Raw genomic sequence first — 115,343 nt, 5'->3', positions numbered from 1 at the left:
GGCTCTGCCTCGTGATCGTGCCGATCGCGATCGTGGTCGCCGTCGCGATCGTCGACGGCGACGCGCTGCTCGCCGCCCTCACGGTCGCGAGCGGCGTGCTCGTGGCTCTCGGTGCCGGCTGGTTCTACGTGGGCGAAGCGAGCCCGATCCGCTTCTTGCTCATCGACACGCTCCCCCGCATCGCGGGCACCGTGATCGGCGCGATCGTGCTCATCGCGACGGGCGACGTCATCGCGTTCGCGGCGCTGCAGCTCGCCGGCGTCGTCGCATCGGCCGTCATCGCGAACTGGAACATCCTCGCCCGCTACCGCGGGTGGCGCTTCGGCCTCTCCCCGGTGCGCGCCGTGCGAAATCTCGCCGGGCAGGCGAGCCCCGTCGCGATGAGCGCGACGGCGGCGGTCTACGTGAACGTGCCGATCGTGCTCATCGACCTGTTCCTGCCCCAGGCGACCGCCGTGTACGCCCTCGCCGAGCGCATCGTGCGCCTCGCCCTGTACTCCACGCGACCGGTCGTACAGATCGCCCAGGGCTGGGTGCCGAACCCCGTTCCCGAGGTTCAGTCGGCGCGCGCGCGGCGCGTCACGCTCATCGCGCTCGGCCTCGGCGGGCTCGGCGGCCTCGTCTACGCCGTCGCCGGCCCGTGGATCGGAGATCTGCTCTCGGGCGGCACGCTCGCGATCCCGATCGATCTCGCGATCCCGATGGCGGTCAACCTCGCCGCGATCCTCGCATCCCAGTTGACCGGGTTCGCCTGTCTCACGGCCTTCGGCCTCACCCGCGCACTCGCGACGAGCACGATCGTCGGCGCGGTCGTGGGCACACTGCTCATGTATCCCCTGCTGCTCTGGATCGGCGCGCCGGGCGTCGCCTGGGGGCTCGCCATCGCCGAGCTCTGCGTGCTGGGCGTGCAGCTCGTGACGCTGTCTCCCAGACTTCGCCGAACCGAACCAGTAGGCTCGTAGTCGCGCCGGGGGCCGCGGCGCGATCCCACGAGAACCACACGGAGCACCGCAGCGTGAGCGCAACCTGGAACGAGATCCAACGCGTCGTCTTCCCACAGGACGCCGACCCCGACGTCATCTCGCTGTACGTCGACGCCGACGTCTGGGCGAAGGTGGGCGACCGCGAAGTCCGCGTGAGCGACCGCGCACACCTCGATGACGTGCTCGGGCGTGACCGATTCCGCATCTCCTCCGGCGAGCGCGTCTCGTTCGCGAGCTACTTCAACGCCTTCCCGGCCTCGTACTGGCAGCAGTGGACGAACGTCGAGCGCATCCGCCTCTCGGTGGAGACGAGCGGCGAGGGTACCCTGCTCGTCTACCGTTCGACCGCGCAGGGCGTTCCGCAGCGCGTCGCCTCCGAGCCGTTCGCAGGCACGGTGCGCCACGAGATCGAGCTGCCGGTGACGACCTTCGGCGACGGCGGCTGGTACTGGTTCGACATCGTGGCGGGCGACGCCGACGTGGTCGTCGCGGACGGCCGCTGGCAGACGGATGCCTCCGAGCTGCGCTCGGGCGGCGCCTCCATCGGCACCACGACCTTCAACAAGCCCGACTACTGCGTCAGCACACTCGAGGCCCTCGCCGGCGACGAGACGGCGCGCGACGTGATCGACCGCATCTACATCGTCGACCAGGGCAACCAGCGCGTCGTCGACGAACCCGGCTTCGACCAGGTCGCCGAACGTCTCGGCGACACGCTGACCATGATCGAGCAACCGAACCTCGGCGGCTCCGGCGGGTTCGCGCGGTCGATGGCAGAGACCCTCGAGGCTGACACGAGCGACTTCCTCATCCTGCTCGACGACGACGTCACGGTCGAGCCCGAGAGCATCGCGCGGGCCGTGCGGTTCGCCCGGCACACGACCCGCCCCGTGGTCGTGGGCGGACACATGTTCGACCTGCTGAACCGCCCGGTGCTGCACGCCTTCGCCGAGACGGTCGACCTCAAGCCGTTCGTCTGGCACGCCCAGCCGCACGACGAGGTCCCGCACGACTTCCGGTTCTCGAACCTTCGGCAGACGCGGTGGATGCACGCCCGCATGGACGCCGACTACAACGGCTGGTGGTTCTGCCTCATCCCGACCGAGGTCATCCGGTCGGTCGGCCTCTCGCTTCCGGCCTTCATCAAGTGGGATGACGCGGAGTACTGCCTGCGCGCCCGCGACGCCGGCTATCCGACCGTGACCTTGCCCGGTATGGCGCTCTGGCACGTCTCGTGGCTCGACAAGGACGACTCGATCGACTGGCAGGCCTACTTCCACGCCCGCAACCGAATCGTCGCGGGCCTGCTGCATTCCCCCTACCCCAACGGCGGCCTGCTCGCCCGTGACAGCGAACGCTGGGACCTCAAGCACCTGCTCTCGATGCAGTACTACCCGGTGACCCTGCGCCACCGCGCGCTGCGCGACATCCTGTCGGGGCCCGTGCACATGCAACTCGGCATGGCGACCATCCTCGGGGAACTCCGCTCCGCGGCCGCCGACTTCCCGGAGAAGACCGTGCTCCGCCACGAGTCCGAGATCCCGATGACGGTCGAGGGCAAGCGGGTCTACCCTGTGCCCGCGACGTCGGCGGGGCCGAAGGGGCCGCGAGGTATCCCGCTCGTGCTGTTCACCGTGCGGATGACCGTACGCCAGTGGTTCACGCGCCCCGCTTCGAAGAACATCGCCGAACCCCAGGTGGAGTTGGCCAAGCGCGACGGGACCTGGTTCCGCCTGCCCCACTTCGACAGCGCGCTCGTGTCGACCGCGGATGGTTCGGGCAAGGTCCGGTACACGCGCGACCCGAAGACCTTCCGCCGCCTGCTGCGCGAGAGCCGTCGCCTGCACCGCGAGCTGCGCAAGCGCTGGCCCGAGCTCGCACGCGAGTATCGCGCTGCGCTGCCCGAGATCACCTCGCCCGAGGCGTGGGCGCCGCACTTCACGACGAAGAAGTAGTCGCCGACCAGACGAGCACGGCCCGAGGCATCCGCCCCGGGCCGTGCTCGTCTGCGGTGTCAGCGCGCGAAGCGCTCCACGAGCCTGTTCTGGAACATGCTCAGCGCCGAACCGATCGCCATGTGCATGTCGAGGTACTGATAGGTGCCCAGGCGCCCGCCGAAGTAGACGTCGGGCTCATGGTCCTGCAGCTCGCGGTAGGCGAGCAGTGCCGCGCGGTCCTCGGGGGTGTTCACCGGGTAGTACGGCTCGTCGCCGTGCTCCGCGAAGCGCGAGAACTCGCGCATGATGATCGTCTTGTCGGCGGGGTACTCGCGCTCGGGGTGGAAGTGGCGGAACTCGTGGATGCGGGTGAACGGCACCGAGGCATCCGCGTAGTTCATGACCGACGTGCCCTGGAAGTCGCCCACCGGCACGACCTCGCGCTCGAAGTCGAGGGTGCGCCAGCTCAGGTGCCCGGCCGACGAGTCGAAGTAGCGGTCGACGGGTCCGGTGTAGACGACGGGCACGTTGCCGACGACGGCCGCCTTGTTGAACGGCTGCGACGCGTCGAAGAAGTCGGTCGAGAGCCTGACGTCGATCTTCGGGTGGTCTGCCATCCGCTCGATCCATGCGGTGTAGCCGTCGACCGGCAGGCCCTCATGCGTGTCGTTGAAGTAGCGGTTGTCGTAGTTGTAGCGCACCGGGAGACGGCTGATGACCTCGGCCGGCAGCTCGGTCGGGTCGGTCTGCCACTGCTTCGCCGTGTAGTCGCGGATGAACGCCTCGTAGAGCGGGCGCCCGATGAGCGAGATCGCCTTCTCTTCGAGGTTCGCCGCCTGCTTCGTGTCGAACTCGTCGGCCTGCGAGGCGATGAGCGCCCGGGCCTCGTCGGGCGAGTAGGCGGCGCCGAAGAACTGGTTGATCGTGCCGAGGTTCACCGGCAGCGGGAACACGACGCCGTTGTGGTTCGTGTAGACCTTGTGCACGTAGTTCGTGAAGGTCGTGAAGCGATTGACGTACTCCCACACCTTCTCGTTCGAGGTGTGGAACAGGTGCGCTCCGTAGCGGTGCACCTCGATGCCGGTCGCAGGGTCGACCTCGCTGTAGGCGTTGCCGCCGATGTGGTCGCGGCGGTCGATGACCTGCACGGTGAGGCCGAGCTCGTTCGCCGCACGTTCGGCGATGGTGAGACCGAAGAACCCCGACCCGACGACGACGAGATCGGTCATCGAGCGCCCCCCGCGCCGATCACGAGCCGCGGCGTGCCGACCCAGCGGTCGGCGGCTGTGACGTTGCGGCCGTCGACGACGAGCCGCACGCCGGGCAGGTCGCTCGCGGCGAGGGTCTTGTAGTCGGCGTGGTCGGCCTGCACGATCGCGAGATCGACGGGCGCGCCGAGGTGGTACGCCGTCCATCCGTAGCGGGCGAGTTCGTCGTCGGTGTACATCGGGTCGTGGACGAGCACCCTCGCTCCGCGGGCCTCGAGCGCCTCGACGGTCGCGAAGACGCCGGAGAACGCCGTCTCCTTCACACCTCCGCGGTACGCGGCGCCGAGCACGACGGCGGTGAGGCCCGTGAGGTCGCCGAGCACGCCCGCGGCCTGGCCGACGAGCCGCTCGGGCATCGAGGCGTTGAGCAGGCGCGCGGTGCGCACGATCTCGGCGTCGCGGTCGGTCGAGAGGTAGAGACGCGGATACACCGGGATGCAGTGCCCGCCGACGGCGATGCCGGGTCGGTGGATGTGGCTGAACGGCTGCGAGTTGCACGCCTCGATGACGGCGTAGACGTCGACGCCGATCTCGTCGGCGTAGAGCGCGAACTGGTTCGCGAGCCCGATGTTGACGTCGCGGTAGGTCGTCTCGGCGAGCTTCGCCATCTCGGATGCCTCGGGCGAGCCCATGTCCCACACCCCGTTGGCTCGGGCGAGGTCGGGGCGCTCGTCGAACTCGAGCACGGCCTCGTAGAACTCGACCGCACGGCGGGTGCCCTCGGGGCTCATCGCGCCGACGAGCTTCGGGTACTTGCGCAGGTCTTCGAACACCCGGCCCGTGAGCACGCGCTCGGGCGAGAACACGAGGTGGAAGTCGGTGCCCTCGGCGAGGCCCGAGATCTCCTCGATCATCGGCTTCCAGCGGCTGCGGGTGGTGCCGACCGGCAGCGTCGTCTCGTAGGAGACGAGCGTGCCGGGGGTGAGGTGCTCGGCGAGCGAACGGGTCGCCGCGTCCATCCAGCCGAAGTCGGGCTCCCAGGTCGCGTCGTTCACGAACAGCGGCACCACGATGACGACGGCGTCGGCGCCGGGCACGGCGTCGGCGTAGTCGGTCGTCGCGCGCAGGCGCCCGGCGGGCACGAGCTCGGCGAGCTTCTCCTGGAGGTGCGCCTCACCCGGGAAGGGCTCGGTACCAGCGTTCACGAGGTCGACGACGGCCTGGTTGACGTCGACGCCGATGACCTCATGGCCCTGATCGGCGAACTGCACAGCAAGAGGGAGGCCGATCTTTCCGAGGGCCACGACGGCGATACGCATGGGCTCGAGTCTATCGCGGCGGGATCCGGCCCCAGGACGCGGGCACCGCCGCGCGGGCGCCCGATACGAGCACGCGTCCGGCGGTCACCGCGTTCGATCGTCTCACCCGCGCCCGGCGAACCACGTCGCCGCGGCGAAGCGCAGCGGCGCTTCGCGCGCGGCGAAGCGCGACATCCGAGCCGGCACGAGCGCGGGAGGCGTCGCGAACCGACGGCGCGCTCGCGACAGCGCATCCACCTCGGCATCGGGGACCCGCGGATCGAGGATGCCGCCGACGAGTGCGCGGTCGGCGCGTGAGAGCAGCTCCAGCGCCTCCGGGGCGAAGCGCTCGACCGCGTCGGCGATGCCGGCGAGCGCGAGGCGATCGCCGCCGAGCCAGGCACCGGCGCGGGAGTGCACTGCGCCGAACAGCGGCAGGCGCCAGAGCTTGACCGCCAGCGCGTTCCGGCTGCGCTCGCCGAGGGCCCCCACCCAGTCATCGGCGACGAGGTGCGTCACCGCCGCCAGGTCTTCGGCAACCGGACGCCGTGTGAACGTCACCCGCTCCGCGTCGTCGTGCACGAGGTACTCCGCACCACGACCGACGCGCGTGATGCGGGCGCCGGAGAACCAGAGCCGCGTGGAGAACATCAGGTCCTCACCACTCGCGAGGCCCGGTGTGAACCGCAGCCCGCCGAACCGTTCGCGAGCGATGAGCCCGAGCGGGGCCGTGCGATACGCCAGCCGGTCGCGCACCCCATCGAGGCGTGCCGTCCGACCGGGACGCGTCGGCGGCGTCGGCATTCGCCGGCCGTCTTCCGCATATCGGACGACCGGGATGACGACCGCGGCGGCATGCTTCCGTGCGACGGCGGCCCATGCGTCGACGGCACCCGCGACGAGTTCGTCATCCGAGCCCATGATCGACACGAACCGCGCCTCGGCGAGCTCGAGGCCACGGTTGAACGGGCCGGCCGGGCTGCGGATGCCGTCGTCGAACGACTCCAGCCGAACTCGCCGCTCGGCTGCGAACGGACCAAGCCCGGCCGCGATGCCGTCGACGGGCGTGTTGTGGCACACGACGATCACGCGTGAGACGGACGCGGAGGCGAGCGCCGATCCGACCGACCGCGAGATGTTCCGCCTCGGGTCGTGGACGGCGATGACGACGTCGACCTCGGGCGATGACGGTTGCACGCCTCGACGCTACCAGCGCGATCGTGGTCGCGCCGCGGCATCCTCGCCTAGACTCTCTGCACGTGAAGGTCATCAGCGTCGTCGGCGCGCGCCCCCAGTTCGTCAAGCTCGCCCCGGTCGCGAAGGCGGCGGCGGCCGCCGGTGTCGAGCACGTCATCGTGCACACCGGCCAGCACTACGACCCGATGCTCTCGGACGTCTTCTTCGACGATCTCGGCATCCCGGCCCCCGACGTACACCTCGGCGTCGGCTCAGGCAGCCACGGCGTCCAGACAGGCGCCATGCTCGGTGCGCTCGACGCAGTGTTCGACGAGCACTCCCCCGATTGGGTGCTCGTCTACGGCGACACGAATTCGACGCTCGCCGCGGCGGTCAGCGCCGTCAAGCTCCACTACCCGCTCGCTCACCTCGAGGCGGGTCTCCGTTCGTTCAACCGTCGCATGCCCGAGGAGCACAATCGGGTGCTCACCGACCACGCCGCCGACCTCTGCCTCGCGCCGACCGAGGTCGCGATGTCGCACCTCGCGACGGAGGGCCTCGCCGCTCGTGCGGTGCTCGTCGGAGACGTCATGACCGACGTCCTGTTCCAGGTGCGCGACGCCGTCGCCGCCACCCCGTCCGTGCTCGTCGACGAGCTGGGTCTGGTGCCCGGCGGGTTCCACGTGGCCACCATCCACCGCGCGGAGAACACCGACGACCCGACCCGCCTCGCCGAGATCGCACGCGCACTCGGGTCGCTCGAGCACCCCGTGATCCTACTGGCCCACCCGCGGGTCGTCGCGAAGGCCGCAGCCCACGGCATCGAACTCACGCAGGGCTCGCTGATCGCGCACGCACCACTCGCCTACCCCGATCTCATCGCGGCCGTGCTCGCGAGCCGCGGCGTCGTGACCGACTCGGGGGGCCTGCAGAAGGAGGCGTTCCTGTTGCGGATACCGTGCACGACGGTGCGCCCGGAGACCGAGTGGGTCGAGACCGTCGAGCTCGGCTGGAACGTGCTCGCCAACACCGCCGAGGAGATCGCTGCGGCCGTCGCCCGCCCCGCGCCGACGCCGACCGAGGCGTCGCCGTACGGCGACGGCCGGGCAGCCGAGCGGGTCATCGCCGAGCTGCTGGCCGCGACGCGCGCCTGATTCCGACGCCGGTGCCGTCGGCACCGGTGCCCGGCGACGAGCCCGGGAACAACGTCGAGCGCGTTCAGCGACCGACGATGCGGTCGATCGCGCGATGCCAGCCCTCGACCTGCGCCTCGGCCGACAGGTCCCGCGCCGCGGCCGCGGATGCGGCCTTGTACCGAACCACGTCGGCCGGGTCGAGGCGCTCGATCTCGCGCACGAGCGCTTCGGTCGAGAAGTCGTCTGCGACCGCACCGAGCCCGCGCTCGTGCACGACGCGCGCCATCTCGGGCGACGGACCGATCACGAGTCCGAGCCGGGCCTGCACGTAGTCGAAGAACTTGTTGGGCAGGGCCCACGTGTTGTTGAAGTTCACGGGCGGGAGCACGTGCACGCCCACGTCGTACCGGCTCAGCGTCTCGTTGAGCTCGTCGTACGGCACCGGGTCGTGCACCGTGACCCGCGCATTCTGCCGCGCCTTGAGCGCGTCGAGGTAGGCGGGGTCGTTCGGCGTCAGGTACAGGTCGAGGGTGCAGTCGCCCGATGCCGCATCGACGGCATCGACGATCGTCATGATGTTGCGGTCGTGCAGCGCCGCGCCGCTGTGCACGAGGCGGATCGGTCGATGCACGGGCCGCGGCTCGCGGTCGACGTAGGGCGCAGCGTTCGTCACCACACCCGCATCGATGCCGAACCGCCGACGGTACTCCTCGGCGATCCCCTGGCCGACGGTCGTCGCGCTGGCCGCGCGTGCGACGAACGCACGGCACATCCAGCGGATGAACGGGGCGACGAACACGCGCCAGCGAAGCAGATCCTCCTTCTGCCGGGGCGCGTACTCGTGGAGGTCGGCGTGGACGCCGCGCGACGGGACGGACAGCGCGAGCCCGACCGCGTCGACATCGTTGGCGAGCACGGCGTCGAAGGTCCGGCCCTCGAGCAGCTGCTGCGCGGCCGCGACCGCCGGATTCGCCCAGTAGGCCCGCCGATAGCGCCGCGTCGCGACGAGTCCACGGTCGTATCGCCACACCGCGAGCGAGTCGGGGATCGCGAGGTGCTCGACCACGCCCTCGGGAGCGGGACCGTGACCGCACGTGGTCACGGCGTAGTCTCCTGCGAACAGACGCACCTGCTTGAGCACCCGTGCGTCGGAGGCGATCGGCGAGAACGAGAGGATCAGCAGACGCGGCCGCCCGTCGGCGCCGCTCACCGCGCCGCCCCGCTGCCGATGAGCCCATCGACGCAGTCCGCCCAGACCGCGACCTGCGCCTCCGAGGAGAGTTCGCGCGCGTGCGCGTCGGCGAGCCGCTTCCAGCCGGCGACCGTCGCCCGGTCGAGGTCGGCGACGACTCGCCGGAGTCCGTCGGCGCTGAAGTCGGCGGTGACCGCACCGAAGCCGTGCTGCCGGACGACTTCGGCCATCTCGGCCGAGGGACCGACGATCACGCCGAGGCGGGCCTGAACGTAGTCGAAGATCTTGTTGGGGAGCGCCCACTCGTTGTTGAAGTTGACCGGTGGCAGCAGATGCACGCCGACGTCGTAGCCGTTGAGCGTCGATACGAGCTCCCGGTACGGCACGGGATCGCGCACCTCGACCCACTCGGACCTCGACGCCCGCGACGCCAGCTCGGCGAGGAGGCCGGGATCGTTCGGTGTGAGGTACAGATCCAGCGTCGCCGCACCGTCCGCCGCGTCGACGCCCTCGACGAGCGCCATCAGGTTGCGGTTCTTCAGGCAGGCGCCGCTGTGCACCAGCCGGATGGGATCGCGGACGTCGTGCGGCCCGAGGTCGGCATACGGCGCCGCGTTGGTCACGATCACCGGCACGAAGCCGAACTGCCGGGCGTACTCGCGCGCGAGGCCCTCGCTCACCGTCGACCACGACGACGCCTTCGACACGTACCGGCGGCAGAGCCAGTCGTAGTACGGCTTGATCCGCTTCAGCCAAGCCGGGATCTCCTCGTGCAGCCTGGGCGAGTACTCGTGCAGATCGGCGTGCACGCCGAACCGCGGTCGGATGGCGAGCGCGACCGGCACGGCCTCGACGTCGTTCGCGATGGCGGCATCGACCTGCAGCCCGGCCAGGGCGCGCCGGGCCCAGCGCACAGCCGACAGCCGCCAGTAGGCGCGCGAGTACCAATGCAGCGTGATGAGCCGTCCGTCGAGATCGTTGATGCGCTCGGCGTCGGGGATGCGGATGTGGCGTGCGACGCCGGCGGGCGCCTCGCCGTACCCGCACGTGATCACCTCGTAGCGACCGGAGAACTCGGTCACCTGCTTGAGGACTCGCGCGTCGGCCGCGATCGGTGAGAACGACAGGATCAGGAGGCGGCGTCGGGCGGGGGGCGTGTCGGTGGTCACGTGTGGATCCGTTTCATTGCGAGGTCGGTCTGCGCCGCGAGCTGCGGTCATGGCCAGCTCCGGTATCGGAGGAAGCGACGGATGGCGCCCTCGCGGTCGGCCACGGCGAACGGGTTGCGCGGAATCAGGCGCGCGAACCGTCCGGCCGTCGGGTGGGCAGCGGCGGCACCCGCGACGGCGGTGCGATCGTGGGGATCCGATACGAGGGCGTCGAGGAGGTCGCGATCGGCGCGGGCGAAGGGACGTCGCGCCCGAGGGGCGAGGCCGACCGCGGTCCGAACGACCTCGGCGTAGGCATCGATGTCGTCGGCCGCGAGCGCACCGCCGGACGCCCGGCGGAGCACCGGCCCGAGCACGTGGATGCGGAGCACCTTGATCATGAGGCTCGTGCGCACCGCGGCAGGGGCATCGACGAGCCAGTCGCGGGTGAGCAGGAGCCGCAGCGCCGTGAGTTCGAGGCGCGCGGGGCGCGGAGCGGTCGTCACCCGCGTGTCGGCATCGGCGCCGATCACGTACGAAGGGTCGGCCGGGTGGAAATCGATCCTCGCGCCGGAGTACCAGAGCTTCGCGGAGAACTCGATGTCGTTCCCGGCCGGCATTTCAGGGGTCAGCACGAGGTCGAGGGCGCCGAGCATGCTGCGCCGGAGGTAGGCGAGCGGAGCGGTACGGTACGCGAGGCGATCGCGGATCGGGTCGAGGTGCCGGACGTGCCCCTTCCGCGCGAGCGGATTGCGCAAGATCTCACCGGACTGGTGCATGAGCGGCAGCACGAGCGCGTCTGGACGATCGGCACGCAGGTGGTCGACCGCGGCGGCGACCGCACCCGGCTCCATGAAGTCGTCGGAGCCCATGATCGTGACGTACTCGGCGGTCGCCGTACGGAGACCGTGCATGAACGGACCGGTCGGCGAACGCACACCGTCGGTGAACTCGAGCCAGACGACCGGGGCCTCGTCGAACTCCCGGCGGACGTCGTCGAACGCGGCGACCGGGATTCCGTGGCACACGACAAGTACTCGGACGCCCTCAACGCGGTCGTGCAGCACCGACCGGACGGCCCGGGCGAGCGGTCGCGAGGGATCGTGCACCGCGATCACGACGTCGACCGCTGGCGCACTGGGCATGGACTGCATTCTCCCAGCCCCATGCGCCGCTGCCAAACCGTGCCGTCCGTCGGCCCTCACGGCGTGCGCACGGCCGCGCCTGACCTAGACTCGCTGTCTGTGAGGCATGTCGAATCGTCGCGAGCATCGGGCACAACGTGGTGAGCACTGCGGTTGCGCCGGTTGCCGGCACGCGACGACTCGATTCGCTCACCGGCCTCCGGTGGTGGGCCGCCTTCGCCGTGTTCGGCCATCACATGCTGAACTTCGCTCCCCTGCCCGGCGCAGCGGTGCTGACACTCGGACACTACGGCGTCGCCTTCTTCTTCGTGCTGTCGGGCTTCGTGCTCACGTGGTCGGCGCGGGCGACGACGACGATGCCCACCTTCTGGTGGCGCCGCTTCTCCAGGATCTACCCCGCGAGCTTCGTCGCCCTGCTCCTCGCGATCCCGGTCTTCTACAGCTTCGACCCTGATCCCGCCCAATGGTGGGTGAAGCCGTTCGTCCCGGGCATTCTGCTGCTGTCGGTCTTCCTCGTGCAGGGCTGGTCGCGCGATCCGGTGATCCTGTTCTCCGGAAACCCGGCCGCGTGGACGCTGACGTGCGAGGCGTTCTTCTACGCCCTGCACCCGTTCATCAACAAGGTCCTGCTGCCGCTCAGGCTGCGCGGTTCGCTGATCGCCGCCGGCGTCGTCGTCGCGATCATGTTCGCGTACCGGGCCTCGGTGATGCTCTGGCCGGGGACTTGGCTGGCGACGCTGCCGTTGCCCGTCTCGCGGCTGCCTGAGTTCGTGCTCGGCATGTGCCTCGCGAGCGCGATGCTCGCTGGCTGGCGCGTGCGTATCAAGCCGCTGTACTGCTATCTCGCAGGCGGCGCGTTCCTCGTCTGGATCGGCTACTCGGCGACCCGCGAAGCCGTCGACCCGGTCACCCGGTTCTTCCTCTCCTCCTCGAACGAGTGGATCGTCATCCTCTGCGCGATCACGATCGCCGCGGTCGCGCGCCGTGACCTCGTCGGCGGCTTCTCGCTGCTGCGGTCCAAGGTGCTCGTCGCGCTCGGCGACTGGTCGTACGCGTTCTACCTCGTGCACGCGACGGTCATCTACGCGCTGCTCGCGGTGGTCGGTCGCCAGCCGGCGGGTTGGAGCGCACTTGCGTGGACCGCGTTGCTGCTCGTACTGTCGCTCGCCGCGGCTGCCGCCCTGCACCACCTCGTCGAGCGCCCGCTCGAGCGTCGCATGCGCCGGTGGTGGGACTCCCGTGCCGAGCGCCGGCGTGCGCGACCGGCGCTTGGGAGCCCGGCAGCCGGAGCGGCCCCGCCCGAGGGGGCGCCGGCACCGGCCGGTGACGAGCTCACCGCCGGCACGGCCGCGCCCAGCGCGAACGCGTCGGCGACCGATGCCGACCGCGACCCCCGCGCGACGCCCGCCCGCTGACCGACCCGGCCCGACTCAGCGGGCGCCGAGGAAGCCGCCAAGCGCCTCCGCCGAGCGACGCCCGTCGTGCACTGCGCGCACGAACGCGGGCCCGCGCTCGGCCACCCGGCGCGCGGCGTCGCGATCCGCGACGAGCGATCGGAGGATCCGCTCGATCTCACCGCCGCGCGACTCGACGATCGGAAGCTCGAGACCGGTGCGGGCCAGGATCCCGTCGCGAACGGTACGGTCGACGTGTCCGACCACCACACGGCCCGCGGCCATCGCCTCGCACGCGGCGACGCCGTAGTCGCCGACACGGAACTGGTCGAGCACGATATCGGCGCCGCGATAGACGTCGGGCATCTGGGTGGCCGGTACGCCGGTGACCCGGAGGTACTCGATGAGCCCCTCCGACTCGAGTCGGGCCAGCGCGGGATCGACCAGGTCCGATCCTTTGATCCGGCCGCTGCTCGGTGCGTGCGCCACGACCGGGCGCGGGCGCTCGAGCGGTTCCGCACCACCCGACCACGCCTCTGGATCGACCACCACCGGCAGCCACTCGGCCGCGGGCAGATCTTCCAAGAGGCCGAGCGTCGAAACGAACACCGGCAGTCCGAGCCGATCGAGCAGTGCGAGGTTCTCGGCCGCCTGACGCTCGAACACCGCCACCTGGTCCCAATCACGGTCGGCGAACGGCGAGTCGGGGTGCGTCGCGGCGTGGCGGCTCGGCAGCCGCACCTCGCTGCCGTGTGCCACCATCGCCACGCGCACCCCGCGGACGATGAGGTCGCGCACCTGCTGCTCGACCGTCTGATCGTAGACGCGGCCGAACAGGTGCCGCTCGGCCTCGACCAGCACGTGGCCGAATCCCGACGAGACCGCGTCGTGCTGATGTCGCTGCCAGCTCCGCGAGAGCACGTACGCGGACGCCGGCACCGTCTGATCGACCGGGAAGCCGAACTCGGTACCGATCCGGTAGGCCATGCTCACCGCCCCGACCCCCGGCACTCGCTCGGCCGCACGGGCCCACTGCCAGCCCTGCCCGGCGAAGTTCACCGGGCCGACGAAGAGCCGCACAGGCGTCTGCGGTGGTACCGCGACCGCCAGCGCGGCCGGGTCATAGCGCAACCGCTTCGGCAGGACGCGGACGAGCAGCGCCTCCGGCACCAGCCGCGACGCGCGACCGGCCATCGCCGCGAGTCCGCGTGGCAGCATCCCGGACGCCTACTTGACCAGGCCGGCCAAGGCGGCCTGCGTCGCGAAGTCGGGGACGGCGGCCACGACTTCGTCGAACGTCCCGTTCGCGAGGATCGTCCCATCGCGCATGAAGACCACCTGGTCGCTGTCGCGGATCGTCGACAGACGGTGAGCGACGGAGACGATCGTCACCTGCCCCCGCAGGTTGCGGATCGCGAAGGCCACATCCGACTCGGTCTTCGTGTCGAGCGCGCTCGTGGCCTCGTCCATCACCAGGACGAGAGGGTCGCCGTAGAGCGCCCGGGCGATGCCGAGTCGCTGCCGCTGGCCGCCGGAGAGTGCCATACCGCGGTCGCCGATTCGCGAGTCGATGCCGCCGGGACGCTGCGAGATCGTGTCCAAGAGCTGGGCGCGCTCGAGCGCCTCACGCACCTTGTCGCGATCGATGTCGTCGCCCCACGTGAGCGCGACGTTCTGCGCCACCGTGCCGTCGAACAGCGAGACGTCCTGCGGTACGTACCCCACCCGCGAGCGCCAGTCCATGAGCACGTCCTCGAGCTCGACCCCGTCGAGGCGGATGCTGCCCTCGGACGGCACGAGGAGACCGAGGATGAGGTCGACGAGCGTCGTCTTGCCCGCGCCCGAGGATCCCGCGATTCCAAGCGTCGCACCCATCGGAAGCACGAGGTCGACGTCATGCAGCGCAGGTTCTTCCCGATGCGGGTAGGTGAATCGAACTCCCTTCAGCTGCAGCTCGCGGGGCTCACCCGTGATCGGTCGGCGCCCGACCGTGTCGGCGTACTCGATGTAGTCGGCGGACTTCTCGATGTCGCGGATCACGTCGTTGACGATCGGCACGTTCGCATGCGTCTGCGTCATGACCGACTGGAAGCCCGTGAGTGACGGCACCAGCCGGTAGCCTGCCACCCCGAAGAGGGCGACCGACGAGAACGCCGCAGCGAGGTTTCCGCCGCTGCCGAGGTATGAGGCGCCGCCGACGAGCAGGAACCCGCCGACGAGGGCGGCATCGAAGACGAACTTCGGGAGCTGTCCGAGGAAGCTCAGGTTGGAGCGAGCTCGCGTCGTGTGGATCCGGTTGTCATGGACCGCCCGGGCCACGGTCGGCGCGCTGTTGCGGAGCGTGATCTCCTTGAGTGCGTTCACCATGTCGGTCATCAGCCGTGCGACCTTGAACGAGTAGGTGCGGTTGACGCGCCCCGCCTCGATCGACTTCCGAGCGACGATGAAGTACAGGATGCACGCGATCAGTCCGAGATAGCCGAGCGTGATCGCAGCCGTGAGCGGCTGCGCGATGACGAGCACGGCGACCACGGCGACGAACGTCGTGAACATCGCCGGAAGCGAGAGCACCGGCAGCATGAACCCGCCGACGACACTTGCGATGCCGACATCCGCCAGTCGGATCAGCTGCGAGGTGTTGCGCCGGAGCCGCTCGGTCCACGGCGCTTTGATGTATGCGGCGAACAGACGATCGCCGATCTCCAACTCGTACGACGCGAACCGGCGCGTGGCGACCCACTGGAGGATGATCGCGATGATGGCCTTCACGATGATGATCCCGCACACTACGAGCAGCACCCAGGCGAAACCGCTCGGCTCGATCGTCCCGACCACCGGGAGGCTGATCGGCTGGTTGTTCACCATGCCCGTGAGCGAGACCGCAAGGAGCATCAACGCGGCGACGTCGAGCCCGGCCAGGGCGCTCGAGAAGACCACGTAGACCCAGAGGAAGGCACGCGCTTTGGCCGGCAGGAATGGCAGCAGCCGTCGGAACGTCTGGAGATTGTCGTTCACTGTCGATTCCTTCTCGGCTGCGATCGCGGACGGCGGTACGTGGGTGGTCCGACGGCGGCGCCCTGGAGCGAGCGTCTCGTCGGCGGGCGATCGATCGTTAATCCTCGCACAGACTGGATCGGAGTCTTGTCGATGACCTCTCCGCTCCCGGGAATCACCGCGAGCCCACGCACCGGGTCAGACACCGATGGAGCCTCGCCGACTCGCGTCCGATTCGAGCAGCCGGCGGTGCAGGTCGATCAGACGGCTCGCCTCCTGCTGCCAACTCAACTCGGCAGCCGCGGCGCGAGCCGCAGCCCGATGGCGAGACGCGGCACCGATGACCGCCTCGATCGCCCCTGCGAGTGCTTCCGGCGATGCGTGAGGGTCGACGACACCGCCGAGATCGTATCGCCGGACCACTTCCGACGCGTCCTTCGTCGCGGAGGTGAGCACGGGGACGCCTGCGTGAACGGACTCGAAGAGCTTGTTCGGCAACGAATACTCGTAGGAGAGCACCGTCGGTTGCGTGAGCGCGACCGAGACGTCCGCGTCGGCGAGCGCCGCCGACACCTCGGCGGGCGGAACGGCGCCGACGAAGTGGACCCGGTCGCCGTCGCCCGTCCGGGCGACGAGCCGGCGCAGACCGTCGACGTAGACTTCCGACCCCTCGCCGAGCAGCACGAAATGGGTGTCGTCGGGCAGGTGCGGCATCGCCTCGATCACGCGTTCGATACCTCGGTTGAACGTGATGCCCCCGCAGTATGCAACGACCCGCGTGTCGTCGTCGAGGCCGGCGAGTTCACGCAGTCGACCATCCGACCGTTCGATCGATCTGTCCCCGAGCGGGGGGATGTTGCGCACGAGCGTCGGGAGCTCGCGTAGCCGGTAGCGCTCCTGCAGCCATTCGGCGATGCTCGGCGAGACGGTGATGACGCCGGCGGCCCGCCGGGCGCCCCGCCGCTCCATCGGACCCTCGAGGCGCTTTGCGATCGGACGATCGGCGCTCACATTGCGACGGGTCCACAGCTCGTGCGAGTCGTAGACGAACGGGATGCCGAGCCGGCCGGCGACGCGCGTCGCGACCGGCAGGGTGTTGGCGTCGTGCGCGTGGACGAGGTCGGGCGCCCACGACCGGACGGCGGCACGCGCTCGGCGCCAGAACGAGAACTGTCGGACGGTGCGGTCGGCGCGCCGCCACTGCTTGACGGTCCAGCCCTTGATTCCCCTCGGCGTCGCGGGGAGCGCGGCGGCCGCGCCTTCGGCGGGCACTATTGCGGTCGCGACCGCGACGGCCGGCGCCCCGGCCGGGGCAACGGCGGCGGGCGCCCCGCGACCGATCACCAGGCGTGCCGTACGGCCTGCGTCGACGAGCACGTGGCCGATGGAGCGGATCGCCACCCGCTCGATCTCGAAGCCGTCCTCGTGCTCGGTGATGCCCGCCGGGTAACGGCTGACGCGCGGGCCGCCGAACGCGAACACGCGCACCTTCGCTCCCGCGTCCACGGCGGCCTTCGCGATCCTCATCACGCGAGCGTCGCGATGAACGTCGTTGTAGACGACGAACGCGACGCGCGGCGACGCTCCGTCGCCCGGTGCATATCGGGCCTCGGTCATTCGACTCCCCCCGCCGCATGCCGCACGACGTCGGCGGCGGACTTCGCCGCCGAGCTGATCGATGCGTGCCGCGCCGTCCATGCGGCCAATCGTTCGGCATCGGCGCCGGGCTCGCGCCGCAGCACCTCGACGACCGCGGACGCGACCGCGTCCGTGTCGTAGTCGACGGCGCGGCCGAGGTCGCCCCGATCGATCACCTCGGCCGCCGCGCCGGGGCCCGCGTACACGACGGGGGTGCCGCACCCGAGCGCCGCATAGACCTTCGTCGGGAACGCGAAGTCGTATCCCTGCCCGGGCTTGAGGCTGACGAGGCCTGCGCCCGCGGACCGCAGGCGGGTCGCCGCTTCTGCAGGCGGCACGAGGTCGTGGAACTCGACGGCGCCGGGCGCGACCTCCTCTGCGAGTTCGCGCAGGTCGTCCCATGCGCTGCCCTGTCCGAGAAACACGAGCTTGGCATCGGGAATCGTGGCGGTCACCGCCGGCCATGCGCGGACGAACACGTCGGCGCCCTGCCATTCTGAGGTCGTGCCGGCGTAGACCGCCGTGGGCGGCCCCTCGACGGTCGGACCGTCGGGAGAGAACACACGGGTGTCGATGCCGTTGCGCACGACCGTCACGCGGTCGTGTCCGGCGAGTGCGCGCACCCGATCGGCGACGCCGTCAGTCACGGCGACCACGTGCCGAGCCCTGCGCAGTGCGCGACGCTCGAGGCTGCGCACTGCGCGCACGACGAATCCGGGAGCGCCGGTGGACTCGGCGGCGTCGGACCAGATGTCGGCCGCGTAGTACACGTACGGACGTCGTCGGAGGGCGCAGACGACGCGCACGACGAACCCGGTCGTCGGCGGCGGCTCGGTGACGACGACGTCGGCAGCCCGTGAGAAGAGCAGGCGGAAGGCGAGCGGTACGTCGAAGCTGAGGTACTGCAGGTAACCGCGGACCTGTCCCGACGCGTCGCGCAGGACGGGCGCTCGCCGCACCCGGACCGCGCCCGCGGCGTCGTCGGCCTCGGCCGCCCGCCAGCCGGCCGCCTCAGGTGCGGTGCCCGCAGGCGGACGCGTCGTCAGCACGGTCACCTCGGCGCCGCTGCGCGCGAGCGCGCCGGCGAGCGCCGCGAGACGATATGCCGCCGCAGCGGGCTCGGGCGCGAAGATGCGACTGGTGATCACGACGCGCATCGGCGGGCGACTCCGATTCAGAGGTCGACGACCGCGCCGGACGCCGCGGACGTGATGACGGCTTCGACGACCTCGAGAGTGCGCAGCCCCTCCTCCATCGTGACGACGTCCTGACGCTCGCCGAGGACGGCATCGCGGAAGGCCTCGTGCTCGACCCGCAGCGGCTCCCGCTTGGCGAAGGCGAACCTGGTCATGTCGCCCTCGCTCACACCGCGGAACGCCGACACGGCCTCCCACTCGGTCGGAACGGTGCCGTTGCGGAAGAGCGTCAGGTCGCCCGTCGAGGTGTCGGCGACGAACGCGCCGAGCTCGCCGGTGACGATCGTCACGCGCTCTTTCATAGGGCTGAGCCAGTTCACGATGTGGTTGACGAGGACTCCGTTGCGGAGCATCCCGCTCGCGAGCACCATGTCCTCGTACTCACGACCGCTCTTGTGCAGCGTGCGCGCCGAGATCGACGCGTAGTCGCTCTGCGCGACCCACGCAGTGAGATCGACGTCGTGCGAGCCCAGGTCCTTCACGACGCCGACGTCGGCGATGCGGGCCGGGAACGGGCCCTGCCGACGGGTCGCGATCTGATACACCTCGCCCAGGTCGCCCGCCGCGATGCGACGGCGCAATTCCTGCAACGCGGGGTTGAACCGCTCGATGTGCCCGACGGCGCCGACGAGGCCGCGCGCCTTGAAGGCGTCCGTCATCTCGCGACCCTGCTCGACCGTCTGCGCGATCGGCTTCTCGACGAGCGTGTGCACCCCGGCGTCGGCGAGCTTCATCGCCGCGTCGTAGTGGAACCGGGTCGGAATGGCGACGACGGCGAGGTCGATCCCGACCGCGATCATCGCGTCGACATCGGGCAGCACCTCGAGGTCGCCGGCGACGCCGTGCGGGTCGCCGCCCGGGTCGGCGATCGCCACGAGGTCGACCCCCGGCAGTTCGCGCAGCACGCGGGCGTGATGGCGCCCCATCATGCCCACGCCGATGAGGCCGGCGCGCAGCTCGGCCATCAGGCGCCCGCTCCTGCGACGGCGTTCACGGCCTCGACGATGCGCTCGAGGTCGCGCTGCGAGAGCGACGGGTGCACCGGCAGCGACACGACCTCCGCCGCGGCCCGCTCGGTCTCCACGAGGTGCAGGCCGGGGGCGAAGTGCGCGAGCGAGGCGAGCCGGTGGTTCGGCACCGGGTAGTAGACGCCGCTGCCGACCGCGTACTCGTTCTTGAGCGCCGCGACGAAGCCGTCGCGGTCCTCGGGAACCCGGATCGTGTACTGGTGGTAGACGTGCACCGCGTCGTCCGCGACGGGCGGCACGATCACACCGCGCAGCTCGCGATCGAGGAAGGCGGCGTTCGCCTGTCGGGTCGCCGTCCATCCACCGACCTTGGTGAGCTGCACGCGGCCGATCGCCGCGTGGATGTCGGTCATGCGGGCATTGAAGCCGACGACCTCGTTCTGGTACTGCGCCTCCATGCCCTGATTGCGCAGCAGCTTGACGTTGCGCACGAGCTCGGGGGTTTCGCACGTGACCATGCCGCCCTCGCCGCTCGTCATGTTCTTCGTCGGGTAGAGGCTGAACATCGCAAAGCGACCGAAGGTCCCCACCTTGCGTCCTCCGAGCGAGGCGCCGTGCGCCTGCGCCGCGTCCTCGAAGAGCGCGAGGCCGTGGCGGTCGGCGACGGCCTGCAGGTCGGTCATGTGCGCCGGGTGGCCGTAGAGGTGCACCGGCATCACGGCGGCCGTGCGCTCGGTGACGGCGGCCTCGACCGACGCGGGGTCGAGCGTGAACTGCTCGGGCTCGATGTCGGCGAACACGGGCGTGGCGCCGGTGAGCGCGACCGAATTGGCCGTCGCCGCGAACGTGAACGAGGGCACGATGACCTCGTCGCCGGGGCCGATGCCCGCCGCGAGGAGGCCCAAGTGGAGGCCGGACGTGCCGGAGTTCACCGCGACCGACTCGCGGCCTTCGACGAGCACCTCGGCGAATTCTCGCTCGAAGGCGGCGACCTCGGGACCCTGCGCCACCATTCCGGACTGCAGCACCCGGTCGACGGCAGCGCGCTCGTCGTCACCGATGATCGGTTTCGCGGGGGGAATGAACGACTCGGTCATGCGTTCTCACTCATCTCTCTCAAGACCCCATCGGTCTCGACGTACTCGGCGCCAGTCGCGGGACAGCGCCAGATCTCTCCGTCGGACACCAAGCGCTGCCCGGCACGTCCGACCCACCCGAGGCGTCGTGCCGGCACGCCGGCCATCAACGCGAAGTCGGGGACATCCTTGGTGACGACGGCGCCGGCGGCGATGGTCGACCAGGCACCGATCGTAACCGGTGCCACGCACACCGCCCGTGCCCCCACGGAGGCGCCCTCGCGAATGGTCACACCCACGGGTTCCCAATCGTGGGCGCTCTTCAGCGTGCCGTCGGGGTTCACTGCTCGCGGGTACGTGTCGTTCGTGAGCACGACGGCCGGTCCGATGAAGACGCCGTCGGCGAGCTGCGCCGGCTCGTAGACGAGCGCGTAGTTCTGCACCTTGCAGTTGTCGCCGAGGCGGACGCCCGTGCCGATGTAGGCCCCGCGGCCGATCACGCAGTTCTCGCCGAGCACGGCCTGCTCGCGCACCTGGGCGAGGTGCCATACCGAGCTGCCGTCACCGATGGTCGCTTCGGGTGAGACGTCTGCGGAGTCGACGATGCGGGCGCTCGAAGGTGTTGACAATCTGGGCTCCTCATGCCGTCCGGGCAGCCGCGGCTGCGCAGACAGCCTACCGTGTTCTGCAACAATGGCCTGATGGACAGTTCCGCCCAGGCCGAGGCTCGGCGGCACTCCGACGACACGTGGATCGTGATCCCCCTCTACAACGAGGAGACCGTCATCGGCCGTGTCGTCACCGAGCTCCACGAGCACTTCGAGCACGTCGTCTGCATCGACGACGGCAGCACCGACGGCTCGATCGTCGCCGCCGAGGAGGCGGGCGCCCGAGTCATCCGGCACCCGGTGAACCTCGGGCAGGGCGCGGCCCTGCAGACCGGCTTCGAATATGCCGTGAAGCAGCCGGGGGCACGGTATCTCGTGACGTTCGACGCCGACGGTCAGCACCGCATCGAAGACGCCATGCTGATGCTCGACCTCGCGAAGCGCGATGACGTGGCGATCGTGTTCGGCTCCCGCTTCCTCGACGATCGCACCAATCCCGGCCTGCTGAAGCGGATCGTGCTGAAGACCGCCGTCAAGGTGACCAACCTGACGACGGGCCTGAAGCTCACCGACGCCCACAACGGACTGCGGGTCATCCGCACCGACGCGGCGGCCCAGATCCACCTCGAGCAGGACCGCATGGCCCATGCCTCCGAGATCGTCTTGAAGCTGGGGCGCACGAAGCTCCCCTGGCGCGAGTTCCCGGTCGAGGTCCTCTACACCGACTACTCCAAATCCAAGGGCCAGTCCCTGCTGAACTCGGTCAACATCCTCGTCGACCTGCTGGTGAGGTGAACATGTGGATCCAGATCCTCCTCGTCGCCGGGGTGCTCGTCATCGGGCTCTTCCTGGCGCGTCCGACCGGGGGCGACAGCCATCTGGCACTCCGCCGGCTTTTCATGGCCGGCTTCGTGCTCGTCGCGATCGTCTCGATCCTCTTCCCCCAGTGGCTGAGCTGGATCGCCAACGCCATCGGCGTGGGTCGCGGGGCCGACCTCATGCTCTACGCGCTGATTCTCGCGTTCCTCGTCTTCGTCGCCACGACGTACCGCCGCAACGTGCAGGTCAACCGACGCATCACGCTGCTGTCGCGTCAGATCGCACTCACCCAGGCCTCGGCGGAGGACGCGAGGAACTCCGCCCCGCCCGCAGTCCCGAACGGCGGATCGCAGGCCGCGCCCGACGACACCGAGCGCTGACCGCGTCGGTGTCGCATCGGTACAACCGGGGTCAGTCGCACGCCGTGATCCGGTAGAGGACCGCGTCACCCTCCCGGTCGACCTCCTCGCCGACGCCCGCCTCGGCGAGGTCGCGCAGGCCGAGGTAGGGCGTCGTGCCGTCGATCTCCAGCCCCGTCTCGCCGGCGTCCTTGAAGTACCCGCCGAAGTCCAGCACGTAGGTCACACCGGCCGAGCGCACGGCATCGCACACCGCCGGATCCTCGAGCGCCTCATTGAGCCGCTCGTTGATGATCTTCGCTTCGGGGTAGAGGTAGGAATTGAAGTGCGGGCTCATCATACGGATGCCGGTGAGCGCGTAGGCGAACGGCGTCCCCGTCCACGGGTTGCCGGCGACGAGCGCGTCGGCGGGGATGTGCTCGGGCATGCGCTCGATGAGCTTCCGCTCGCTTCCTGAGAGGATCGGCGCGTCCGCCGCGTCGGTGTACGCGCGTATCGTGAGCCCGAGTTGCGTCCACATCGCGGGATTCGCCTGCGTCGCGATGAGAAGCACCGCCAGGGATGCCGCGGCGAGTGCCCGTGCGGTCGCCGACCCCGGCGCGAGCCGGCTTCCGGCACGGCGCTGCACGAATCGCCACAGCGCGACGACGCCGAACACCGCCATCGGCACGGCGGTGATCACGAGCAGGGCGCTGAGGCGCGGCGGATCGCGGTAGAAGATCCCGTCGACCCACGCGCGCAGCTTCCACGACGGGCCGCCGGCCGCGACGACGAACAGCACGATGCTCACCGCCCACGTGGCGACGAACCACAGCTTCTCACGGCGGCGGATGAGGTCGACGACCCCGATGAGCGCGAGCACGCACGGGACGATCGAGGGGAACGACGCCTTGAATCCGTGGAAGAGCGCTTCGCCGAGCGCGCCGAGCAGGTTGGTGTAGGCGATCCAGGGCGTGTTCGCGCCGATGCGGCCGAACCAGATCCATAGGCCGGCGAAGGCGACGAGTCCGAGGCCGAGCACCGCCCACCACACGATACGGCGCACGCCCCCGAGGCGTGTGATGGCGGGTACGGCACGCCACAGGACGAGCGGCAGGACGAAGGCGGCCCAGGCGAACGCCCCGGCCGGCTGGGCGAAGGCGATGCCGAGGAGGGCGAGCACGAGGAGGACGCAGCGGAAGAGGGTGCCGCTGCCGTGGAGGCTGCGCGCCTGTCCGATCGCGAAGCCGAGCCCGAGCGCGGCCGGCAGCATCGCGAGGGCGAGGAAGTAGGGGTACAGCACACCGAACGTGAGCATCATGATCGGGAACGCCGGGAACGCCGCAGCCAGCACACCGGTGGCGAGCGCCGCCGTACGGCTCCTCGGCATGAGGGAACGCATGAGCAGGAGACATCCCGCCGGCCAGACGAGGGCCGCGATGACGACGCTCACGGCGTTCACGGCGACGGGGATGCTCGCGATGCCGCTCGACGCGACGAGCGAGGCGACCGCATGCCACCCCGCCGGATAGAACGGTCGCTGCCCTTCGGGAAGCACGAGGCCTTGGATGTCGAACGACGACGCGCTACCGGTGTCGAGGATGTAGCGGATGCCGTTGAGATGGAAGTAGGCATCGAACGTCTGCGAGATCCGGTCGGGCGCCTGCAGGCCGACCACGAGCTGGGCGCCGATGACGACGGCTGCCAGCCCGAGCCCGGCCACTGTCCACCCGCTGAGCACCGATTCAGGTCGGTCGGGGCGCCCGATGCGTCCGCGCAGGAGCTGCCGGACGATCGCGATCGGCACCGCGATGACGATGACGGCCGCCGCCACCGGCAGCAACGACCAACTGATGCCGATGCCGCCGTACACGATCGCGAGAAGAGAGAGGAACGCGACCGTGATCGCGGGCGCGATCGCCCACAGCGTCAGCCGTCGGGCGCCGATCGAGAGGCCGAGTGCGAGTCCCGGGCCGAACAGCACCGCGACCGCCACCGCAAGCGATGGCACGAATTCCAGCCAGCTCATGCGAGTTGCGCCGTGCGATCCGCCGTCCAGGCACTGGTGATCATCTCGTCGAGTGATCGCGTCGCGCGCCAGCCGAGTTCCTCGGCGATGCGACTCGCATCGGCGACCACCGCATCGGGATCGCCGGGCCTGCGGGGCTCGACGACCGGTTCGAACGGGATGCCCGAAACCGAGCGGAGTCGATCGAGCACCTCGAGGACGCTCGCCCCCGACCCGGTGCCGACGTTGAAGACCCGGGCACGTGGGGAATCGGGGGCCGAATCGAGTGCGTCGAGTGCGGCGAGATGCGCTCCGGCCAGATCGAGAACGTGGATGTAGTCACGCACGCCGGTGCCATCGTGGGTGTCGAAATCGCCGCCGTACACGATGGGAGGCAGCCCCCGTCGGATGCGATCGATCGCGATCGTGACAAGGTTGAGCGAATGCGGATCACCGAGGTCGGGCCAGCCTGCGCCGGCCACGTTGAAGTACCGCAAGCTGACCGCGTCGATGCCGTGTGCTCGCACTGCGTCGCGCACGAGCCATTCTCCGACGAGCTTGGACTCTCCGTACGGATTGATCGGCAGGGTCGGCGTGCGCTCGTCGACCGTCGCCGTCGCCGGCATGCCGTAGACGGCCGCCGACGACGAGAAGACGAGTCGGCGAACCCCCGCATCGGCGCATGCGCCGATGACCGCCGCGAGTCCGCCGATGTTGTCGCGGAAGTACTCCTCGGGCACCTCGACCGACTCGGCCGCCTGCTTCCGCGCCGCCAAGTGGACGACCCGCGTCACCTGATGCTCGCGCATCACCTGCGCGAGCGCGCTACGGGCATCTCCGGTGGTCAGGTCACGCTTCTCGAGACGGGCGCCTGACAAGCGCGCCGGGTCACCGCTCGAGAGGTCGTCGACCACCACGACGGCGTCGCCACGTTCGCTCAGCAGCCGAACGACGTGCGCGCCGATGTACCCGGCGCCGCCGGTGATGAGAACTGACACGGCCGACAGTCTACCGTCGGCTGCTCCGCCTTCCCGGGGGCTCAACCGATGAAGGTGGCCCGCTGCCAGCCGGTCGCGATCTGCTTCGCCGGCTTCCAACCGCTGCTTCCGTTGCCGGGGTAGAGCATGACGTTGCCCGTGCTCGTCCGCGCGATGAGGTCGGGGATCCTGTCGCCGTCGAAGTCACCTGGTGTCATCACCCAGGTCATCCCCGACCACCCGTGCCCGACCTGCACCGCCGCGGCGAAGCCGCCGACTCCGTTGCCGCGATAGAGCAGCAGGTCGCCGTCGGCATTCACCGCGATGACGTCCGCGCGTCCGTCGCGGTTGAGGTCGCCCGGAGTCAAGATCCACCGCATCGCCTGCCAGCCCGGCCCGACCGTCGCACGCGTCGGAAACGCCCCCGTGCCGTCGCCCTTGTGCAGCACGAGGTCACCGGATGCCGTTCGCGCGAGCAGGTCGAGCTTGCGGTCGCCGTTGAGATCAACCCCGCCGGCGAGCGCGGTGTACCCGGCCCAGCCGGCGCCGAGGCTCACGCGTGTCGAGAAGCCTCCCGCTCCGTTCGACGGGTAGCGCCAGAGGACGCCGCTCGACTCACGCACCAGCACATCGCGACGGCCATTCCGGTCGAGGTCGCCGGCGGCGACGACCGCGGTCGGCCAGTTCCACGCCGACGAGAACTTCGTACGGGTGAGGAATCCGCCCGCGGCGTTCCCGGGATAGATCCAGCCCGCGCCGTCTCCGGTCCGCACCATCAGGTCCGCCGGGCCGTCGCCGGACAGGTCTCCCATTCCTCCCACCGGGGTGAAGGCGCCCTTCGCCACGCTGCCCGGCCCGGAGAGCACGGTGAGCTCGGACCAGCCGCTGCCGACCTTCCGCTTCGTCTTCCATCCGCCTGCACCGTTGCCCGGATAGAGCCACAGCCCACCGGCTGCGTCGCGAGCGAGCACGTCCGCGACCTTGTCGCCGTCGAAATCTCCCGGTGTGAACAGTCCGGTGAAGGACGACCACCCCACTCCGATCAGTCGTGAGCTCTTCCAGCCGCTCCGCCCGTTCCCCGGATACAGACGGAGGTCGCCGTTGCTGAACCGGCCGAGGACGTCCGTCAGCCCGTCCCCGTCGAAGTCGACACCGCCGATGATCGCCGTGAGGCCCGACCAGCCGACGCCGACCCGCTTCGCCGGGGCGAACTGTCCGAGCCCGTTCCCGGCATGAAGGCGCAGATCGCCGTTCGAGGCGCGGGTGAAGAAGTCCACCGCGCCGTCGGAATTGAAGTCACCCGCCGCGACGAGCGCGGTGACGCCTGCGAAGCCGTCACCGATCTTCGACTTCGTACCGAACCGGCCACGGCCGTTCGTCGGGTAGTTCCAGAGCGACCCTGCCGAGTCGATCGCCATGATGTCGCGATGGCCGTCGCCGTCGAGGTCGCCTGCGCCGGCCACCTGCTTGAGCGAACCCCATCCGACGCCGATCCGTACGCTGCTCTTCCAGGCCCCCGTGCCGGTACCCGGGTACAGCCAGAGATCGCCGACTCGGTCTCGTGCATACGCCAACGGAATCGCGTCCATCGCGACGTCGACCTGAGCGGGAGCAGATGTCGAACCGAACCAGTCGGTGAACATGCGCCAGAAGTTGCGGTTCCCGTAGCTCGAGCAGCTGTCGCCGGTGCCGTAGAGGTTGGCGAGCGCAGCAGCGTTCGGGCGATAGGGCGTGTACAGGTAGAGGCCCGCAGTCGCCTGATTCTGGATGTAGACACGGGACGAGCCGCACGCGGAGTTCGGGTGCCACGCGATCGTGTTGTACCGCCCGGCCTGATAGGCCCGATCCGCCGGGCGCGCGCGGTACTTCTTGAACTGCCATGCGGCGTTGTACAGCTGATTGAAGAACCCGTAGTAGTTGGCATCGCAGTCCGCGGTGTCGGGGCACCCGTATCCCGTCGCCGAGCGGTACTGGCGCGAGGTGGGCCAGGTGTCGGTGATGAGCGCCTGCTCCTTCTCGAGCAGCACGAGGAGCGATCGGGGATTGATGCCGCACGCGCGTGCGACCTTGTAGATGATCTGCGAGGCGAGCTCGTTCGACTGACCGGTATAGGCGGCGCATCCCTCGCTGCGTGCCGGCTGGGACGTCGTCGTCTGCCGATAGCTCTTCAGGCACACGTACCCCGACCGGCAGGTCGGCACCTTCGCGTTGAGGAAGGACTGGATCTGCGTCGCCGTCATCGTCCCGCTGTCGTAGAACACTGCGTCGCTGATGATCATGCCCGGGTTGAACGCGGAGCCGACGGCGGCCGTCGCGGGATCCTCGTGGGTGACGCCGTCGGCCGTGGCCAAGCCGACCACCAGGACCAGTGCCGTGACGACCGCGAGCATCCGCCGCTTCAACCCTGTACGCATCTTCCGAACCGTCCCGCCCCCGAACACCGGTCTCGCCCATGGTATCCATCCGGGCGCATGAAGTGGAGATGCAGTGTTCCCGCGCGCGTCGGGAGGTCGCCGCATCGAGGACCCGCCGCTCGACGGCCCGGCTCAGTCCGCCGTGCCGCCGCCCGCGATCAGCCGCCGGTAGGCGACCTTGCGCACTCGCTCGGGCACGAACCGGTACACCCCGCGCACGGTCACGTTGCGCAGGTACTCCCAGCGGCTGGTGAATCGGATCCGACGCAGCGCCCGCTGCAGCTCGAGCTCGCTGCGCCACTGCGCGCGTCCACCGCGGCGCGCGTACGCGCCCGCGCCCACGCGGTACATCACGAGGGGCTCCGCCAGGTTCTCGACCGAGGCCCCGGCGTGGATCATCCTCGCGAACAGCCAGTAGTCCTCCATGAGCCCCAGCGGCTGGTAGCCGCCCGCGCGTTCGACCGCGGTGCGCCGGTACATGACGGTGGGGTGGCTGAACGGGTCGTGGAAGCGTGCGTAGCGCGAGATCTCGTCGTGGCCCGTGCGAGGGGTGCGTCGGGCGACGATCGCCCCGCCGTCGTCGAGGAACTCGAACATGCCGGTGCCGACGAGGTCGACGCCGCCCTCGATCACGGGCAGCTGCCGTGCGAACCGCTCGGGCAGCGAGATGTCGTCGGCGTCCATGCGGGCGACGATCTCGTGCTCGCAGAGGCCGAGACCCGTCTCGAGGGCTCGAGCGAGCCCGACGTTCTCGTCGATGGCGTGGTGCATCACGGGCACCGGGCTCTCGCCGACGACGCGGTGGATCGCGGCCGCGAGGTCGTCGCCGACGGGGCCGTCCTGCACGAGCACGACCTGCGCCGGTCGGGCGGTCTGGTCGCCGACGCTCGAGGTGAAGGCCTTCGCGAAGTGCGCGGCGTCGTCGCCGCGGTACACGGGCATGAGCAGCGAGAAGGGCGTGCTCACGTCGGTTCCACCAGGCGCACCGCGTCGCTCGCGCGGCCGAGCCCGTCGAGCGCCATCGCGTTCGGCCGCGGCCGAGTGCGCGTGCCGTCGCGATAGCCGCGCCGCCAGCCGTCGCGCAGGGTCGTGCGGTCGCTCGACCGTACGACCGTGCGAACCCAGCGGCGCACGCTCGAGGCGCCGTAGAGGAGCTTCTCACCCCTCGACAGGCTCGCGGAGCGGCGGAACATCCAGAGCTTGTTGCGCACCTCGTAGTAGAAGCGGGGCCCGGGATCGGCGTCGGTCGCGCCGAGCACCTTCGTCTTGTGCACGACCACGGATGCGGGCACGTGCACGCCCCGCCGGCCGCGCAACGCCCGGGTCGAGTACTCGAAGTCGTCGTTCCAGATGAAGTAGTCGGCGATCGGCAGGCCGACCTCGCGCACGACGTCGGCTCGCACGAGCATCGAGACGAACGAGGTGCTGCGAATCGGGATGCCTCCGCGGCGAGCCGCGGCGATGCGCTCGTCGCGAGCCACGAACGGCTTCTCCCGCGGTGTGTTCATCGGGTGCTCGGTACCGTCGTGCCAGACGACGCGGGAGCCCGCGACGACGAGGTCGGTGCCGTCGACGGCGGCGAGCAGCTCGGCGAGCGACGACGCGGTCGGCACGGTGTCGTCGTCCATGAGCCAGAGCCAGTCGGGTTCGTGGTCGGCGAGGGCGACGGCCATGCCCGCGGCGAATCCCCCGGCCCCGCCCGTGTTGCGCGGCAGCGAGACGAGGTCGACGAGCTCGCCTGCGGCACGAGCCACGTCGGCCGAGTCGTCGGTCGAGGCGTTGTCGACCACGACGACCTTCGCGAGCGCGGCGTGCTGCGTCGCGAGCGCGGCGAGCACCTCGGTCAGGAGGGCTGCGCGGTTGTAGGCGACGACGACGGCGACGACGCGCGGTGGCACAGGTGACGGACTCATCGACTCTCGCTGATCTCGGGATTGCTCCCCACTATCTTGCCCTGTCCCCGACGTCGGACTTTCCACAGCACGGGGCTCTCGCCGGATTCTCGGGTAGCGGCGCGATAGATTGGAGGGTCGTCTGTGACACTTGAAGGAGGGGCATGCCCACGACGCTTCGGATGATCGTCGACCAAGTGGTCGCGCCGGTTCCCGGCGCGCTCGGCCGGTACACCGAGGCGCTGACCGAGTCGCTCATCGCCTCGGCACCCTCCGGCTGCGAGGTCGAAGGCATCGTCTCGTCATCGCTCCCCGCCGACTACGACCGGCTGCTCGCCCGGTTCCCCGGCCTGTCCGGGCTCTACAAGACGAGCCTCGCGCGCCGCGAGCTCGCGGCCGCATGGCAGTTCGGCCTGACCACGTCGCCCGGCGGCGGCATGGTGCACGCGCCCGGTCTCTTCGCACCGCTGCGGCGACACGACCGCTCGAGCGGAGACCAGACGGTCGTGACGGTGCACGACCTCCTCGCGTGGACCCACCCCGAGTCGCTCACCGCGACCACGGTCTCGTGGCACAAGGGCATGCTCAAGCGGGCCCGCAAGCACGCCGACGCGGTCGTCGTGCCCACTCATGCGCTCGCCGAGCGGCTCGCGATGGTCGCCGATTTCGGCGACCGCGTCCGGGTCATCGGCACGGCACCGCGGCTCGGCCTGAAGATGCCTCGCGACGCGGCGGACCGGGCCGCCCGGTTCGCACTGCCCCGCGACTACCTCGTGACGAGCGGGTCGCTCGACCCCCGCAGCGGGGTCGTCGACCTGCTCGCGGCGCTCGGCCGTCAGGGCGCCCCCGACGTGCCGCTCGTGGTGCTCGGTCCCGAGAACTGGGGCGAGCTGCACCTCGCGGCGGTCGCCGAAGAGGCCGGCGTCGCGCCCGGGCGGGTACGGGCGCTCGAGCTCGCCGATCCGGCCGACCTGGCGACCGTGCTCTCCGGGGCGACCGCGTACGTCGCGCCGAGCCACGATGAGGGAGCGGGCACGTCCCTCATCGAGGCGTTCCACCTCGGCGTGCCCGTCGTCCACTCCGACACGCCCGCGTACGTCGAGATCTCAGCCGACGCCGGCCGTGCGGTCGAGATCGGCGACGGGGGTGCCGGATACGCCGAGCGGCTCGCCGGCGCGATCGCCGACGTCGTCGGCGACGCGGACCTCGCCGAACGGCTCTCGGTCGCCGGCACCGACCGCGCGCACGCGTTCAGCTGGCGCGACTCCGCCGAGCGCGTCTGGGCGCTGCACGCCGAGATCTGAGCGGCGCGCGCCGAGGCATCCGAGATGCCGGCGGCCGGGCGGAGGCCCGCCCTACTCGGCCGGCTCCTCGGTCGCCGGCGGCACGACCGCGTCGTGCACGAGCTGCCTGATGTACTCGTAGTCGGGGTCGGTCGGGTCGATGTCGTTCTCGGGCGTGAGCTCGACGTGACCCATCGGCAGCTCCTTGGTCTTCATGCCGAGGTTCACGAAGTACCCGAGCATCGACTGCGGCACGTCGGTCTTCACCGTGTCGGCACCGGCCGACGCGACCTCCTGGAACTTCGCGAGCACGTTCGTCGGCGTGAACTGGCGCAGGATCGCCTCCTGCAGCACGCGCTGGCGCGCCATCCGCTCGTAGTCGCCGCCGGCCACCCCGTAGCGCGCCCGGCCGTACCAGAGCGCGTGATAGCCGTCGAGGTGCTGCTGACCCGGCTCGATCCAGCCGTCGACCCCGTTGTTGTCCTCGTCGCCGCCGATCGGGATGCGCGTCTCGACGTCGATGTCGACACCGCCGAGCGCGTTGATGAGCGCCTCGAAGCCCTGCATGTCGATGAGCGCGTAGTACTGGATGTCGAGCCCCGTGATGCCCTCGGCCGCGTCGCGCATGCCCTCGATGCCCGGCTCCGACCCCTCGGCCACGGCGTTCGGATACATCTCGGGGCTCTTGAGCTCCACCTCGGTGTAGACCGAGTTGAGCTGGCAGACGTCGACCTCGCAGCCGTCGATCGCGCCGTAGCCCTCGGGATAGACGTCGGCGAGCGGCGACCCCTCGGGGAACGGGAAGTACTCGAGGTCGCGCGGCAGGCCGATCGTGACGGCCGCGCCGGTCTCGGCGTCGATCGACACGACCGACATGCTGTCGGGGCGCATGCCCTCGCGGTCGGGTCCGGAGTCGCCGCCGAGCAGCAGGATGTTGTAGCGGCCGTTCTCGTCGGGCGGCTCGGTGGGGCCGGCGACGAACATCGACGAGATCAGTCCGCTCGCGGTGATCGAGAGGTACGCGCCGTAGGCCGCGCCGCCCGAGAGGAAGACCATGACGAGCGTCGTCAGCCCCGCGATCCAGCCGCGAGCGGAGGGCGCCGTCTTCACGATGCGCACGAGCCGGAGCGTGTCGAGGGTCAACACCACCCAGAGCACGCCGTAGAAGAGGAGCGCGAGCGCGACGAGCCACAGGCTCCACGTCGTCGTGAACAGCGTGAACAGCGCCGAGCGCCAGAAGAACCAGGCGACGAGCGCGAGGATCGCGAGCGCCCAGAGCACGAGGGTGGCGCCGAGTCCGAAGCGGCCGAGTCGACGATTGCCCGCGAGCACCTGCGGCGCGCCCGGGATGAGGAAGTTGAGGACGACGAGCCACCAGCCGCGGCGGGTCATCACGGTGCGCGACGCGACATCCGGGTACCGGATGGGGCTTGCTGCCACGCTCATCGCGTCTGCTTCAGCCGTTCGTTCTTCTGCTCGACGAGCGCCGCGAGGTCCCGGGCGTAGGTGTCGAGGGCCGCTCGCAGGGCGGGGTCGGACGCGCCGAGCACGCGCACGGCGTAGAGGCCGGCGTTCTTGGCCCCGCCGATCGCCATGGTCGCGACGGGGATGCCTCCTGGCATCTGCACGATCGACAGCAGCGAGTCGAGGCCGTCGAGCTTCGCCAGCGGCACGGGCACCCCGATGACCGGCAGCGTCGTGACCGAGGCGAGCATGCCCGGCAGGTGAGCCGCGCCGCCTGCGCCGGCGATGATGACCTTGAGGCCGCGCGCGGCCGCCTGCTTGCCGTAGTCGATCATCTTCTCGGGCGTGCGGTGCGCCGAGACGACCTCGACCTCGTGGGCGATGCCGAACTCGTCGAGCACGGCGGAGGCGTCGCGCATGACGCTCCAGTCGGAGTCCGACCCCATCACGACGCCGACGAGCGGGCTGGTGTTCGTCTCAGTCACTTGATCGAGTGTACGGCCGGGCGCTGGGAGAACCCCGCAACGCCCCACCGCGGGTCGACGTCAGTCCTGGAAGAACGCCGCCGCCGCCCGCGCCTCGTAGACGACGGCGTCGAGGTCGTCGCCCGTCGCGGTGACGTGGCCGATCTTGCGGCCGGGGCGCGGCGCCTTGCCGTAGTTGTGCACCTTCACCGTCGGGTGCCCTGCGAGCGCCTCGGCGTAGCGGTCGGTGAGCGAGCCCTCGGCGGGACCTCCGAGCACGTTGACCATGACCGACCACTCGTCGCGGGTGCCGGTGGCACCGAGCGGCAGGTCGAGCACCGCGCGCAGGTGCTGCTCGAACTGTCCGGTCGTCGCCCCGTCCATCGACCAGTGCCCGCTGTTGTGCGGGCGCATCGCGAGCTCGTTCACGAGGATGCGGTCGTCGGTCGTCTCGAAGAGCTCGACGGCGAGCACGCCCGTGACGCCGAGTCCCTCGGCGATCGTGACGGCCACGTCGGCCGCGACCTCCGCGAGCCGCCCGGCCGAGCGCGGCGCGGGGGCGATCACCTCGCTGCAGACCCCGCCGACCTGGACGGTCTCGACCACGGGCCAGGCCGCGATCTCACCGCTCGGCCGCCTCGCGACGAGCTGTGCGAGCTCGCGGCGGAAGTCGACGAGCTCCTCGACGAGGAGCGCACCCTGCCGGCCGTCCTCGACGATGGTGGAGAACCACTCGGCGACCTCGCCGGCACTGCGCACGACCTTGACGCCCTTGCCGTCGTAGCCGCCCCGCGGCGTCTTCACGACGGCGGCGCCGCCGTGGTCGGCGATGAACGCGTCGAGCTCGTCGGCCGTCTCGATGCGCGCCCAGTCGGGCACCGGGAGGCCCAGCTCGGAGAGCCGCTCGCGCATGAGCAGCTTGTCCTGCGCGAAGCGCAGCGCGTCGGGGCCGGGGCGCACCGGGACACCGGCGTCGACCATCGCGCGGAGCACGTCCTGCGGCACATGCTCGTGGTCGAACGTGATCACGTCGACCTCGCTCGCGAACTCGAGCACGGTGGCCGTGTCGGTGTAGTCGCCGACCCGGTCGGCGGCGAGCTCGGCCGACATGCCCTCCTGCTCGGCGAGCACCCGGAGTTCGACGCCGAGCTCGATCGCCGCGGGAATCATCATTCGGGCCAGCTGTCCGCCGCCGATCACACCGACCCGCACTCCGTGCACCCCTGTTCTCATCGCAGTGGCGCCCGGCCGACGCCCAGTTCAGTCTACGGGTCGGGGAATATGATGTGGCGGTGTCCACCGTCGCGCCCGATCGCCCCGCCGGGCTCGCCGCACGCGCCTGGCACGGCCTGCTCGCCTACGCGCTGAAGTTCGGCGTCGTGGGCCTCATCGGGCTCGTGATCGACGTGGCGCTCTTCAACGCGCTGCGCCTCGGCATGTTCGGCGCCGACGGCTGGGCGCAGTCGGCGATCGGCGCGAAGACGATCTCGACGAGCGTCGCGATCGTCTTCAACTGGCTCGGCAACCGGTACTGGACGTTCCGAAAGCACCGGCGGCGCAACTACCTCCGCGAGTTCGCCGAGTACGTGGTCGTGTCGCTCGGCGGCATGGCGATCTCGCTCGCGTGCCTCTGGATCAGTCACCACGCCCTCGGGCTCACGAACCTCGTGGCCGACAATGTCTCGTCGAACGTCATCGGCCTCGGGCTCGGCACCGCGTTCCGCTTCGTGCTGTACCGGTACTGGGTCTACGGGCACCACCGCTCCGACGGGCTTTCGCAGGTCGATCGCGTCGAAGAGGCGCAGCGTGCCATCTTCGAGGAGCCGGGGTCGCCGGAGCCGGCCGAAGGGGTCTCGGGGCACCGGCCGGACGAGAGCGGGCCGTCGCACGACCGCGCCCCCGAGACCGATCAGACCACGTCGTCGCCGGCGGGCAGGAACCAGGGCGGGTAGACCGCCACTCGGGCGCGCACGCCGACGGCGGCGAGCGCCGACCGCACCCGGTCGCGCACTTTCTCGTTGGCGACGGCGATGAGTGCGATCCGCTCGAGGGGCACGTCGCCGCGGACGAGGAGCTCGGCCGTCGCGAGGCGGGCCGTCTCGTCGTCGTGCGCGAGCCGGCGGAGCAGTCGCTCGACGTCGGCCCACTCCACCACGACCTGCGCGCCGGGGAGCGACGCGTCGGTCGCACTGGCGGCGATCGTTCCCGACGCGGTCAGCGCCCCGCGGGCGGCGGCGACAGAACCGACGAGCAGCACGTGGTCGGCAGCGGGCCGCTCGACGGCGTCCGGGCGAAGCCGGGGATCGGGCGTCCCGGTGCGCACCGCGTCCCACACGTGGGCGTCGGGTGTGAGCAGGAACGGCACGTAGTCGGCGAGCACGGCGTCCGTGCCGGGCACCTCGGCGGCACGACGGTACTCGCGGACCGCGGGGGCGGCGATGTCGACGGCAGGGTTCGCTCCGCCGGAATCGGGCACGATCGCGCCCGAACCGAGGATCTTCGCGAGGTTGTCGAGGTGGGTCACGTGGTAGATGCGCATCGTGCCGACCTCGAGCGGCGGCGCGGTGAGCGGGCGGCCCGACGACGTGGGACGGCTCGACGGTCGTGACGCCTCGGCCGTCGCCGTCCGGGTCGAGTGCGTCGCCGTGCGCGCGTTCTCACGCGTCGACCCGCGCACGGGCGACGTGGTCGTCGCCGTCGGCTCTGGCTGCTTGGGGGGGAAGCAGGTGGCGCAGAGCCCTTCGTCGAAACCGTGGATGCATTCGTCGGCCAATTGGAACCCTTCATCGAGCGCCTCGCGCTCATCGAGCGTCTCGCGCTCGGGGGCGCGCGAGAACCGACCGACCACATTACTCGCCGAATCGGTGGTGAGCACCACGGGTCAGCGCGCGAGCTCGGTGTCGATGACGCGACCGAGCTCGGGTGCCAGCAATGCGCCGAACGTGGCGGTCATGTGGTGCTCGTCGCGATACACCAGGGTATCGCCGAGGACGACCGGGCAGAAGGAGTCACTGCACACGAGATCGGTCAGATCGACCCACGTCGTGCCGGCGAGGTCGGCTTCGGCCGCACGCAACGACGGCACCAACGCTTCAGAAGATGCTCGGCCGCAGGCGTCGGCGTCCGCGAGGTGAGCGGAGAGACACACGGCCGGCGTCCCGCTGAATCGCGGGGTGTCCGCGAGCACGATGGTGCGGGACGCCTCGGGAAGCCGCTCGAGCGTTCGGTCGTAGGCCGCCATCCAGTCGCGCGCCGGCCGAGCCGAATCGGCCGTGTAGTACGAGCCGTAGTTCGACATGACCACAAGTGCGGGCGGGCGCTCGTCGAGCCGTTCGATGACGTCGGAACGCCACGCTCCGCACTCGGGATATGGTGCGTCGACGGCGGCCACGATGTCCGCGGACGGGCACGAGCTCTTCGTATGCGACTCGAGCACGATGCGCCCCTCGTCGGCGAGCGCCGCGAGCGCGGGGTACCATTGCGCGGCATGCGAGTCGCCGAACAGCACGACGCGTGGCGCATCGCGATCGCTCCCGACGACGCACCCTGCGGGGTCGGTGTCCTCCGCCGAGAGGTGACACCCGGAGGCGTAGATCACCGGGTTGTCGTCAGCAGCGTCCTCCAGCGAGGGCACGAGGTTGTCCGGCACGACCGGCGTGCCGACGACCGCATGCGCGGAGAGCGTGGGCGGTGCAGCCGTGATCCCGTTCGTACCGACCGGGCGCGACGCGAGCGCAGCGCCCCCCGTGACCGCGAGCACGATCGCGGAGGCGAGCGCCGCGCCGCCGAGGACCCTCGCCGGTCGAACTCCTGCGAACCGCCTGCTCGTGCGGAACGGCTCCTCGATGAATCGATGGCTGAGGGCGCCGAGGACGACACTGAGCACGGCCGCCGCGGCGAGCGCCCACGGCGGCAACTCGACACCGAGCGCCTGCGCGGGGATCACGAGCAGCGGCCAATGAACGAGGTACACCGAATAGGAGATCTTGCCGAGAAACTGCATCGGTGCACGGTTCAACAGCCATGCCGGGCTCCATCGCATGGCAGAGGCGCCACCCAGGATGGCGGCGGCGGTACCGATCACCGGCACGAGGGCCGCAGCACCGGGGAACAGCGTCGTGGCGTCGAAGGCGAGCGCGGCGAAGCCGACGGCGGCGAGCCCGCCCCAGGCGAGCACTGCACCACCTCGAGGCCCGACGCCGTTCCACCGGTGGAGCAGTGCGGCGACGAGGCCGCCGACGCCGAGTTCCCATGCGCGGGTGGGCAGCAGGAAGAAGGAGAGCGACTCGGCCCTCGGCGTCAGCACGATGCAGGCGATCAACGAGACGACCGTCAGCACCGCGATCACCACGAACAGCCGAGCGGTGGTGCGGCGGACGAGCCGGAACCCGGCGAGGAGCACGAGCGGCCAGAGCAGGTAGAACTGCTCCTCGACCCCGAGCGACCAGTAGTGCTGGAACACCGACGGCGCACTCTCGGCGAGGTAGTCCGTGCTCTGCACGGCGAAGAGCACGTTGGGTACGTAGAGCGCCGTCGCGGCCGCGCCGATGAGGAGCTCGCCGCGGGCGAGCGGCGGGTACACGATCCATGCGATCACCAGGCTCGCGACGAGCACCGCGAACGAGGCGGGAAGGATCCGGCGGACGCGCCGGGCGTAGAAGGCACCGAAATCGACCCGCCCGGTGCGATCGAGCCCGTCGATGAGGTGCCCGGTGATGAGGAAGCCGGAGATCACGAAGAACACGTCCACCCCGACGTATCCGCCGCTCAGCCAGGGGACGCCGCAGTGATACAGCACCACGAGGGCAACCGCGATCGCGCGGAGACCCTGGATGTCGGTTCGGAACGATTTCACCACCGTAGGAGGATACGGGGTGCATCTGAGTCGATGCCGCGCTCAGCGGCCGCCCCACGCCACGGTGTCGCCGTCGAGTACGCCGGGCATGACCTGGGCGCCGCCGAACGGAGTCCGGTGGGCGTCCTCCATGAGCTCGTGGAGCGCCGACTGCACGAGCTGCGGCTTCGGCAGGTCGCGCAGCACGACGGGCTCCTCGTGTCCGACGTCGATGCGCACGTCGCCTGAGCCGAACATGCTCTGGCCAGGGGTCTTCCGCACGGTGACCTCCCGCACACGGGCGTGCGCGATCTCGTTGCGCACCCGCACGAAGACCCCGCGTCGCATGATGATGCGCCGGGTCGTGATCGTGGTCCGGCCGGTGAGCCAGGCGAGGTACGGCAGCAGGCAGCCGAGCACGATGACGAGGAGCGCGCCGGCGCCGATCGCGAGCAGCTGCCACGACTCGTCGACGAGGCCGACCGCATAGCCCGAGGCCGCCGAGACCGCGATGAGCAGCAGCACCGGGAGGATCAGCACGCGCGCGTGGCGACGCAGCCGTGCCACGACCCGCTCGGGCGGGACGGTCGGCGCGGCCGTCACCGGCGCGTCGGCTCTCGTCATACGCCCATTAATAGCGCAGGTGGGTCACGTCGCCCGCGGCGACAGACCACGGCTCACCGTTCTCGCGGTCGATCACGACGAGCCGGCCGTCGGCGTCGAGCCGTTCGGCCAGGCCGAGCAGCTCGCGATCGCCGGGCAGCTCGACCCGCACCTCGGCGCCGATCGTGCCGCACAGCGCCGTCACCCTGCGGTCGATGCCGGCGACGGCCGCGTCGGCGCCGGCAAGGCAGAAGTCGTCGAACATCGCGAGGAACCGCCCGAGGTAGTCGGCGAGCACGGCGTCGCCGTCGGGGCGCACGCCCGTCGCCAGGAGGAGCGAGGTCGACGTGAGCGTCGGCAGGTCGTGCTCGTCGAGGGTCAGGTTGAGCCCGGCGCCGACGACGACGGCGGGCGGCTCGTCGGCGACGCCCTGCACGAGTTCCGACAGGATGCCGCAGATCTTGTAGTCCGAGACGAGCACGTCGTTCGGCCACTTCAACTCGACCGACACGCCCCCCGAGCGGTCGTCGGCGTCGTACTCGGGGTCGCTCGCGGCGACGACGGATTCGGCGGCGTCGACCGCCGCGCGCACGGCCTCGGTCATCGCCGCCCCCGCCATGAGCGGGATCCATCCGAACGCGTCGGGCGGGAACACGCGGCCGCCGGGCAGCTCCGGCCTGAGCAGGAGCGAGATCGCGAGCGTCTTGCCCGTGGGGGCGAGCCACGTGCGGCCGAGACGGCCGCGGCCCCTCGTCTGGTTGTCGGTGACGATGACCGAGCCGTGCGGCCAGGCCGCGGCATCCTCGCCCGTGGCCGCCGCGCGCAGCTCGTCGTTCGTCGACCCCGCCTCGTCGAGGAATTCGAAGCGCGGCACCGCCGCGCGCGATCGCTCCCATCCCATGACACACACCCTAGCCACGCGGCGACCTCGTTCCCTTCGACAAGGTCAGGGGGCGAGGTTGTGGAAAACCTCAACGAAGTCGCCCGGATGCTCGCCGGTAGAGTGAACGACGTGACCGAAGCGACTGACGGCCCCGACCTCTCCACGACCGCCGGCAAGCTGGCCGACCTCAAGCTGCGCTACCACGAAGCGGTGACCGCGTCGGGCGAGGCGGCGATCGAGAAGCAGCACGCCAAGGGCAAGATGACCGCGCGCGAGCGCATCGCCGAGCTCCTCGACCCGGGCTCGTTCGTCGAGTTCGACGAGTTCGTGCGCCACCGCACCCACGCCTTCGGCATGGACGCGAAGCGGCCCTACGGCGACTCGGTCGTCATCGGCACCGGAACCATCCACGGGCGCCAGGTCGCGGTGTACTCGCAGGACTTCACGATCTTCGGCGGCTCGCTCGGCGAGGTGGCCGGCGAGAAGATCATCAAGATCATGGAGCACGCCATCAAGGTGGGCGTGCCGATCATCGGCATCCTCGACTCGGGCGGCGCGCGCATCCAAGAGGGCGTGGTCGCACTCGGCAAGTACGGCGAGATCTTCCGCCGCAACACGCAGGCGTCCGGCGTCATCCCCCAGATCTCGATCATCTGCGGCCCCGCCGCGGGCGGCGCGGTCTACTCCCCCGCGCTCACCGACTTCGTGATCATGGTCGACAAGACGAGCCAGATGTTCGTCACGGGCCCCGACGTCATCAAGACGGTGACCGGCGAGGACGTCGGCATGGAGGAGCTGGGCGGCGCGCTCACGCACAACACGGTCTCGGGCGTCGCGCACTACCTCGCGAGCGACGAGTCCGACGCGCTCGACTACGCGCGCACGCTCGTCTCGTTCCTGCCCGACAACAACATGACCGACGCGCCCGTCTACGACTCCGAGGTCGAGCTCGAGATCACCGACGACGACAAGCGGCTGAACACGATCATCCCCGACTCGCCCAACCAGCCGTACGACATGCACGCGGTCATCGAAGGCGTCGTCGACCACGGCGACTTCCTCGAGGTGCAGCCGCTCTACGCGCCGAACATCGTCGTCGGCTTCGCCCGCGTCGAGGGCCGCACCGTCGGCATCATCGCGAACCAGCCCTCGCAGATGGCCGGCACGCTCAACATCGCCGCGGGCGAGAAGGCGTCGCGCTTCGTCAGGTTCTGCGACGCGTTCTCGATCCCGATCCTCACCCTCGTCGACGTGCCCGGCTACCTGCCGGGCACCGACCAGGAGTGGACCGGGGTCATCCGCCGCGGTGCGAAGCTGCTCTACGCCTACGCCGAGGCGACCGTGCCGCTCGTGACCGTCATCACCCGCAAGGCCTACGGCGGCGCCTACATCGTCATGGGCTCGAAGCAGCTCGGCGCCGACATCAACCTCGCGTGGCCGACGGCCGAGATCGCGGTGATGGGCGGCCAGGGGGCTGTCAACATCCTCTATCGCGGTGAGATCAAGCGCGCCGAGGAGGCCGGCGAAGACGTGGCGGCGGTGCGCACGAAGCTCGCGAACGAGTACACGTACAACGTGGCCTCGCCGTTCCTCGCCGCCGAGCGCGGTGAGCTCGACGGCGTCATCGAGCCCGCTGCCACCCGCGTCGCCGTCGTGAAGGCGCTGCGCGCCCTGCGCACGAAGCGCGCGAGCCTCCCGTCGAAGAAGCACGGGAACATCCCGCTGTAGGGGGCCGGCCATGAACGATCACGATTCGGATGCCTCGGCCGGAGCCGTCGCAGACCGCCAGGCCGACCCTCGGGCGGCCGACCTCCGCATCCTCACGCCCGTGAGCGACGAGGAGGCGGCAGCCGTGACCGCGGTGCTGCTCTCGGCCGTCGACGCCGAGGCCGCCGGCGACGCTTCGGCCGCCGAGGCCGAACCCGGTCGCCACCCCTGGGTGCGATCGAGCCGCGCCTTCCGCAGCCCGGTCGAGGTCGGCCCCGGCCGATGGGTGCGCTCGGCACGCTGAGCGCGCGTGTCCCCCGATACGCGAGGGCGGCCCGAACCCGTCTCGCGCCGGGGCGCACGATGCCGTCGTCTCGTGTACCTCGCAGGGGGGACCGGGGTGTCCCCCGAAATGCTGACTGGTATCGGGCTTGCGGATCGGGAAGTATTGATTCTGCAGGCTCCACTGGAGCCGCCACAGTCATCGGTCGGGTAACCGATGACCTGTTGGGGGCGAGCCAGGGCGATATTCGGGTTGTCGCCGTGGCTCGGGCTTGAGGGGGACCGATCGAGGATCGGTCCCCCTCCTTCATTCCCGCGGGATCTCGAGCCAGAGCTCGACGTCGAGGTCGTCGGTGTCCCCCATGCCGGCTTCGGACTCACCGCTCTCGACCAGGCCGACGACCGTCACGGCGGTGGGCGAGCCCTCCGCCGCGGTCCGCGCGATGATCCGATCGGCCTGCGAGCCGGCGATCGCCTCCGCCAGCTGCGAGAGCACGCGGTCGCGGGCGGACTCGTCGAGGTCGTCGATGCCGCCCTCGTCGAGGAGCGTCACGTCGATGCCTCGCTGGCGCGCCCGGTGCACCTCGACGCGAACGGCGTCGGTGAGCAGCATCCGACCCCTGATCTCGTCTCGCACCGTCGCCTCGAGCAGGCGGCACTCGGCACGCTGGGCCTCGTCGAGCCGGCCGTCGAGGTCGGAGATGCGGCGCAGCATCGGGGCGGCGACGCGGTTCGTGTGCGCCAGCCGCATGCGGCCCTCGAACAGGTGCGCGTCCTGCGCCGCCTGCCAGGCGGCGGCCTCGCGCTCGGCCTGCGCGTACCGGCGGGTCTCGCGGCCCGCGCTCGTGAGCGCGCTCGTGAGCATGTGGGCGATCGCCACCCACACGATGCTGCCGATCACGCCGAGCGAGCCCAGTGCCAACGGTCCCGCCCAGATGACGGTCTGCACGGCGAGCGCGCCGACGCCGAGCCAGGCCGTGACGAGCCGGCGACGCGCCGCGGCGATGGTCATGAGGGTGCCGACCGCAGCGACGTACCAGGTCGCGTAGCCGTTGTCGGCGGACGGATCGAGCTGGCCGGTGACGAGCACCGGCACGACGATGCTCACGGCGAGGTCGAAGGCGGCCAGCCAGTCGGGCATGCGGATGCGACGTGTCGGCCAGAGGCTCATGGTCGTCGCCGCCGCGTAGAGCACGAGCGCGGCGGCCGCGGGCCACGGCGACGCAGGCACGCCGATCGAGTAGATGCCGAGGACGACGTGGTAGGCCGAGAAGAGCGCGCCGAGCACGAGCAGGAGCCAGCGCGGGATCGTGATCACGTGTCGGCCCCCTCGCCGTCCTCGGCCGGCCCGCCCAGCCGGCCCGTCTCCGTCCGCGGCGCGTGCCCGGCCCCCGCCGGCCATGCCAGCGTCACGTTCGTGCCGTGGCCGGGCCGTGAGTCGATGTCTGCGCTGCCGCCGACGTTCGACATCCGCTCCTCGATCGAGACCCGGAGGCCCAGCCGCACCGGCGGCACCGCCGCGATGTCGAACCCGACGCCGTTGTCGGAGATCTCGATGACGCAGCCGCCCGCCCGAACTCCTCGGATGCGGATGTCGCGACGGACCCGGCGGCCCGGCTCACCGGCGTGCTGCAGGCTGTTGACCATCGCCTGCACCGAGGCGGTGTAGAGCGCATCGATCGCCTCGACCGGCAACTCGACGCCCGCCGCGTTGACGACGCGCACCGTGAACGGCGTCGAGAACGTCGTGAGGGCGGCGCGCAGGCGACGCACGAGCACGGCGAGCCCGACCCGGTCGAGCGCCCGTGGTCCGGTCGCACCCGCCTCGTCGAGCCGGTGCAGCGCGTCGCGCGCCATCCTCGCGGCGAGCTGCTGCTCGCCCGGCGTGGTCGCCGCGGCGGCCGACAGCAGCGTCGTGAGCACGCTGTCGTGCACGAGGGCGTCGACCTTGATCCGCTCCGTCTCGGTGGCGTGCTGCCTGGCGGCGAGGTCGTATCGCTCGAGCGCCGCCTCCTGCGCGTTGTCGACCGACTCGGCGGCCTCGCGGAGCATCGTGATGATCGCGAGCACCACGACGCCGAGCACCATCGCGTAGACCGCGTCGAGCACGGCGAGCAGCGGTGGCGCCCCGCCGCCGGACGGCGTGGCGCGGATCACCCCGTAGATCGCCGGCACGACGAACGTGTACGCGGCCGCCCAGACCGGCGGCAGGGCGACGACGGCGGCGGTCGTCGCGACGGTGCAGAGGTAGTAGAGCCATGGGGTCGATCCGTCGAGCGCCTCGGTGTCGGTGACGAGCAACGGCCAGACGATGAGCGCGACCGCGTAGAGCCCGGCGAAGACGAGGCACGCGACCCGCACGGCCGACTTCATGACGGTCGCCACGGCGAGCGCGGCGATCGCCCCGTAGAGCCCCGCCATGAGCGCGGCCCCTGAGCCCCGCCCGAGCGCATCGGCCTGCGCGAGCGCGAGCGGCACCGTCTGCGCGCCGAACACGAGGCCGAACAGCCCGAGCGCCCGGGAGACGATCGTCTCGACCTGGGCCCGGGTCACGGTGGCACGGCGCCGCGCGAGGCGGGGCACCCGCCATTCAGGCGCGGGCATCTCCGCCGTCGGAGTCGAGCCCTGGCAGGATGCCGTCTTCGACCGCCCGACGCAGCAGGTCGACCTTCGTGGGGGCGGGCCGCCCGACCTCGACGTACTTCGCACGGATGCGGTCGAGGTATTCACGGGCGGTGGAGTGCGCGATGCCGAGCTGGATCGCGACCGCCTTGAGGGGCAGCCCCGAGGCGTAGAGGTGCAGCACGTCGCGTTCGCGCCGGCCGAGCTGCGCCTTCGCGAAGTCGCGATCGGCCTCGATCGCGCTCGCCCACTCGACGTTGTTCAGCACGCCGCCGCCGGCGACCGTCGCGATCGCGGCGATGACCGCGGACATCGGAGAGGCCTTCGGGATGACGCCCGCGGCACCGGCGGCGAGGGACTCGCGCACGGCCGCGACGCGGTCGGCGATGCTGTGCACGAGCACGGCGCTGCCGGTGCGGAGGACGGCCCGCACGTTCTCGGTCACGGTCGTGCCGTCGCCGAGCGAGAGGTCGAGCACCACGACGTCGCACGGACGCCCGTCGATGACGGGGATCAGGCTCGCGACGTCGGCCGTGTCGGCCACCACGACGTACCCGGCGGACTCGCAGGCGGCCCGGAGGCCGAGCCGCACGGCCTCGTGGTCGTCGACGATCGCCACGGTCGCCGGATGCGCGCCGTCTGCCACGAGGTCCCCCTTCTCGTCGGTTGCGGGCTCGAGTACACGATAGCGCTCGAGCGGCCCGCCGGCCGCGTCGCGGCGTGCGGCCCCGAGCTACTCGTGCACCGTCAGCCGGGCCACCGCCTCGACGTGATGGGTGTTGGGGAAGAGGTCGAACGCGCGAAGCTCGTCGAGCCCGTAGCCGTGCTCGCGCAGGAGCCCGATGTCGCGGGCGAGCGCGACCGGGTCGCAGGCGATGTAGACGAGCTGGCGCGGACGGAGCTCGGCGAGCCGGTCGACGACCTGCCGCCCCGCGCCCGACCGCGGCGGATCGAGCACCACCGTGGCGGCGCGCAGGCGGTCGCGCTCGGTGCGCCCCGCGCTCGCGGCGAGCTCGTCGAGGTAGCGGTCGACGCGCCCCGTCACCGCCCGGGCGCCGACCCAGTCCGCGAGGTTGGCGCCGGCGTGCTCGGTCGCGCGGGCGTCGGACTCGACGCTCGTGATCCGCACCGTCTCGCCGAAGCGGTCTCCGACGGCGGCCGCGAGCAGGCCAACGCCGCCGTAGAGGTCGTGGTTCGCGGCGCGGGGGTCGAACAGGTCGGCGTCGACGAGCTGCTGCACTGCCGCGGTCAGGGTGGCGGCGGCGGCGCGGTGCACCTGCCAGAAGCCGCCCCGGTCGAGCCCGAAGACACGATCCCCGACCTGCTCCTCGACGCGCTGGCGGCGTCCGCCCCGCGTCGTCTCGCCGGTGTCGACGACGACCCACGGGTTTCCGACCGAGGGAGCGACGAGGTCGACGGCATGCGCCCCGGCGAAACGCTCGTCGAGGGGCGCGAGAGGGGCCAGTTCGGGCACGGCGAGCGGGACGGACGCGACGGGCACCACCCGGTGGCTCCGAGCGGCGTACGGGCCGACTCGGCCCTCGGCGTCGACCTGCAGTCGCAGTCGAGTGCGCCAGCCCGTGCCGAGCTCGGCATCGGCTCCCGGCGCGAGTGCGGGGTCGACCGCCTCGACCTCGACGGCCCGTTCGATCCCGCCGAACCGCGCGAGGGCGTCGACGAGCACCTCGGCCTTCAGCGCACGCTGGCGCGCCATGGCGATGTGGCCGAATTCGGCGCCGCCCGCGCGGCGCTCGGGGGCGCGGTCGACGCCCGCCTCGGACCACGGGTGCTCGCGGCGGTCGGCCGAGGCGTCGAGCACCTCGAGCGTGTCGGCGCGCCAGAAGCTCGCCTTGCCGCTGTCGCTCACACGGGCGCGGACGCGCTCGCCCGGGATGGCGTCGGCGACGAACACGACCCGACCCTCATGCCGTGCGACGGCGACACCGCCGTGGGCGATGCGCTCGACGTCGAGCTCGAGCACCGGCCCGTCGAGCCGGGGCTCGGCGGGGGCCGGGCGGGGCGTGCGGGGCGCAGTCGTGCCGGTTCCCGCCGGGCGGCGGCGCGAGCGGTCGGTGCGTCGACGATCGGGATTCACCATGCGTCGAGCATTCCACAGCAGCCTGACCGCGGGCAGGATGGGAGGATGCGCCTCTACCTCGCCTCGACGTCGCCCGCCCGCCTGCAGACCCTGCGTGCGGCGGGCATCGAGCCGATCGCGGTGCCGCCCGGCGTCGACGAGGAGGCCGCCGTCGCGGCGCACGAGGCCGACCACGGGCCGCTCGCCGCGCGCGACATGGTGCAGCTTCTCGCCCGCGCGAAGGCCGAGGCCCTCGTGGGCGCCGAGCCCGGCGGCGAGCCGATCGACGGACTCATCCTCGGCGGGGACTCGGCGTTCCTCACGAGCGGCGCGATCCACGGCAAGCCGCACACGCCCGAGGTCGCGAAGGCGCGCTGGCTCGCCCAGAACGGCGGGCACGGCGACCTCTGGTCGGGGCACTGGCTCATCGACCACCGCGACGGCCGGGTGAACGGCGCGGTCGGGCGCCCCGATGTCGCGACCGTGCGGTTCGCGGCCCTCGACGAGGCCGAGATCGACGCGTACATCGCGTCGGGTGAGCCGCTCCTCGTCGCGGGCGCGTTCACGGTCGACTCGCTCGGCGGGCCGTTCATCCGACGGGTCGAGGGCGATCCGTCGACGGTCGTGGGCCTCTCGTTGTCGACCCTGCGCGACCTCGTCCGCGAACTCGGCGTCGACTGGACCTCGCTGTGGAACCGCGCGGGCTGATCGCGCGATTGTCGACTGCCGCAAGAGACATCCATTCATTTTGTGGAGGTCGCCCAAAGGTGTGACGTGCCCGCGCAATAGGCTTGGGGATTATGCCGCGCATCACCAAGGTCCTCATCGCCAACCGTGGAGAGATCGCCGTCCGCGTCATCCGCGCCGCTCGCGACGCCGGCCTCGGCTCGGTCGCCGTGTACGCCGACCAGGACCGCGACGCCCGCCACGTGAAGCTCGCCGACGAGGCGTACGCCCTCGACGGCACCACGAGCGCCGACACGTACCTGGTCATCGACAAGATCCTCTCGGTCGCGCGGCGCTCGGGCGCCGACGCCGTGCACCCGGGCTACGGCTTCCTCGCCGAGAACTCCGACTTCGCCCGCGCCGTCATCGAGGCGGGCCTCATCTGGATCGGGCCGTCGCCCGAGGCGATCGAGCGGCTGGGCGACAAGGTCTCGGCGCGGCACGTCGCCGAGAAGGTGGGCGCACCGCTCGCGCCCGGCACGCTCAACCCAGTGGCTGACGCCTCGGAGGTGCTCGACTTCGTCGACGTGCACGGTCTCCCCGTCGCGATCAAGGCGGCGTTCGGAGGCGGCGGTCGCGGCCTCAAGGTCGCCCGCGAACGCGACGAGGTCGCCGAGCTCTTCGAGTCGGCCACCCGCGAGGCCGTCGCGGCGTTCGGCCGCGGCGAGTGCTTCGTCGAGAAGTACCTCGACAAGCCGCGCCACGTCGAGACCCAGTGCCTCGCCGACCAGCACGGCAACGTCGTGGTCGTGTCGACCCGCGACTGCTCGCTGCAGCGCCGCCACCAGAAGCTCGTCGAAGAGGCGCCCGCGCCCTTCCTCACCGACGCCCAGGTCGAGGCCCTCTACAGCGCCTCGAAGGCCATCCTCAAGGAGGTCGGCTACGTCGGCGCGGGCACCTGCGAGTTCCTCATCGGCCAGGACGGCACGGTCTCGTTCCTCGAGGTGAACACCCGCCTGCAGGTCGAGCACCCCGTCTCCGAGGAGGTCACCGGGCTCGACCTCGTGCGCGAGCAGTTCCGCCTCGCCGAGGGCGGCGTGCTCGACTACCCCGACCCCGTGACCCAGGGGCACTCGATCGAGTTCCGCATCAACGGCGAAGACCCCGGTCGCGGCTTCCTCCCCGCTCCCGGCCCGATCCACCAGCTCCGCTTCCCCGGCGGGCCCGGCGTGCGCGTCGACTCGGGCGTCACGAGCGGCGACGAGATCTCGGGGGCGTTCGACTCGCTGCTCGCGAAGCTCATCGTCACCGGACGCGATCGCAAGGACGCGCTCGAGCGTGCACGACGCGCCCTCGACGAGTTCGAGGTCGCGGGGCTCCCGACGGTGCTGCCCTTCCACCGCGACATCGTCGACAACCCCGCCTTCGCGCCGGCCGGCGACGAGCCCTTCTCGGTCTACACCCGCTGGATCGAGACCGAGTACGACAACCGCCTCGAACCGTGGTCGGGCGAGCTCGAAGAGACGAGCGGCCCCGCCGCGCGTTCGAACGTCGTCGTGGAGGTCGCCGGTCGTCGCATCGAGGTCAGCCTGCCGAAGCGACTCGCCGGCGGGGCATCCCTCTCGCACACCGCCGGCGCCGCGCCGCGCCGCCGGAGCGGTTCGCACACCGTCGACACGGGCACCGGCAATGCCGTGAAGGCGCCCATGCAGGCCACCGTCGTGAAGGTCGCCGTCGCCGAGGGCGACAAGGTCGTCAAGGGCGACCTCGTGCTCGTGCTCGAGGCGATGAAGATGGAGCAGCCGATCGTCGCCCATAAGGACGGCGTCATCGGCGGCATCAACGCCGAGCCCGGCGCGACCGTGTCGAGCGGGCACCTGCTGCTCTCGATCGCCGACGCCTGATCCCCACGGACGAACGGGATGCCGCGAGCTCATCGCTCGCGGCATCCCGTTCGTCCGTCCGGGGAGTGCCGGCACGGCACGGACCCTCAGCGGAGTGCGAGCGCGGCGAGCGCCTGCTTCGCCGCCGTGATGCCCGAGTTTCGCGACGAGTGGATCGTGCTCGTCACCATGCCGGCCCAGAAGACCGTGTCGCCGATCGGCCCGTTGAGCCCGGTGCGTCGCGAGAACGGGCCAGGGTAGGCGCCCCGGGCGAACTCGTCCTTCGACCAGTCGTAGGTCGAGGCGTTGACGGCCTGCAACCCCTGGTCGCCGACGGCGGTGCGCACGTTGTCGAGCGCCGCCGCGAGCCGCTCGGCCTCGGGCAGGTCGAGCAGATCCTGCGCGACACCGCCGGTCGCCCACGCGACCGCGATCTCCCCGTGATAGCCGGGCGTTCCGAGTGAGGCGTTCCAGAGGCTCGGCGGGCGCTTCGAGAAGGTCGTCATGACGTCCCACTGCCGCGCGACCGGGTGGCCCGGCGGCACCACCGGCGCCGCGAACTCCAGGATGCCCTTGAACACCGGCAGGTACTCGATCTGCTGGAGCCCGTCGCGACGGTCGGCGGGCAGCGGCGGGTCGAAGGTCACGTCGCCGTGCTTCAGTACGCCGCCCGGCAACGCCACGACGAGCGTCTTCGCCTGGTAGCTGCCGCGACTCGTGTGCACGTCGACGCGGCCGGCCCGATGCTCGACCGTGTGCACCCGCGCGCCGAGCCGGATCGGCAGCCCGGCCGCGAGCGGCCTGAGCACCTGGTCGTAGCCGCCGATCACACGGTGATCGTCGTAGGGATCCGGGAACGGCGTCGACGCCGGGACGTCCTGTTCGGCGATCGCCCACGCGACCGTGTCGACGACCCACGCTGCCGGCAGCACGTCGAACTGCTCGGAGTCGACCTCGATCGCGGCGAGCAGGATGGGGTAGTTCTCGCGCGGGATGCCGACGCGCTCGAGCCAGGCGAGCGCCGTCTCGCCGTCGGCCGGCTCGGGCAGCGGGCCGCCCGGCGCACCGAGCGGGAACTTCAACGACGCGTACGTCGTGCCGTCGAGCCACGGCGTACCGGGCGCGAGCCGGCCCCAGATCGACTGCTGGCGCCGGGTCGTGATGCCCTCCGCCTCGATGAGGTCCCAGGTCGAGGCCCGGCTGCCGTGCACGAGCTCCGCACCGCGCTCGATCGGGATGGACATGGTCGTGCGATCGGTCCACATGCGCCCGCCGATCCGGTCGCGCGCCTCGAGCACGAGCACGCTGCGTCCCGCGTCGGCGAGCGTGCGTGCGGCGCCGAGCCCGGATGCGCCGGCACCGAGCACGATCGCATCCCACATGCGGTGGTCGGAGCCCGTGCCGACCGGCCGGCGAGCGCCAGCGGTGAGCGCGACGGTCGCCGCACCGGCCACGCCTGCTGCGCCGATCCCGAGCACGGCCCGTCGCGTGACACCTCCCCCGCCGGCCGTGGTCGTCGTCGTGCCCGTCGCGCGTGTCGCGGTCATCTCCGCCTCCTGGAACCTCGTCGTCACCGGTGGGTCGGTCGCGGCGTCATCGCCCGATCGACGCTGGATGATTCGGAGACTATCGACGGGTGAACATCGATGTCAACGCTGTTGACAGGATCGGAGTGGAGCAGCGACCCGTCAGGTTCCCTGGGCCGTCGGCAGCTCGACCTCGCTGACCCGCTCGCCGGCGAGCCGAGAGCGACGCCGACCGTAGAGCAGGTAGATGACGACGCCGAGCGCGAGCCAGACGAGGAAGCGCACCCAGGTGAGCGTCGTGAGGTTGAGCATGAGCCAGACGCAGAGCGCGGCCGACAGGATCGGAAGCACCGGGGACAACGGCACGCGGAACCCGCGCGGCAGGTCGGGCCGGGTGCGACGCAGCACGACGATGCCGACCGACACGAGCACGAAGGCCGACAGCGTGCCGATGTTGATCATCTCCTCGAGGAGCCCCACATCGGTGAAGGCGGCGACGAGCGCGACCACGGTGCCGCCGATGATCTGGATACGGGCGGGCGTCTTCGTGTGCTCGGTCGTCTTCGACAGCCATCGCGGCAGCAGCCCGTCGCGGCTCATCGCGAACACGATGCGCGAGAGGCCGAGCAGCAGCACCATGATCACCGTCGTGAGGCCGGCGAGCGCGCCGAGCGAGATGACGGCCGACGCCCAGTCCTGCCCGACCAGCCGGAACGCGGTCGCGAGCGACGGCGTCTCCTCCGCGGCGAGCTCGGTGTACGACACCATGCCCGTCATCACGATCGAGACGAGCACGTAGAGCAGGGTCACGATGCCGAGGCCGAGGAAGATGCCGCGCGGCAGCCGCTTCTGGGGCTCGCGCACCTCCTCGGCACTCGTGGCGACGACGTCGAACCCGATGAAGGCGAAGAAGACGAGGGAGGCCGCGGCGAGCATGCCGAACACGCCGTACTGCGCCGGCGCGGCACCCGTGAGCCAGGCGAAGAGCGACTGCGTCCAGGCATCCTCGGCACCGCCGGTCGTCGGCACCGCCTCGGGGATGAAGGGCGTGAAGTTCGAGGCCTGCACGAAGAAGAAGCCCACGACGATCACGAAGAGCACGATCGCGACCTTGATGAGCGTGAACACGGCGCCGACGCGCGCCGTGAGCTTCGTCCCGGCGACGAGCAGGACGGTGAAGACCGCGACGATGAGGAATGCCGGCCAGCTGACCTCGACCCCGCCGATGGAGAGGGTCGCCGGGAACGGCACGCCGAAGGCGAGCAGCGCCTCGGAGAGGTACACGCCCCAGTACTTCGCGAGCACGGCGGCGGCCGTGAACATCTCGAGGATGAGGTCCCAGCCGATGATCCACGCGAGGAGCTCGCCCATCGTGGCGTACGTGAAGGTGTACGCGCTGCCCGCGACGGGCACCGTCGAGGCGAACTCCGCGTAGCACATGATCGCGAGCCCGCACGTGATCGCAGCGAGCACGAACGAGAGGATCACGCTCGGGCCGGCGTAGTTCGCCGCGGCCTGCGCCCCGACCGAGAAGATGCCAGCCCCGACCGCGACGGCGATGCCCATGAGCGCGAGGTCCCAGGTGCCGAGCGAGCGTTTGAGGCTGCGGCTCTCGTCGCTCGAGTCGGCGATCGAGGCCTCGACCGATTTCACGCGCAGGTTCATCGCTCCCCCAAGCGGTCATCGCGCCGCGGGCGCGGCGCTGCGTGTGCCCAGCGTACGCCCGGGTCGGTGCGGGCGGGGCGTCGGGACGCGCGCGTCAGCGCACGATGTGCATGGCCCGCGCGGCGTCGGTGAGCGAGCCCGACAGCGACGGGTACACCGGGAACGCCTCGGCGAACTGGTCGACCGTGAGCCGGTGCTCGACGGCGAGCGCGAGCGGGAAGATGAGCTCCGACGCCTTCGGCGCGACGATGACGCCGCCGATGATCGAGCCCGAACCGCTCGAGGCGAAGAGCTTCACGAAGCCCTCGCGGATGCCCATCATCTTCGCCCGCGGGTTCGACGAGAGCGGCAGCTTGTAGACGACGCCCGGCACGACGCCCTCCTCGATCTCCTTCTCGGTCCAGCCGACGGTCGCGATCTCGGGCTGCGTGAAGATGTTCGAGGTGATGTTGCGGTTCTCGGGCGGGTTCACGACGTCGCCCATCGCGTGGAACACGGCCGTGCGCCCCTGCATCGAGGCGACCGAGGCGAGCGGCATGAACGTCGTGCAGTCGCCGGCGGCGTAGATGTTCGGCATCGACGTGCGCGCGACCCGGTTGACCCGGATGTGCCCCGACTCGGCGAGCTGCACGCCCGCCTCCTCGAGGCCGAGGTCACGGGTGTTCGGCACCGATCCGACCGCCATGAGGCAGTGCGAGCCCTGCACCTGGCGTCCGTCGGACAGCGTCGCGACGACGCCGTCGCCGTCGCGCACGACCGACTCGGCCCGCGACTTGTTCAGCACCTTCATGCCGTTGCGCTTGAACACCTTCTCGATGACGGATGCCGCGTCGGCGTCCTCCCCGGGCAGCACCTGGTCCCGGCTCGAGATGAGCGTGACCTTCGCCCCGAGGGCGCGGTACGCCGAGGCGAACTCGGCGCCCGTGACGCCGGAGCCCACGACGATGAGGTGTTCGGGCACCTGCTGGAGCGAGTAGAGCTGGGTCCACGTGAGGATGCGCTCGCCGTCGGGCACCGCGGTCGGCAGCACGCGCGGCGTCGCGCCGACCGAGAGCACGAGCGTGTCGGCCTCGATGCGGTCGAAGTCGGTGCCGCCCTTGGCGGTCGCGACGATCACGGCGTTCGGACCGTCGAGGCGACCCTCGCCGTGCACGAGGTGCACGCCGGCCTCGAGCAGGTTCGAGCGCATGTCTTCGGACTGCTGCGCCGCGAGGCCGAGCAGCCGCTTGTTCACGGCGGCGAGGTTGATCGCGACCTGGGGCTTCACGGCCTTGTCGGCCTCGCCCTTCGCGTAGAACTGCACGCCGAGGTCGGCCGCCTCCTTCACCGCGTTCGACGCCTCCGCCGTGGCGATGAGCGACTTCGAGGGCACGACGTCGGTGAGCACGGCCGAACCGCCCACGCCCGCACGCTCGACCAGGGTGACCTCGGCCCCGAGCTGCGCCGCGGCGAGTGCGGCTTCGTACCCGCCGGGCCCCCCTCCGAGGACGGCGATCCGTTGCGTGCGCTCGAACTCGTAGGCCATGCTCATATTCTGTCAGTTCCGCGTGCCCGGCCAGCACATGAGCGGCGCCGTGCCCGATGCATCCGGTGGGTTCTAGAGTGGTGGGATGCACGATGCCAACCCGCTCGACGCGCCCTCAGCTGACCCCTTCGCCATCGCCCGTGAGGCTGCGGCGCAGATCGCCGCCCTGACCGGGGTCGAGCGGCACGACATCGCCCTCACGCTCGGTTCGGGCTGGGGCAAGGCCGCGGAGCTCATCGGCGAGACGACGCACACGATCGCCGCGACCGACGTGCCCGGATTCTCGAAGCCCGCCGTCGAGGGCCACGTCGGCACGCTTCGCTCGGTGCTGCTGCCGACCGGCAAGCGCGCGCTGGTCATCGGCGCCCGCACCCACTACTACGAGCGCCACGGCGTGCGCCGGGTCGTGCACTCGGTGCGCACGGCGGCCGCGACGGGTGCCACGACGATGATCCTCACGAACGGCGCCGGTGGCATCAAGGAGCACTGGAAGCCCGGCACGCCCGTGCTCATCAGCGATCACATCAACCTCACGGCCGACTCGCCGCTCGAGGGCGCGACGTTCGTCGACCTCACCGACCTCTACTCCCAGCGGCTGCGCGACCTCGCGCACTCGATCGACCCGACCCTCGACGAGGGCGTCTACTGCCAGTTCACCGGCCCCCACTACGAGACTCCCGCCGAGGTGCAGATGGCGAAGGCCATCGGCGGGCACATCGTCGGCATGTCGACCGCGCTCGAGGCCATCGCCGCGCGCCAGTCGGGCATGGAGGTGCTCGGCATGTCGCTCATCACGAACCTCGCGGCCGGCATCCAGCAGACGCCGCTCAGCCACCAGGAGGTCATCGAGGCCGGCCAGGCCGCCGAGCCCGTGATCAGCGCCCTGCTCGCGAAGATCGTCGCCTCGCTCTAGGCCCAGCGCAGGAACCGCAGGAAGGACGACGACGGATGTCGCACGAATTCGACCCTCGCGACGCCGAGCGCGTCGCCCTCGCCGAGGCGTGGATCGCGCAGGACCCCGACCCCGAGACCCGCGCCGAGCTCGCCGCGATCGTCGAGGCCGTGCGCGGCGGCGACGCCGCGGCCGCGGCCGACCTCGCCGACCGCTTCGACTCCCGGCTCGCCTTCGGCACCGCGGGACTGCGCGGTGAGATCGCCGCGGGACCGAACCGCATGAACCGCGTGCTCGTGTCGCAGGCCGCGGCGGGCCTCGCGTCGTACCTGCTCGAGCGGGCCGAGCCCGGCACGACCCCGTCGGTCGTGATCGGCTACGACGGCCGCAAGAACTCCGACGTGTTCGCCCGCGACTCGGCCGAGGTCTTCGCCGGCGCCGGCGTGCGCGCCGTGCTGCTGCCGCGCCTGCTGCCGACCCCCGTGCTCGCCTTCGCGGTGCGCCATCTCGACACCTCGGCGGGCGTCATGGTGACGGCCTCGCACAACCCGCCGAACGACAACGGCTACAAGGTGTACCTCGGCGGCTCGAACCACGGGTCCCAGATCGTCGCGCCGGCCGACGCCGAGATCGCGGCGCACATCCTGAGCGTCGCGTCGGCGACGACGGTGCCCGCGCTGCCTCGCGGAGCGTTCGAGCTCGCCCCAGAGTCGGTCGTCGACGAGTACGTGCGGCAGACGGCCGCGAGCGCCTCCCCCGGCACGCCGGCCGCGCAGCCCCGCGTCGTCTACACGGCCATGCACGGCGTCGGATGGGAGACGGCGTCGCGCGTGCTCGAGGCCGCGGGCTTCGACGCCCCCACGCTCGTCGAGGCGCAGATCGCCCCCGACGCGGCGTTCCCGACCGTCTCGTTCCCGAACCCCGAGGAGCCGGGCGCGATGGACCTGTCGTTCGAGCGCGCCCGCGCCGTCGGCGCCGAGCTCATCGTCGCGAACGACCCCGACGCCGATCGGCTCGCGATCGCGATCCCCGACCCGACGGCGCCCGACGGCGTCGGCTACCGCCGCCTGACCGGCAACGAGGTCGGCCTCACGCTCGGATGGCTCGCCGCACGCCGTGCCGCCGATGCCGCCACCGGCGAAGGCGGGCCGAACGGCGCGCTCGCGTGCTCGATCGTCTCCTCTCCCGGGCTGGAGGCCGTCGCCCGCGCCTACGGGCTCGACTTCGAGGCGACGCTCACCGGCTTCAAGTGGATCTCGCGGGCACCGGGCCTCGTGTTCGGCTTCGAGGAGGCGCTCGGCTATCTCGTGAATCCCGATGTCGTACGCGACAAGGACGGCATCTCGGCAGCGGTCGCGTTCCTCTCGCTCGCCGCCGAGCTGAAGGCCGCCGGAAAGACGGTCGCCGACCACCTCGACGACTTCGTCGAGAAGTTCGGCTGCCATGCCTCGGGCCAGGTGTCGATCCGCGTCACCGACCTCTCGCGCATCGGCGCCGTCATGAAGCGCCTGCGCGCCGAACCGCCGGCGTCGGTCGGCGGCATCCGGGTCGAGCGCATCGAGGACCTCGCCGACGGGTTCGGCGACCTGCCGCCGTCGGACGTGCTGCGCATCGTGCTCGAGGGCGGTTCGCGGGTGATGGTGCGCCCGAGCGGCACCGAGCCGAAGCTCAAGGTCTATCTCGACGCCGTGTCCGACCGGGGCACGGTCGCCGACCGCCGCGCCGCGGCGACGGCGACGATCGCCGCCCTCGAGGCGGGCATGCGCGCGCTCGTCGCCTGAGGCCCCACCTCGTCGAGCATGCGGTGGTCGACGTCCCCTCGCCGACGACACTCGAGGAGTGCGGCTCGCCACAGCGCTTCGAGCGTGCACTCCTCGCCCTGAAGCGGGCGGTGAGTGCACGCTCGATGCGCTGGGACGGGCGCGCAGTTGCGCGACGAGCGCGCAGGCGGCACCGCCGGAGCGACCGCGTGCCTCAGCCGAGCGAGCGCTCGAGCAGCCGCGTGATCTCGTCGACGTCGAAGTAGTTCACGACTTCGACGACCTCGGTGTAGCTGCGACCGATCGCCTCGCGCACCGCACCCGACAGCTCGGTCGAGGTGAGGATGACCTGCGCATCGGCCGCCGCGACGGCGACGCCGGCGAGATCGCTCGCGTCGACATCGGCCGACAGCTCGAGCCGCTCGAGGGCCCGCTCGGCGTTCACCTTCAGGATCGCCGAGGTGCCGATGCCGGCACCGCACACGGCCACGATCTTCACGCGGCGGCCTCGAGGCCGAGCAGCCCGCGTACCTCGGCGGCGTCGCCCGCGCGGGCGATGCGACCGACGGCGTGCGGGTCGTTGAAGACGTTCGCGAGCGTCGCGACCGAGGCGACGTGCTCTTCGGCGTTCGACACGGCGAGCCCGACGACGACGCGCACGGGATCGTTGTGCGGGTGGCCGAACGGCACGGGCTCGGCGAGCGTCACCACCGCGATGCCCTCGCGTCGCACGTCGGGGCCGGGGCGCGCGTGCGCGAGCGCGAGGCCCGGGGCGATCACGACGTAGGCACCGAACTCCTCGATGACGGCGACCATGCGGTCGGCGTACTCGGCGCGCGTCGAACCCGACCGGGTGAGGGCGCGGCCGGCCTCACGGACGGCGGCTCGCCAGTCGGATGCGTGCGCGCCGATGACGACGGCGTCGTCGGGCAGCGGTGGGAGGTTCATCTCGGGTCCGTTCGGGGGCGGCGGGCGGACGGCGGAGGCGCGAGGCATCCGGCCGCAGGGCTCGTCGTCAGGCTTCGTCGAAGCCGTCTTGGATGAGCTCGGCGAGTTCGTCGCGATCGTCGAGCGGCAGGAAGGCCGCGGCTGCGGCGTTGAGCTGGAAGGTCTCGAGGTCGTCGAGGTCGTAGCCGAACGCGTCGCTCAGCAGCGCGAGCTCGCGGGTGAGGCTCGTGCCCGACTGCAGGCGGTTGTCGGTGTTGACCGTCACCCGGAAGCCCAGCTGGTACAGCAGGTCGAACGGGTGATCGATGAGCTCGTCGCCCCAGGCCGCGATCGCACCGGTCTGCAGGTTCGACGACGGGCTCGTCTCGAGGGCGATCTCGCGGTCGCGCACCCACTGCGCGACCGGGCCGAGCGAGACGTAGGTGTTCTCGTCGTCCTGACGCTCGATCACCAGGTCTTCGGCGAGGCGCACGCCGTGCCCGAGCCGCAGCGCGCGGCCGTCGAGCAGCGCTCCGCGGATCGACTCGAGACCGTCGGCCTCGCCGGCGTGCACGGTGACGGGCATGAACTGGCTCGCGAGGTAGTCGAACGCGGTGCGGTGCCGGCTCGGCGGGAAGCCCGCTTCGGCGCCGGCGATGTCGAATCCGACGACGCCGCGGTCGCGGTGCCGCACGGCCAGCTCGGCGATCTCGAGGCCGCGGTCGGCGTGGCGCATCGCGGTGACGAGCTGTCCGGTGCGGATGGCTCCGCCCTGGTGCCGCACGTCGTCGGCACCCTGCTCGAGGCCGGCCTGCACCGCCTCGACGGCCTCGTCGAGCGTGAGACCACGGGTGAGGTGCTGTTCGGGCGCCCAGCGGATCTCGCCGTAGACGACGCCGTCGGCCGCCAGGTCCTGCACGAACTCGCGTGCGACGCGCGTGAGCCCCGCGCGGGTCTGCATGACCGCGGTGGTGAGGTCGAAGGTCTTCAGGTATTCGACGAGCGAACCCGAGTTCGACTGGTCGGTGAACCACGTCGCGAGCGACTCCTCATCGGCGGCGGGCACCTCGAGACCGAGCTCGTCGGCGAGCTCGATGAGGGTCTGCGGGCGCAGGCCGCCGTCGAGATGATCGTGGAGCGAGATCTTCGGCAGCGCCTGGATGTTCGTGCCGTCGCCCTCGAGGCGGTACTCGGTCGGAATCGTGTTCACGAGACAACGATAGCGGCGCGGCTGCCGCGAAGTCTCGGCAATCTCGAAGCTGGGATCTCGAGCCGCTCCGCTACCCGATCGCCCGAGGGGCTCAGCGCCCGATGCGGTCGGCGATGAGCGGCCCGCCGTCGTCGATCGGGTCGCCCTCGTCGCCGATGCGCCAGGCGCCCTCGACCGCCGCGAGGGCGCGTTCGAAGCGCGCGGGCTCGTCGGCGTGGAGCGTGAACAGCGGCTGTCCCGCGCGCACCGCGTCGCCGGGCTTCGCGTGCAGGTCGATGCCAGCGGCGTGGTGCACCGGGTCCTCCTTGCGCGCGCGGCCCGCGCCGAGGCGCCAGGCTGCGATGCCGAACGGCAGCGCCTCCTGGGCGACGAGCACGCCGTCGCGGTCGGCGGTGACGACGTGCTGCTCGCGCGAGACGGGCAGCGGCGCATCTGGGTCGCCGCCCTGGGCGACGATCGATCGGCGCCAGGTGTCCATCGCGCGACCGTCGTCGAGTGCGGCCTCGACGTCGTCGCCGTCGCGGCCCGCGAGCGCGAGCATCTCGCGGGCGAGTTCGACCGTCAGCTCGCGCACGTCGGCGGGGCCGCCGCCCGCGAGCACCTCGACCGACTCGCGCACCTCGTTGGCATTGCCGATCGTGAGGCCGAGCGGCACGTTCATGTTCGTGATGAGGGCGCTCGTGGCGACGCCGGCGTCCTCCCCGAGCTCCACCATGGTGCGGGCCAGCTCGCGCGAGCGCTCGATGTCCTGCAGGAACGCACCCGACCCGAACTTCACGTCGAGCACGAGCGCACCCGTGCCCTCGGCGATCTTCTTCGACATGATCGACGAGGCGATGAGCGGGATCGCCTCGACCGTGCCGGTGATGTCGCGCAGCGCGTACAGCTTCTTGTCGGCGGGCGCGAGCCCGGCGCCGGCGGCGCAGATGACGCCGCCCACGTCGCGCAACTGCGCGAACATCTCGTCGTTCGTGAGGTCGGCGCGCCAGCCCGGGATCGACTCGAGCTTGTCGAGCGTGCCGCCGGTGTGGCCGAGGCCGCGGCCCGAGAGCTGCGGCACCGCGACGCCGAAGGTCGCGACGAGGGGCATGAGCGGCAGCGTGATCTTGTCGCCGACGCCGCCCGTGGAGTGCTTGTCGCTCGTCGGCTTGCCGAGGCCCGAGAAGTCCATGCGCTCGCCCGAGGCGATCATCGCCATCGTCATGTCGCGGATCTCACGCCGGCCCATGCCGTTGAGGAAGATCGCCATCGTCATCGCCGACATCTGCTCGTCGGCGACGTACCCGCGGGTGTAGGCGTCGACGAGCCAGGAGATCTCGTCGGTCGTCAGCTCGCGGCGATCGCGCTTCGCGCGGATGAGGTCGACCGCGTCGAACGGTTCGATGGCGGCGTCGGTCATGATTCTCCTCGGAATTCGGCGAGCTGGCGCGGCCCGAATGCGTCGGGCAGCACCTCGTCGATGGTCTTGAAGCCGGAGACGGTGTCGAGCACCATGCCCTCGGCTGAGTGCTCGTAGAGCAGTTGGCGGCAGCGACCGCAGGGCATGAGCGTCGCCCCGTGCCCGTCGACGCACGTGAACGCGACGAGCTTGCCGCCGCCCGACATCACGAGTGCCGACACGAGCGAGCACTCGGCGCACAGCGTCACGCCGTACGAGGCGTTCTCGACGTTGCAGCCGCTCACGATGCGGCCGTCGTCGACGACGGCCGCCGCTCCGACGGGGAACTCGGAGTACGGCACGTACGCCTTGGCCATGGCCTCGCGTGCGCGCTCGCGCAGGTCGGCCCAGTCGATCACGTCGGTGGCGGTCATGCTGCTCCCCCGGTTCGAGATGGGTGACGGATGCCTCGGGGCCGGGCCGGCCCCGAGGCGTCCGGTCAGGATTTGATGTACGGCTTGCCCGCCGCAGCAGGCCCGCGCACCTTGCCGACGAGTCCGGCCACCGCGATGATCGTGACCACGTACGGCAGCATGAGCATGAACTCGCTCGGCACGGGCGAGCCGATCACCGAGAGCGTGTTCTGCAGGTTCGACGCGAAGCCGAACAGGAGCGCGGCCAGCGTGGCTCGGATCGGGTCCCAGCCGCCGAAGATGACGGCGGCGAGGGCGATGAAGCCCATGCCGGCGGTCATCTCCTTGTTGAAGGCGATACCCGAGCCGAGGGTGAAGAAGATGCCGCCGAAGCCCGCGATGGCGCCGGCGAAGGCGACGTTCCAGAACCGGGTGCGGTTGACGTTGATGCCGACCGTGTCGGCCGCCTGCGGGTGCTCGCCCACCGCGCGGAGGCGGAGGCCCCAGCGCGTGTGGAAGAGCCCGACGTAGACCGCCGCGACCGCGATGTACATGATGTACACGACGAGCGTCTGGCGGAAGAAGACCGGGCCGATGACGGGGATGTCGCTGAGCAGCGGGATCGGCAGCCTCGGGAACCTCGGCGGCGAGTTCAGCACGGCGGCGTTGTTCGAGAGCACCTGCGAGAAGAAGAAGCTCGTGAGGCCCGTGACGAGCACGTTGAGCACGACGCCGACGATCACCTGGTCGACGAAGTACTTGATCGAGAACGCCGCGAGCACCATGCCGACGAGCATGCCCGCGATCATCGCGCCGACCACGCCCGAGAGCAGGCCGATCCAGACGACGCCCGTCGACGAGGTGACGACCGACGCGGTCACCGCCGAGGTGAAGGCACCGGCGAGCAGCTGACCCTCGATCGCGATGTTGATGATGCCGACCCGCTCGCCGAGCACGCCGGTCAGCGCACCGAAGATCAGCGGCACGGAGAGGCTGAGCGCGCCGTAGAGCAGGCCGATCATCGGGAGGGTCGCACCCGCGCCGGCCCAGGTGAGGAAGCCGAAGAGGAACAGCACCGCGTACACGACGGTGAGCCAGAGCGGCACCCGGCGCTTCGAGGCGACCAGCCAGACGGACACGGCCGTGATGACGGCGAGGAGGACCACGACCGTCCACAGCGCGGGCATGGCCGGCACCGAGATGTCGGCGACCTTGATCGCGTCCTTGTCGGAGGCGATGAGCCGGTAGGTGGTGTCGCCGTCTCGCGGGGCGAACACCGCGAGCGCGAGCGTCAGGAGCGTGAAGATGCCGTAGGCGATCGGCGCCTTCCAGCTCACGACGACGGTCTTGGCGAGGGCGTCGGGCGGCGGCGCGACCTTCTGGTGCTCGGTGACGGTGCTCACTTCGCCGTCACCTCCTTCGTGACGATCGGGCGCGGTCGTTTCGGCCCGCGGGAGGGGTCGGGCAGGCGGAAGATGGTGCGCACGAGCGGCGGCGCAGCGATGAACAGCACGATGAGCGACTGCACCACGAGCACGATGTCGACGGGCACGCCCTCGGCGGCCTGCATCGAGTAGCCGCCGGCCTTGAACGCACCGAACAGGATGCCCGCGAGGAAGATGCCCCACGGCGAGGAGCGGCCGAGCAGCGCCACGGTGATCGCGTCGAAGCCGACGCCCGCGTCGATCCCGGCGGTGAAGCCAGTGGTGACCGTGCCGAGCACCTGGCTCACGCCGGCGAGGCCGAGCAGTGCACCCGAGATGAGCATCGCGTAGACGTACATCGACGGCACGTTGATGCCCGCGACGCGCGCGGCGTTCGGGTTCTCGCCGACGGCCCGGAAGCGGAAACCGAGGCTCGAACGGCTGAGGATCCACCACACGAGCACCGTCGCGGCGAGCGCGAGGATGAAGCCGAAGTGCAGGTTGTACGGCAACCCCATCCACTGGAACAGCTTGGGGAACTGTGCAGTCTCCGCCATCGGCGGCGTCTTCGGGTTCGACGAACCGGGAGCCTGAAGGAGGCCCGGCGTACGAAGCATCCAGGACACCAGGTAGAAGGCGACGAAGTTGAGCATGATCGTCACGATGACCTCGTGCGCGCCAGTGCGCGCCTTCAGGAGGCCGGCGATGCCGCCCCACAGGGCGCCGCCGAGCAGGCCGCCGATGAGCGCGACGAGCATGTGCAGGCCCCACGGCAGGTCGAAGCCGAAGGCGAGCCAGCCGGCGACCGAGGCGGCGATCAGCATCTGGCCGCGACCACCGATGTTGAACATGCCGACGCGGAACGCGAGCCCGACGCCGAGACCGCCCGCGATGAGCGGGGTGGCGAAGGTGAGCGTGTCGGTCAGCGGCTTGATGCCGTCGACGAAGCTGTCGCGCCGGAAGTTGTACACCGACCCCTGGAAGAGCGCCACGTAGGCTCCGGAGACCGAGTCCCAGACGGCGATGAGCGTGTCGCCAGGCCGGGCGAAGAAGTAGGCGCTCGCCTGCTGCACGTTCTCGTCGGTGAAGGCGATCATGATCGCGCCGACGATGAGCGCGAGTACGACCGAGAGCACCGAGATGAGCGCGTTGCCCGTGACGATCTGCTGCCACATCGTGTGCCATCGCGACGGTTCGGGCACCTGGGCCGGCACGGTCGACGTGTCGCGCGGGGTCGTGCCGGTCGGCGTCGCGTCGGCGACGGGCGAGGTGGTCTGCGGCGTGCCGTGCGGGCTCTGCGCGTCGCTCATGCTGCGGCTCCTTCTGCGGGCTGTTCGCCGGCCATCATGAGGCCGAGCACGTCGCGCGGGGTGTCGCCCGGCACGATGCCGACGACCTTGCCGCGATACATCACCATGATCCGGTCGGCGAGTGCGGCGACCTCGTCGAGCTCGGTCGACACGACGACGACGGGCACGCCGCGGTCGCGGGTCTCGACGATGCGCTTGTGGATGAACTCGATCGACCCCACGTCGACGCCGCGCGTGGGCTGGGCGGCGACGAGCAGCCTGAGCTCACGGCTGAGCTCGCGCGCGAGCACGACCTTCTGCGCGTTGCCGCCCGAGAGCTGCCGCACCTTCTCGTCGATGCCCTGCGTGCGGACGTCGAACTCCTTGACCCGGTCGCGCGCGAAGTCGGCGAGGACGCCGCGCTGGATGGTGCCCGCCTTGACGAACGGCGCGCTGTCGGAACGGTCGAGCATGAGGTTCTCGGCGATCGTGAACTCGCCGACGAGGCCGTCTTCGTTGCGGTCTTCGGGAACGAAGCCGACGCCGGAGTCGAGGATCTTGCGGACGCTCTCGGTCGTGAGCTCGATGCCGTCGAGCGCGATCGAGCCGCGCACCCGCGGCTGCAGTCCGAGGAGCGCCTCGGTGAGCTCGGTCTGGCCGTTGCCCTGCACGCCCGCGACGGCGAGGATCTCGCCCCGGCGCACCTCGAAGCTCACGTCGTTGACGACGAGTTGGCCGATGTGGTCGATGACGGTGAGGCCCTGGACGACGAGCGCCGCCTCACCGAGCTTCGGCGCGTCCTTGTGCACGGTCAGTTCGACCGCACGCCCCACCATGAGCGAGGCGAGCTCGGTGTTCGAGGCGGTCGGGGATGCCTCGCCGACGACCTTCCCCAGCCGGATGACGGTGATCCGGTCGGCGACCTCGCGCACCTCGCGCAGCTTGTGGGTGATGAAGACGATCGACGTGCCGGAGGCCTTGAGCTGCCGCATGATCTGCATCAGCTCGTCGGTCTCCTGCGGGGTGAGCACCGCGGTCGGCTCGTCGAACACGAGCACCTTCGCGTCGCGCGAGAGCGCCTTGATGATCTCGACCCGCTGCTGCACCCCGACGGGGAGGTCGTCGACGAGCGCGTCGGGGTCGACGTCGAACCCGAAGCGCTCGCTGATCTCGCGCACCCGGCGACGGGCGGCGTCGAGGTCGAGGAACCCGCCCCCCTTGGTGGCCTCGTGGCCGAGCATGACGTTCTCGGCGACCGTGAACACGGGGATGAGCATGAAGTGCTGGTGCACCATGCCGATGCCGGCGGCCATCGCGTCGCCGGGCCCGGAGAAGTGCTGCACCTCGTCATTGAGGAGGATCTCGCCCTCGTCGGCCTGGTACAGGCCGTAGAGCACGTTCATCAGCGTCGACTTGCCCGCACCGTTCTCGCCGAGCAGGCAGTGGATCTCTCCGGCCTCCACGGTGAGGTCGATATGGTCGTTCGCGACCAGGCTGCCGAACCGCTTCGTGATATCGCGAAGTTCGAGCTTCATGTTCAGAATCCTAGTGAGCGCGCTGCATCTGCAGCAGATGCTGCGCGGATGTCGGCGGCCCGGATCGCGGGCCGCTCAGATGTTGCGGCCGGCGCGAAAGCGCGCGACCGGTGGAACGCAGATCGGGGAGGCCGGCGAACCGGCCTCCCCGATCAGGCGGTCACGAGCTACTCCTGCGCCGAGAGGTACGACTCGACGGGAACGTCACCCGAGATGATGGCGGCCTTCAGGTCGTCGAGCTCGCCCTGGAGCTCGGGCGAGACCTTCGACTCGAAGTCGTGGAACGGCGCGATGCCGACGCCCTCGTTCTCGAGCGTGCCGACGTACGGGGCCGGGTCGAATTCGCCGGTGCCGGCGGCGAGCACCGAGTCGTAGGTCGCCACGTCGATGCCCTTGAGGATCGAGGTGAGGATCAGGTCGGCGACCGAGGGGTCGGTCTGCGTGAGGTCGGCGTCGACGCCGAGCATCGCGATGTCACGGCCCGAGTCGCGCACGGCGGCCGCGCCCGACTGGTAGATCGGGCCGCCGACGGGCAGCAGCACGTCGATGTTCTGGTCGATGAGCGCCTGCGCGGTCTGGCGGGCCTGGTCGTTCGCCTCGAAGCCGCCGGTGAAGGAGCCGTCCTGCTTGGCGCGGTCCCAGCCGACGACCTTGACGTCGGTGCCCTTCTCGCCGTTGTAGTAGTCGACGCCCTGGGCGAAGCCGTCCATGAAGATCGACACGGTCGGGAAGTTCATGCCGCCGTAGGTGCCGACGACGCCGGTCTCCGAGAAGTCGGCGCCCGCGTAGCCCGCGAGGAACGCGGCCTGGGCGGTGTCGAAGAGGATCGGCTTGATGTTCTCCGAGTCGACGGTGCCGTCGAAGTCGTTGTCGGCCGCGTCGTCGATGATGATGTATTCGATGTCGGGGTTCGCCAGTGCCGACTCGACCGTGGCGGCCGAGAGCGCGAAGCCGACGGTCACGATGACGGAGCAGCCCTGGTCGACGAGGCTCGAGAGGTTCGGGGCGTACTCGGTCTCGTCCTTCGACTCGACCGTGATCGCCTCGACGCCGAGCTCGTCGGCGGCCTTCGTGATGCCCTCGAATCCGAGCTGGTTGAAGGACTTGTCGTCGAAACCGCCCGCGTCGGAGACCATGCACGGCTGGAAGCCGTCGATCGCCTGCGCAGTCGGTTCGGCAGTCTCCTCCGAGGGCGCGGATGCGCAGCCCGCGAGCAGCAGTGCGCTGCTGCCGAGCAGCGCGAGACCGCCGAGCGCGGCCTTCTTGGTCGTGACCTTCACTGTGTCCTCCAAAGACGCAAGACCCCGACCTTCGCGGGGGCTGATCGATGTCACGTTACCCAATGTTTCGTCGAGCGCGATCGTTCCCGGGGCGCGCGATCGTCAATGGTTATGAATACGCGACATTCTGCTCATATGAGCAAGTGATCTGCCCCGCGAACGGGGGTGAAGCGGTACCCGGGGGTCAGGACCGCTGCGGAGCGCTCGGGGAGTCGACCACCAGGTCGCCCGAGATGATCTCCTGGCGCAACCCCTCGATCTCGGCGTCGAGCTCCTCCGACACGAGGGGCGCGAGGTCGTGGTACGGGGCGATCTCGACCCCGCCGTTGGCGAGGCTGCCGATGTACGGGTCGTTCGTGAACTCGTCGCCGACGACGTCGCCGACGATCTCGACCATCGCGTCCTGGGTGTTCTTCAGCACGCTCGTGAGGATCACGGGTCGGTACTCGGCGGAGAGCGTCTCGTAGCCGTCGCTGTCGACCCAGATCACCGAGACCCCGTCGTGCTCGAGCGCCGCCGCCGCCGACCCCTCGCCGACCTGTCCGGCCACCGGCAGGATCACGTCGGCGCCCTGGTCGATGAAGCCCTGCGTGAGCGTCTTGCCCTTGTTGACGTCTTCGAAGTCGCCCGTGAACGCGCCGTCCTGCGTCGCCTTGTCCCAGCCGAGCGCCCGCACGTTCGTGCCGTGCACCTCGTTGTACTTCGCGACGCCGTCGACGAAGCCGTCCATGAAGAGCGTGACGGGCGGCTGGTTGCCGCCGCCGAACGTCGCGACGACGCCCGTCTTCGAGACGCCTGCCGCGAGGTAGCCGGCCAGGAACGACGCCTGCGCCGTGTCGAAGACGACGGGCTTGATGTTCTCGCCCTCGACCGTCTCGTCGACGATCACGAAGTCGAGGTCGGGATTCTTGGACGCCTGGTCGGTCGTGGACTCGGCGAGCTCCCAGCCGACGGTGACGATCAGCTGGCAGTCCGAGTCGACCGCCTGGGCGACGTTCGGCGCGAGATCGGTCTCGCCGGTCGAGACGATCGCCTCGGCCTCGATGCCGTACTCCGCTTCTGCGGCCTGCAGGCCCTCCCAGCTCGACTGGTTGAACGAACGGTCCTCGAGCCCTCCCGAGTTCGTGACCATCCGCGCGCAGACGTCGCTCGCCGCGTCGGTGGGGCCGGTCTCGGGCGCGGTCGCGCACGAGACGAGGGCGAGGGATGCCACGGCCAGCGTGACGACGACGATGCTGCGCTGTGTCCGAGGCATCCTGAACCCTGTCTCTCCGTCGAATGTCGTTCGGTCAGAGCACGTCGCTCGAGCCGCCGAGCCGCAGGGCGTCGACGACCGCCTTCACGCGCTGCGCGTGCTCGCTCGTGGTGACCAGCAGCGCGTCGGGAGTGTCGACCACGACGATATCGCGAACGCCGATGAGACTGATCACCCGCTTCGAACGGCTCACGACGATGCCGCTCGAGGCGTCCGCGAGGACCCGGGCGTGCTCGCCGAGGATGGCGAGCTCGCCCGACCGCCCTGCCGTGTTGAGCTTCGCGAGCGAGGCGAAGTCGCCGACGTCGTCCCACTGGAAGTGCCCGCGGATGACGGCGAGCCGGCCCGCGGCGGCGGCCGGCTCGGCGACGGAGTAGTCGATCGCGATCTTCTCGAGCTTCGGCCAGATGCGGTCGACGGCGGGGCCTCGGGTGGCGGGGTCCTCCCACGCTTCCGCGAGTTCGAGGAGTCCGGCGTGCAGCTCGGGCTTGTTGCGCTCGATCTCGGCGAGCAGCTGGTCGGCGCGCGCGATGAACATGCCCGCGTTCCAGAGGTGGCGGCCGCCCGAGAGGTAGCGCTTCGCGGTCGCGAGGTCGGGCTTCTCGACGAAGCTCGACACCGCCTCGGCGTGCTCGGTGCCCGGGATGTCGAGCGGGTCGCCGCACTCGATGTAGCCGAAGCCGACCGCCGGCTCGGTCGGCGTGATGCCGATCGTGGCGATGTACCCGGCCTTCGCCGCGGCGACGGCCTCGGTGACCGCGGCCCGGAAGAGCGCGTCGCCCGAGATGACGTGGTCGGCGGCGAAGGAGCCGATGACGACCCCGGGCTCGCGGCGCTCGAGGATCGCCGCGGCGAGCCCGATCGCGGCCGTCGAGTCGCGCGGCTCGGATTCGAGCACGATGTTCGCGTCGGCGAGGTCGGGCAGTTGCTCTTCGACGGCGCCGCGATGCGCGCGGCCCGTGACGATCATGATGCGCTGGTCGCCCGAGAGCGGGGCCAGGCGGTCCCACGTGTCCTTGAGGAGCGTCTGCCCCGAGCCGGTGAGGTCGTGCAGGAACTTCGGCGCGTCGGCGCGCGAGAGCGGCCACAGCCTGGATCCCACGCCCCCGGCCGGGATGATCGTGTAGAAGCCCTCGAGCGGTTCGGGAGTCATCCGCTCAGGATAGCCGTGCACCCGGCCGGCGACGATTCGCCGCGGCGGCGAGCGGCTAAGGGTGCCCTCACCTGCATGGCGAGCGAGCCGGGTCTAGACTCGGAGCGGGCCGTCGTGCCCCTGCGTCCGCATGTCCGGACGAGATTCACACAGCCAGGGAGGGTTGTTCATGCCAGAGACCTCGGCAGGAACCCTGACCGCACCCGACAAGCCGGCGAAGCAGAAGCCGGGCGGCACGCTCTATCGCGGCCACGAGGGTATGTGGTCATGGGTGCTGCACCGCATCACAGGTGTCGCCATCTTCTTCTTCCTCCTCGTGCACATCCTCGACACGGCACTCGTGCGGGTGAGCCCCGAGGCCTACAACACGGTCATCGGCGCGTACCAGACGCCGATCATGGGGCTCGGCGAGGTCGCCCTCGTCGGTGCGATCGTGTTCCACGCCTACAACGGGCTGCGCATCATCCTGGTCGACTTCTGGGCCTGGGCAACGCGCCACCAGAAGGTGCTGTTCTGGGTCGTCGTCGCCCTCTGGGCCGTCACGATGCTGGCCTTCACGCCCCGCCACCTGATGAACGTGTTCGGACACTGAGGGGAAGCGACATGACTGCGACCATCGAAGCTCCTCGCACCCCTGCGCGACCGGCCCGCAAGGGCGGCGCGAACCTCGAGAAGTGGGGCTGGATCTACATGCGCGCCTCGGGCGTGCTGCTGCTCGTGCTCATCTTCGGGCACCTCTTCACGAACCTCATGCTCGGCGACGGCATCCACGCCATCGACTTCGGCTTCGTCGGCGGCAAGTGGGCCGACCCCTTCTGGCAGTGGTGGGACGTGCTGATGCTCTGGCTCGCGCTCATCCACGGCGCCAACGGCATGCGCACCCTCGTGAACGACTACACGAACCCCGGCACGGTGCAGAAGCTCCTGAAGGGCGCGCTGTTCGCCGCGGCCGCAGTGCTGATCGTGCTCGGCACGCTCGTGGTGTTCACCTTCGACCCGTGCCCCGCTGGCGCCCCGGCGGACCTCCTCCCCAGTTTCTGCGCCGCGCTCTAGGAGACCCGTGACCAGCGAAACCCACGCCGAGACCCAGGTCATCGACGGCGTCCACTACCACCAGTACGACATCGTGATCGTCGGCGCCGGCGGCGCCGGCATGCGAGCCGCGATCGAGGCCGGCCCCGGCGCGAAGACGGCCGTCATCTCGAAGCTGTACCCGACGCGCTCGCACACGGGCGCGGCGCAGGGCGGCATGGCCGCAGCGCTCGCGAACGTCGAAGAGGACTCGTGGGAGTGGCACACCTTCGACACCGTCAAGGGCGGCGACTACCTCGTCGACCAGGACGCGGCCGAGATCCTCGCGAAAGAGGCGATCGACGCGGTCATCGACCTCGAGAACATGGGCCTGCCGTTCAACCGCACGCCCGAGGGCAAGATCGACCAGCGGCGCTTCGGCGGCCACACCCGCGACCACGGCAAGGCGCCGGTGCGCCGCGCCTGCTATGCGGCCGACCGCACCGGTCACATGATCCTGCAGACGCTGTTCCAGAACTGCGTCAAGCTCGGCATCGAGTTCTACAACGAGTACTACGCCCTCGACGTCGTGATGACCGAGGTCGACGGCGTCGCCCAGCCGTCGGGCGTCGTCGCCTACGAGCTCGCGACCGGCGAACTGCACGTCTTCCAGGCGAAGGCGATCATCTTCGCCACCGGCGGCTTCGGGAAGATCTTCAAGACGACGTCGAACGCGCATACCCTCACGGGCGACGGCGTCGGCATCATCTGGCGCAAGGGCCTGCCGCTCGAGGACATGGAGTTCTTCCAGTTCCACCCGACCGGGCTCGCCGGGCTCGGCATCCTCCTCACCGAGGGCGCCCGCGGCGAGGGCGCGATCCTGCGCAACGCGAGCGGCGAGCGCTTCATGGAGCGCTACGCCCCCACCATCAAGGACCTGGCGCCCCGCGACATCGTCGCGCGCTGCATGGTGCAGGAGGTCGCTGAGGGTCGCGGCGCCGGACCGCACAAGGACTACGTGCTGCTCGACTGCACCCACCTGGGCGCCGAGGTGCTCGAGACGAAGCTGCCAGACATCACCGAGTTCGCCCGCACCTATCTCGGTGTCGACCCGGTGTACGAGCCGGTGCCCGTCATGCCGACCGCGCACTACGCGATGGGCGGCATCCCGACCAACAACAACGCCGAGGTGCTGCGCGACAACACCACGGTCGTGCCGGGCCTGTACGCCGCCGGCGAGTGCGCGTGCGTCTCGGTGCACGGCTCGAACCGACTCGGCACGAACTCGCTGCTCGACATCAACGTCTTCGGCAAGCGCGCCGGTCGCAACGCGGTCGAGTACGTGAACTCGGGCGTCGACTTCCTGCCGCTGCCGGATGATCCCGCTGCCGCCGTCCGCGACATGCTCGTGGGCCTCCGCGACTCGACGGGCACCGAGCGGATCGCCGCGATCCGCAAGGAGCTGCAGGACGAGATGGACCGCAACGCCCAGGTGTTCCGCACCGACGAGTCGCTCGCCCACGCGGCCGGTGTCATCGCGGGTCTCCGCGAGCGCTACAAGAACGTCGCGGTGCAGGACAAGGGCAAGCGGTTCAACACCGACCTGCTCGAGGCCGTCGAGCTCGGGTTCCTGCTCGACCTCGCCGAGGTCGTCGTCACGAGCGCCCGCAACCGCGAGGAGAGCCGTGGCGGTCACATGCGCGACGACTTCCCGAACCGCGACGACGAGAAGTTCATGCAGCACACGATGGCCTACCTGTCGGGCGACGCGCACTCGTCCGACGCGAGCGACCACATCCGGCTCGACTGGAAGCCGGTCGTCATCACGCGCTACCAGCCGATGGAGAGGAAGTACTGATCGTGAGCACCGCCACGCTCGAAGCACAGCAGCCCGGCGCATCGGCGTCCGACGCGATCCAGTCGTTCACCGTCACCTTCCTCATCCGCCGCTTCGACCCCGACGTCGACACCGAGCCGCGCTGGCAGGACTTCGACGTCGAGATGTACGCGACCGACCGCGTGCTCGACGCGCTGCACAAGATCAAGTGGGAGCAGGACGGCTCGCTGACCTTCCGCCGTTCGTGCGCCCACGGCATCTGCGGGTCCGACGCGATGCGCATCAACGGCCGCAACCGGCTCGCGTGCAAGACCCTCATCAAGGACCTCGACATCTCGAAGCCCATCTACGTCGAGGCGATCAAGGGCCTGCCACTCGAGAAGGACCTCATCGTCGACATGGAGCCGTTCTTCGCGAGCTACCGCGAGGTGCAGCCGTTCCTCGTGGCGACCTCGACGCCCGAGGCGGGCAAGGAGCGCGTGCAGTCGGTCGCCCAGCGTGCGATCTTCGACGACACCACGAAGTGCATCCTGTGCGCCGCGTGCACCTCGTCGTGCCCCGTGTTCTGGACCGACGGCCAGTACTTCGGTCCGGCCGCGATCGTGAACGCGCACCGCTTCATCTTCGACTCGCGCGACGACAACGCGCAGACCCGCCTCGACATCCTCAACGACAAGGAGGGAGTCTGGCGCTGCCGCACGACCTTCAACTGCACCGAGGCGTGCCCCCGCGGCATCGAGGTCACGAACGCCATCGCCGAGGTGAAGCAGGCCGTCATGCGCGGAAAGCCGTAACCTCGCAGCACCTCGAACGGGGCCGGTCGCCGATGGCGACCGGCCCCGTTCGCGTCGACGCACCCGCTGCGCCGACCTCCGACCTGTCGGGTCGCCGCCGCCCGAGCTGGGGGGCTTCGGGCGGCGGCGGCCGTTCCGTCGGGCGCTACTCGGTGCGCCGCTCCCCCGGCCGGCGGCGACGGACGATCGTCACCGCGACCAGCAGCGCGCCGGTCAGCAGCAGCCCGGCAGCTCCCCACAGGAAGGGGCTCCCCGCGAACCCGGTCGACGCGATGCCCGGGGTCGGGTTCGGGGTCGGCGACGGGTCCGTCACGACGGTGACCGTGACGGTCGAGTCGTCGCACAGCACGGGAAGCTCGGGATCGACCGCCGAGGTCGGGGCGACACCGTCTCCGCCCGTCGCGTCGTCCTCGGCCTCCGGTCCGACCGGTGCATCGTCGGGGTCGTTCCAGCAGACCTCGCCGGTGTTGTCGACGCGACCGACGCTCGACTCGGGATCGAGCACCACGGAGAGCACGACGTCCGGGGCATCCGGCTCGGTTCCTCCGATCATGCCGGTGAGCACGCAGTGCAGCGTGCCGCCGTAGCCGTCGGCATCCGCGTCGTTCACCGCGCAGTCGTCCCAGCGCGGGAACGCGGGCGCCTCGTCGGTCGTGATGGCCGTGACCTTCAGGTCGGACGGGATCTCGTCGAAGAGCTCCATGTTCTCGATCGCGCCGAGGCCCGAGTTGGTCACCGAGAGGGTGTAGTCGAACGCGCCGCCCGGCTTCACCTCGTCGACGCTCGCCGTCTTCACGATCTCGACCGACGGATCGCGCACGACCTCGCACGCGGGCGTCGCCTGCGGGTAGACCGCGAGGATCGACTCGCTCGGGTTGACCGAGAAGGTGATCGTCATCGGGTTCACCTGGTCCGCGAACGCGTAGCTCTCGAGCTTCGAGTCCTTGACCATGTTCTCCCACGCGGCGACGATGCCGTTCTCGCCGACGACGTCGCCCTCCTCCACGAGGCGCCACCCGGGCCACCCGATCGAGATGCCGTCGTCGTCCACGACGCCGTACGGCCAGAGCAGGCGCCCCGCGCGCTCGCTCCACGGGATCTCGGTGACGATCGGCTCGGCGTCGGGGTAGACGCTCGGATCGGGCGTCCAGGTCACCGTGATCGGACCGGGCTCGACGTCGTCGGAGATCGCGATGTCGTAGTAGAGGTACGGCACGTCGTTGACGCAGCGGGTGTACGCGGCCGAGTCGATCGCCTTGGTCGGCACGTCGACGTCGTCGCAGTCGTTCTCGGGCACCATGTCGGGGATGACCCCGTCCTCGGCCACGGGCATGACCCGGGCGAACTCGGGCTCCTGGCCTGCGACGATCGCCACGCACGCCTCGTTGTGGATGTCTCCGAGGTCGACGGTCGGCAGCTCGGGTGCCGGGTCGTCGGGTCCGACCGGCGGAGCCGGCGGCAGCGGCGCGGGCACGGCCACCTGCACCGGGATGGTGATCGTCGTCACCGCACCGGCCGGGTACGTCCCCGTATAGGTCGCCGCGAACGCGTTCTCGGTGACGCCCGAGGTCTGCGCCCACGTTCCCGGCTGCACCGGCGAATCGGCGGCTTCGAAGGTCGCCGCTCCGGTGACGATCAGGTCGTCGGGCAGCACGTCGCCGACCTCGAGCCCCGGCGCGTCGAGGGTGCCGTGGTTCGTCACGGTCAGGGAGTACTCGAAGGCGTCGCCGGCCTGGACGGCCGTCGTCCCCTCGGGCAGCAGGACGTCCTTCCCGATGCCGACGTCGAGCGAGTCGGCGACGTTGTTCAGGGTGCACGCCGTGGTGCCGCCGGTCGCCACCAGCGCGTGCGTGACCGCGGCGTCGCCGCAGAGCCAGGCCTCTGGGTGGTAATAGGCGGCGAAGGGGTTGCCCGCATGCGTGGCGGCCAGCTGCTCGGCGAGCAGGTACGAACCGGTCGGCACGACGAGCTCGACGCCGCCGCCGTTCAGGAACTGCGCGAGGAGCGATCCGGAGTCGCCGCTGAGGTTCCAGTCGGCGGCGACGAGCAGCTCGGAGGGATCGATCCCGAGGTCGAGGAGCGCCGAGTTGTCGACGGTCTTCGACAGCTTCAGCTTGCCGACCGGAATCTCCGTGCAGCCTTCGAGCTCGGTGACGAGCATGCCGTTCCGCAGCTCGGCGGTGTTCAGGAACCCGCCGCCGGTCTCGCTCGCCTCGCACGTCGCGAGGTCGATCGAGGTGATCGACGCGACGTTCGCGCGCACCGTGACGGTCCACACGTGCGTGTCGCCCGCGGTGATCGGCTGCGCGGTCGCGAGGGTCGTGGCGTCCTGCCCGTTCCACCCCGCCACCTCATCGCCGTCGGGATCCTCGGCGGTCGCCGACTCGATGGTCACGCCGTCGGGGAAGGCGAGCGCGTCGTCGAGGTCGTAGACGAGATCGTGATCGCCGACCGTGCCGACGGTGATGTCGTAGGTCACCTCCCAGTCGCCGAGTCCGAGGCTCGTCGCCGGGTGCGCGACCTTCGTCGCCGTGGTGCGGCCGGGCTCGTCGCAGGCGTCGGCACCCGACGGCACCCCGGCCACGGTGAGCACGGCGGTGTTCGCGAAGCCGCCCTGCTCGCCCGGCACGCAGCTCGTCGATCCCTCGACCTCCTCGGTCGCCGGGTCGTCCCACACCGCATCGGCGGCGACGGTCGCCTGCACGGTCACGACGTACTCGTGGCTCCCCGCCGAGGCGGGCAGGACCACGTCGTTCGCGAGCTCCTCGACGGGCTCGCCGGCCGGGTCCTCCCATTCGCCCTCGGCACCGTCCGGTCCGGTCCACACGGCCTCATCGATGTCGATGCCATCGCCGAACCCGGCGAGCGAGTCGACCAGGTCGTACGTGACGGCCGACACGTGGCTCTCGTTGAACACCGTGACCCGGTACTCGATGCTCCAGGTGCCGTCGTCGAGTTGTTCGACGCCGATGACCTGCTTGTCGAGGGAGTACTCCGCGGGCTGCGCCGTGTTCACGATCGTGCAGGTGACGTCGTCGCCCGGTTCGAGGTTCACGGTGTCGTCGTCGAGGACGCCCGGCGCGTCGCAGCTCCATGCGCCGGCGTCGAACTCGTCGGCGCCGTCGAAGTCGCTCGCGAGCTCGCCCAGCACGTAGTCGACGTTCGCCTCGACCTCACCGGTGGCGGTGCCCGCGCCGGCGACGATCGCGGACTCGCCCTCCTCGGTGGCGGAGACCGTCCACAGCGTCGGCGGGAACTCCGCCTCGACCGAATCGGGCGCGACGTCCTTCACGAGCGTGAGGGTGGGTGCGATGTCGGTGTTCTCGATCACGCAGTCGACGGTGGCGCCGAGCTCGTCGACGGTCAGCTGCGCCGTCGCCGCGCCGTCGTCGGAGACGAGCGTGAACGCGTCGTCGCCCTGCTCCGAGCTGCAGCTCCACGTGGCAGAGACCTCGTAGTCGACGCCGTCCTCCCAGGCGGGCGACACCTCGCCGAGCGTGTACGCGACGTCGAGGTCGACCGCCCCGCTCGCCGTGGCCGGGCCGCCGAATCCGTCGTCCGGGCCGGTCGCCGAGACCGTCCAGTCGGACGCGACCGCGTCGCCGCCGTGGGCGTTCACCACGTGCTTCTCGAGGTTCACCGTCTGCACGCACTCGACTTCGTTCGTGACGAGGAACGTCGACACCGAGGCATCCAGCCGGTGTTCGCCCGTGCCGTTCGAGACCGCGTCGACGATCTCGCACCCGATCGGGACGACCACGTCGGTCTCGCCGATCGCGACCTCGTCGCCGATCGCATACGGACCGCTCTCGGCACCCCAGTCGACGTCGGAGCCGTCGAGCCGACCCTGAGCGCCGAACCCTGCGGGCAGGTCGTCGCTGTCCCAGGCGATCGGATCGCCGCCGTCGATGACCCAGGCCTTGTCGACGATGACGACGACGGGAACGTCGACGCAGCCGTCATCGCTCCACTCGCCGCCCGAGGTGACGACCGCCCGGTTGAGGAGGCCCTGGCCGTCGTCGTCGCCGCCGCAGCGGAGCGCCGGACCCTCGGCGTCGGCGTCGACCGTGAACGAGACGGTCACCGTGTAGGTGTGCATCGCTCCCCCGGCGAGCGCCTGGTCCAGGGCGATCACGTCGGTGGCCGGGTCGGCTCCGTTCCAGTCGGGGTCGACCGTGACGTCGGTGCTCTCGACCGAGCGGTCGGTGATCGTGACGCCGCCGGCGAAGTCGGGGGTGTCGGCGAGATCGTAGACGAGCCCCTGCGTAGCGCTCGAGTTCGTCACCGTGAGCTCGTACGACACCTCCCAGTGGTCTCCCGACTTCACGGCCTCGCTGCCGATCGGGGTCTTCGCGATCACCGGCCGGGCCGGCACGGCGCAGCCGTCGTCCGACTGCGGCACGCCGCCCGACGTGAGCGTCGCCCGGTTGAGGAAGCCGACGTTCGGCGACTCCTCGGTCGGCGCGCAGGTCGTGGTCGTCGGGTCGGCGAACGCCGCCTCGTCCGCCTTCGCCGTGACCGTCACCGTGTAGGTGTGGGTGGCCCCCTCGGCGATCGGCTTCGGCGTGGGACCGACGATCGTCGCGGTGTCGCCGGTCTGCGGGTCGGCGCCCCAGGTGCCGTCGTCGCCCCCGCCCGACCACGTGGCCGACTCGATGTCGATCGCGCCGCCGACGTGCAGCGTGTCGTCGAGCGTGTAGGTCGACACGTAGTCGGGGTTGCCGGTCACCGTGATCTCGTAGACCGCGGTCCACGTGCCGTCTCCGGCCTGCGTCACCGTCGGGTCCGACTTCGCGATCGTCGGGCGACCGCCCTCCCGCACGGGCGTGCAGTCCCAGTCGGAGTCGGTGATCGCCCCGCTCGTGACCGTCGCCGTGTTCAGGAAGCCCCTGCCCGGTGTGCCGTTCTCGGTGCACTGCCGGTCGTCGGCCGTCACCGCGCCGGCCGGCGCGTCGACGTTGAACACGAGGGTGTAGACCGCCAGGTCGCCGCCGAGGATCGGGGCGTCCGTCGCGAGGGTGATCGCACCGCCCGCGTACGGCTGTGCGGGACCGCCGTTGATGCTCACGGTGTTGAAGGCGACGCCGCCCGGGTAGGCGGGCGTGTCGGCCAGCGAGTAGTGGGCGGGCTTGGCGCCCGGGGCCGAATTGTCGACCGTGACGGTGTAACTCACGTTCCACGAGGCATCCGGCTGCTGCGCCGCCGTCGCCCCCGTCTTCTCGACCGTCGGCGCGCTCGGCGCGTCGCAGGCGGTGTCGGTGAGGATCGCCCCACCGGCGGTCAGCGTCGCGAGGTTGTTGAACGCGCCGTTCGCGCCATCCTGCGGGCAGAGCGCCTGCGCGTCCGTCAGCGCGGGCCCGTCGAGCGCGATGCCCGTCACGGTGATCCGGTACGTGTGCTTGGGATCGGGGTCGCCCGCCGCGAGGTAGACGTCGCTCGCGATCGCGCCCGATCCGGCCCACGCGCTCGGGAACGGAGAGCCGTCCTTCGTGATGGCGTAGGAGGCCGCCGAGAGGTCGACGCCCGCGCCGAACCTCAGCGCGTCGGCGAGCGAGTAGGTGCCGCCGGCCGCGCCGGTGTTCGTCACGACCAGGTCGTAGGCGATGCTCCAGAGGCCGTCGGAGTGCTGGGCCACCGAGCCGGCGGCGACCTGCTTGTCGATCGCCATGGTCGGCGGCGTGAGGGTCACGCACCCCGTGGCACCGTCGGTCTGGTTGCCGGACTCGAGCGTGGCGGTGTTGTCGAGGCCGCCGTCGCCCGGGCAGCGGAAGCCCGCCTGGTCGGCGCCGATCTCCACGACGACCTGCACCTCGTAGACGTGCTCGTCGAGGCCGGCCGTGCCCGGCAGCGTCACGTCGTCGGCGAGCAGGGTGTTCGGCGCGAAGCCCGTCCACGAGGCCACGGTCGGCACGGGCTGTGCGACCACCGTCGCGGGACCCGTCGGGACCGCGCCGGCCGGCAGGTCGAGCTCGTCGACGAGGTCGTAGACGACGCTCGTCGTGGCCGACGGGTTCGTGACGGTGATGGTGTACGGCAGTGTCCACGTCCCGTCGCCGTTGTCGACCGCCGTGCCGCCGGTCTTGGCGATCGTCGGCTTCACCGGCAGGGCGCAGTCGGATGCCTCGTACGGGGTCTGTCCGACGTACATCGTCGCCGTGTTGAGGAAGCCGACGGTGCCCGGCTCGAGCTCATCGCAAGCCGGAGCGGTCGTGCCGTCGAAGTCGGCGCCGTCGTCGACGGTCGCGTTCACGGTCACCCGCCAGGTGTGCGAGGTGCCCGCGGCGAGCGCGGGCTCGCCGTCGAACGGCTGGATCTGGTCGAACGCGACCGTCCACGGCTGGCTCGACCCGGCCGGCAGCGGCAGCACGCGCTGGTAGCTGGCACTGTTCACCGTGACGTCGGAGCCGAAGTGCAGCTCGTCGGAGAGGATGTAGCCGAGCGGCTGGAAGGCGCTCGGGTTCGTCACCACGACGTCGTACGTGACGGTCCAGCTGCCGTCGGCGTTCGGCACGGGCACCGCCGCCGTCTTCGTGATCGACGGGGTGATCGGCTTCAGCGTGTTCGTGACCGTGCACGACACCTCGTCGCCGGCGCCGAGGGCGGGCACGGCCGCACCGGGAACGCCCGGCCCGTCGTTCAGCGAACAGCTCCAGACGCCGGCGGCGAACTGGTCGGCGTCCGCGAGGTCGGTGGTCTCGGCGAGTTCGAGCGCGACGCCCGCCGGCACGGTGACCGGGCCACCCGTGCCACCCGGGCCCTGGGCCACGACCTGGTGGTCGTCGGAGCGGCTCGCGCTGAGCGTCCAGCCGTCCGCGGGCGCGACATCACCGGTCACGATCTTCGTGAGTTCGAGCGTCGGGGCGATCGGGTCGTTGTGCACGACGCACGTGCCCTGCCCGAGGGCCGCCACCGTGATCTCGTTCGTCTCGACGAACTGGCCGTTCGGCGTCGTGCGGCACATGATCGACGTCTGCTCCCAGCCGTCGGGGCCGCCGGTCTCGGAGATCGTGTAGGTCTGGCCGGGGCGCACGAAGACCGTGTCGCCCGAGGTCGCCTCGACGGGGTCCAGGCCGGCGGGCGCCGGCGCCTCGGGCGTCGCGACCAGGGTCCAGTCGGCGGGGTCGGCGTCGATGTCGAGATCGTTGACGACGTTCTTGACGAGCGTCAGCGACGCCGTCTGGTTGACCGCGGTGCACGTGACCCGGAAGCCGAGGGGCACGGTGACGCCGCCGTTGATCCCGTCGGCGAACCCGGGGATCGTGGTTCCCTCCTCGTCGACCTGCACGCAGTTCCAGCTGCCGGTCGCGGGCGGGGTCGGGATGCCGCCCGGAAGGATCGTCTGGACGTACCGCGGATCGCCGTCCTCGGTGAGGGGATAGCGCACCGCCGGGGTGACCGGTGCGGTCGCACCGCTCGTGCCGTTCGGGCCGGCGAGCGCGCCGACGGGGGCGACGGCGTCGAGCGTCCAGTCGGCCGGCTGCGCGTCGCCGTTCGCGACGCTCTTCACGAGCGTGAGCTCCGCGGTGCAGGTGACGACGTTCGTGAGCGTGAACGTGTTGCCGCCGGATTCGAGGGTCGGCGAGAACGGCAGCGTCTCGTCGACGACCTCACCGTTCGCGAGCGTGACCGTGCTCTTCGTCACGCGGCACAGGTCGCGGTCGCCGACGCCGGTCGTCTCGGAGATCGCGACTTCGTCGCCCGCGGTGTATCCCGTCTGCACGACCCCGAACGGCTTGTTCGCGCCGTCGAGCTTCAGCTGCGCGGTGAGTCCGGCGGGCTGGTTGCCGTTGGTGAAGGTCTGCCCGTTCACGATCCACGTCTTGTCGATCCGGACGTCGGCCTGCGGCTCGGGCGGGCGGTTCCAGACCGTGCAGGTGACGGCGACGGTCGGGCCGACGTCGATCGTGAAGCCGACCGCACCGTCGTTCACGACGGCGACCGGGTCACCCGACTCGACCTCGGTGCAGACCGCGTTCTTGCCGCCGGTCGTGACGAGCGAGTAGCCGGACTGCTGCGACTCGGTGACGGTCACCGACCCTGCCGACGACGCGTTGTCGAACTCGAGCGGGAAGTTGACCGCGCCGGTGCCGTCCTGCGTCGTGCCGCTCTGCGTCGCGGGCGTGATCTCGGGGTCGTTCGAGTCGACCGCGAACTCCCAGCCCGCTGTCGGGATCGCACCGGTCTTCTGCTCACCGGTCGTTCCCTCGTCGACCACCTGCTTGACGACGGAGACCGACCCTTCGCAGTCGCCGAGCGCGAGCTCGCGCAGGGTCTCGCCTGCCGCCTCGTAGTTCTCGGTCTGGAAGTAGTCGGAGCCCGCATCGGGGCCGGAGATCGCGACGAGGTTGTCGGGCGAGCCGTCGATGCCGTCGCCGACGCCGACCGCGACCATGCGGATACCGAGCGCCTTCACCGCGTTCGCGGAGAACACGCCGTTCTCGACCTCGCGGAAACGCGTGCGGTTGCCCGGCCCCTCGTCGTTCGAGTACACCGTCGGGTTGCCGTCGGTGAGGATGACGGCGAGGTCGTAGTCGATGCCGCTCGCGGCGACCTGGCTGATGCCGCGATCCCAGTTCGTCGCCTCGGTCGGGGTGCCGAAGTCGTCGATGTGCTCCTTGACGGTCTCGGCGCCGGCGGGCGTCGAGACGGGGGTCATCGACAGGTTCGATCCGGCCGAGGCCGGTGCGACGTTGTTGAACGTGTAGATGCCGATCTGCGAGGGGGTGCCGGTGAGCGCGTCCACGAAGTCCTTCGCGGCGTTCTTCAGCTGCGTCTCGTACGGTGCCACCGAGCCCGACAGGTCGATGACGAGGGCGACGTCGATGCCGCACTGCTGCGGAGCCACCGGGTTGACGCGGGAGTTCTGCCAGATGCCGCCCGACGCCTGGTTGTTGTCGTTGCCCGAGGCGATCATGAAATCGGCGCTCGAGGCGAGGTCGTCACCGCTGCCGACGACGGGTGTGCGGAAGCGGTACGCCTGCGAGCCGGGCGTCGAACCGATGGCGAGCGTGTCGTTCGAGAACCAGCCGGCCGGAACGTCGTCCGGCGCGACGCGCTGCACGACCCAGTAGCGGCTGCCGTCGGGGGTCGGCACGGTGAAGGTGCAGACGCCCGAGGCGTTCGACGTGCAGGTCGACCACGGCTGGCCGATGAGCGCACCGGGGGTGCCTGCGCTGTCGGCCCGCAGTTCGAGCTGCACGCCGGCGAGTCCGGAGACGCTCGCGGGGCCGGTGCGGTCGCCGCCGACGCGGACCGCGATGGTGGCGGGCTCGACGAGCGTGAACGTGAACGTGCAGTCGGCCCAGCGGCCGTTGGAGTTGGGGAAGGTCACCGTGCGGTCATCGGCGTCGAAGCTCGGATCGGCACCCTGCTGGCTGCTGACGTCGCAGTCGAACCCGGTGAGCGAGTACCCGGCGGCGCCGCCGTCGGCGTACAGCGTGTACGTCGAGTTGCGCGGTACCGGGCGCTCCTCGTCGTCGTCGAAGTCGTAGTTGTCCTGCGCGGCGTTCGCGCGGATCGCGTGCAGCGTCCAGGCGTCCGCCGTCGCGGACCCGCCGACGACCTCGATGCGCATCGTCAGGTCCGAGCAGTTGCTCGTGCAGTCGGCCGTGTCCGCAGGGAACGCCGCGAGCGGCGCGATCGCGGCCGCCTGCTGCTGCCGGTCCGCCGGCGGGTCGGTGCCCGATGTCGCCTTCGGCTCGGAGCTCGGCGGGTCGCTCGCCTCGGGCGCCTCGACGTCGGGCGTCTCCGTGGCGGCGGGCGGCTCGTCACCGGACTGGGGCGCGGCCGGCGGCTGCTCGGTCGTCGGCTCGTCGGCGGGCGCCTCGCTCGGCGTCGCGGCCGAATCCGAGCCCGTCTCCCGGGCGTCCGCCCCCTCGCCTGAGCCGTCCCCCGCGCTCGGCTCCGATTCGGATGCGTCCGCCGCGAGCTGCTCGGGCGTCTGCGACGACGCCGTCGACGAGGCGTCCGACGCGTCGACGCCGCCGGCCGCGGCGAACGCCATCGTCGGCAGGCCGATCGCGAGCATGGCGCCCGCGGTGATCGCCGCGATCGTCGCGCGGACCGATCGGGACCGGCGCTCGGCGCGGCGGCGGCGCGCACGACGGCCGTCGGGATTCGAGGCTGAGCGGAACGGGTCGAACAAGCTGTCCATGGTCGTCGAACCTTCTGATCGGGTATGCCGCGGCATTCGGAGGTCGCGCAGTTGCGCTGAGTCAATCAGAGAATTCGGGGGACACAACAGGGTACAGCTGGCACCAAAACGGGGGACAGAACAGGTTCCGAATACGCGCTGATCAGGACTTACGAAATTCTTGTCACCCGAAAGCGGGGTACTCGAATTCTTCTGCTCGGGGGACAAGACAACCGGGGGCCGGGCCTACTGGCCCGACCCCCGGAAGGTGAGTGCGGAGCTATGCCTGCGGTGCCCCGTGCTGCTTGCGCCGACGGATCACCACGCCCGCGGCGACCAGCATGCCGCCCAGGATGACGAGCCCGGCAGCGCCCCAGATGAACGGCTGACCGGCGAAGCCGGTCTCGGCGATCGCGGGCTTGGGCTGCGGGATCGTCACCGTCACCGAGTCGTCGTCGCAGACCACGGCCGGGTCCTCGGACGTGTCGTCGGCGTTCTGCCAGCAGACCTCGCCGATGTTCTCGACCTCGGTCGACGTCGTGTCGGGATCGACGTGCACGTCGAGCACGATGTCCGGCGCCTCGGGGTAATCGGGCCCGAGCACCCCGAGCAGGTCGCAGTGCAGCAGGCCGCCGTAGCCGTCGCTGTCCTGACCCGTGACCTCGCAGTCCTCCCAGCGCGGGAAGGTCGGCGAGCCGGCGGTCGTGATGTCGTCGACCCGCAGCTCCGACGGGATCTCGTCGAAGATCTCCACCGGGTCGGCCGCGCCGGTGCCGGTCGCGCTGACGGAGAGCGTGTACTCGAAGTCGGTGCCCGGCTTCGCCTGTGTGACGCTCGCCTCCTTCACGATGCTCACCTCGGGCTCACGGTCGATCGCGCACGTCGGGAGGGCCTGCGGGTAGACCGCGAGGACCGACTGCGACGGGTTGATCGAGAACGTGATCGTCGCGGGGTTCTCCATGTCGCGCCACGGGTACGTCGGCACGGTCTCGTCGAGGATCAGGTCGCCGAACCTCGTGCCCGGGGTGGGCGGGTTCGTGAGGTCCTCCTCGGTGATCGGACGCCAGCCCGGGAACTCGTACGGGACGCCGTTCTCGTCGACCGCTGCCCCCGGCCAGAGCAGCTTGCCGTCGCGCTCGTCCCACGGGACGGTCTGCGTCTTCGTGAGCGTGCCGTCGGCACTCGTCCAGGTCACCGTGATGTCGCCCGGCTCGACGCCGTCGGACACCTCGATGTCGAAGTAGAGCCACGGCACATCGGCGACGCAGCGCACGTACGCGCCGGCGTCGATCGCCTTCTTCGGCACCTCGACCGAGTCGCAGTTGTTGCGCTCGATGAGGTCGGGCAAGACGCCCTCGCCGGCGGTGATCGCCACGCACGCCTCGTTCGGCACGTCGTCGAGGTCGACCGGCTCGACGGTCGGGGCGGGGTCGTCCGGCCCGACGGCGTCGGGCGTCTCGACGGGCGCCGCGGGCAGCGTCACCGGGATCGTGATCGTGATCACGTCGCCCGGCGCGAACGGCCCGTCACCGTGGGCGGCGAACTCGTTGTCGCCCGCCGTGCCGGTCTCCGCCCAGGTGCCCGGGCCCTCGAACGTCGGCGCACCGGCGACCACGAGCTCGGGGTCGATCACGTCGGTGACGTCGAGCCCCTCGACCGGAATGCTCGAGTGGTTCGTCACCGTCAGCACGAAGTCGAAGGTGTCGCCCTGCTCGATGTACCCGTCGGGATCGTCGCCGAGGTCGTACGCCTTCTCGATGCCGACGTCGACGAGCTCGGCCTTGTTGGTGATGTCGCAGCTCGTGAGCTTGCCCACCTCGACCGTGGCGATTGCGCCTTCGACGGGATCGCCGTCGCCGATCGTGCAGCTCCACAGCTTCGCGAAGAAGTACTTCAGCAGCGGGTGCGCGGATGCCTCGGCGGTCACCTGCTCGGTGAGCCCGTAGTCGCCCGTGGGAACCGTGAACACGGTGCCCGCCTGGCCGAGCACCTGCAGCGTGTGGGCGCTGCCTGCGGCCTTGAGCCACCAGTCCTTCGCAGCCAGGAGCAGCTGGCCGTCGCCGAGCCCGAGGTCGCTGAGGTCGATGCCCTCGAACGCGCTCAGGTCGACGTGCTTGGCCAGCGTGATCTGACCGACCGGGATGTTGGCGCAGTCATCGACGTCGGTGACGATCGTGCCGTTGTCGAGCGTCGCGGCGTTGAAGAAGCCCTTGCCGCTCGTCGACTCGACGCACGTCGCCTCATCGATGTCCGTGATCTCGTCGACGTCGGCCACCACGGTGATCTCGTAGGTGTGCACGGCCGACTTCTCGATCGGGGCGTCGTCGGCGAGCGCGGTCACGGTGTCGCCGTTCCAGTCGGCGACGTCGACGGAGCCCGTGTCGGGCGCGTCGGTCGTCGCCGTGGCCGAGACGATCTCGACACCGGCGGGGAAGCCGAGGTCGTCGTTCAGGTCGTAGTACTGGTCGCGGACGTCGCTGAGGTTCGTGACGACCACTTCGTACCGGACCGTCCAGTCGCCGGTGACGGCGTCGCGCGACGGGTTCGGGCTCTCCTCGGTGCTCTCGACGAGCGTCTTGGTGACGGTCGTGCGGCCGGGAACGTCGCAGTCGGTGGCCTCCTGCGGCTCGCCGTGGCCGACGGTGAGCCAGGCGGTGTTGCGGAATCCGCCGTTGTCGCCCTCCTGGCACTGGTCCTGACCGGTCTCGTAGACCTCGGCCGGCACCGTCGCATTGATCGTGATCACGTAGGTGTCGGTCTGCGATGCGGGCACCGAGGTGTCGTCGGCGAGCACGAAGCTCGGCGGGTCGCCGATCGGGTTCCACGTCGCGGCCGAGCTGTCGGCCGGGCCCGATGCCTCGGCGTCGTTGATCACGACGCCGGCGCCGAACTGCGGTTCGTCGGTCAGGTCGTAGACCAGCGGAGCCACCGGGCTCTGGTTCGTCACCGTCACCTCGTACTCGAGGTCCCACGTTCCGTCGGTCGCCTGGGCGATCGACGTGAGCTCCTTGGTGATGACGCCGGTCGGCGGGATCACCTTGTTCGTGAGCTCGCACTCGACCTCGAGGCCCGGCGTCGCCGTGAAGGCGAAGCCGGCGTCGTCGCCGTTCTCGTCGGTCAGCAGGTCGCCGCCGACCGAGCAGGTGATCTCGCCGCCCGTCCAGCCGTCGGGCACGGGCAGCTCGGTGATGACGTACTGCTCGCCGATCGCGAGGTTCGACCAGGTCGCGGTGTCGGTCGTGTCGCCCGTCCCGCTGACGGTCTGCGGGCTGTCGCCCACGACGCCGGCGGTCGGGCTGATCGCGAGCTGGAACGACCACTCGAACTCATCGGGCACGCCCGAGACGCTCTTCTCGACCGTCACCTTGCCGGGCACCGCGGCGTTCTCGATCGTGCAGCTGATCGAGAGGCCGGGCGTCACCAGGAACTGGAAGCCGTCGGCATTCGCGTCGGCATCCTCGAGCTGGCCGCTGTTGCAGACGAAGTCGCCCTCGTTCCAGCCGGACTCGTCGCCCTCGGTGAGGGTGTAGGTCTGGCCGACCTCGAGGTCGCTCCAGCTGACGCTCGGGTCTTCGTCGGTCACCGTCTGCGACGCCGGGTCACCGGGCGTCAGGAAGATCTCGAACTCGAAGTCGTACCCGTCGGGCACGCCGTCGACGGTCTTGCGTACCGTCAGGTCGCCGGTGTCTGGCGCGTTCGTGTAGGTGCAGTGCACGACGTCGCCGGCGGCGAGGTCGATGGTCGCGAGCGCGTCGTCGTACTCGACGGTCGACGTGTCGCCCTCGCCGATCGTGCACTGGAGACCGGTGAGGTGCCAGTTCGCCTCGGCGAGCTCCTCGACGGTGTACTCACCGGGCACGAGCAGCGCCGACTCCCAGGGGTCGTCGCCGTCGGTCAGTGCGAACGAGTCGTCGCCGAACTCGAAGTCGAACTCCTGCGTCGCGCCACCGGGGATCGAGTCGACACCCGGCACGACCTTGTCGACGATGATCTTGCCGAGCTGCGTGTTCGAGTAGGTGCAGACGACGGTCTCACCCGGGTCGAGGTCGATCGTGCCGACGAGGCCGTCGACGCTCGAACCCTGGTCGGGGTCGGCGCACTGCAGCGTGCCGACGTGCGCGTTCGTGAGGATCTCGGTCACGTGGTAGGTGCCGGGAAGCACGTCGTTGTACGTCGTCGAGCCGGTGCCCTGGTCGGTCGAGATCGAGAACGGACCCGACCCCGCCCAGTCACCGGTGAAGTTGAACGTCGCGTCGTCACCGTCGATGTTCTTGACGATCACGATGGTGGCCTTCGCCGTGTTCGTGATGGTGCATTCGAACGTGTCGCCCGGCTGCACCGTGAACCCGGTCTCGTCGATGTCGGTCCACGTGTCGGAGCCGACCGCCTTCACCTTGCAGATGAGGGCGCCCGCCGTCCAGCCGCCGCCGGGTGCCTTCTCGGCGATCGAGTACTTCGTGCCCGGCACGAGGTTCGTGAACGTGGTGGAGTCCGACCCGCCGGCGGCCACGCTCACCGACTGCTCGATCGGCGCTCCGTCGGGAGCGATCGGGTCGAGTACGAAGGTGAAGGTGCCGGCCGCACCGATCGCGGTCTTGGTGACCTTCGCCGTCGCGGGCACGGCCCGGTTCGTCGCCTCGCAGGTGAGGGTGAATCCCGGTGTCACCGTGAACTGGTCGCCGGCCGTGTTCGGGTCGGCATCCTCGATGCCGCAGTCGACCGGGCTCGACTCCCAACCGGGCTTCGCGGTCTCGGTGATCGTGTACGTCTCACCGATCGTGAGGTTCTTCCACGTGATGCTCTCGGTGGAGTTGCCCGTGCCCGAGACGGTCTGCGTCGCCGACGGCGTCACCCCGGCCGACGGGTCGATCGTGAAGTCGAACGACCATGCGAAGCCCGGGGCCACCCCCGACACCGTCTTCTCGAGCGTCACCTCGCCGGCCTTCGCCGTGTTCGTGATGTCGCACTCGACGACGAGGCCGGGCGTCACCGTGAACGTCACCGACGCGTTGGTCGCGTCGCCGTCCTGGTCGGTCACGTTGCAGGTGAAGCTCTTGAGCGTCCACCCGTCGGGCACCGTCTCGGTGATCGTGTAGGTCTTGCCCACGACCAGGTTGTCCCACTCGGCGGTCGGGTCGTCGCTGTCGACCGTCTGCGGGTTCTGCTCGCTCGCCGGGGCGTCGCTGAGGCTCAGCGAGAAGGGGCCCCACTCGACGCCGTCGGGCACGTTCTCGACGTGCTTCTCGACGACGAGCTTGCCCTTGGTCGCCTCGTTCGTGACGGTGCAGACGACGCTCTGGCCGATGCCGACCACCACGTCGCGCGTCGCCGAGGTCGTCTGCGACGGAACGCCGCCGTCGACCGCGCACGAGATGTTGTCGACCTTCCAGCCGTCGGGCAGGTTCACCTCTTCGAGCGTGTAGGTGTCGGGCTTGATGTTGTCGAACACCTTCTGCGCGTCGTCCTGCAGCGAGAAGTCCGGCTGACCCTCGACCGTGAAGTCGAACACCTGCGTCGCGCCGTCGGGAATGGTCTGCTTGATGACCGTCAGGTCGCCGCGCTGCGTGTTCGTGTAGGTGCAGGTGACGAGTTCGCCCGGGTCGAGGTCGATCGTGCCGACGCCGGTCGCGACGTCGCCGCTCGAGGTGTCGTCGGCGACGTCACCGGCGCAGGTGAGCGCGGTCACGTCGTACTCGGGGGCCGGGGTCAGTTCCTTGACGCTGTACTGACCGGGCGTGACGCTCGCGTACAGCGTCTCAGCGGTGCCGTTCTCACCCGGGGTCAGCGAGAACGACGAGCCGCCGGTCCAGTTGCCCTCGAAGTCGAACTCGCCGCTGTCGCCCTGGACCTTCTTGATGATCTTGATCTGACCGTCCTGGCGGTTCGTGAACGTGCAGTCGATGACCTGGCCGGCGACGGTCTGCACCGACGCGGACGCGGTCGGCACATCGGTCTGGTAGGCGCCGCCCTGCGGGGTGCACGCGATCGTCTGGAGCTTCCACTTCGGGTCGCCCGGCTCGGCGATCTCCTTGATGTCGACGACCGAGCCCGGCGTGTAGTAGAACACCTGCGAGCTCGAGTTGCCGGGAACCTGGACGTTGCCCTGCTGCCCGGTGATCGTGAAGTCGAACGTGGCCGCATCGCCCTGCGCGACCTTCGTGATCTTGACGCCCGACGTGACGTTCTCGACGGTGCAGGTCGTCGTGGCGCCGACGTACATCTTGAAGCTGCCGTCGGTCGTCGACTCGACCTGGTTCGTCGTCGGGTTGGTCACCGAGCACGAGGTCTGCTTGAACGCCCACGGGGCCGGCGGTGCCGCCTCGGTGAGCTTGTAGTCGTTGCCGGCGAAGACGTTGCCCCAGTTGTGGGTGTCGCCGATCTTGATCGCCGCGCCGAGGCCGTTGTTGCCGGCGACCGTGTCGGTCGGACCGGTCAGCGTGCCGTCGTGCACCAGGCCGCCGCCCGTGCGGTTGACGGTGTAGTTGAACGTCGCGTCGGGTCCCCCGGCGGTGCCGATCTTCTTCACGACGAGGTTGCCGCAGTTCGAGAGCGTGATGGGGTTCTGCGAGACGAGCATGTCCTGGAGGGTGGCCGTGTCGCTGTTGCCGGTGCGCGTGATGAAGCCCGCATCGAGGAACGAGCGGCACGAGCCGTCGGACGGCAGCAGGCCGGACGCGGTGAGGTCGACGGCCATCTCGCCGAACGTGGCGTCGGTGCCGCTCGTGTTCGTGTCGGTGTTCCCGCCGACGGCCGCCTGGTACACGATCGGGTTGCCGATCGGCTCCCAGCTGTTGCCGTCCCACGAGAGCACGCGAACCGACGTGGTCGGGTTGCCGGCCGGATCGTAGTTGAACTCGATGAGGTAGTCGTCGGAGCGGCCGGCCTGCGGACCCTGGAAGATCTCGTACGACGTCATGTCGCCGTTGCCCGAGAGGCGGGTCCAGTAGGCGTAGAAGATCGTGTGAGCGACGCCGTTGACGGTGACGACCTCGTACGCCGACCCACCCGTACAGGCATCGCCCTTGGCGTTCGCCGAGTTGCTGATGAGCGTCTTCCACGGATCGTCGTCGACCTTCGCACCGCCGGGGAACACGCTCAGCGTCTCCGACGCGCCGCACGTGCCCGGCGTGCCGTAGGTCGCCCCGCTGTCCGCCGTGCGCTGCGCCTGGAGGATGCCGGACGACTGATGTCCCGAAGCCGTGGTGTACGCGGGCTTCGGCGTCGACCCGACGACGCCGATCCAGTCGTTCGCCCCCGCGGTGTTGCCGTCGATCTCGAACGACGTCTGGATGCCGTTCGACAACGTGGCGGCAGCCGCCGACTGCGCCGGCGCGACCGCCACGAACACGGCACCGCCGGTCGCGACGAGGCCGGCGATCGCGAGCGCACTGATCAGCCGCTGCCTCGCCCTCCTCATCTGGAGGCGCAGGGCCCGAGGGCCGGTCGCCGGGTCGGTGGAACGGGTGCGCAGAGATCGCTTGACGTTCATCATCAGCCTTCGGGTTTCGGAAGTGGGCACTTCCGGCTGTATTCCGGCCCGGGCGACCGAGCCTTTCCGGAGTTCGCGGGTACGAACCCCGAAGTCCGCTGAATGCGGACCAGCGAGCCCGTGGGTGCGGACTCGCGCTCATCCTCGCAGCGCGGACCAGCGGCGTGAAGGGCCGCGCTGGCACCAAAACGGGGGGATCCTCACCTTTGGGGTACAGATTTCGGCCGGAATTCCTCGAAACGGGGTACATATTCGATGCATCCGGATGATTCGCCCGCGACAGGTCGCACCCGGAACGGCCTGTCCCCCGAATCCGGTCGTTGCACGAACGACGGATGCCTCGCCGGGATCGCTCCCGACGAGGCATCCGCACCCAGTGGTTCAGCTCTCGCGACGACGGCGCAGGCCGCGCGCGATCGCCGCGGCCCCGATCGCCGTCAGCAGCACCGCGAACGGCAGCATCAGGCCGGTCTCGACGCCGGTCTCGGCGAGCCCCTGCGGGGTCGACGACGGGGTCGACGGGGGCGTCGGCGGCGTCGGCTGGTCGGGCGCCGCGTTGCAGTTCGGCGTCGGCGGCGGGTAGACCACGTCGGCGTCGTTCGACGGGTTGATGCGGATCTCGGCGACCGCCAGCGACCGCAGGTCGTAGAACGGTGCGCTCGGATCGAGCACCCAGGTGCCGTCGGCGAGCTGCGTCCAGCCCGGCCAGGCGATCGGGTCGCCGTTCTCGTCGATCGCCGCGCCCGGCCAGAGCTGCTGTCCGGAGATCGTCTCGCCGCTCACCCACCCGTCGGGATAGGCGATCGGATCGACCTGCGAGGCGCCGTCGGCGAGGAGTGCCGCGACGTCGTCGGCGGGGATCGACGGATCACGGCTCGCGAACGCCTCCGGGGTCCACCAGATCAGCGAGATCGGGTTCGCGCTCGGGTCGTCGATGTTGAACGGCGTGATCTCGTACGTGAACCACGGGGTGTCGTTCACGCACTGGGCGAGCCCGACGAGGCCGATCGACTTCACGGGCGTCTCGGCGTCGTCGCAGTTGTTGTCGGGGTTCGAGTCGAATCCGGGTTCGGATGCCTCGGCCTCGGCTGCGGCGATCTCGGGCACCTCGGGGTCGGGGTACTGCTCGCTCGCGACGCACGCGCCGTTCACGAGATCGGGGATCGGCTGGTCGGACGCGGGCTGAGAGAGCTCGCCGACGGTGACCTCGAACGTGATCGTGATGACGTCGCCCGGGTTGATCCAGCCGTTGTGCTGGACGGTGAGCACGCCGTCCGCCACCTCGACCGGGTCCCACTCGCCCGGGTTGGGCGCGATGACGGCCGAACCGTCGACGTACGTGACGCCGTCGGGCAGCGTGTCGGTGACGAGGCTGCGGTACGCCGGGTAATCCCCCTCGTTGGTGATCGTCAGCGTGTAGGTGATGACGTCGTCCTCGCCCGAGTCGACGGGTTCGTCGTTCTCGGTCGCCTCGTCCTTGACGAGGACGAGGTCGATGTCGATCACCGGGTGGTCGACGACGCACGGGTCGTCGTCGACGACGATCGAGTCGTCGGTCGGGCACTCGCCGCCGGGCCCGGGCCTGACGACGTTGTGCAGCAGCGTGCCTGCGGAATCAGCGCCGACGATCACCGTGTACGACACGGTCGCGGTCGCCCCCGGTTCGAGGTCGGGGATGTTCCAGGTCAGCACATCGCCGACCGGTCCGGTGAGCCCAGCGGGCAGGACGCCGAGCGCGCCGTTGTCGAGCACGTCCGAGACGTCGTCGAACGCCTGCGCCCCGGTCACGACGGCATCCGAGTCGTTGTAGGCCTGGAGGGTGTAGGTGATGACGTCACCGGGCTCGACCGTCGCCCCGTCGACGGGCTCGGACCACTTCTGGAGGAGCCAGTGCGGCACGGGCGCCGTCGGGCAGGGGTTCACGGTGACCGTCTTCTGCAGGTCGTTCTCGGGGTCGTCGCCTTCGCGATGCAGCACCACGTCGTACGTTCCCGGTGGGAGCTGGAAGTCGTGGTCGAGGGCGCCGTCGGGGTCGGTGAAGTCGAACGTCGCGACGACGTCGTCGGTGCCGGACACGAACACCGTGATCGTGTAGTCGAAGTTCAGCAGCAGGCCGAGCAGCGCGACCTTCAGCGCCGGCGGCGTGCCGCCGACCTCGGTGCACACCTCGGCGAAGAGCTGGATCGTCGGCGGGGCCGGGTTGCAGTCCTCCTCGGTCAGCTCGGTCTTCGTGGTGTTGAGGCCGGGGAAGTGCTGCAGCACGTCGTCATCGTCGTAGTAGTCGAACACCGGGATGATGTCCTGCAGCTCCTGATGGGTCGAGTGCGCGTGACCTCCCGAGTACGGATCGCTCGGGTCGCCGTTCGGATCGATGATCGACCGGACGCTCGGGCTGATGAACACGTAGGGGTTCGACTCGCTCGCGGTCGCATGGCAGATCGCGACGTGGTCGTTCCACTCGGGGATCGTCGTGACCGGCGGTCCGCCGTTCTCGTCGTCGGCGGCCGGCGCGAGCGAGCGCGCCGCGGGCGCGTCGCCAGAGGGAGCCGTGGCCGCGGGTGCCTCCTCGGCCGGGGCGTCGACGACCGGCGCCGCCGCCTCGGGTTCGGCGACCGGCGCGGGTTCCGGTGCGGGTTCGGGCGCCGGCTCGGCGACCGGCTCCTCGGCCGGGGCAGGCGCTTCCACCTCGGGCGCCGGGGCGGGCGCCTCCGCCTCTGGGGCCGGTGCGGGTTCGGCGGCGGGCTCGGCGGCGGGCGCCTCGGTCGCGGTCGCGACGGTCTGCTCTGCTGGGGGCGCCTCGTCGGCGGCGGCCACCATGGGGGCGCCGAAGATCACGAGTGCGCCCACGGTGACGGCGGCGAGCGCGGCGCGCACGCCCCCGCCTCCGGGTCGGGCTGCTCGGTGGGCAGGCGGATGACGGTACATGACAGCTCCTGACATCGGGTACGGAGCCGGCTCGGGTTACGGGTCAGCACTGCCAGTGTGCGCCGCCCGTCGCATCACCGACAAGGATTCCTCAGCTTTTGTGCCCTGAAGAGGGGGATGCCTCGGCGCGCGTCGCACCGAGGCATCCCCTGCCCGATCAGGCGGCGCTCACGCGCCGTCCGCCCGGCGCGATCGCACCCGCGCGGCAGCGGCGCCGAGCGCGCCGAGCATGAGCAGGGCGAGGGCGCCCGACACCAGGCCCGCGGGGTCGATACCGGTCGCGGCCATCGACGACGGGGTCGACGGCTGCTCGGGGCTCACGGGCGGCGCCTCGTTCTCGGGCGGGGCCGCGGTGCAGTTCGGCGTGGCCGGCGGGTACACCGTGATCACGTCGGTCGACGGGTTGATGCGGATCTCGACGACGGCCTCGTCTCGGAGGTCGTAGAACGGCGCCTCCGGGTCGAGCACCCACGAGCCGTCGGCCAGCTCGGTCCAGCCCGGCCAGGCGATCGGGTCGCCGTTCTCGTCGATCGCCGCACCCGGCCAGAGCTGCCGGCCTTCGATGGCGTCGCCCGGCGCCCAGTCGTCGGGCACCTCGAGGTCGTCGACCTGCGACGCCCCGTCGGCGAGGATCGCCGCCTCGTCGCCCGCGTCGATGGACGGGTCGTGCGCCGCGAAGGCGTCGGCCGTCCACCAGATGAGGACGACCTCGGGCGCGTCGACGTTCACCGGCGTGACCGAGTACTCGAACCAGGGCGTGTCGTTCACGCACTGCGCTGCGCCGTCGAGCGCGATCGACTTGACCGGTGTCGAGGCGTCGTCGCAGTCGTTCTCGGGGTTCGCATCGCGGCTCGGCCCATCGACCCCGGGGCCGACGACGTCGAGCGCGGCGACGAGTGCCGGCGGCTCGGGTGCCGGCACCGGACCGCTGAACACGCAGACCGTGTTCACGAGATCGGGGATCGGCACGGTCGGGTCGGGCTGCTCGAGCTCGCCGACCTCGACGTCGAACGTGATCGTCGCCGTGGCGCCGGGCGCGAAGGGGCCGGCGTACCGGAAGGTCAGCTCGCCGTCGATCGAGTCGTCGATCGTCCAGTCGGCCTCCTCCCCCGGCGGCGCCGTCGCCACGACCTCGGACCCGGCCGAGAACACCACGCCCTCGGGCAGCGCGTCGGTCACCTCGACGCCGTACGCGGGATCGTCGCCGAGGTTCTCGACGACCACCTCGTACGAGACGACGTCGGGCGGCGTCGAGCCCGAGTCGACCGCGTCGCCGTCGGCCGTCGTCGCGGTCTTCGCGACCGCGAGGTCGACGTTCGGCGTGCGGTGCTCGGTCGTGCAGTCGGTCACCTCCGGCACGGCGGCGACGGATGCCTCGGGCGAGCGCGACGACGAGCCGTCCAGCCGCTCGACGAGGACCGGCGGTGCTCCGCCCTCGCCCTCCGTCGGGCAGATGCCCGGCGCCTCGGGGGTCACGACGTTGACGAGGTCGGCGTTCCAGGCATCCTCGTCGACGGTGACCTCGAACGACACCATGGCCTCGCCGGAGCCGACCGCCAGCGTCGGCACCGCCCACTCGAGGCTCGTGCCGTCGAGCGTCAGCGACGGGTCGAGCGGCTCGGTGAGCGCCGCGTCGTCGAGCACGTCGGCGAGGTCGTCGACCGCGGTCGCGCCCTCCACCTCGGCCTGCGAGAAGTTCCACGCGTGCAGCGTGTACTCGATCGTCTCGCCGGGTTCGACGAGCCCGTCGGCGGGATCGCTCGTCTTCCACAGCACGAATCCGGGCGTCGGATGCTCGGTCACGCACTCGTCGGCCACGGGATCTGGCTCGTCGGGACCGACGATGACCGGCCCCCCGCCCGGGCAGTTCGTGAGGACGTGGTTGCGCAGCACCGCTCCCGGCGCCGTGTCGTCGGACACGACGACGCGATACGCGACCTGCAGCGTCTCACCGGGCTCGAGCGAGGCGAGCTTCAGGAAGAGGCGCCCCGGGTGCAGCAGGTTCCAGCTCGACTCGACGACGGGCGGTGCACCGACGAACCCGTCGAAGTCGACGTACGGCGCCAGCTGCGACACGTCGTCGAAGATCTCGAGGTCGGTCGCGGCGGGACCGGAGACGTGCTCGATCGCGAGCGTGTACTCGATCTCGTCGCCCGGCTCCACGGCCGTTCCGCTCGGCGGGTCGGCGCTCTTCGTGACGCGCCAGACCGGCGCCTCGAGCTCGTTCACCACGTTGCAGTGCACGATCGCCTCGATGCCGACCTCGACCCGCCAGCCGAGGTCGCCGACGAGGGTGACCGGCAGCGGCCCGTCGGCGTCCTGGCACACCACGCTCGTGCGGTGGTGGAAGGGCCGGTCCTCCTCGGAGAACTCGACCGTGCGCGCGTCGCTCGTGAAGCCGGTGACCTCGAACGCGGCGGTCGCCCCGCTGCCGTCGGTCGTCTGCGACGACGGCGCCACCGCGGCGTCGCCGGTCGAGAACTCCCAGCCGGCGGTCGGTTGACCGGCGATCTCCTTGTGCACGAAGACCGAACCGCCGCAGAGTTCGAACGCGATCTGCTTGAGCTGCGCGCCGAGCGTGCCGTAGTCGGCGGTCACGACGTGGTCGGCGCTCGCGAGGTCGCCGGCGTAGCCGTCGTCGCCCGTGATCGCACGGATCGGGTCGAGGTCGAGGTCGCTGCCCACGGCGATGCCGAAGAGGTGCGACGGTGCGGCCTTGATCGAGTTCGCCTCGGCGATCGCGGGGTCGAGCGCCGCGGCCGAGCCGTCGGGGAACTCGCCGCCGATCGACGGGTCCACCGTGTTCGGGTTGCCGTCGGTGATCATCACGGTCAGCTCGACGGCATCGTCGAAGCCGCCGAACGTGCCGTGGGCGACCTCGAGGCCGCGCTTCCAGTTCGTCCAGCCGTCGCTCGTGAGGCCTGCGTACGACCCCTGGACGGCCGCGAGGTTCGCGCTCGTCAGGTCGGTCGCGCCGAGGAGCACCGTGGCGTCCTGGTCGAACGCGGTGACCGACACCTGCGAGCCGGTGTCGACGAGCGCCGTCGTGAACGCGTCGGCGGCCGACGTGAGGTTCGCGATGCCGTCGCCGCCGATCGATCCCGACTTGTCGAGCACGAGCGCGATGTCGATGCCGCAGCTCGGCTGGAGGTCGGGGTTCGTCGCCGTGGCGGCCAGAGCCGCTGCGGCGGCGCGGAGACCGGGCTGCTTCGCGAGGCAGTCGTCGCGCGCGCTGCGGTCGTCGTTCGCGATCGGGATCGACGCGCAGTCGGCCGGCGTGGCCGCCTTCGCCCGCGGCGTGGTCGTCGCCTCGGCCGGGGACGGCGTCTCGACGGCGGGCGGCGCGGTACCGGGCGGCGATTCCGCACCGGGGGCCGGAGCGGGTTCAGGCGCCGGTTCCGGCTCTTCCGCGGGCGACGGCCCGGGCGCCGTCTCGGGTTCCGGTGCCGGCTCGGGTCCTCCGGCCGGCGCGGATCCCGGGTCCGCGGGCGCGGCCGGCGACGGCTCCGCCGACGGGTCGGGGGCCGGGTCGCTCGTGTCGGTCCCCGCCTGGTCTGCGGCGGAATCGCCGGCAGCGGCGACGGCCGCCTCGATGCCCGCGTCGTTCGCCGCGGCAGTGGGAGCGACGGGCTCGTCGGCTGAGGCGATCACCGGGACTCCGGCGAACACGAGCGCACCGGTCACGACGACGGCGACGAGGCCGCCGAGGTTCCGCTTCGCTGTCCCCCGAACACCCCTACGGTGCTCGGGTCGGGTTCTCCTGCGTTGTTGCATGACTTCGCTCATCTCGTGCTGGTTCGACCGGCTCGGCCTTCGGGTCGGCCCGGCCGATGTTCCTCGGCCTGTCCCCCGTTTTCAAGGGATCCTCACGTCTGACCCCCCGAAGTCGGGGTACAGAATGTGGCGATTTCGGGGTACACGCGGAGGCCGCCTCAGTGCAGTCCCTGAGCGGCCTCGGCCGAGGCGTCCACCGTGTCGGACGAGCCGTGCGAGGCCGCGGGCGTGCGGCTCGCTATCGTTGGGACCGTGAGTGAGCGAACCCCCCGACGTCGCGGCAGGACGACGCCGAAGGGCGGGGCCGCCGCCGGTCCGAGCGACGAGCAGGCGGACGCCGCCGAGCCGGGAGCGACCTCCGATGCGGGGCCCAGCGCGAAGGAGCGGTTCGACGCGATCAGCCAGCCGATCCTCGACCGCTTCGAAGAGCCGATCAGCACGGTGTCGACGCTCACCCGGAAGACGATGGCGCTCTTCCCGGTACGCGTGTGGCGGCACTTCCTCGCCCGCAACGGGTTCCTGCTCTCCGCCGGCCTCAGCTACCAGGCGCTGTTCGCGGTGTTCGCCGCGGTCTACGTGCTCTTCGCCGTCGCGGGGCTCTGGCTCACGAGCAACCCCGACACGCTCGCCGCGCTCGTCAAGCTCGTCAACACCTATGCACCGGGCCTGATCGGCGACGCCGACACGACCGGCGTGATCTCCAGCGACGACCTCAACGCGATCGTCGAGCAGTCGAGCGGTGTGCTCGGGTGGACGGGTGCGATCGCCGTCATCGGCCTCATCTGGACCGCCATCGGGTGGATCACGTACGCGCGCACTGCGGTGCGCAGCATCTTCGGCCTGCCGAAGGACACCAGGGCCTACGTGCTGCTGAAGGCGCGCGACCTGCTCGCCGGCCTCGCGTTCGGGGCGATCCTGATCTTCGCATCGGTGCTCTCGGTCGCGACGACGTCGTTCATCAGCTCCGTCTTCGACGCGCTGAACCTGCCCTACGCCGACGGTTGGGAGGCGTTCAGCGTGCAGCTCGGCACGCTCCTCGTCGTGTTCGCCATCGACACCTTCGCCCTCGCCGTCATGTTCCGATTCCTGTCGGGCGCCGCGATGCCGTGGAAGCGCATGTGGGTCGGTTCGCTGCTCGGCTCGGCCGCCCTGTCGGCGATGCAGATGCTGAGCGGTCTCCTCGTGTCTGGTGTCACGAGCAATCCCCTCCTCGCGACCTTCGCCGTCTTCGTCGGCCTCCTGCTCTGGTTCCACCTCACGAGCATCGTGATCCTCGTCGCCGCGAGCTGGATCGCGGTCGAGGCGTCCGACGCGAACGAGAGCCTGCGGGTGGTGTCGGCCGAGCAGCTCGCAGCCGAGGCGCGCCAGCGCGAGCGCGAAGCGCTGCTCACGGCGGCGCGCGTCCGCGTGCGCGAGGCCCGCAACGAGACGGCCTCGGCGAACTGGTTCGAGCAGTTCGGCGCCAAGCGCCGGCTCGCGCGTGCCGAGCAGGACCTCGCCGACCTCGAGGCGATGGACGACGGCGCACCGACGACGAAGCACGTCGGAGGGCTCCCGTAGGATCGAGGACATGCCCTCTGCGAAGCCCCTCCGTCTCGCCAGCGTCAACGTGAACGGAGTGCGTGCCGCATTCCGCAAGGGCATGGGCGACTGGCTCGCCGGTCGCGACGTCGACATCCTCGCGCTCCAAGAGGTGCGCGCCTCGACCGAAGACCTGCAGGGCCTGCTCGGCGACGAATGGGACATCCTGCACGACCCCGCGACCGCGAAGGGCCGGGCCGGTGTGGCGATCGCGAGCCGTCGCCGGGCCCACATCCACCGCGTCGAGCTCGGTGCCGCCGACTTCGACAGCGCCGGCCGCTGGCTCGAGGCCGACTACGAGGTCGGCGACCGCGTGATCACGGTCGTGAGCGCCTACGTGCACTCGGGCGAAGACGGCACCCCGAAGCAGGTCGAGAAGTACAAGTTCCTCGATGCGATGGAGCAGCGCCTGCCCGAGCTCGCCGCCCACTCCGAGCTCGCCGTCGTCGTCGGCGACCTCAACGTCGGCCACCGCACGCTCGACATCAAGAACTGGAAGGGCAACGTGAAGAAGGCCGGCTTCCTGCCCACCGAGCGCGCCTACTTCGACCGGTTCATCGGCGCCGAGGGCGACGATGCGTACAACGCCGGCGCCGGGCTCGGCTGGGTCGACGTCGGCCGCCGCGACGCGGGCGAGGTGCCCGGTCCGTACACGTGGTGGTCGCAGCGCGGCAAGGCCTTCGACACCGACACCGGCTGGCGCATCGACTACCACCTCGCGACCCCGGCGCTCGCCGACACCGTCGCCGCGTACGTCGTCGACCGTGCGGCCGCCTACGACGAGCGATGGTCCGACCACGCTCCCGTCGTCGTCGACTACGCCATCTGACTTTTCTTCTCTGAGGACCGATACATGAACTCCGCCCGCCCCATCGTCTTCTCGGGCATGCAGCCCTCGAGCGATTCGCTCCACCTCGGCAACTACCTGGGTGCGCTCGTCAACTGGGTCGCGATGCAAGACGAGTACGACCCGATCTACTGCGTCGTCGACCTGCACGCGATCACCGTGCAGCAGGACCCGAAGGCGCTCCACGACAACGTGCGCCGCACCGCCGCCCAGTACCTCGCCGCCGGCGTCGACGTCGAGCGCTCGACGCTCTTCGTGCAGTCGCACGTGCCCGCGCACACCGAGCTGGCCTGGGTGCTCGGCACCATGACCGGCTTCGGCGAGGCGAGCCGCATGACGCAGTTCAAAGACAAGTCGAGCCGGTACGGCGCCGACGCCACGACGGTCGGGCTCTTCACCTACCCGGTGCTGATGGCCGCCGACATCCTGCTCTACGACACGCAGTTCGTGCCCGTCGGCGACGACCAGCGCCAGCACCTCGAGCTGACCCGCGACCTCGCCGGCCGCTTCAACTCGCGCTACGGCGAGACCTTCGTCGTGCCCGAGGCGTTCATCCCGAAGGAGTCGGCGCGCATCTACGACCTGCAGGACCCGACGGCGAAGATGTCGAAGTCCGCCGCTTCCGAGGCCGGGCTCGTGAAGCTCATGGACGACCCAGCGGTCACCGCGAAGAAGTTCAAGAGCGCGGTCACCGACGCCGAGCGCGAGATCCGCTACGACCCGCAGGCGAAGCCCGGTATCTCGAACCTGCTCGACATCTACGCCGCGATCTCGGGCGAGTCGATCGCCGCGATCGAGAACCGGTATGCCGGGCGCGGCTACGGCGACCTGAAGAAGGACCTCGCGGAGATCGTCGTCGACCGGCTCACGCCGATCCGCGCCCGCACGCTCGAGCTCCTCGAAGACCCGGCCGAGCTCGATCGCCTGCTGGCGATCGGCGCCGACCGGGCAGCCGAACGCGCTCAGAAGGTGCTGCGCGAGGTCTACGACCGCGTCGGCTTCGTGCGAAAGGGCTGACGTGCGCCCCGTCACGCTGCAGACTCCCCGGCTCGTGCTCGACCTGCCCGTGCCGGCCGACGCCGAGCGTGTCGCCCGCTACTGCCAAGACCCGATCTTCGAGCAGTTCCTCACGACGCCCTGGCCGTACACCGAGTCGCACGCCCGGGGATTCCTCGACGAGTATGTACCCGAGGCGTGGCAGGCCGGCACCGAGCTGACCTGGGCCATCCGCACCGAGTCGGGTGGCCCGCTGATGGGTGTGATCGGTCTCCGCACGAAGGCGCGCGAGGTCGGCTTCTGGCTCGGTGCCGACCACCGCGGTTCGGCGTACATGACCGAAGCCCTGATCGCCGTCTGCGACTGGGCGTTCGTCGGACTCGCCGGCACCGACCCCGTCACGTGGCGCGCGAACCGGGGCAACATCGCCTCGGCGATGGTCGCGAGGGCCGCCGGGTTCCGCAACACCACGACCGGGTCGACGACCGTGCCCGGCCGCGACGGCGTCGACCTGCCGGGCTGGTCTGGCGAGCGCGGTCCGACACCCGAGGCCGACGCGCCCTCGAGCTGGGCGCCGCTCCTCGGCGACGGGGCATGACCTCGATCGACGACCCGAGCACGGCTCCGCGAACCGGGGCCGCACCGCTCGTGCTGTTCGACCTCGACGACACGCTCATGGCGCATCGCGAGGCGGTCGCCATGGCGATCGTGTTGCACATGCGCGAGCGGGCATACACGGGCGACCACGTCTCGGCGCAACGTCTCTGGCACGAACTCGAAGAGCAGCACTATCACGAATACCTCGCCGGTCGGGCGACCTACGAGGGGCAACGCAGGGCACGGGCACGCGACTTCGCCCTCGCCCATGACGACGAGCTCGACGACCTGGCGGCGAGCGCCTGGTTCGAGCGGTACTTCGAGCGCTACCGCGAATCCTGGTCGCTGCACGACGACGCACTGCCGGCGCTCGACGCCGTCGCGACCGCCCTGCCCCGAGTCCGACTCGGTGTCATCACCAACGGCGAGCTCGACCTGCAGCTGACGAAGCTCGACCGGCTCGGGCTGCGCGAGCGCTTCGAGCTCGTGATCGCCTCCGGCGACGTCGGCGTCGCGAAGCCCGATCCCGCGATCTTCGAACTCGCGGTTGCCCGGTTCGGCGAGGCGGGCCCGGTCGGCCGCGCCGCGTACGTCGGCGACCGCCTCGTCACCGACGCGATCGGTGCCGCCCGTGCCGGGCTCGTCGGCGTCTGGCTCAATCGCACCGGCGCGCGGCCCGATGCCGCCGACGCTGAGGCCGCTGCCGATGCCGGCGTCATCGAGATCGCATCGCTCGACGAGCTCGCGCCCGTGCTCGGCGCGCGCCTCGACCCCGCCGTCGACTGATCCCCCGTTCCGGCGGGCGGCGCTCGCGACCCTCGCGCGCGCGCGTACGAGAGAGGGCCGAGCGCACCCCCATGCGCTCGGCCCGAGAACCCACCGTAACCTGCGGTGGGGGCATTCGACGTCAGATGACGTCGTCGTCGACCCAGTCGAGGGTCTTCGAGACGGCCTTCTTCCAGTTGCGGTCGAGGCGCTCGCGCTCGGCGTCGTCCATCGACGGCGTCCAGCGCTTGTCCTCCTGCCAGTTCTGCGCGAGCTCGTCGAGGCTCGACCAGAATCCGACGGCGAGACCGGCCGCGTAGGCCGCGCCGAGGGCCGTCGTCTCGGCGACGACCGGACGCACCACGGGCACGCCCAGGATGTCGGCCTGGAACTGCAGCAGCGTGTCGTTCGCCGTTGCGCCTCCGTCGACGCGGAGCTCGGTGAGGTCGACGCCGGCGTCGGCGTTGACCGCCTCGATGACGTCGCGGGTCTGGAACGCGATCGCCTCGAGGGCGGCCCGTGCGACGTGGCCCTTGTTGACGAACCTGGTGAGGCCGACGAGTGCACCGCGCGCGTCGGGTCGCCAGTACGGGGCGAACAGGCCCGAGAACGCGGGCACGAAGTAGGCGCCGCCGTTGTCCTCGACCGACTTCGCGAGTTCTTCGACCTCGGCGGCCGACGAGATGAGGCCGAGGTTGTCGCGCAGCCACTGGATCAGTGAACCGGTCACCGCGATCGAGCCTTCGAGGGCGTAGTGCACCGGCGCGTCGCCGAGCTTGTAGCCCACCGTCGTGAGCAGGCCGTTCTTCGAGTGGACGATCTCCTCGCCCGTGTTGAAGATCAGGAAGTTGCCCGTGCCGTACGTGTTCTTCGCCTCGCCGGTCGCGAACGCGGCCTGGCCGAAGGTGGCGGCCTGCTGGTCGCCGAGGATGCCCGCGATCGGGGTTTCGCGGAGCAGCGAGTGCTCGTTCGCGACGCCGTACACCTCGGACGAGCTCTTGATCTCGGGCAGCATCGAGCGCGGCACGCCGAAGGCGGCGAGGATCTCGTCGTCCCACTGCAGCGTCTCGAGGTCCATGAACATCGTGCGGCTCGCGTTCGTGACATCGGTCGCGTGCACGCCGCCGTCGACGCCGCCGGTGAGGTTCCACAGCACCCAGGTGTCGGTCGTACCGAACAGCAGGTCGCCCGCCTCGGCCTTCTCGCGAGCCCCTGGCACGTTGTCGAGGATCCAGACGACCTTCGTGCCCGAGAAGTAGGTCGCGAGCGGCAGGCCGACCTTCGCCTTGAACCGCTCGACGCCGCCGTCGGCGGCGAGCCGGTCCACGATGGGCTGCGTCCGGGTGTCCTGCCAGACGATCGCGTTGTAGACGGGCTCGCCGGTCGTCCGGTCCCAGACGACCGTGGTCTCGCGCTGGTTCGTGATGCCGACCGCGGCGATGTCATGCCGGGTCAGGTTGACCTTGCCGAGCGCCTGGCCGATCACCTCGCCGGTGTTGCGCCAGATCTCGGCCGGGTCGTGCTCGACCCAGCCCGCGCGGGGGAAGATCTGCTCGTGCTCGAGCTGCCCGGTCGAGACGATCGATCCGGCCTTGTCGAAGATGATCGCGCGCGACGAGGTGGTGCCCTGGTCGATCGCGAGGACGTAGTCAGCCATCTGAGAACTCCGTTGCTGTCAGTGAATGGTGGTGATGTTGGTGGGTGCGGAGGCCTCGGCGTCAGCCGAGGACGGGGAGCAGCACGAGCGCGGCCCACCCGGCGAGCATGCCGCCGATGATCGGGCCGACGACCGGCACCCACGAGTAGGACCAGTCCGATCCGCCCTTGCCCTTGATCGGGAGCAGGGCGTGCGCGATGCGCGGGCCGAGGTCGCGGGCCGGGTTGATCGCGTAGCCGGTCGGGCCGCCGAGCGAGGCGCCGATGCCGATGACGAGGAACGCCACGGGGATCGCCCCGAGCTCCGCCGGGGTTCCGCCGTTCGTGAAGCCGATGATGACGAACACCAGCACGAAGGTGCCGATGATCTCGGTCACGAGGTTCCAGCCGTACGAGCGGATCGCCGGGCCGGTCGAGAACACGCCGAGCTTGTTGCCGGCCTCGGGCTCGGCGTCGAAGTGCTGCTTGTACGCGAGCCAGCAGAACACCGCGCCGATGAACGCGCCGACCATCTGGGCGCCGATGTAGGTGAGCACCGAGACGACGTTGACCGGCACGCCCGAGCCGAACTCCTGGGCGCCGTTCGCCACGAGCCCGAGCGTGACGGCGGGGTTGAGCTGCGCGCCCGAGGCGTACGAGACGATGACGCCGGCGAAGACGGCGAGGCCCCAGCCGATGTTCACCATCAGGAAGCCGCCGTTGTGACCCTTGTTCTTCGCGAGCGCGACGTTGGCGACGACGCCGCAGCCGAGCAGCACGAGCAGTGCGGTGCCGACGACTTCCGAGAGGAAGACGAGACCGAGATTGTCCACGTTGACCTTCTTTCAAGAGGCGGGGCGGATGCCTCATCCGCCCGTTCCGAGCAACGGGCCGCATTCGGCCCCGATGAAACGTACCCGCCGGAATGGCCGGTACGAGGCGTTTCCGCGTGCACATCCGTGCAGATTCCGGCACCCGTCGGTCGAGGAGCGTTCGACGGAGGAGAGCGCGTATCGAGACCACGTCGCCGTCGTCTCGACACGGCGCTGTGCGCCTACTCGACCGGCGCCGGGACCCCCAGCTCCACCCCGTGGCGCTCGGCGAGCAGCGACGCGGTCGCTGCGACCTCCGCCGCGATGCGCCCGGCCGGCCATCCGAGTTCGGCGCCGACGACCGCGGCGAGTTCGTCGAGCAGCGGCACGGTGAGCGAACCCGTGAAGGCCAGGCTCGTGCGCCGCAGCACGACGTCCTGCAGACGCACGACTCGCTCGTTTCGGGCGAGCCAGGCGATCTCGTTCCGGCTGTAGCCGTCGTGGTGCGCCAGGGGCGTCTCGGGCTCGCCCTCGATGTCGGCGAGATAGGCCGCAGCCCGGGTGCCGTAGCGCTCGAGCAGTTCCTCGGCACGGGCGCGGCCGACCTCGTCGCCGTGCGAGACGAGCCAGACGCGTCGCGCGTCGTCGGTCGCCGGGTATCCCGCGCCGCCGCCGATCGCGAGTCCCTTCGTCGACACGACCCGCTCGCCGCCGAGGAGCGCGAGCACCTCGCCCGAGAGGTGCTCGGCGAGCGCCCGGAAGGTCGTCCACTTGCCGCCGACGAGGCTGAGCACGGTCGTGCCCGGCCGGCCGGAGGCATCCGCCCGTTCGATGCGGTAGTCGCGCGAGACGAACCCGGGCTGCGTGTCGTCGTGCCGGGGCAGCGGGCGCACGCCCGAGAACCGGTAGACGATCTGCGACCGGTCGACTCGGATCGCTGGGAAAACGTGCGCGATGAGGTCGAAGAAGTAGTCGACTTCCTCCTCGGTGCAGATCGCGGGTTCGCGCATGTCGTGCTCGAGGTCGGTCGTGCCGACCATCACCCGGCCCTTGAGCGGGTAGATGAGCACGATGCGGCCGTCCTCGTGCTCGAAGAAGATCTCGCGGCCGGCGGTCGCGGCGAGGAGCTCTGGGTGGTCGAGCACGATGTGCGAGCCCTTCGTGCCGCCCATGAACCGGGTCTCCTCGCCGAGGTCGGCGTTCGTGACGTCGGTCCACGGACCCGACGTGTTGACGACGACGTCGGCCGCGACCGAGAACTCCTCGCCCGTCGTGGTGTCGCGCAGGCGCACGCCCGCCCCGTCGTGGCCGATCGCTTCGACGTAGTTCACCGCCCGGGCGAGGGGGCCCGCGGCGAGGCCGTCGAACAGCACGTCGAGGGCGAGCCGCTCGGGGTCGTGCATGCTCGCGTCGTAGTACGTCGCGGTGTACTTCACGCCGGGGTTCAGCGCCGGCAGCTCCGCGAGCGAGCGCTTCGCACCGTGGAACCGGTGCCGCGGCACCGCGCCGCCGTCGCGCGAGAACGCGTCGTAGATCGTGAGGCCGGTCTTGATGAGGGCGGCCCCGCGCTCGGTGGGCTTGCCCGACTTGTGGGTCAGGAAGCGCAGCGGGGCCGAGAGGACGCCCGAGAAGGTCGAGAAGATCGGCACCGTCGTCTCGAGCGGCTTGACGTAGTGCGGGGCGATGCGGATGAGTCCGTTGCGCTCTTCGACCGACTCCTTGACGAGTCGGAACTCGCCGTTCTCGAGGTAGCGGATGCCGCCGTGGATCATGTGCGACGACGCCGACGACGCCCCCGAGACGAAGTCGCCGCGTTCGACGAGCACGACGTCGACGCCCTGCAGTGCGAGATCGCGGAACGTCGCGATGCCGTTGATGCCGCCGCCGATCACGAGCACCGCGGCCTGCGGGCGCTCGCGCAGGCGTGCGACCGCTTCGCGGGCCGAGACGGCACCTGCGGGTGCGGGCTGCCGGCGGTTCCGGTTCATCGATTGCGCTGACATCACTGTCCTCTCGGGAGCGAACGGCGGGCTTGCACGAGCCTGCCGGGTGTGGATGAATACATCGTGAACACGGCAGCACGAACTTGCAAGCCGCGTGAACATATGTGCAAGGTGGACGGATGATCGACAAGGAACTCCTCGCGACGGTGGACGCCGACGAGGCCGTGCCCGGCAAGACCCGGGACGCGCTGCGCGCGGCGCACCTGTACTACATGCAGGACCTCACGATGGATGCGATCGCGCACGAGCTGCACACCTCGCGATCCTCGGTCTCCCGCCTGCTCAGCCACGCCAGGGCGAGCGGGCTCGTCGAGATCTCGATCCACTCGCCGCTCGACCTTCCGAGCCGCATCGAACAGGAGATCCTCGAGCGCTTCGAGGTCTCGGCCCACGTCATCCCGGTGCCCGACCATGCGAGCGACGTCGACCGCCTCGACCGCGTCGCGCTCTCGGCTGCACGGATTCTCGGCCGCTTCGTCGACTCGAACCAGCTCGTCGGCGTCGCCTGGGGCTCGACGATGGGGGCGATGAGCCGCCACCTCGTGCCGAAGGCCACCCACAACACCGAGATCGTGCAGCTCAACGGCGCCGGCAACGTGCGCACGACCGGCATCGTCTACGCGAGCGAGCTGCTGCGCCGCTTCGGCGACGCGTTCGGCGCCCGCGTGCAGCAGTTCCCGGTGCCGGCCTTCTTCGACGACCCCGCGACGAAGCAGGCGTTCTGGCGCGAGCGCTCGACGCGGCGCCTGCTCGAGCTCCAGGGCCGGCTCGACCTCGCGCTCTTCGGCATCGGCTCGCCGTTCGCCGAGGTGCCGAGCCACGTCTACCAGGGCGGCTACCTCGAGCGGGCCGACTACGAGGGGCTGAGCCGCGACGGCGCCGTCGGCGACGTGGCGACGGTCTTCTACCGTGCCGACGGCTCGACCGACGGAATCGCGCTGAACGAACGTGCGACCGGCCCCGACTTCTCGGTGTTGCGGCACGCCCCCCGTCGCATCTGCGTGGTCGCCGGCCGCGCGAAGCTCGCGAGCCTGCGCGGCGCGCTCGCCGCCGGGCTCATCACCGACCTCATCGTCGACGAGGGCACGGCGCGGGCGCTGGTGGAGCCGACCGCGGGCTGAGGAGCGGGAATAGTCCGGGCCCGCGGGCGTTGACCTATGATCGAACACGAGAAACGTGCTCCGGGGTCGGTGCAATTCCGAGCCGGCGGTGACAGTCCGCGAGCCGGGCGCGTTCGATCGAGAGGTCGACGCGAACGGTTGAACCGGTGGAAATCCGGTACCGACGGTGAAAGTCCGGATGGGAGGCGGCACGTGTCGGCGGCGCCGTGCGCGCGGCCGGCTCCGCGGTGATCGCACCGCGGCGACCCGAGCATTCCCGGAGCCTCGGACAGGACGAGGGAATGACGACGGTCGATGAACAGCACGGGGCGGATGCCTCGGCGATGCGCCGCGCCCTCGAGCTCGCCGAGCTCGGCCCGGCCAGGGGCGTGAACCCCCGGGTGGGTTGCGTCGTCCTCTCCCCCGCCGGCGAGATCCTCGCCGAGGGCTGGCACCGCGGCGCAGGCACCGCGCACGCCGAGGTCGACGCGCTCTCGAAGCTCGCGCCCGGCGCCGCACGTGGCGCGACAGCCGTCGTGACGCTCGAGCCCTGCAACCACACCGGGCGCACCGGCCCCTGCGCGGTCGCCCTCGTCGAGGCCGGCGTGGCACGTGTCGTCTACGCGGTCGCCGACCCCGGCGACCACTCCTCAGGCGGTGCCGACCGGCTCCGCGCGGCCGGCGTCGAGGTCGTGCCCGGCGTGCTCGCCGACGAGGTCGAGGCCATGCTCGACGATTGGCTCTTCGCCGCCCGCCGCCATCGCCCCCGCGTGATCGTGAAGTGGGCCGCGAGCCTCGACGGCCGGGCCGCGGCGGCCGACGGCACGAGCCAGTGGATCACGGGTGCCGGCGCCCGCGCCGACGTGCACCGACGTCGTTCCGCGGCCGACGCGATCGCGGTCGGCACCGGCACGGTGCTCGCCGACGACCCGTCGCTCACGGCGCGGGACGACCGCGGGCACCTCCTCGAGGCGCAGCCCGTGCCGGTCGTCTTCGGGCACCGCACGGTCCCCGCCGACGCCGCCGTGCGTCGGCACCCCAACCCGCCGATCTTCCCGACCGGCGACGATCTCGCCGCCGACCTCGAGGAGCTGCAGCGCCGAGGCATCCGCTCCCTGTTCGTCGAAGGCGGGCCGACGCTCGCGAGCGCGCTCCTCGCCGCCGACCTCGTCGACGAGCTTCTCGTCTACGTCGCGCCGGCGCTGCTCGGCGGCCCGCGGCTCGCCGTCGGCGATCTCGGCATCCCCACCATCGCCGACGCCAGGCGCTTCCGCTTCGCCGCCGTCGAGCGGCTCGGCGACGACGTGCTGCTCGTCGCCCACCCGACCACCCACCCTGGAGGGAACTGACATGTTCACCGGAATCATCGAGGAGCTCGGCCGCATCACGCGCATCGAACGCACCGACGACGCCGCCCGCCTCACCGTTCGCGGCCCGCTCGCGGTCGAGGGCGTGGCCCACGGCGACTCGATCTCGGTGTCGGGCGTCTGCCTCACGGTCGTCGACTTCGACGACGAGGGCTTCACGGCCGACGTGATGGCGCAGACGCTCGCGATGTCGACCCTCGACGGCGCGCACGAGGGCCTCGCGGTCAACCTCGAGCGCGCCGCACGCGTCGGCGACCGCCTCGGCGGGCACATCGTGCAGGGGCACATCGACGGCACCGCACGGGTGCTCGAGGTCCGCCCCGGTGAGGCGTGGCGCTACGTGCGGTTCTCGCTCGACCCCGAGCACGCGCCGCTCGTCGTCGACAAGGGATCGATCGCGGTCGACGGGGTCTCGCTCACCGTGTCGAGCGTCGGCGCCGACGCCGACGGCGACTGGTTCGAGGTCTCGCTCATCCCCGAGACGCTCACCGCCACCACGCTCGGCGAGCGCGAGGTCGGCGACCTCGTCAACATCGAGACCGACATCGTGGCGCGGCAGGTGGCGCGCATGCTGCGGTTCGGCGACCACCGCACCCTGCCCTCGTCGGTGGGCTTCGAGACGCGGCCCGGTGATCCTCAACCCGCTCGGACGCCCGAGTCCGCACCGACCCGCGAAGGAGGTGCGGCATGAGCCTCGCCACGATCCCCGAAGTGCTCGACGCGCTGCGCGCCGGCAAGCCCGTCATCGTCGCCGACGACGAGGCCCGCGAGAACGAGGGCGACGCCATCATGGCCGCCGAGTTCGCGACCCAGGAGTGGATCGCGTGGATGGTGCGGCACACGAGCGGCTACCTGTGCGCGCCGATGCCGAACTCCGTCGCCGACCGGCTGTCGCTGCCCCTCATGGTCGAGCGCAACGAGGACCTGCGCGGCACCGCGTACACGGTCTCCGTCGACGCCGCCGACCGCAACTCGACGGGCATCTCGGCGGCCGAGCGCGCGCACACCCTGCGAGTGCTCGCCGACCCGTCGTCGATCCCCGAGGGGCTCGTCCGTCCCGGCCACATCCTTCCGCTGCGTGCCGTCGACGGCGGCGTGCGCGAGCGCGCCGGTCACACGGAGGCCGCGGTCGACCTCATGCGCCTCGCCGGCCTCTCCCCCGTCGGCGTCATCGGCGAACTCGTCGAGGACGACGGCGAGATGATGCGCCTGCCCGCCCTCATCGCGCTCGGCGAGCGCGAGGGGCTTCCCGTGACGACGGTCGCCGCGCTCATCGACTGGTTGCGGGAGTGGCACGACGGCGACGACCTCGACTCGGCGGCCGCGGCCGCCGTGCCCGAGTCCTCGCCCGTCGCCTTCGAGGTCGAGACGACGCTGCCGACCGTGCACGGCGACTTCCGCGTGCGGGCGTACCGCGACCGCGGCACCGGCGCCGACCACGTCGCCATCATCGCGGGCGACCCCGCCGCCGATCCGGCCGGCGCGATCGTGCGCGTGCACTCGGAGTGCCTGACCGGCGAGGCATTCGGATCGCTGAAGTGCGAGTGCGGCCCGCAGCTCGACGCGGCGCTGCAGACGATCCGGCAGGGGGGCGGCGTCGTCGTGTACCTGCGCGGGCACGAGGGCCGCGGCATCGGCCTCATCAACAAGCTGCGCGCCTACCGGCTGCAGGAGCAGGGCCTCGACACGCTCGACGCGAACGTCGCGCTCGGCCTGCCGATCGACGCCCGCGACTACTCGTCCGCGACCGCGATCCTCACGGACCTCGGCATCGAGCGGGTGCGCCTGCTCACCAACAACCCCGAGAAGGTGCGCCAGCTCACCGCGCACGGCATCGACGTGACCGAGCGACTGCCGCTCGTCGTCGGCGTCGGCGCGGTGAACCAGGGGTACCTCGAGACCAAGGCGTCCCGCATGGGCCACGCCATCGACGACCAGCAGCTCGCGGATGCCGCGGCTGAAGCCCTCCTGGAAGGACACGCATCATGAGCGGACAGGGATCCCCCATCCTCGACATCGACGGCAGCGGCCTGAAGGTCGTGATCGTCGCCGGCAGCTGGCACGACGAGATCACCGACGGCCTCATCGCCGGTGCGACGCGCACGCTCGAGGGCGCCGGCGCCGACTACTCGCTCGTACGGGTGCCGGGCAGCTTCGAGCTTCCGGTCGTCTCGAAAGCGGCGCTCGAGGCCGGCGCCGACGCCGTGGTCGCGCTCGGCGTGATCATCCGCGGCGGGACGCCGCACTTCGACTACGTGTCGTCGGCCGCGACCGACGGGCTCACCCGCGTCGCCATCGACACGGGCAAGCCGGTCGGCTTCGGCGTGCTCACCCTCGACGACGAGCAGCAGGGGCTCGATCGCGCAGGTCTCCCCGGCTCGAAGGAGGACAAGGGCCGCGAGGCGGCCGAGGCCGCCATCGCGACGGCGAGGGCGCTGCGCGCGCTCTGAGGCCTACGGCTTCCAGACCATGAGCACGACGACCGCGACGAGCAGCAGCGAGACGATGCCGCTGCCGGCCGCGATCGCCGGGTAGCCCTTGCCCTCGGCGGTCGCCGCGCCCGAGGCATCCGCACCGCTCGGCTGCAGCGCCGCGGCGGCCTTGTTCATGGCGGGCACGACGACGAAGAGGCTGAGGCCGAAGGCCACGACGTAGAGGATGATCGACCAGAGGATCCACGGCGTGGTCACCGACAGGTCGTACTCGTCGGGCGCCATGCTCATCGCGCCGAAGCCGAACACGAAGACGGCGAGCGACAGCCAGCTGAAGATCATCGTCGACTTCGCGAGCGTGGCGACCTGTGCGCCGTTTCCGGCGCGCACCGCGCGCATCGCCGTCATCGGCAGGATGGCCATCGGGCCCACGATGAAGACGGCCGCGGTGACGTGCAGAACGCTGAAGAGGGTATCCATGGGCTCAGCCTAACGAGGCGGAGGCTCCCAACGCGTCGATCCTTCGGTTGAGGCGGATGGCTCGGGGCGGTGGCTTCGGACCCGACGCTTCGGCCCTCCTCGGCCGACCGACCGACGCCGTTCGTCGCACGATCACCGCCGTTCGTCGCAGCGAGGGGCCCCGATCACCCCCGATCGCGGGGTGGCGAGGCACCCCTGCCGTATCGTATCCGGGTTGCCACAAGCGACGATTCCATCACTGCCCCAGGCTGAGCGCCAGACCGACGTGCCCGAGTGCAGCGTCACCCGCATCACCCTTGGAGTCTTCGCAACGATGTCGTCATCGTCAGCGGCCACGGCCGCAGCAGCAGCACCCGCCAATCCACGCAGTCGCGTGGTCCTCGCCAGCCTCATCGGCACGACGATCGAGTTCTACGACTTCTACGTCTACGCGACCGCGGCCGTGCTCGTCTTCCCCTACCTGTTCTTCCCGGCAGGCGACCCGACGACGGCGCTGCTCGCGTCGTTCGCCGTGTTCGGCGCGGCCATGGTCGCCCGCCCGCTCGGCGCCGTCTTCTTCGGCCACCTCGGCGACCGGGTCGGTCGCAAGGCGACGCTCGTCGGCGCACTGCTCACGATGGGCATCGCGACGTTCCTCATCGGCGTGCTGCCGACCTACGCCGCGGTCGGCTGGTTCGCACCGCTCCTCCTCGTGATCCTGCGCCTCGCACAGGGCTTCGCGCTCGGCGGCGAATGGTCGGGAGCGGCGCTCGTCGCGACCGAGAACGCCCCGAAGGGCAAGCGCGCCTGGTACGGCACCTTCCCGCAGCTCGGCGCGCCGATCGGCTTCATCATCGCGAACGGCCTGTTCCTCATCATCGCGGCGCTGCTGCCGTCGGACGACTCGAACTCCGCCCTGCCGTCGACCGAGTTCCTCGAATGGGGCTGGCGCATCCCCTTCCTCTTCTCGGCCGTGATGGTGATCGTCGGCCTGTGGGTGCGGCTCCGCCTCGTCGAGTCGACGGCGTTCGCCAACGCCTCCAAGCGCGGCAAGCTCCAGCGGCTGCCGCTCGCGAGCGTGTTCAAGAGCTACTGGAAGGAGCTCATCCTCGGCACGTTCTTCATGCTCGCGACCTACGTGCTCTTCTACCTGATGACGACCTTCTCGCTCGGCTACGGCACGAAGCCCGGCGACGCCCCCGTGCCCGGTCTCGGCTACGCGTACAACACCTTCGTGCTCATGCTCATCGGCGGCGTCGTGTTCTTCGGCATCTTCACGATGCTCTCGGGCCCGTGGGCCGACCGCTGGGGCCGTCGCAAGACGCTCATCTGGGTCACGTCGGCGATCATCGTCTTCGGGCTGCTCTGGGTGCCGCTGCTCTCGGCCGGCTTCGCGGGCGTCATGGGATGGCTCATCATCGGCTTCGCGCTCATGGGCATGACCTTCGGCCCGATGGGCGCCCTGCTGCCCGAGCTGTTCCCGACGAACGTCCGCTACACCGGCTCGGGGATCTCGTACAACGTGTCGTCGATCCTGGGCGCCGCCGTCGCGCCGTTCATCGGCACCGCGCTCTGGGGCGCCGGCGGCGGCAGCCCGTTCTGGGTCGGCGTCTACCTCTCGGTCATGGGCGTGCTCACGCTCGTCGCGCTGCTGGTCTCGAAGGAGACCCGCGACGTCGACTTCGACGAGGCCGGGCTCGAGTCGTCGGCGGTGCTGTAGGCACCTCGGTCGCCGAAGGGCGGATGCCGCTCCCCTCGCCGCGCGCGGGCAGAGGCGTCCGCCCTCCGTCGTACTCGGACACCGTCACGCGAGCGTCACGAGAACGTCACGCCCGGCCCCTTCTGGCAGGGTGGCGCCCGGCGTAGCATGGCCCGCATCAGGGCCGCCGAACCGCTCCAGCCGGCACCGTCGGCGCTCGGCCGCCCGGGGCGGACGGGTGCGCAGGTGAACATGACGATGGACATGATGAAGGACGCGATGTCGTCGACGGAGATGCCGATGCAGGGCATGGACGCCGCGATGATGCAGGAGTGTATGGAGGCCCTCTCCGCGTGCATGCAGGCGTGCCTCATGTGCGCCGATGCCGACGCGGGCGAGGGCATGGGCCGGTGCGCCGGCATGTGCGCGAACTGCGCCGACGTCTGCGACACGATGATGCGCATGATGCTGCGGATGCGCGGCATGGACCTGCAGGTGATGACGTCGATGATGCAGACGACCGTGTTGATGTGCCGCGCCTGCTCGGCCGAGTGCATGCAGCACGCCGACATGAGCGAGCACTGCCGCATGTGCGCGATGGCATGCGATCAGTGCGTCGCGGCGATGGAGAAGATGATGAGTTCGATGAGCGGGGCGATGCCCATGGCGTGACCCCCTGCGGTCGAAGGGGGCGAGCGCAGCGAGCCCTCGGAACCCCTGCGCTACTCCGCGACGCTGAAGCGCTGCCCGCCCGCCGCGAGCACGCCGTACACCGCGTGCACGGCGACCGGGTCGCCGAGCCGCAGCGTGCCGGCGAACGCGTCGTGGTGCCAGACGCGACGCGTTCCGCCGCCGTCGATCGCGGCGAGCGTCGCGAACCCGTCGCCGTCGACTGCCGTGACGATCGCGTCGACCCACTTCGAGGGCGTCGCCGTCGAGAGGCGGAGCTGCATCGCGTGCAGCCCATGGCCCGGGCGGTCGCTCGAGCACTCGTGCGCCCGCTCGCAGCCGCGCATGCCCATGACCGCGCCCGTGCGGGGCTCGGTGACGGCGTGCGGCTCGCGGTGCGACATGAGGGCTCCTCGTGGTCGGTTCGTGCAGGCGACGATACGCGCGGCGGGTGCGGATGTCCCGGCGGGCCGTCACACGCGGCAACAGAGCCGAGCGTGCGCCCCGGGCGAGGCATCCCCGCCGGATCGGGCGCCGCGCCTAGCATTGCGGCATGCCCGCCGACGTGCACCCCACCCTGCCCGCCGCGATCCGCGTGTCCGACGAGGTGCGCGCCGCCCTCGACGAGGGGAGGCCGGTGCTCGCCCTCGAGTCGACCATCCTCACCCACGGCCTGCCGCAGCCGCGCAACCTCGAGGTCGGGTTGCGGAGCGAGGCCGAGGTGCGCGCCGCCGGCGTCGTACCGGCGACCATCGGCGTCGTCGAAGGCGTCGCGGTCGTCGGCCTCTCCCGCGGCGAGATCGAGCGGCTCTGCACGGCCGCCGAGGTGGTGAAGGCGAGCGTGCGCGACCTGCCGATCGCTCGGGCGAAGGGGCTCGACGCGGGCACGACGGTCGCAGCGACGGCCTGGCTCGCGCACCGTGCCGGCATCCGGGTGATGTCGACCGGCGGACTCGGCGGCGTGCACCGCGGCGCCGCCGAGAGCTTCGACGAGTCGGCCGACCTGCCCGTGCTCGCCGAGACGCCGATCACGCTCGTGAGCGCCGGAGTGAAGTCGATCCTCGACATCGGCGCGACGCTCGAACGGCTCGAGACGCTCGGCGTGCCGGTCGTCGGCTACCGCACCACGCGGTTTCCGGCCTTCACCGTCGCCGACTCGGGATTCGCCCTCGACTACCGGGTCGACTCCCCCGCGGAGGCCGCAGCGCTCGCCCGGGCGCGCGACGAGTTCGGGCAGCGGGCGGCCGTGCTCGTCGCGAACCCGATCTCGGCCGACCGGCAGCTCGATCCGGCGCTGCACGACCGGGTGCTCGGCGAGGCGCTCGCGGCAGCCGAGGCCGCAGGAGTGACGGGCCACGACACGACGCCGTTCCTGCTCGACCGGTTCCAGCGGGCGACCGGCGGAGAGAGCCTCGAGGTCAACCTCGAGCTGTATCGGGCGAACGTCGCCCTCGGGGCGGAGATCGCGCGTGAGCTCGCCGGCTGAGCGGGCGGATGCCTCGGCCCCGCCGCTCCTCGCGGTCGTCGGCGACCTCGTCGAGGACATCGTCGTCTGGACCTCCGAGCCGGTGCGGCACGGCACCGACACGGCGGCACGGGTGTTCCGCACTCGTGGCGGCAGCGCCGCGAACGTCGCCGCACTCGCCGCACCGCTCGTGGCGACCCGGTTCATCGGCTGCGTCGGGCCCGACGCCGCGGGCGACGCGCTGGTCGCAGCACTCGAGGGGTGCGGCGCCGAGGTCCGGGTGCAGCGACACGGCACGACGGGCGCCGTCGTCGTCATCGTCGATCCGGCGGGCGAACGCACGATGTTCCCCGATCGCGGGGCGTCGGCCCTGCTCGAGACGGTCGACCCCGCCTGGCTCGACGGCGTCTCATGGCTGCATGTGCCGAGCTACGGTTTCGAGCTCGAGCCGGCACGCTCGGCGGTGCTCGCGCTCATCGGCGAGGCACGTCGGCACGGAGCCGGCGTCTCGATCGACGCGTCGTCGACGGGCCTGCTCACCGGGCTCGGGGTGCCGAAGGTGCTCGACCTGTTCGCCTCGCTCGCCCCCGACGTGCTCTTCGCGAACGAGACCGAGGCGGCCCTGCTCGGGCTCGGGCCCGGGCCCGGGTCCGGGTCGATCACCGCAACGATCGTCGTGAAGCACGGACCCGAGCCGACGCAGGTGTTCGAGGGCGGCACCCTCGTCGCCGAGGTCCCGGTCGCACCGGTTCCCGGCGCGCGCGACCTCACCGGCGCGGGAGACGCATTCGCGGCGGGGTTCCTCGCGGCGCGCCTCGCCGGGCGACCGACCGGCGATGCGGTGCTCGGCGGGCACGGCGTCGCCGCCCGGGTGATCACCGCCCCGGGCACCGCCGGCTGAGCCGAACGGACCTTCCGCAGCGGATCGTCAACTCACGTTGACGAGCAGGACTCACGTCAACTATGGTTGACGACATGGACGACCGCACCCTCCGCACCGCGATCGCCGCGGCCGACGGCGACGACCCCTACCGCGCCCTGCGCGAGCTGCACCACGTGCGCATCGAGCTCAACCGCGAGCTCGACCGAGCCGAAGCCGTCGCGGTGCGCCGCGCGCGCGCCGGCGGGTCGAGCTGGCAGCTCATCGCCCTCGCGCTCGAGGTCTCGAAGCAGGCGGTGCACAAGAAGTACGGCCGTTCCTGAGCGCGCCCGGACGGGCCCTCCCGCCGACAGGGCTGGGAGCCCGGCGCAGCCGGGGCGCGTAGGCTGCAATGCGGCGACGACGCGAGCGACGGGGGCGCGAGGCATCCGATCGCCACCGTCGTCAGGCTGCCAGCGACCAGAGAGTGAAGATGAGCACGAGCGAGACCCCCACCCGCCGAGCCGAGCGCGAAGCGCGCCGGCGCACC

Annotated in this window: 86 protein-coding genes and 1 riboswitch (2 of these 87 cut by a window edge); of the genes, 34 read left to right on the top strand and 52 right to left on the bottom strand. The window is 70.7% G+C overall.

The window, feature by feature from the left end:
* Window positions 1-962 carry the 3' portion of a lipopolysaccharide biosynthesis protein gene (locus tag PX701_RS13530; protein ID WP_275506587.1) on the top strand. It extends 268 nt beyond the left edge of the window, so the window shows 962 of its 1,230 coding nt (coding positions 269-1,230); its start codon lies off the left edge, out of view; the stop codon is at window positions 960-962.
* A gap of 53 nt (window positions 963-1,015) precedes the next feature.
* Window positions 1,016-2,938: a glycosyltransferase gene (locus tag PX701_RS13525; protein WP_275506586.1), complete on the top strand. Its 1,923-nt coding sequence runs from the start codon at window positions 1,016-1,018 to the stop codon at window positions 2,936-2,938.
* Window positions 2,939-2,997: 59 nt separating this feature from the next.
* Here the strand turns inward: PX701_RS13525 and glf are convergent, their stop codons facing one another.
* The 3 genes from glf to PX701_RS13510 all read right to left on the bottom strand — a co-directional run bounded on the left by glf (window position 2,998) and on the right by PX701_RS13510 (window position 6,623).
* Window positions 2,998-4,149: a UDP-galactopyranose mutase gene (gene glf, locus PX701_RS13520; RefSeq protein ID WP_275506585.1), complete on the bottom strand. Its 1,152-nt coding sequence runs from the start codon at window positions 4,147-4,149 to the stop codon at window positions 2,998-3,000.
* Window positions 4,146-5,447, bottom strand: coding sequence for a nucleotide sugar dehydrogenase (locus PX701_RS13515; protein WP_275506584.1), 1,302 nt, complete (start codon window positions 5,445-5,447; stop codon window positions 4,146-4,148). The genes glf and PX701_RS13515 overlap by 4 nt, the downstream gene beginning before the upstream one ends.
* 102 nt (window positions 5,448-5,549) lie before the next feature.
* Window positions 5,550-6,623: a glycosyltransferase family 2 protein gene (locus PX701_RS13510; RefSeq protein WP_275506583.1), complete on the bottom strand. Its 1,074-nt coding sequence runs from the start codon at window positions 6,621-6,623 to the stop codon at window positions 5,550-5,552.
* Window positions 6,624-6,685: 62 nt separating this feature from the next.
* On the opposite strand from PX701_RS13510, the gene wecB reads away from it, so the two are divergent.
* Window positions 6,686-7,756, top strand: a complete 1,071-nt coding sequence (gene wecB, locus PX701_RS13505) for a non-hydrolyzing UDP-N-acetylglucosamine 2-epimerase (RefSeq protein WP_275506582.1) — start codon at window positions 6,686-6,688, stop codon at window positions 7,754-7,756.
* Between the two features lie 64 nt (window positions 7,757-7,820).
* Here the strand turns inward: wecB and PX701_RS13500 are convergent, their stop codons facing one another.
* Genes PX701_RS13500 through PX701_RS13490 form a run of 3 tightly spaced genes read right to left on the bottom strand, consistent with a single transcriptional unit; the run spans window position 7,821 to window position 11,223 of the window.
* Entirely contained in the window at window positions 7,821-8,948 is a 1,128-nt protein-coding gene (locus PX701_RS13500; protein ID WP_275506581.1) for a glycosyltransferase family protein, read from the bottom strand.
* Complete coding sequence (locus PX701_RS13495; protein WP_275506580.1) at window positions 8,945-10,099, bottom strand: glycosyltransferase family protein; 1,155 nt, start codon at window positions 10,097-10,099, stop codon at window positions 8,945-8,947. Before PX701_RS13495 ends, PX701_RS13500 begins: the two co-directional genes overlap by 4 nt.
* 47 nt (window positions 10,100-10,146) lie before the next feature.
* On the bottom strand, window positions 10,147-11,223 hold the full coding sequence (locus PX701_RS13490) for a glycosyltransferase (protein WP_275506579.1): 1,077 nt from the start codon (window positions 11,221-11,223) through the stop codon (window positions 10,147-10,149).
* Between the two features lie 140 nt (window positions 11,224-11,363).
* Between PX701_RS13490 and PX701_RS13485 the strand changes: the two genes are divergently transcribed.
* Window positions 11,364-12,638 carry an acyltransferase family protein gene (locus PX701_RS13485; protein WP_275506578.1) on the top strand — a complete coding sequence of 425 codons (1,275 nt, stop codon included), beginning with the start codon at window positions 11,364-11,366 and terminating at the stop codon, window positions 12,636-12,638.
* A gap of 15 nt (window positions 12,639-12,653) precedes the next feature.
* Here the strand turns inward: PX701_RS13485 and PX701_RS13480 are convergent, their stop codons facing one another.
* From PX701_RS13480 to PX701_RS13450, 7 genes are all read right to left on the bottom strand, one after another.
* Window positions 12,654-13,835 carry a glycosyltransferase family protein gene (locus tag PX701_RS13480; protein WP_275506577.1) on the bottom strand — a complete coding sequence of 394 codons (1,182 nt, stop codon included), beginning with the start codon at window positions 13,833-13,835 and terminating at the stop codon, window positions 12,654-12,656.
* Between the two features lie 9 nt (window positions 13,836-13,844).
* Window positions 13,845-15,632, bottom strand: a complete 1,788-nt coding sequence (locus PX701_RS13475) for an ABC transporter ATP-binding protein (RefSeq protein WP_275506576.1) — start codon at window positions 15,630-15,632, stop codon at window positions 13,845-13,847.
* 177 nt (window positions 15,633-15,809) lie between these two features.
* A complete protein-coding gene (locus PX701_RS13470) occupies window positions 15,810-17,228 on the bottom strand; it encodes a glycosyltransferase family 4 protein (protein WP_275506575.1) in 1,419 nt (472 codons plus the stop codon).
* Window positions 17,225-18,406 (bottom strand): glycosyltransferase family 4 protein, encoded by a 1,182-nt coding sequence (locus PX701_RS13465; RefSeq protein WP_275506574.1) that lies wholly within the window; start codon window positions 18,404-18,406, stop codon window positions 17,225-17,227. The genes PX701_RS13470 and PX701_RS13465 overlap by 4 nt, the downstream gene beginning before the upstream one ends.
* Before the next feature lie 17 nt (window positions 18,407-18,423).
* The gene (locus tag PX701_RS13460; protein ID WP_275506573.1) at window positions 18,424-19,410 is read right to left on the bottom strand and encodes a Gfo/Idh/MocA family protein; all 987 of its coding nucleotides are present in this window, start codon (window positions 19,408-19,410) and stop codon (window positions 18,424-18,426) included.
* Window positions 19,410-20,510 (bottom strand): DegT/DnrJ/EryC1/StrS family aminotransferase, encoded by a 1,101-nt coding sequence (locus PX701_RS13455; RefSeq protein WP_275506572.1) that lies wholly within the window; start codon window positions 20,508-20,510, stop codon window positions 19,410-19,412. The genes PX701_RS13460 and PX701_RS13455 overlap by 1 nt, the downstream gene beginning before the upstream one ends.
* A complete protein-coding gene (locus tag PX701_RS13450) occupies window positions 20,507-21,118 on the bottom strand; it encodes an acyltransferase (protein ID WP_275506571.1) in 612 nt (203 codons plus the stop codon). The genes PX701_RS13455 and PX701_RS13450 overlap by 4 nt, the downstream gene beginning before the upstream one ends.
* A 72-nt stretch (window positions 21,119-21,190) precedes the next feature.
* Here PX701_RS13450 and PX701_RS13445 point away from each other — a divergent pair, with 72 nt between their 5' ends.
* Together PX701_RS13445 and PX701_RS13440 are read left to right on the top strand one after the other, a co-directional pair.
* Window positions 21,191-21,892 carry a glycosyltransferase family 2 protein gene (locus PX701_RS13445; RefSeq protein WP_275506570.1) on the top strand — a complete coding sequence of 234 codons (702 nt, stop codon included), beginning with the start codon at window positions 21,191-21,193 and terminating at the stop codon, window positions 21,890-21,892.
* Window positions 21,893-21,894: 2 nt separating this feature from the next.
* Window positions 21,895-22,296 carry a DUF2304 domain-containing protein gene (locus PX701_RS13440; RefSeq protein ID WP_275506569.1) on the top strand — a complete coding sequence of 134 codons (402 nt, stop codon included), beginning with the start codon at window positions 21,895-21,897 and terminating at the stop codon, window positions 22,294-22,296.
* Window positions 22,297-22,327: 31 nt separating this feature from the next.
* Here PX701_RS13440 and PX701_RS13435 read toward each other — a convergent pair whose 3' ends face one another.
* The 5 genes from PX701_RS13435 to PX701_RS13415 form a co-directional block, all read right to left on the bottom strand.
* Window positions 22,328-24,283 (bottom strand): DUF6541 family protein, encoded by a 1,956-nt coding sequence (locus tag PX701_RS13435; protein WP_275506568.1) that lies wholly within the window; start codon window positions 24,281-24,283, stop codon window positions 22,328-22,330.
* The gene (galE, locus tag PX701_RS13430) at window positions 24,280-25,260 is read right to left on the bottom strand and encodes a UDP-glucose 4-epimerase GalE (protein ID WP_275506567.1); all 981 of its coding nucleotides are present in this window, start codon (window positions 25,258-25,260) and stop codon (window positions 24,280-24,282) included. The genes PX701_RS13435 and galE overlap by 4 nt, the downstream gene beginning before the upstream one ends.
* A 41-nt stretch (window positions 25,261-25,301) precedes the next feature.
* Complete coding sequence (locus tag PX701_RS13425; protein WP_275506566.1) at window positions 25,302-27,653, bottom strand: FG-GAP repeat domain-containing protein; 2,352 nt, start codon at window positions 27,651-27,653, stop codon at window positions 25,302-25,304.
* A 132-nt stretch (window positions 27,654-27,785) separates the two neighbouring features.
* Complete coding sequence (locus tag PX701_RS13420; protein ID WP_338029121.1) at window positions 27,786-28,619, bottom strand: glycosyltransferase; 834 nt, start codon at window positions 28,617-28,619, stop codon at window positions 27,786-27,788.
* Window positions 28,616-29,566, bottom strand: coding sequence for a glycosyltransferase (locus tag PX701_RS13415; RefSeq protein WP_231431604.1), 951 nt, complete (start codon window positions 29,564-29,566; stop codon window positions 28,616-28,618). Before PX701_RS13415 ends, PX701_RS13420 begins: the two co-directional genes overlap by 4 nt.
* A 143-nt stretch (window positions 29,567-29,709) precedes the next feature.
* On the opposite strand from PX701_RS13415, the gene PX701_RS13410 reads away from it, so the two are divergent.
* On the top strand, window positions 29,710-30,849 hold the full coding sequence (locus tag PX701_RS13410; protein WP_275506565.1) for a glycosyltransferase: 1,140 nt from the start codon (window positions 29,710-29,712) through the stop codon (window positions 30,847-30,849).
* A 51-nt stretch (window positions 30,850-30,900) separates the two neighbouring features.
* Here PX701_RS13410 and PX701_RS13405 read toward each other — a convergent pair whose 3' ends face one another.
* The 3 genes from PX701_RS13405 to PX701_RS13395 all read right to left on the bottom strand — a co-directional run bounded on the left by PX701_RS13405 (window position 30,901) and on the right by PX701_RS13395 (window position 33,989).
* Window positions 30,901-32,274, bottom strand: coding sequence for an LCP family protein (locus tag PX701_RS13405; protein WP_231431606.1), 1,374 nt, complete (start codon window positions 32,272-32,274; stop codon window positions 30,901-30,903).
* A complete protein-coding gene (gene purE, locus PX701_RS13400; protein WP_255680535.1) occupies window positions 32,271-32,738 on the bottom strand; it encodes a 5-(carboxyamino)imidazole ribonucleotide mutase in 468 nt (155 codons plus the stop codon). Before purE ends, PX701_RS13405 begins: the two co-directional genes overlap by 4 nt.
* A gap of 99 nt (window positions 32,739-32,837) precedes the next feature.
* Complete coding sequence (locus PX701_RS13395; RefSeq protein WP_255679981.1) at window positions 32,838-33,989, bottom strand: 5-(carboxyamino)imidazole ribonucleotide synthase; 1,152 nt, start codon at window positions 33,987-33,989, stop codon at window positions 32,838-32,840.
* 59 nt (window positions 33,990-34,048) lie between these two features.
* Here PX701_RS13395 and PX701_RS13390 point away from each other — a divergent pair, with 59 nt between their 5' ends.
* Window positions 34,049-34,708: a GtrA family protein gene (locus tag PX701_RS13390; RefSeq protein ID WP_275506564.1), complete on the top strand. Its 660-nt coding sequence runs from the start codon at window positions 34,049-34,051 to the stop codon at window positions 34,706-34,708.
* On the opposite strand, the gene PX701_RS13385 is transcribed toward PX701_RS13390, so the two are convergent.
* From PX701_RS13385 to PX701_RS13370, 4 genes are read right to left on the bottom strand one after another with little or no spacing between them, the layout of a single operon-like run.
* A complete protein-coding gene (locus tag PX701_RS13385) occupies window positions 34,666-35,631 on the bottom strand; it encodes a DarT ssDNA thymidine ADP-ribosyltransferase family protein (protein ID WP_275506563.1) in 966 nt (321 codons plus the stop codon). The genes PX701_RS13390 and PX701_RS13385 overlap by 43 nt on opposite strands.
* Window positions 35,632-35,637: 6 nt before the next feature.
* Complete coding sequence (locus tag PX701_RS13380; protein WP_275506562.1) at window positions 35,638-37,614, bottom strand: acyltransferase family protein; 1,977 nt, start codon at window positions 37,612-37,614, stop codon at window positions 35,638-35,640.
* 39 nt (window positions 37,615-37,653) lie between these two features.
* Complete coding sequence (locus tag PX701_RS13375) at window positions 37,654-38,214, bottom strand: PH domain-containing protein (protein ID WP_231431611.1); 561 nt, start codon at window positions 38,212-38,214, stop codon at window positions 37,654-37,656.
* Between the two features lie 7 nt (window positions 38,215-38,221).
* Window positions 38,222-39,094: a biotin--[acetyl-CoA-carboxylase] ligase gene (locus PX701_RS13370; protein WP_275506561.1), complete on the bottom strand. Its 873-nt coding sequence runs from the start codon at window positions 39,092-39,094 to the stop codon at window positions 38,222-38,224.
* 87 nt (window positions 39,095-39,181) lie between these two features.
* Here PX701_RS13370 and PX701_RS13365 point away from each other — a divergent pair, with 87 nt between their 5' ends.
* Window positions 39,182-40,804, top strand: a complete 1,623-nt coding sequence (locus PX701_RS13365; protein ID WP_231431613.1) for an acyl-CoA carboxylase subunit beta — start codon at window positions 39,182-39,184, stop codon at window positions 40,802-40,804.
* A 10-nt stretch (window positions 40,805-40,814) separates the two neighbouring features.
* Entirely contained in the window at window positions 40,815-41,087 is a 273-nt protein-coding gene (locus PX701_RS13360; protein ID WP_231431614.1) for an acyl-CoA carboxylase epsilon subunit, read from the top strand.
* Window positions 41,088-41,372: 285 nt separating this feature from the next.
* Here PX701_RS13360 and PX701_RS13355 read toward each other — a convergent pair whose 3' ends face one another.
* The 4 genes from PX701_RS13355 to PX701_RS13340 form a co-directional block, all read right to left on the bottom strand.
* Window positions 41,373-42,383, bottom strand: a complete 1,011-nt coding sequence (locus tag PX701_RS13355; protein ID WP_231431615.1) for a hypothetical protein — start codon at window positions 42,381-42,383, stop codon at window positions 41,373-41,375.
* The gene (locus tag PX701_RS13350; RefSeq protein WP_231431616.1) at window positions 42,380-43,669 is read right to left on the bottom strand and encodes a sensor histidine kinase; all 1,290 of its coding nucleotides are present in this window, start codon (window positions 43,667-43,669) and stop codon (window positions 42,380-42,382) included. The genes PX701_RS13355 and PX701_RS13350 overlap by 4 nt, the downstream gene beginning before the upstream one ends.
* Window positions 43,656-44,333 carry a response regulator transcription factor gene (locus PX701_RS13345; RefSeq protein ID WP_231431617.1) on the bottom strand — a complete coding sequence of 226 codons (678 nt, stop codon included), beginning with the start codon at window positions 44,331-44,333 and terminating at the stop codon, window positions 43,656-43,658. The genes PX701_RS13350 and PX701_RS13345 overlap by 14 nt, the downstream gene beginning before the upstream one ends.
* A gap of 87 nt (window positions 44,334-44,420) precedes the next feature.
* Complete coding sequence (locus PX701_RS13340; protein ID WP_275506560.1) at window positions 44,421-45,785, bottom strand: class I SAM-dependent RNA methyltransferase; 1,365 nt, start codon at window positions 45,783-45,785, stop codon at window positions 44,421-44,423.
* A gap of 45 nt (window positions 45,786-45,830) precedes the next feature.
* On the opposite strand from PX701_RS13340, the gene PX701_RS13335 reads away from it, so the two are divergent.
* Window positions 45,831-46,472: a Maf family protein gene (locus PX701_RS13335; protein ID WP_231431619.1), complete on the top strand. Its 642-nt coding sequence runs from the start codon at window positions 45,831-45,833 to the stop codon at window positions 46,470-46,472.
* 92 nt (window positions 46,473-46,564) lie between these two features.
* Window positions 46,565-48,334 carry an acetyl/propionyl/methylcrotonyl-CoA carboxylase subunit alpha gene (locus tag PX701_RS13330; RefSeq protein ID WP_275506559.1) on the top strand — a complete coding sequence of 590 codons (1,770 nt, stop codon included), beginning with the start codon at window positions 46,565-46,567 and terminating at the stop codon, window positions 48,332-48,334.
* Between the two features lie 86 nt (window positions 48,335-48,420).
* Here PX701_RS13330 and PX701_RS13325 read toward each other — a convergent pair whose 3' ends face one another.
* The 3 genes from PX701_RS13325 to PX701_RS13315 all read right to left on the bottom strand — a co-directional run bounded on the left by PX701_RS13325 (window position 48,421) and on the right by PX701_RS13315 (window position 53,029).
* Window positions 48,421-49,860 (bottom strand): flavin monoamine oxidase family protein, encoded by a 1,440-nt coding sequence (locus tag PX701_RS13325; RefSeq protein WP_275506558.1) that lies wholly within the window; start codon window positions 49,858-49,860, stop codon window positions 48,421-48,423.
* A gap of 141 nt (window positions 49,861-50,001) precedes the next feature.
* On the bottom strand, window positions 50,002-51,504 hold the full coding sequence (locus tag PX701_RS13320; protein ID WP_231431622.1) for an amino acid permease: 1,503 nt from the start codon (window positions 51,502-51,504) through the stop codon (window positions 50,002-50,004).
* A 94-nt stretch (window positions 51,505-51,598) separates the two neighbouring features.
* Complete coding sequence (locus tag PX701_RS13315) at window positions 51,599-53,029, bottom strand: NAD(P)H-quinone dehydrogenase (protein ID WP_231431623.1); 1,431 nt, start codon at window positions 53,027-53,029, stop codon at window positions 51,599-51,601.
* Window positions 53,030-53,114: 85 nt separating this feature from the next.
* On the opposite strand from PX701_RS13315, the gene PX701_RS13310 reads away from it, so the two are divergent.
* Window positions 53,115-53,942, top strand: coding sequence for a purine-nucleoside phosphorylase (locus tag PX701_RS13310; protein WP_231431624.1), 828 nt, complete (start codon window positions 53,115-53,117; stop codon window positions 53,940-53,942).
* 35 nt (window positions 53,943-53,977) lie between these two features.
* Window positions 53,978-55,702 (top strand): phospho-sugar mutase, encoded by a 1,725-nt coding sequence (locus PX701_RS13305; RefSeq protein ID WP_275506557.1) that lies wholly within the window; start codon window positions 53,978-53,980, stop codon window positions 55,700-55,702.
* Window positions 55,703-55,895: 193 nt separating this feature from the next.
* Here PX701_RS13305 and PX701_RS13300 read toward each other — a convergent pair whose 3' ends face one another.
* The 11 genes from PX701_RS13300 to PX701_RS13250 all read right to left on the bottom strand — a co-directional run bounded on the left by PX701_RS13300 (window position 55,896) and on the right by PX701_RS13250 (window position 67,545).
* Window positions 55,896-56,180, bottom strand: coding sequence for a PTS sugar transporter subunit IIB (locus PX701_RS13300; RefSeq protein ID WP_231431626.1), 285 nt, complete (start codon window positions 56,178-56,180; stop codon window positions 55,896-55,898).
* Window positions 56,177-56,629: a PTS sugar transporter subunit IIA gene (locus tag PX701_RS13295; protein ID WP_231431627.1), complete on the bottom strand. Its 453-nt coding sequence runs from the start codon at window positions 56,627-56,629 to the stop codon at window positions 56,177-56,179. The genes PX701_RS13300 and PX701_RS13295 overlap by 4 nt, the downstream gene beginning before the upstream one ends.
* A 67-nt stretch (window positions 56,630-56,696) precedes the next feature.
* On the bottom strand, window positions 56,697-57,809 hold the full coding sequence (locus tag PX701_RS13290; protein WP_420831084.1) for an adenosine deaminase: 1,113 nt from the start codon (window positions 57,807-57,809) through the stop codon (window positions 56,697-56,699).
* Window positions 57,810-57,909: 100 nt separating this feature from the next.
* The gene (locus PX701_RS13285; protein WP_231431629.1) at window positions 57,910-59,217 is read right to left on the bottom strand and encodes a thymidine phosphorylase; all 1,308 of its coding nucleotides are present in this window, start codon (window positions 59,215-59,217) and stop codon (window positions 57,910-57,912) included.
* A complete protein-coding gene (locus PX701_RS13280; protein WP_244854905.1) occupies window positions 59,214-59,630 on the bottom strand; it encodes a cytidine deaminase in 417 nt (138 codons plus the stop codon). Before PX701_RS13280 ends, PX701_RS13285 begins: the two co-directional genes overlap by 4 nt.
* 65 nt (window positions 59,631-59,695) lie before the next feature.
* Window positions 59,696-61,012 carry an ABC transporter permease gene (locus PX701_RS13275; protein WP_275506555.1) on the bottom strand — a complete coding sequence of 439 codons (1,317 nt, stop codon included), beginning with the start codon at window positions 61,010-61,012 and terminating at the stop codon, window positions 59,696-59,698.
* The gene (locus PX701_RS13270; RefSeq protein ID WP_231431632.1) at window positions 61,009-62,343 is read right to left on the bottom strand and encodes an ABC transporter permease; all 1,335 of its coding nucleotides are present in this window, start codon (window positions 62,341-62,343) and stop codon (window positions 61,009-61,011) included. The genes PX701_RS13275 and PX701_RS13270 overlap by 4 nt, the downstream gene beginning before the upstream one ends.
* Window positions 62,340-63,857 (bottom strand): ABC transporter ATP-binding protein, encoded by a 1,518-nt coding sequence (locus PX701_RS13265; protein WP_231431633.1) that lies wholly within the window; start codon window positions 63,855-63,857, stop codon window positions 62,340-62,342. Before PX701_RS13265 ends, PX701_RS13270 begins: the two co-directional genes overlap by 4 nt.
* Window positions 63,858-64,024: 167 nt before the next feature.
* Window positions 64,025-65,137, bottom strand: a complete 1,113-nt coding sequence (locus PX701_RS13260; RefSeq protein WP_231431634.1) for a BMP family lipoprotein — start codon at window positions 65,135-65,137, stop codon at window positions 64,025-64,027.
* A gap of 184 nt (window positions 65,138-65,321) precedes the next feature.
* The gene (locus PX701_RS13255; protein WP_275506554.1) at window positions 65,322-66,392 is read right to left on the bottom strand and encodes a BMP family lipoprotein; all 1,071 of its coding nucleotides are present in this window, start codon (window positions 66,390-66,392) and stop codon (window positions 65,322-65,324) included.
* A 34-nt stretch (window positions 66,393-66,426) separates the two neighbouring features.
* Window positions 66,427-67,545 (bottom strand): mannose-1-phosphate guanylyltransferase, encoded by a 1,119-nt coding sequence (locus PX701_RS13250; RefSeq protein ID WP_275506553.1) that lies wholly within the window; start codon window positions 67,543-67,545, stop codon window positions 66,427-66,429.
* Between the two features lie 169 nt (window positions 67,546-67,714).
* On the opposite strand from PX701_RS13250, the gene sdhC reads away from it, so the two are divergent.
* From sdhC to PX701_RS13230, 4 genes are read left to right on the top strand one after another with little or no spacing between them, the layout of a single operon-like run.
* A complete protein-coding gene (gene sdhC, locus PX701_RS13245; RefSeq protein WP_231431637.1) occupies window positions 67,715-68,137 on the top strand; it encodes a succinate dehydrogenase, cytochrome b556 subunit in 423 nt (140 codons plus the stop codon).
* Window positions 68,138-68,148: 11 nt separating this feature from the next.
* Window positions 68,149-68,598, top strand: a complete 450-nt coding sequence (locus tag PX701_RS13240; protein WP_231431638.1) for a succinate dehydrogenase hydrophobic membrane anchor subunit — start codon at window positions 68,149-68,151, stop codon at window positions 68,596-68,598.
* Between the two features lie 7 nt (window positions 68,599-68,605).
* Window positions 68,606-70,414: a succinate dehydrogenase flavoprotein subunit gene (gene sdhA, locus PX701_RS13235; protein WP_231431639.1), complete on the top strand. Its 1,809-nt coding sequence runs from the start codon at window positions 68,606-68,608 to the stop codon at window positions 70,412-70,414.
* Between the two features lie 2 nt (window positions 70,415-70,416).
* On the top strand, window positions 70,417-71,187 hold the full coding sequence (locus tag PX701_RS13230) for a succinate dehydrogenase iron-sulfur subunit (protein ID WP_275506552.1): 771 nt from the start codon (window positions 70,417-70,419) through the stop codon (window positions 71,185-71,187).
* Between the two features lie 145 nt (window positions 71,188-71,332).
* Here PX701_RS13230 and PX701_RS13225 read toward each other — a convergent pair whose 3' ends face one another.
* The 4 genes from PX701_RS13225 to PX701_RS13210 form a co-directional block, all read right to left on the bottom strand.
* Window positions 71,333-81,340, bottom strand: a complete 10,008-nt coding sequence (locus tag PX701_RS13225; protein ID WP_275506551.1) for a hypothetical protein — start codon at window positions 81,338-81,340, stop codon at window positions 71,333-71,335.
* A gap of 259 nt (window positions 81,341-81,599) precedes the next feature.
* Window positions 81,600-88,808 (bottom strand): MSCRAMM family protein, encoded by a 7,209-nt coding sequence (locus tag PX701_RS13220; RefSeq protein ID WP_275506550.1) that lies wholly within the window; start codon window positions 88,806-88,808, stop codon window positions 81,600-81,602.
* Window positions 88,809-89,189: 381 nt separating this feature from the next.
* Entirely contained in the window at window positions 89,190-91,682 is a 2,493-nt protein-coding gene (locus PX701_RS13215) for a DUF7927 domain-containing protein (protein ID WP_275506549.1), read from the bottom strand.
* Window positions 91,683-91,901: 219 nt separating this feature from the next.
* Window positions 91,902-95,417, bottom strand: a complete 3,516-nt coding sequence (locus PX701_RS13210; protein WP_275506548.1) for a DUF7927 domain-containing protein — start codon at window positions 95,415-95,417, stop codon at window positions 91,902-91,904.
* 342 nt (window positions 95,418-95,759) lie between these two features.
* Between PX701_RS13210 and PX701_RS13205 the strand changes: the two genes are divergently transcribed.
* The 5 genes from PX701_RS13205 to PX701_RS13185 are packed head-to-tail and all read left to right on the top strand — an operon-like array spanning window position 95,760 to window position 100,314.
* The gene (locus PX701_RS13205) at window positions 95,760-97,067 is read left to right on the top strand and encodes a YihY/virulence factor BrkB family protein (RefSeq protein WP_275506547.1); all 1,308 of its coding nucleotides are present in this window, start codon (window positions 95,760-95,762) and stop codon (window positions 97,065-97,067) included.
* A 10-nt stretch (window positions 97,068-97,077) separates the two neighbouring features.
* Window positions 97,078-97,917 (top strand): exodeoxyribonuclease III, encoded by an 840-nt coding sequence (locus tag PX701_RS13200; RefSeq protein WP_275506546.1) that lies wholly within the window; start codon window positions 97,078-97,080, stop codon window positions 97,915-97,917.
* A 24-nt stretch (window positions 97,918-97,941) separates the two neighbouring features.
* Window positions 97,942-98,952, top strand: coding sequence for a tryptophan--tRNA ligase (gene trpS, locus PX701_RS13195; protein ID WP_231431647.1), 1,011 nt, complete (start codon window positions 97,942-97,944; stop codon window positions 98,950-98,952).
* 1 nt (window position 98,953) lies between these two features.
* The gene (locus tag PX701_RS13190; protein WP_231431648.1) at window positions 98,954-99,529 is read left to right on the top strand and encodes a GNAT family N-acetyltransferase; all 576 of its coding nucleotides are present in this window, start codon (window positions 98,954-98,956) and stop codon (window positions 99,527-99,529) included.
* On the top strand, window positions 99,526-100,314 hold the full coding sequence (locus tag PX701_RS13185; RefSeq protein WP_231431649.1) for an HAD family hydrolase: 789 nt from the start codon (window positions 99,526-99,528) through the stop codon (window positions 100,312-100,314). The genes PX701_RS13190 and PX701_RS13185 overlap by 4 nt, the downstream gene beginning before the upstream one ends.
* A 121-nt stretch (window positions 100,315-100,435) precedes the next feature.
* On the opposite strand, the gene glpK is transcribed toward PX701_RS13185, so the two are convergent.
* The 3 genes from glpK to PX701_RS13170 form a co-directional block, all read right to left on the bottom strand.
* Entirely contained in the window at window positions 100,436-101,950 is a 1,515-nt protein-coding gene (gene glpK, locus PX701_RS13180; RefSeq protein ID WP_231431650.1) for a glycerol kinase GlpK, read from the bottom strand.
* Window positions 101,951-102,011: 61 nt separating this feature from the next.
* Window positions 102,012-102,761, bottom strand: coding sequence for an MIP/aquaporin family protein (locus PX701_RS13175; RefSeq protein ID WP_231431651.1), 750 nt, complete (start codon window positions 102,759-102,761; stop codon window positions 102,012-102,014).
* A gap of 221 nt (window positions 102,762-102,982) precedes the next feature.
* Complete coding sequence (locus tag PX701_RS13170; RefSeq protein ID WP_275506798.1) at window positions 102,983-104,728, bottom strand: glycerol-3-phosphate dehydrogenase/oxidase; 1,746 nt, start codon at window positions 104,726-104,728, stop codon at window positions 102,983-102,985.
* Between the two features lie 134 nt (window positions 104,729-104,862).
* On the opposite strand from PX701_RS13170, the gene PX701_RS13165 reads away from it, so the two are divergent.
* From PX701_RS13165 to ribH, 5 genes are all read left to right on the top strand, one after another.
* Window positions 104,863-105,864 carry a sugar-binding transcriptional regulator gene (locus PX701_RS13165; RefSeq protein ID WP_231431652.1) on the top strand — a complete coding sequence of 334 codons (1,002 nt, stop codon included), beginning with the start codon at window positions 104,863-104,865 and terminating at the stop codon, window positions 105,862-105,864.
* Window positions 105,865-105,915: 51 nt separating this feature from the next.
* Window positions 105,916-106,060, top strand: a riboswitch (FMN riboswitch).
* A gap of 85 nt (window positions 106,061-106,145) precedes the next feature.
* Window positions 106,146-107,192, top strand: a complete 1,047-nt coding sequence (ribD, locus tag PX701_RS13160; RefSeq protein ID WP_231431653.1) for a bifunctional diaminohydroxyphosphoribosylaminopyrimidine deaminase/5-amino-6-(5-phosphoribosylamino)uracil reductase RibD — start codon at window positions 106,146-106,148, stop codon at window positions 107,190-107,192.
* 1 nt (window position 107,193) lies between these two features.
* Window positions 107,194-107,901 (top strand): riboflavin synthase, encoded by a 708-nt coding sequence (locus PX701_RS13155; protein ID WP_231431654.1) that lies wholly within the window; start codon window positions 107,194-107,196, stop codon window positions 107,899-107,901.
* Complete coding sequence (gene ribA / locus PX701_RS13150; protein WP_275506545.1) at window positions 107,898-109,199, top strand: GTP cyclohydrolase II; 1,302 nt, start codon at window positions 107,898-107,900, stop codon at window positions 109,197-109,199. Before PX701_RS13155 ends, ribA begins: the two co-directional genes overlap by 4 nt.
* On the top strand, window positions 109,196-109,660 hold the full coding sequence (gene ribH, locus PX701_RS13145) for a 6,7-dimethyl-8-ribityllumazine synthase (RefSeq protein WP_275506544.1): 465 nt from the start codon (window positions 109,196-109,198) through the stop codon (window positions 109,658-109,660). The genes ribA and ribH overlap by 4 nt, the downstream gene beginning before the upstream one ends.
* 3 nt (window positions 109,661-109,663) lie before the next feature.
* On the opposite strand, the gene PX701_RS13140 is transcribed toward ribH, so the two are convergent.
* Entirely contained in the window at window positions 109,664-110,122 is a 459-nt protein-coding gene (locus PX701_RS13140; protein WP_231431657.1) for a DUF2269 family protein, read from the bottom strand.
* A gap of 313 nt (window positions 110,123-110,435) precedes the next feature.
* Here PX701_RS13140 and PX701_RS13135 point away from each other — a divergent pair, with 313 nt between their 5' ends.
* Entirely contained in the window at window positions 110,436-111,821 is a 1,386-nt protein-coding gene (locus PX701_RS13135; RefSeq protein WP_275506543.1) for an MFS transporter, read from the top strand.
* 279 nt (window positions 111,822-112,100) lie between these two features.
* Complete coding sequence (locus PX701_RS13130) at window positions 112,101-112,472, top strand: four-helix bundle copper-binding protein (protein WP_275506542.1); 372 nt, start codon at window positions 112,101-112,103, stop codon at window positions 112,470-112,472.
* Between the two features lie 50 nt (window positions 112,473-112,522).
* On the opposite strand, the gene PX701_RS13125 is transcribed toward PX701_RS13130, so the two are convergent.
* Entirely contained in the window at window positions 112,523-112,873 is a 351-nt protein-coding gene (locus tag PX701_RS13125) for a hypothetical protein (RefSeq protein ID WP_231431660.1), read from the bottom strand.
* A 149-nt stretch (window positions 112,874-113,022) separates the two neighbouring features.
* On the opposite strand from PX701_RS13125, the gene PX701_RS13120 reads away from it, so the two are divergent.
* The 4 genes from PX701_RS13120 to PX701_RS13105 all read left to right on the top strand — a co-directional run.
* The gene (locus tag PX701_RS13120; RefSeq protein ID WP_275506541.1) at window positions 113,023-113,955 is read left to right on the top strand and encodes a pseudouridine-5'-phosphate glycosidase; all 933 of its coding nucleotides are present in this window, start codon (window positions 113,023-113,025) and stop codon (window positions 113,953-113,955) included.
* On the top strand, window positions 113,939-114,835 hold the full coding sequence (locus PX701_RS13115) for a carbohydrate kinase family protein (protein ID WP_275506540.1): 897 nt from the start codon (window positions 113,939-113,941) through the stop codon (window positions 114,833-114,835). The genes PX701_RS13120 and PX701_RS13115 overlap by 17 nt, the downstream gene beginning before the upstream one ends.
* A 74-nt stretch (window positions 114,836-114,909) precedes the next feature.
* Window positions 114,910-115,137 (top strand): hypothetical protein, encoded by a 228-nt coding sequence (locus PX701_RS13110; RefSeq protein WP_231431663.1) that lies wholly within the window; start codon window positions 114,910-114,912, stop codon window positions 115,135-115,137.
* A 149-nt stretch (window positions 115,138-115,286) separates the two neighbouring features.
* Window positions 115,287-115,343: the 5' end (the start) of an ABC transporter ATP-binding protein gene (locus PX701_RS13105; protein ID WP_275506539.1), read on the top strand. 1,917 nt of this gene lie beyond the right edge of the window; only the first 57 of its 1,974 coding nucleotides appear in the window; it begins with the start codon at window positions 115,287-115,289; its stop codon lies beyond the right edge, outside the window.

It is taken from the genome of Agromyces chromiiresistens, assembly GCF_029167465.1.
In the GTDB taxonomy this organism is placed as follows: Bacteria; Actinomycetota; Actinomycetes; order Actinomycetales; family Microbacteriaceae; genus Agromyces; species Agromyces chromiiresistens.
The sequence above is the reverse complement of the archived record's forward strand: the minus strand, read 5'-3'. Positions and strand labels throughout refer to the sequence as shown.

Excerpts from the sequence above, each read along its gene's own strand:
- glf (WP_275506585.1), bottom strand. The coding sequence starts at position 4,149 with ATGACCGATCTCGTCGTCGTCGGGTCGGGGTTCTTCGGTCTCACCATC.
- PX701_RS13515 (WP_275506584.1), bottom strand. The coding sequence starts at position 5,447 with ATGCGTATCGCCGTCGTGGCCCTCGGAAAGATCGGCCTCCCTCTTGCT.
- PX701_RS13490 (WP_275506579.1), bottom strand. The coding sequence starts at position 11,223 with ATGCCCAGTGCGCCAGCGGTCGACGTCGTGATCGCGGTGCACGATCCC.
- PX701_RS13480 (WP_275506577.1), bottom strand. The coding sequence starts at position 13,835 with ATGCTGCCACGCGGACTCGCGGCGATGGCCGGTCGCGCGTCGCGGCTG.
- PX701_RS13470 (WP_275506575.1), bottom strand. The coding sequence starts at position 17,228 with ATGACCGAGGCCCGATATGCACCGGGCGACGGAGCGTCGCCGCGCGTC.
- PX701_RS13465 (WP_275506574.1), bottom strand. The coding sequence starts at position 18,406 with ATGCGCGTCGTGATCACCAGTCGCATCTTCGCGCCCGAGCCCGCTGCG.
- PX701_RS13460 (WP_275506573.1), bottom strand. The coding sequence starts at position 19,410 with ATGGCCGAGCTGCGCGCCGGCCTCATCGGCGTGGGCATGATGGGGCGC.
- PX701_RS13455 (WP_275506572.1), bottom strand. The coding sequence starts at position 20,510 with ATGACCGAGTCGTTCATTCCCCCCGCGAAACCGATCATCGGTGACGAC.
- PX701_RS13445 (WP_275506570.1), top strand. The coding sequence starts at position 21,191 with ATGGACAGTTCCGCCCAGGCCGAGGCTCGGCGGCACTCCGACGACACG.
- PX701_RS13440 (WP_275506569.1), top strand. The coding sequence starts at position 21,895 with ATGTGGATCCAGATCCTCCTCGTCGCCGGGGTGCTCGTCATCGGGCTC.
- PX701_RS13435 (WP_275506568.1), bottom strand. The coding sequence starts at position 24,283 with ATGAGCTGGCTGGAATTCGTGCCATCGCTTGCGGTGGCGGTCGCGGTG.
- PX701_RS13425 (WP_275506566.1), bottom strand. The coding sequence starts at position 27,653 with ATGCGTACAGGGTTGAAGCGGCGGATGCTCGCGGTCGTCACGGCACTG.
- PX701_RS13415 (WP_231431604.1), bottom strand. The coding sequence starts at position 29,566 with ATGAGTCCGTCACCTGTGCCACCGCGCGTCGTCGCCGTCGTCGTCGCC.
- PX701_RS13410 (WP_275506565.1), top strand. The coding sequence starts at position 29,710 with ATGCCCACGACGCTTCGGATGATCGTCGACCAAGTGGTCGCGCCGGTT.
- PX701_RS13405 (WP_231431606.1), bottom strand. The coding sequence starts at position 32,274 with ATGAGCGTGGCAGCAAGCCCCATCCGGTACCCGGATGTCGCGTCGCGC.
- purE (WP_255680535.1), bottom strand. The coding sequence starts at position 32,738 with ATGGGGTCGGACTCCGACTGGAGCGTCATGCGCGACGCCTCCGCCGTG.
- PX701_RS13395 (WP_255679981.1), bottom strand. The coding sequence starts at position 33,989 with ATGAGAACAGGGGTGCACGGAGTGCGGGTCGGTGTGATCGGCGGCGGA.
- PX701_RS13375 (WP_231431611.1), bottom strand. The coding sequence starts at position 38,214 with ATGACGAGAGCCGACGCGCCGGTGACGGCCGCGCCGACCGTCCCGCCC.
- PX701_RS13370 (WP_275506561.1), bottom strand. The coding sequence starts at position 39,094 with ATGGGATGGGAGCGATCGCGCGCGGCGGTGCCGCGCTTCGAATTCCTC.
- PX701_RS13365 (WP_231431613.1), top strand. The coding sequence starts at position 39,182 with ATGCTCGCCGGTAGAGTGAACGACGTGACCGAAGCGACTGACGGCCCC.
- PX701_RS13360 (WP_231431614.1), top strand. The coding sequence starts at position 40,815 with ATGAACGATCACGATTCGGATGCCTCGGCCGGAGCCGTCGCAGACCGC.
- PX701_RS13350 (WP_231431616.1), bottom strand. The coding sequence starts at position 43,669 with ATGCCCGCGCCTGAATGGCGGGTGCCCCGCCTCGCGCGGCGCCGTGCC.
- PX701_RS13340 (WP_275506560.1), bottom strand. The coding sequence starts at position 45,785 with ATGGTGAATCCCGATCGTCGACGCACCGACCGCTCGCGCCGCCGCCCG.
- PX701_RS13335 (WP_231431619.1), top strand. The coding sequence starts at position 45,831 with ATGCGCCTCTACCTCGCCTCGACGTCGCCCGCCCGCCTGCAGACCCTG.
- PX701_RS13330 (WP_275506559.1), top strand. The coding sequence starts at position 46,565 with ATGCCGCGCATCACCAAGGTCCTCATCGCCAACCGTGGAGAGATCGCC.
- PX701_RS13325 (WP_275506558.1), bottom strand. The coding sequence starts at position 49,860 with ATGACCGCGACACGCGCGACGGGCACGACGACGACCACGGCCGGCGGG.
- PX701_RS13320 (WP_231431622.1), bottom strand. The coding sequence starts at position 51,504 with ATGAACCTGCGCGTGAAATCGGTCGAGGCCTCGATCGCCGACTCGAGC.
- PX701_RS13315 (WP_231431623.1), bottom strand. The coding sequence starts at position 53,029 with ATGGCCTACGAGTTCGAGCGCACGCAACGGATCGCCGTCCTCGGAGGG.
- PX701_RS13310 (WP_231431624.1), top strand. The coding sequence starts at position 53,115 with ATGCACGATGCCAACCCGCTCGACGCGCCCTCAGCTGACCCCTTCGCC.
- PX701_RS13305 (WP_275506557.1), top strand. The coding sequence starts at position 53,978 with ATGTCGCACGAATTCGACCCTCGCGACGCCGAGCGCGTCGCCCTCGCC.
- PX701_RS13295 (WP_231431627.1), bottom strand. The coding sequence starts at position 56,629 with ATGAACCTCCCACCGCTGCCCGACGACGCCGTCGTCATCGGCGCGCAC.
- PX701_RS13285 (WP_231431629.1), bottom strand. The coding sequence starts at position 59,217 with ATGACCGACGCCGCCATCGAACCGTTCGACGCGGTCGACCTCATCCGC.
- PX701_RS13280 (WP_244854905.1), bottom strand. The coding sequence starts at position 59,630 with ATGACCGCCACCGACGTGATCGACTGGGCCGACCTGCGCGAGCGCGCA.
- PX701_RS13270 (WP_231431632.1), bottom strand. The coding sequence starts at position 62,343 with ATGAGCGACGCGCAGAGCCCGCACGGCACGCCGCAGACCACCTCGCCC.
- PX701_RS13265 (WP_231431633.1), bottom strand. The coding sequence starts at position 63,857 with ATGAAGCTCGAACTTCGCGATATCACGAAGCGGTTCGGCAGCCTGGTC.
- PX701_RS13255 (WP_275506554.1), bottom strand. The coding sequence starts at position 66,392 with ATGCCTCGGACACAGCGCAGCATCGTCGTCGTCACGCTGGCCGTGGCA.
- PX701_RS13250 (WP_275506553.1), bottom strand. The coding sequence starts at position 67,545 with ATGACTCCCGAACCGCTCGAGGGCTTCTACACGATCATCCCGGCCGGG.
- sdhC (WP_231431637.1), top strand. The coding sequence starts at position 67,715 with ATGCCAGAGACCTCGGCAGGAACCCTGACCGCACCCGACAAGCCGGCG.
- PX701_RS13240 (WP_231431638.1), top strand. The coding sequence starts at position 68,149 with ATGACTGCGACCATCGAAGCTCCTCGCACCCCTGCGCGACCGGCCCGC.
- PX701_RS13225 (WP_275506551.1), bottom strand. The coding sequence starts at position 81,340 with ATGGACAGCTTGTTCGACCCGTTCCGCTCAGCCTCGAATCCCGACGGC.
- PX701_RS13220 (WP_275506550.1), bottom strand. The coding sequence starts at position 88,808 with ATGAACGTCAAGCGATCTCTGCGCACCCGTTCCACCGACCCGGCGACC.
- PX701_RS13200 (WP_275506546.1), top strand. The coding sequence starts at position 97,078 with ATGCCCTCTGCGAAGCCCCTCCGTCTCGCCAGCGTCAACGTGAACGGA.
- trpS (WP_231431647.1), top strand. The coding sequence starts at position 97,942 with ATGAACTCCGCCCGCCCCATCGTCTTCTCGGGCATGCAGCCCTCGAGC.
- PX701_RS13185 (WP_231431649.1), top strand. The coding sequence starts at position 99,526 with ATGACCTCGATCGACGACCCGAGCACGGCTCCGCGAACCGGGGCCGCA.
- glpK (WP_231431650.1), bottom strand. The coding sequence starts at position 101,950 with ATGGCTGACTACGTCCTCGCGATCGACCAGGGCACCACCTCGTCGCGC.
- PX701_RS13170 (WP_275506798.1), bottom strand. The coding sequence starts at position 104,728 with ATGAACCGGAACCGCCGGCAGCCCGCACCCGCAGGTGCCGTCTCGGCC.
- PX701_RS13165 (WP_231431652.1), top strand. The coding sequence starts at position 104,863 with ATGATCGACAAGGAACTCCTCGCGACGGTGGACGCCGACGAGGCCGTG.
- ribD (WP_231431653.1), top strand. The coding sequence starts at position 106,146 with ATGACGACGGTCGATGAACAGCACGGGGCGGATGCCTCGGCGATGCGC.
- PX701_RS13155 (WP_231431654.1), top strand. The coding sequence starts at position 107,194 with ATGTTCACCGGAATCATCGAGGAGCTCGGCCGCATCACGCGCATCGAA.
- ribA (WP_275506545.1), top strand. The coding sequence starts at position 107,898 with ATGAGCCTCGCCACGATCCCCGAAGTGCTCGACGCGCTGCGCGCCGGC.
- ribH (WP_275506544.1), top strand. The coding sequence starts at position 109,196 with ATGAGCGGACAGGGATCCCCCATCCTCGACATCGACGGCAGCGGCCTG.
- PX701_RS13140 (WP_231431657.1), bottom strand. The coding sequence starts at position 110,122 with ATGGATACCCTCTTCAGCGTTCTGCACGTCACCGCGGCCGTCTTCATC.
- PX701_RS13135 (WP_275506543.1), top strand. The coding sequence starts at position 110,436 with ATGTCGTCATCGTCAGCGGCCACGGCCGCAGCAGCAGCACCCGCCAAT.
- PX701_RS13130 (WP_275506542.1), top strand. The coding sequence starts at position 112,101 with ATGCAGGGCATGGACGCCGCGATGATGCAGGAGTGTATGGAGGCCCTC.
- PX701_RS13125 (WP_231431660.1), bottom strand. The coding sequence starts at position 112,873 with ATGTCGCACCGCGAGCCGCACGCCGTCACCGAGCCCCGCACGGGCGCG.
- PX701_RS13120 (WP_275506541.1), top strand. The coding sequence starts at position 113,023 with ATGCCCGCCGACGTGCACCCCACCCTGCCCGCCGCGATCCGCGTGTCC.
- PX701_RS13110 (WP_231431663.1), top strand. The coding sequence starts at position 114,910 with ATGGACGACCGCACCCTCCGCACCGCGATCGCCGCGGCCGACGGCGAC.